At 60.7% G+C, this 115,343-nt stretch carries 101 protein-coding genes and 2 pseudogenes (1 of these 103 running past the window's edge); 37 read left to right on the top strand and 66 right to left on the bottom strand.

Features of this window, described 5'->3' with window-relative positions; translation table 11 throughout:
• A partial coding sequence (locus RCO31_RS06415; protein ID WP_308967418.1) for a tripartite tricarboxylate transporter substrate-binding protein occupies positions 1-715 on the top strand: 715 nt, incomplete at its 5' end.
• A 122-nt stretch (positions 716-837) separates the two neighbouring features.
• Here RCO31_RS06415 and RCO31_RS34665 read toward each other — a convergent pair.
• The 3 genes from RCO31_RS34665 to nhaD all read right to left on the bottom strand — a co-directional run bounded on the left by RCO31_RS34665 (position 838) and on the right by nhaD (position 3,827).
• Complete coding sequence (locus RCO31_RS34665) at positions 838-1,104, bottom strand: tripartite tricarboxylate transporter substrate-binding protein (protein ID WP_374991434.1); 267 nt, start codon at positions 1,102-1,104, stop codon at positions 838-840.
• 192 nt (positions 1,105-1,296) lie between these two features.
• Positions 1,297-1,713 carry a hypothetical protein gene (locus RCO31_RS06420; protein WP_308967419.1) on the bottom strand — a complete coding sequence of 139 codons (417 nt, stop codon included), beginning with the start codon at positions 1,711-1,713 and terminating at the stop codon, positions 1,297-1,299.
• Positions 1,714-2,429: 716 nt separating this feature from the next.
• Positions 2,430-3,827 carry a sodium:proton antiporter NhaD gene (nhaD, locus tag RCO31_RS06425; protein ID WP_308967420.1) on the bottom strand — a complete coding sequence of 466 codons (1,398 nt, stop codon included), beginning with the start codon at positions 3,825-3,827 and terminating at the stop codon, positions 2,430-2,432.
• A 307-nt stretch (positions 3,828-4,134) separates the two neighbouring features.
• On the opposite strand from nhaD, the gene RCO31_RS06430 reads away from it, so the two are divergent.
• A complete protein-coding gene (locus RCO31_RS06430; RefSeq protein ID WP_308967720.1) occupies positions 4,135-5,805 on the top strand; it encodes an ATP-binding protein in 1,671 nt (556 codons plus the stop codon).
• Between the two features lie 7 nt (positions 5,806-5,812).
• The gene (locus tag RCO31_RS06435) at positions 5,813-6,424 is read left to right on the top strand and encodes a response regulator (protein WP_308967421.1); all 612 of its coding nucleotides are present in this window, start codon (positions 5,813-5,815) and stop codon (positions 6,422-6,424) included.
• A 627-nt stretch (positions 6,425-7,051) separates the two neighbouring features.
• On the opposite strand, the gene RCO31_RS06440 is transcribed toward RCO31_RS06435, so the two are convergent.
• From RCO31_RS06440 to RCO31_RS06530, 20 genes are all read right to left on the bottom strand, one after another.
• Entirely contained in the window at positions 7,052-8,206 is a 1,155-nt protein-coding gene (locus RCO31_RS06440) for an LLM class flavin-dependent oxidoreductase (protein ID WP_308967422.1), read from the bottom strand.
• A gap of 151 nt (positions 8,207-8,357) precedes the next feature.
• On the bottom strand, positions 8,358-9,260 hold the full coding sequence (locus RCO31_RS06445) for an amidohydrolase family protein (protein ID WP_308967423.1): 903 nt from the start codon (positions 9,258-9,260) through the stop codon (positions 8,358-8,360).
• Between the two features lie 83 nt (positions 9,261-9,343).
• Positions 9,344-10,726 carry an MmgE/PrpD family protein gene (locus RCO31_RS06450; protein WP_308967424.1) on the bottom strand — a complete coding sequence of 461 codons (1,383 nt, stop codon included), beginning with the start codon at positions 10,724-10,726 and terminating at the stop codon, positions 9,344-9,346.
• Positions 10,723-12,096: an FAD-binding protein gene (locus RCO31_RS06455; RefSeq protein ID WP_308967425.1), complete on the bottom strand. Its 1,374-nt coding sequence runs from the start codon at positions 12,094-12,096 to the stop codon at positions 10,723-10,725. Before RCO31_RS06455 ends, RCO31_RS06450 begins: the two co-directional genes overlap by 4 nt.
• Entirely contained in the window at positions 12,089-13,492 is a 1,404-nt protein-coding gene (locus tag RCO31_RS06460) for an MmgE/PrpD family protein (protein ID WP_308967426.1), read from the bottom strand. The genes RCO31_RS06455 and RCO31_RS06460 overlap by 8 nt, the downstream gene beginning before the upstream one ends.
• On the bottom strand, positions 13,489-13,749 hold the full coding sequence (locus RCO31_RS34670; protein ID WP_374991435.1) for a hypothetical protein: 261 nt from the start codon (positions 13,747-13,749) through the stop codon (positions 13,489-13,491). Before RCO31_RS34670 ends, RCO31_RS06460 begins: the two co-directional genes overlap by 4 nt.
• Before the next feature lie 171 nt (positions 13,750-13,920).
• Positions 13,921-14,604: an ABC transporter ATP-binding protein gene (locus RCO31_RS06465; protein WP_308967427.1), complete on the bottom strand. Its 684-nt coding sequence runs from the start codon at positions 14,602-14,604 to the stop codon at positions 13,921-13,923.
• A gap of 10 nt (positions 14,605-14,614) precedes the next feature.
• Positions 14,615-15,373 carry an ABC transporter ATP-binding protein gene (locus RCO31_RS06470; RefSeq protein WP_308967428.1) on the bottom strand — a complete coding sequence of 253 codons (759 nt, stop codon included), beginning with the start codon at positions 15,371-15,373 and terminating at the stop codon, positions 14,615-14,617.
• Positions 15,373-16,269 carry a branched-chain amino acid ABC transporter permease gene (locus RCO31_RS06475; RefSeq protein WP_308967429.1) on the bottom strand — a complete coding sequence of 299 codons (897 nt, stop codon included), beginning with the start codon at positions 16,267-16,269 and terminating at the stop codon, positions 15,373-15,375. The genes RCO31_RS06470 and RCO31_RS06475 overlap by 1 nt, the downstream gene beginning before the upstream one ends.
• 4 nt (positions 16,270-16,273) lie before the next feature.
• A complete protein-coding gene (locus RCO31_RS06480) occupies positions 16,274-17,221 on the bottom strand; it encodes a branched-chain amino acid ABC transporter permease (RefSeq protein ID WP_308967430.1) in 948 nt (315 codons plus the stop codon).
• A gap of 33 nt (positions 17,222-17,254) precedes the next feature.
• Positions 17,255-18,415: an ABC transporter substrate-binding protein gene (locus RCO31_RS06485; protein WP_308967431.1), complete on the bottom strand. Its 1,161-nt coding sequence runs from the start codon at positions 18,413-18,415 to the stop codon at positions 17,255-17,257.
• 158 nt (positions 18,416-18,573) lie between these two features.
• Positions 18,574-19,260, bottom strand: a complete 687-nt coding sequence (locus RCO31_RS06490) for an isochorismatase family protein (RefSeq protein WP_308967432.1) — start codon at positions 19,258-19,260, stop codon at positions 18,574-18,576.
• 30 nt (positions 19,261-19,290) lie between these two features.
• Positions 19,291-20,919 (bottom strand): FAD-binding oxidoreductase, encoded by a 1,629-nt coding sequence (locus tag RCO31_RS06495; protein WP_308967433.1) that lies wholly within the window; start codon positions 20,917-20,919, stop codon positions 19,291-19,293.
• 11 nt (positions 20,920-20,930) lie between these two features.
• Positions 20,931-22,331 (bottom strand): amidohydrolase family protein, encoded by a 1,401-nt coding sequence (locus tag RCO31_RS06500; RefSeq protein WP_308967434.1) that lies wholly within the window; start codon positions 22,329-22,331, stop codon positions 20,931-20,933.
• A gap of 15 nt (positions 22,332-22,346) precedes the next feature.
• Positions 22,347-23,210, bottom strand: coding sequence for an oxaloacetate decarboxylase (locus tag RCO31_RS06505; RefSeq protein ID WP_308967435.1), 864 nt, complete (start codon positions 23,208-23,210; stop codon positions 22,347-22,349).
• 74 nt (positions 23,211-23,284) lie between these two features.
• The gene (locus RCO31_RS06510; protein ID WP_308967436.1) at positions 23,285-24,166 is read right to left on the bottom strand and encodes an alpha/beta hydrolase; all 882 of its coding nucleotides are present in this window, start codon (positions 24,164-24,166) and stop codon (positions 23,285-23,287) included.
• A 30-nt stretch (positions 24,167-24,196) separates the two neighbouring features.
• Entirely contained in the window at positions 24,197-24,931 is a 735-nt protein-coding gene (locus RCO31_RS06515) for an acetoacetate decarboxylase family protein (protein WP_308967437.1), read from the bottom strand.
• 70 nt (positions 24,932-25,001) lie between these two features.
• Positions 25,002-27,092: an ABC transporter ATP-binding protein gene (locus tag RCO31_RS06520; RefSeq protein WP_308967438.1), complete on the bottom strand. Its 2,091-nt coding sequence runs from the start codon at positions 27,090-27,092 to the stop codon at positions 25,002-25,004.
• A gap of 8 nt (positions 27,093-27,100) precedes the next feature.
• Positions 27,101-27,943 (bottom strand): ABC transporter permease, encoded by an 843-nt coding sequence (locus RCO31_RS06525; RefSeq protein ID WP_308967439.1) that lies wholly within the window; start codon positions 27,941-27,943, stop codon positions 27,101-27,103.
• A complete protein-coding gene (locus RCO31_RS06530; RefSeq protein ID WP_308967440.1) occupies positions 27,943-28,860 on the bottom strand; it encodes an ABC transporter permease in 918 nt (305 codons plus the stop codon). Before RCO31_RS06530 ends, RCO31_RS06525 begins: the two co-directional genes overlap by 1 nt.
• 174 nt (positions 28,861-29,034) lie before the next feature.
• On the opposite strand from RCO31_RS06530, the gene RCO31_RS06535 reads away from it, so the two are divergent.
• The 4 genes from RCO31_RS06535 (at position 29,035) to RCO31_RS06550 (ending at position 33,574) form a co-directional block, all read left to right on the top strand.
• A complete protein-coding gene (locus RCO31_RS06535) occupies positions 29,035-30,558 on the top strand; it encodes an ABC transporter substrate-binding protein (protein WP_308967441.1) in 1,524 nt (507 codons plus the stop codon).
• 114 nt (positions 30,559-30,672) lie between these two features.
• Entirely contained in the window at positions 30,673-31,380 is a 708-nt protein-coding gene (locus RCO31_RS06540; RefSeq protein WP_308967442.1) for a GntR family transcriptional regulator, read from the top strand.
• A 128-nt stretch (positions 31,381-31,508) separates the two neighbouring features.
• Positions 31,509-32,156, top strand: a complete 648-nt coding sequence (locus RCO31_RS06545; RefSeq protein WP_308967443.1) for an isochorismatase family cysteine hydrolase — start codon at positions 31,509-31,511, stop codon at positions 32,154-32,156.
• 35 nt (positions 32,157-32,191) lie between these two features.
• Entirely contained in the window at positions 32,192-33,574 is a 1,383-nt protein-coding gene (locus RCO31_RS06550; protein ID WP_374991436.1) for a phenylacetate--CoA ligase family protein, read from the top strand.
• A 197-nt stretch (positions 33,575-33,771) separates the two neighbouring features.
• Here RCO31_RS06550 and RCO31_RS06555 read toward each other — a convergent pair whose 3' ends face one another.
• Positions 33,772-37,245, bottom strand: a complete 3,474-nt coding sequence (locus tag RCO31_RS06555; RefSeq protein WP_308967444.1) for an indolepyruvate ferredoxin oxidoreductase family protein — start codon at positions 37,243-37,245, stop codon at positions 33,772-33,774.
• Between the two features lie 144 nt (positions 37,246-37,389).
• On the opposite strand from RCO31_RS06555, the gene RCO31_RS06560 reads away from it, so the two are divergent.
• Positions 37,390-38,910 (top strand): ABC transporter substrate-binding protein, encoded by a 1,521-nt coding sequence (locus RCO31_RS06560; RefSeq protein ID WP_308967445.1) that lies wholly within the window; start codon positions 37,390-37,392, stop codon positions 38,908-38,910.
• A gap of 115 nt (positions 38,911-39,025) precedes the next feature.
• Here the strand turns inward: RCO31_RS06560 and RCO31_RS06565 are convergent, their stop codons facing one another.
• On the bottom strand, positions 39,026-39,850 hold the full coding sequence (locus RCO31_RS06565) for a cupin domain-containing protein (protein WP_308967446.1): 825 nt from the start codon (positions 39,848-39,850) through the stop codon (positions 39,026-39,028).
• Between the two features lie 222 nt (positions 39,851-40,072).
• Between RCO31_RS06565 and RCO31_RS06570 the strand changes: the two genes are divergently transcribed.
• The 8 genes from RCO31_RS06570 to RCO31_RS06605 all read left to right on the top strand — a co-directional run bounded on the left by RCO31_RS06570 (position 40,073) and on the right by RCO31_RS06605 (position 49,443).
• Positions 40,073-41,575 (top strand): ABC transporter substrate-binding protein, encoded by a 1,503-nt coding sequence (locus tag RCO31_RS06570; protein WP_308967447.1) that lies wholly within the window; start codon positions 40,073-40,075, stop codon positions 41,573-41,575.
• A 1,278-nt stretch (positions 41,576-42,853) separates the two neighbouring features.
• Complete coding sequence (gene hydA, locus RCO31_RS06575; protein WP_308967448.1) at positions 42,854-44,335, top strand: dihydropyrimidinase; 1,482 nt, start codon at positions 42,854-42,856, stop codon at positions 44,333-44,335.
• A 40-nt stretch (positions 44,336-44,375) separates the two neighbouring features.
• Positions 44,376-45,404, top strand: a complete 1,029-nt coding sequence (locus RCO31_RS06580; RefSeq protein WP_308967449.1) for an extracellular solute-binding protein — start codon at positions 44,376-44,378, stop codon at positions 45,402-45,404.
• Entirely contained in the window at positions 45,401-46,516 is a 1,116-nt protein-coding gene (locus RCO31_RS06585; protein ID WP_308967450.1) for an ABC transporter ATP-binding protein, read from the top strand. The genes RCO31_RS06580 and RCO31_RS06585 overlap by 4 nt, the downstream gene beginning before the upstream one ends.
• Complete coding sequence (locus RCO31_RS06590; RefSeq protein WP_308967451.1) at positions 46,513-47,388, top strand: ABC transporter permease; 876 nt, start codon at positions 46,513-46,515, stop codon at positions 47,386-47,388. Before RCO31_RS06585 ends, RCO31_RS06590 begins: the two co-directional genes overlap by 4 nt.
• A 2-nt stretch (positions 47,389-47,390) precedes the next feature.
• Complete coding sequence (locus RCO31_RS06595; protein WP_308967452.1) at positions 47,391-48,182, top strand: ABC transporter permease; 792 nt, start codon at positions 47,391-47,393, stop codon at positions 48,180-48,182.
• Between the two features lie 13 nt (positions 48,183-48,195).
• Entirely contained in the window at positions 48,196-49,086 is an 891-nt protein-coding gene (locus tag RCO31_RS06600; protein WP_308967453.1) for a hypothetical protein, read from the top strand.
• Between the two features lie 117 nt (positions 49,087-49,203).
• Positions 49,204-49,443 carry a hypothetical protein gene (locus RCO31_RS06605; RefSeq protein WP_308967454.1) on the top strand — a complete coding sequence of 80 codons (240 nt, stop codon included), beginning with the start codon at positions 49,204-49,206 and terminating at the stop codon, positions 49,441-49,443.
• Between the two features lie 339 nt (positions 49,444-49,782).
• Here RCO31_RS06605 and RCO31_RS06610 read toward each other — a convergent pair whose 3' ends face one another.
• Positions 49,783-50,160, bottom strand: coding sequence for a pyridoxamine 5'-phosphate oxidase family protein (locus tag RCO31_RS06610; protein WP_308967455.1), 378 nt, complete (start codon positions 50,158-50,160; stop codon positions 49,783-49,785).
• Between RCO31_RS06610 and RCO31_RS06615 the strand changes: the two genes are divergently transcribed.
• From RCO31_RS06615 to RCO31_RS06635, 5 genes and pseudogenes are all read left to right on the top strand, one after another.
• Positions 50,159-50,725: a TetR/AcrR family transcriptional regulator gene (locus tag RCO31_RS06615; protein WP_308967456.1), complete on the top strand. Its 567-nt coding sequence runs from the start codon at positions 50,159-50,161 to the stop codon at positions 50,723-50,725. The genes RCO31_RS06610 and RCO31_RS06615 overlap by 2 nt on opposite strands.
• A gap of 57 nt (positions 50,726-50,782) precedes the next feature.
• Positions 50,783-51,751, top strand: coding sequence for a quinone oxidoreductase (locus RCO31_RS06620; RefSeq protein ID WP_308967457.1), 969 nt, complete (start codon positions 50,783-50,785; stop codon positions 51,749-51,751).
• Between the two features lie 189 nt (positions 51,752-51,940).
• Positions 51,941-52,282 (top strand): annotated as a pseudogene (locus tag RCO31_RS06625) (alpha/beta hydrolase); the annotation flags it as partial.
• Between the two features lie 216 nt (positions 52,283-52,498).
• On the top strand, positions 52,499-52,903 hold the full coding sequence (locus tag RCO31_RS06630; RefSeq protein ID WP_308967721.1) for an IclR family transcriptional regulator C-terminal domain-containing protein: 405 nt from the start codon (positions 52,499-52,501) through the stop codon (positions 52,901-52,903).
• Between the two features lie 375 nt (positions 52,904-53,278).
• A complete protein-coding gene (locus RCO31_RS06635; protein WP_308967458.1) occupies positions 53,279-53,821 on the top strand; it encodes a hypothetical protein in 543 nt (180 codons plus the stop codon).
• A gap of 5 nt (positions 53,822-53,826) precedes the next feature.
• Here the strand turns inward: RCO31_RS06635 and RCO31_RS06640 are convergent.
• A pseudogene (locus tag RCO31_RS06640) lies at positions 53,827-54,727 on the bottom strand (ArdC family protein).
• Positions 54,728-55,227: 500 nt separating this feature from the next.
• Between RCO31_RS06640 and RCO31_RS06645 the strand changes: the two are divergent.
• Genes RCO31_RS06645 through RCO31_RS06655 form a run of 3 tightly spaced genes read left to right on the top strand, consistent with a single transcriptional unit; the run spans position 55,228 to position 59,259 of the window.
• Positions 55,228-56,646, top strand: a complete 1,419-nt coding sequence (locus tag RCO31_RS06645) for a metallophosphoesterase (protein ID WP_308967723.1) — start codon at positions 55,228-55,230, stop codon at positions 56,644-56,646.
• A complete protein-coding gene (locus RCO31_RS06650) occupies positions 56,612-57,007 on the top strand; it encodes a hypothetical protein (protein ID WP_308967459.1) in 396 nt (131 codons plus the stop codon). Before RCO31_RS06645 ends, RCO31_RS06650 begins: the two co-directional genes overlap by 35 nt.
• The gene (locus RCO31_RS06655) at positions 57,004-59,259 is read left to right on the top strand and encodes an ATP-binding protein (RefSeq protein WP_308967460.1); all 2,256 of its coding nucleotides are present in this window, start codon (positions 57,004-57,006) and stop codon (positions 59,257-59,259) included. Before RCO31_RS06650 ends, RCO31_RS06655 begins: the two co-directional genes overlap by 4 nt.
• Positions 59,260-59,280: 21 nt before the next feature.
• Here the strand turns inward: RCO31_RS06655 and RCO31_RS06660 are convergent, their stop codons facing one another.
• The 3 genes from RCO31_RS06660 to RCO31_RS06670 are packed head-to-tail and all read right to left on the bottom strand — an operon-like array spanning position 59,281 to position 62,327.
• A complete protein-coding gene (locus RCO31_RS06660) occupies positions 59,281-61,062 on the bottom strand; it encodes an SIR2 family protein (RefSeq protein ID WP_308967461.1) in 1,782 nt (593 codons plus the stop codon).
• Positions 61,043-62,119, bottom strand: coding sequence for a restriction endonuclease, SacI family (locus RCO31_RS06665; RefSeq protein ID WP_308967462.1), 1,077 nt, complete (start codon positions 62,117-62,119; stop codon positions 61,043-61,045). The genes RCO31_RS06660 and RCO31_RS06665 overlap by 20 nt, the downstream gene beginning before the upstream one ends.
• A 22-nt stretch (positions 62,120-62,141) precedes the next feature.
• The gene (locus RCO31_RS06670) at positions 62,142-62,327 is read right to left on the bottom strand and encodes a helix-turn-helix domain-containing protein (protein ID WP_308967463.1); all 186 of its coding nucleotides are present in this window, start codon (positions 62,325-62,327) and stop codon (positions 62,142-62,144) included.
• Between the two features lie 161 nt (positions 62,328-62,488).
• Here RCO31_RS06670 and RCO31_RS06675 point away from each other — a divergent pair, with 161 nt between their 5' ends.
• Together RCO31_RS06675 and RCO31_RS06680 are read left to right on the top strand one after the other, a co-directional pair.
• Positions 62,489-63,760, top strand: a complete 1,272-nt coding sequence (locus tag RCO31_RS06675) for a DNA cytosine methyltransferase (RefSeq protein ID WP_308967464.1) — start codon at positions 62,489-62,491, stop codon at positions 63,758-63,760.
• Between the two features lie 121 nt (positions 63,761-63,881).
• Positions 63,882-64,580 (top strand): hypothetical protein, encoded by a 699-nt coding sequence (locus RCO31_RS06680; protein WP_308967465.1) that lies wholly within the window; start codon positions 63,882-63,884, stop codon positions 64,578-64,580.
• Positions 64,581-64,647: 67 nt separating this feature from the next.
• Here RCO31_RS06680 and RCO31_RS06685 read toward each other — a convergent pair whose 3' ends face one another.
• From RCO31_RS06685 to RCO31_RS06705, 5 genes are all read right to left on the bottom strand, one after another.
• Positions 64,648-65,061: a very short patch repair endonuclease gene (locus tag RCO31_RS06685; RefSeq protein ID WP_308967466.1), complete on the bottom strand. Its 414-nt coding sequence runs from the start codon at positions 65,059-65,061 to the stop codon at positions 64,648-64,650.
• 247 nt (positions 65,062-65,308) lie between these two features.
• Positions 65,309-66,520 (bottom strand): site-specific integrase, encoded by a 1,212-nt coding sequence (locus RCO31_RS06690; RefSeq protein ID WP_308967467.1) that lies wholly within the window; start codon positions 66,518-66,520, stop codon positions 65,309-65,311.
• A gap of 46 nt (positions 66,521-66,566) precedes the next feature.
• A complete protein-coding gene (locus RCO31_RS06695) occupies positions 66,567-66,800 on the bottom strand; it encodes a hypothetical protein (protein ID WP_308967468.1) in 234 nt (77 codons plus the stop codon).
• A gap of 368 nt (positions 66,801-67,168) precedes the next feature.
• Positions 67,169-68,137, bottom strand: a complete 969-nt coding sequence (locus tag RCO31_RS06700; protein ID WP_308967469.1) for a tripartite tricarboxylate transporter substrate binding protein — start codon at positions 68,135-68,137, stop codon at positions 67,169-67,171.
• A 189-nt stretch (positions 68,138-68,326) separates the two neighbouring features.
• Positions 68,327-69,691, bottom strand: coding sequence for an MmgE/PrpD family protein (locus tag RCO31_RS06705; RefSeq protein ID WP_308967470.1), 1,365 nt, complete (start codon positions 69,689-69,691; stop codon positions 68,327-68,329).
• Positions 69,692-69,862: 171 nt separating this feature from the next.
• On the opposite strand from RCO31_RS06705, the gene RCO31_RS06710 reads away from it, so the two are divergent.
• Positions 69,863-70,915, top strand: coding sequence for a LysR substrate-binding domain-containing protein (locus RCO31_RS06710; protein ID WP_308967471.1), 1,053 nt, complete (start codon positions 69,863-69,865; stop codon positions 70,913-70,915).
• Between the two features lie 480 nt (positions 70,916-71,395).
• Here RCO31_RS06710 and pcaG read toward each other — a convergent pair whose 3' ends face one another.
• The 5 genes from pcaG to RCO31_RS06735 are packed head-to-tail and all read right to left on the bottom strand — an operon-like array spanning position 71,396 to position 75,230.
• On the bottom strand, positions 71,396-71,998 hold the full coding sequence (gene pcaG, locus RCO31_RS06715; RefSeq protein ID WP_308967472.1) for a protocatechuate 3,4-dioxygenase subunit alpha: 603 nt from the start codon (positions 71,996-71,998) through the stop codon (positions 71,396-71,398).
• On the bottom strand, positions 71,999-72,700 hold the full coding sequence (gene pcaH / locus RCO31_RS06720) for a protocatechuate 3,4-dioxygenase subunit beta (protein ID WP_308967473.1): 702 nt from the start codon (positions 72,698-72,700) through the stop codon (positions 71,999-72,001).
• Between the two features lie 46 nt (positions 72,701-72,746).
• Complete coding sequence (locus RCO31_RS06725; RefSeq protein ID WP_308967474.1) at positions 72,747-73,286, bottom strand: DUF4863 family protein; 540 nt, start codon at positions 73,284-73,286, stop codon at positions 72,747-72,749.
• Positions 73,287-73,311: 25 nt separating this feature from the next.
• Entirely contained in the window at positions 73,312-74,031 is a 720-nt protein-coding gene (locus RCO31_RS06730) for a nitroreductase (RefSeq protein WP_308967475.1), read from the bottom strand.
• Complete coding sequence (locus RCO31_RS06735; RefSeq protein ID WP_308967476.1) at positions 74,007-75,230, bottom strand: ABC transporter substrate-binding protein; 1,224 nt, start codon at positions 75,228-75,230, stop codon at positions 74,007-74,009. The genes RCO31_RS06730 and RCO31_RS06735 overlap by 25 nt, the downstream gene beginning before the upstream one ends.
• A 224-nt stretch (positions 75,231-75,454) precedes the next feature.
• Here RCO31_RS06735 and RCO31_RS06740 point away from each other — a divergent pair, with 224 nt between their 5' ends.
• The 4 genes from RCO31_RS06740 (at position 75,455) to RCO31_RS06755 (ending at position 80,397) form a co-directional block, all read left to right on the top strand.
• Complete coding sequence (locus RCO31_RS06740) at positions 75,455-76,432, top strand: LysR family transcriptional regulator (RefSeq protein ID WP_308967477.1); 978 nt, start codon at positions 75,455-75,457, stop codon at positions 76,430-76,432.
• Positions 76,433-76,815: 383 nt separating this feature from the next.
• Positions 76,816-76,968 carry a hypothetical protein gene (locus tag RCO31_RS06745; protein WP_308967724.1) on the top strand — a complete coding sequence of 51 codons (153 nt, stop codon included), beginning with the start codon at positions 76,816-76,818 and terminating at the stop codon, positions 76,966-76,968.
• A gap of 500 nt (positions 76,969-77,468) precedes the next feature.
• Positions 77,469-78,338: a tripartite tricarboxylate transporter substrate binding protein gene (locus tag RCO31_RS06750; RefSeq protein ID WP_308967478.1), complete on the top strand. Its 870-nt coding sequence runs from the start codon at positions 77,469-77,471 to the stop codon at positions 78,336-78,338.
• Between the two features lie 448 nt (positions 78,339-78,786).
• On the top strand, positions 78,787-80,397 hold the full coding sequence (locus RCO31_RS06755) for an ABC transporter substrate-binding protein (protein ID WP_308967479.1): 1,611 nt from the start codon (positions 78,787-78,789) through the stop codon (positions 80,395-80,397).
• A gap of 413 nt (positions 80,398-80,810) precedes the next feature.
• Here the strand turns inward: RCO31_RS06755 and RCO31_RS06760 are convergent, their stop codons facing one another.
• The 5 genes from RCO31_RS06760 to RCO31_RS06780 form a co-directional block, all read right to left on the bottom strand.
• Complete coding sequence (locus RCO31_RS06760) at positions 80,811-81,221, bottom strand: Rieske 2Fe-2S domain-containing protein (protein WP_308967480.1); 411 nt, start codon at positions 81,219-81,221, stop codon at positions 80,811-80,813.
• A complete protein-coding gene (locus tag RCO31_RS06765; protein WP_308967481.1) occupies positions 81,221-82,339 on the bottom strand; it encodes an amidohydrolase family protein in 1,119 nt (372 codons plus the stop codon). Before RCO31_RS06765 ends, RCO31_RS06760 begins: the two co-directional genes overlap by 1 nt.
• A 5-nt stretch (positions 82,340-82,344) precedes the next feature.
• Entirely contained in the window at positions 82,345-83,436 is a 1,092-nt protein-coding gene (locus RCO31_RS06770; RefSeq protein ID WP_308967482.1) for an amidohydrolase family protein, read from the bottom strand.
• Positions 83,437-83,812: 376 nt separating this feature from the next.
• The gene (locus tag RCO31_RS06775) at positions 83,813-84,181 is read right to left on the bottom strand and encodes a hypothetical protein (RefSeq protein WP_308967725.1); all 369 of its coding nucleotides are present in this window, start codon (positions 84,179-84,181) and stop codon (positions 83,813-83,815) included.
• A gap of 603 nt (positions 84,182-84,784) precedes the next feature.
• Positions 84,785-85,774, bottom strand: coding sequence for a tripartite tricarboxylate transporter substrate binding protein (locus RCO31_RS06780; RefSeq protein ID WP_308967483.1), 990 nt, complete (start codon positions 85,772-85,774; stop codon positions 84,785-84,787).
• A 1,022-nt stretch (positions 85,775-86,796) separates the two neighbouring features.
• Between RCO31_RS06780 and RCO31_RS06785 the strand changes: the two genes are divergently transcribed.
• Together RCO31_RS06785 and RCO31_RS34675 are read left to right on the top strand one after the other, a co-directional pair.
• Positions 86,797-87,153: a hypothetical protein gene (locus RCO31_RS06785; RefSeq protein WP_308967484.1), complete on the top strand. Its 357-nt coding sequence runs from the start codon at positions 86,797-86,799 to the stop codon at positions 87,151-87,153.
• Between the two features lie 132 nt (positions 87,154-87,285).
• Positions 87,286-87,540, top strand: coding sequence for a tripartite tricarboxylate transporter substrate-binding protein (locus tag RCO31_RS34675; RefSeq protein ID WP_374991437.1), 255 nt, complete (start codon positions 87,286-87,288; stop codon positions 87,538-87,540).
• A 26-nt stretch (positions 87,541-87,566) separates the two neighbouring features.
• Here the strand turns inward: RCO31_RS34675 and RCO31_RS06790 are convergent, their stop codons facing one another.
• From RCO31_RS06790 to RCO31_RS06840, 11 genes are all read right to left on the bottom strand, one after another.
• Positions 87,567-88,532, bottom strand: a complete 966-nt coding sequence (locus RCO31_RS06790) for a tripartite tricarboxylate transporter substrate binding protein (RefSeq protein ID WP_308967485.1) — start codon at positions 88,530-88,532, stop codon at positions 87,567-87,569.
• A 73-nt stretch (positions 88,533-88,605) separates the two neighbouring features.
• On the bottom strand, positions 88,606-89,745 hold the full coding sequence (locus RCO31_RS06795; protein ID WP_308967486.1) for an acyl-CoA dehydrogenase family protein: 1,140 nt from the start codon (positions 89,743-89,745) through the stop codon (positions 88,606-88,608).
• An 18-nt stretch (positions 89,746-89,763) separates the two neighbouring features.
• Positions 89,764-90,963, bottom strand: a complete 1,200-nt coding sequence (locus tag RCO31_RS06800) for an acyl-CoA dehydrogenase family protein (RefSeq protein WP_308967487.1) — start codon at positions 90,961-90,963, stop codon at positions 89,764-89,766.
• A 54-nt stretch (positions 90,964-91,017) separates the two neighbouring features.
• The gene (locus tag RCO31_RS06805; protein ID WP_308967488.1) at positions 91,018-92,835 is read right to left on the bottom strand and encodes an acyclic terpene utilization AtuA family protein; all 1,818 of its coding nucleotides are present in this window, start codon (positions 92,833-92,835) and stop codon (positions 91,018-91,020) included.
• A gap of 23 nt (positions 92,836-92,858) precedes the next feature.
• On the bottom strand, positions 92,859-93,638 hold the full coding sequence (locus RCO31_RS06810) for an enoyl-CoA hydratase/isomerase family protein (RefSeq protein WP_308967489.1): 780 nt from the start codon (positions 93,636-93,638) through the stop codon (positions 92,859-92,861).
• A 26-nt stretch (positions 93,639-93,664) separates the two neighbouring features.
• Complete coding sequence (locus RCO31_RS06815) at positions 93,665-94,873, bottom strand: CoA transferase (RefSeq protein ID WP_308967490.1); 1,209 nt, start codon at positions 94,871-94,873, stop codon at positions 93,665-93,667.
• The gene (locus RCO31_RS06820; RefSeq protein ID WP_308967491.1) at positions 94,851-95,708 is read right to left on the bottom strand and encodes a CoA-transferase; all 858 of its coding nucleotides are present in this window, start codon (positions 95,706-95,708) and stop codon (positions 94,851-94,853) included. Before RCO31_RS06820 ends, RCO31_RS06815 begins: the two co-directional genes overlap by 23 nt.
• On the bottom strand, positions 95,701-96,603 hold the full coding sequence (locus RCO31_RS06825) for a CoA-transferase (RefSeq protein ID WP_308967492.1): 903 nt from the start codon (positions 96,601-96,603) through the stop codon (positions 95,701-95,703). Before RCO31_RS06825 ends, RCO31_RS06820 begins: the two co-directional genes overlap by 8 nt.
• 32 nt (positions 96,604-96,635) lie before the next feature.
• Entirely contained in the window at positions 96,636-97,787 is a 1,152-nt protein-coding gene (locus tag RCO31_RS06830) for an acetyl-CoA acetyltransferase (protein WP_308967493.1), read from the bottom strand.
• Positions 97,784-98,188, bottom strand: coding sequence for an OB-fold domain-containing protein (locus RCO31_RS06835; protein ID WP_308967494.1), 405 nt, complete (start codon positions 98,186-98,188; stop codon positions 97,784-97,786). The genes RCO31_RS06830 and RCO31_RS06835 overlap by 4 nt, the downstream gene beginning before the upstream one ends.
• A 50-nt stretch (positions 98,189-98,238) precedes the next feature.
• The gene (locus RCO31_RS06840) at positions 98,239-99,246 is read right to left on the bottom strand and encodes a tripartite tricarboxylate transporter substrate binding protein (protein WP_308967495.1); all 1,008 of its coding nucleotides are present in this window, start codon (positions 99,244-99,246) and stop codon (positions 98,239-98,241) included.
• Positions 99,247-99,384: 138 nt separating this feature from the next.
• On the opposite strand from RCO31_RS06840, the gene RCO31_RS06845 reads away from it, so the two are divergent.
• Positions 99,385-100,173 (top strand): IclR family transcriptional regulator, encoded by a 789-nt coding sequence (locus RCO31_RS06845; protein WP_308967496.1) that lies wholly within the window; start codon positions 99,385-99,387, stop codon positions 100,171-100,173.
• A gap of 793 nt (positions 100,174-100,966) precedes the next feature.
• Here RCO31_RS06845 and RCO31_RS06850 read toward each other — a convergent pair.
• A complete protein-coding gene (locus tag RCO31_RS06850) occupies positions 100,967-101,686 on the bottom strand; it encodes an HD domain-containing protein (protein WP_308967497.1) in 720 nt (239 codons plus the stop codon).
• A 26-nt stretch (positions 101,687-101,712) separates the two neighbouring features.
• Positions 101,713-102,684, bottom strand: a complete 972-nt coding sequence (locus tag RCO31_RS06855; protein ID WP_308967498.1) for a tripartite tricarboxylate transporter substrate binding protein — start codon at positions 102,682-102,684, stop codon at positions 101,713-101,715.
• 106 nt (positions 102,685-102,790) lie between these two features.
• Between RCO31_RS06855 and RCO31_RS06860 the strand changes: the two genes are divergently transcribed.
• The gene (locus RCO31_RS06860) at positions 102,791-103,759 is read left to right on the top strand and encodes a tripartite tricarboxylate transporter substrate binding protein (protein WP_308967499.1); all 969 of its coding nucleotides are present in this window, start codon (positions 102,791-102,793) and stop codon (positions 103,757-103,759) included.
• A gap of 20 nt (positions 103,760-103,779) precedes the next feature.
• Here the strand turns inward: RCO31_RS06860 and RCO31_RS06865 are convergent, their stop codons facing one another.
• From RCO31_RS06865 to RCO31_RS06875, 3 genes are all read right to left on the bottom strand, one after another.
• Positions 103,780-104,925 carry a mandelate racemase/muconate lactonizing enzyme family protein gene (locus tag RCO31_RS06865; protein ID WP_308967500.1) on the bottom strand — a complete coding sequence of 382 codons (1,146 nt, stop codon included), beginning with the start codon at positions 104,923-104,925 and terminating at the stop codon, positions 103,780-103,782.
• 22 nt (positions 104,926-104,947) lie between these two features.
• On the bottom strand, positions 104,948-105,664 hold the full coding sequence (locus RCO31_RS06870; protein WP_308967727.1) for a ribonuclease activity regulator RraA: 717 nt from the start codon (positions 105,662-105,664) through the stop codon (positions 104,948-104,950).
• A 200-nt stretch (positions 105,665-105,864) separates the two neighbouring features.
• The gene (locus RCO31_RS06875; protein WP_374991443.1) at positions 105,865-106,161 is read right to left on the bottom strand and encodes an aldehyde dehydrogenase family protein; all 297 of its coding nucleotides are present in this window, start codon (positions 106,159-106,161) and stop codon (positions 105,865-105,867) included.
• Positions 106,162-106,271: 110 nt separating this feature from the next.
• On the opposite strand from RCO31_RS06875, the gene RCO31_RS06880 reads away from it, so the two are divergent.
• Complete coding sequence (locus RCO31_RS06880; protein WP_308967501.1) at positions 106,272-106,985, top strand: GntR family transcriptional regulator; 714 nt, start codon at positions 106,272-106,274, stop codon at positions 106,983-106,985.
• Positions 106,986-106,989: 4 nt separating this feature from the next.
• On the opposite strand, the gene RCO31_RS06885 is transcribed toward RCO31_RS06880, so the two are convergent.
• The 4 genes from RCO31_RS06885 to RCO31_RS06900 form a co-directional block, all read right to left on the bottom strand.
• On the bottom strand, positions 106,990-107,958 hold the full coding sequence (locus tag RCO31_RS06885) for a tripartite tricarboxylate transporter substrate binding protein (protein WP_308967502.1): 969 nt from the start codon (positions 107,956-107,958) through the stop codon (positions 106,990-106,992).
• A 913-nt stretch (positions 107,959-108,871) separates the two neighbouring features.
• The gene (locus tag RCO31_RS06890; protein WP_308967503.1) at positions 108,872-110,473 is read right to left on the bottom strand and encodes a hydantoinase B/oxoprolinase family protein; all 1,602 of its coding nucleotides are present in this window, start codon (positions 110,471-110,473) and stop codon (positions 108,872-108,874) included.
• Positions 110,474-110,496: 23 nt separating this feature from the next.
• The gene (locus tag RCO31_RS06895; protein ID WP_308967504.1) at positions 110,497-112,590 is read right to left on the bottom strand and encodes a hydantoinase/oxoprolinase family protein; all 2,094 of its coding nucleotides are present in this window, start codon (positions 112,588-112,590) and stop codon (positions 110,497-110,499) included.
• Positions 112,591-112,914: 324 nt separating this feature from the next.
• Complete coding sequence (locus RCO31_RS06900; RefSeq protein WP_308967505.1) at positions 112,915-114,150, bottom strand: alpha/beta fold hydrolase; 1,236 nt, start codon at positions 114,148-114,150, stop codon at positions 112,915-112,917.
• A 400-nt stretch (positions 114,151-114,550) separates the two neighbouring features.
• On the opposite strand from RCO31_RS06900, the gene RCO31_RS06905 reads away from it, so the two are divergent.
• Positions 114,551-114,865: a hypothetical protein gene (locus RCO31_RS06905; RefSeq protein ID WP_308967506.1), complete on the top strand. Its 315-nt coding sequence runs from the start codon at positions 114,551-114,553 to the stop codon at positions 114,863-114,865.
• Between the two features lie 240 nt (positions 114,866-115,105).
• Here the strand turns inward: RCO31_RS06905 and RCO31_RS06910 are convergent, their stop codons facing one another.
• On the bottom strand, positions 115,106-115,343 hold the end of the coding sequence (locus RCO31_RS06910; protein WP_308967507.1) for an ABC transporter substrate-binding protein. Its footprint extends 908 nt past the window's final position; 238 of the gene's 1,146 nt are visible here — the last part of the coding sequence; its start codon lies off the right edge, out of view — the gene reads right to left on this strand; its stop codon occupies positions 115,106-115,108.

Here is a 115,343-nt window from a genome sequence, read left to right on the forward strand (position 1 = left end):
CGTGATCGCCAGCCTCTACTGGGGTGACGGCTTCAGACGCTCGGACGGCAAGTTTGACTATAAAAGCCTTGAGCCGATTGCGTTCGTAAACTACGACCCGGTGACATGGGTTATCCGCAGCGACGGCCCATTCAAGGATAAGTCGCTGAAAGATCTCGCGACCCACATCAAGGCGAACCCTGGTCAGGTCAAGGTAGGAGCGACCTCCGGAAGTTCATCGGAATTCATTCCTGAGCAGGTTGAAGAGATAACCGGCAGCAAAGTGATCAAGGTCCCCTTCCAGGGGGGCGCTCCGTCGATCACGGCGTTGCTCGGTGGGCATATCGACGTCAGTTTCGGATATCTGCCCGAATACAAGGGCCATCTCGACGCTGGAAAAGTCCAGGTCATTGGCGTAACCAACACCGAAAGATTGAGTGCAGTTCCCAACGCCCCGACATTCAACGAAACATTTGGCGTCAACGACATCGTCTGGCTGGCGTGGCGATACGTGGCACTGTCGCGCGGTGTTGCACCGGAGCGCAAGGCTTGGCTTGAAGCTGCTTTCAACGCTGCCCTTAACGACCCTGAAATCGAAGCCGAGTACGCGAAGACGGGCGGCATCATGCAGACGAAGCTGCTCAATAATGCGCAGGCCGTCACTGCCGAAGTCGAGAAATTGGCCAACCTGGAACGCGACTTCCTCATAAAGACGGGGCGCTTGCAGAAGAAGTGAGAGCGAGAGATCGGATGGTGCCTGCACGCTGCGGCTGCGAGAACATCTCGCAGCAGCTCCCTCGCCGGCCGACGACCGCACATTTTGAGGAAAAGAGCCCGTTTAGCCGCTGAAGCGCGGTATCAGCGGCAACTGCTGGGACGGCGCGTTATCACGCACGCCTCACGTGAGATGTTTGCCAAACTCCTCCGGTGTGCCACTCCCATAACTGCGCCCAAGGGCTCCAGCTTGCTCTTCACGTCTACCGGACTTGACGCGTCGTTTACGGCCTTGCTCAATCTGGCGATGATTGCCGGCGGGGTCTTCGGCGGCGCCACGAGACCGTACCAGTTGTCGGCCAGAACGCCAGGGGTGCCCTGCTCTTCGAAAGTCGGCAGATCAGGTAGCACCGAGTATCCTTGGCGTCATGATCGAGTTACGACAGACGCACCCGCCTCGCTTCGGATGAACAATAAGAAGGCTTCCATTCGAGATGCGAGGGCGATCGCCACGATCGTCCTTGGCCTTGTCTATTCAGGCTCCTTGTCTAAGCGGTCTTGGCTAAGGCACGGGTAACTTGCTGACCCCGTCGTCAACGACGACTAGAGCGGATCTGCCCCTAGCCTAAACGGCAACAGGCGCCCCACCCTGCACTCAGGAATAGGACAGATCGCCATTCCTTCGACGATCTCGTCATCGATTATTTCATGTGGGTAGTCCGGCAGGGTGACAAGCTCGGATTCATAATCGACCTCGATGCCTTGTCGATAACTATCGAAGTCAAGATGACGCGCGAGCTCCGGAAATTCTTCTCTCAGAAATTGACCGCCGTTCAGCACCAGCCAGCCGCCCAAGCTTAAGGGCCGACGACCGGCCACACCTTGGGCACCACCGTGGTACACTGTGACGCGACCATTCACATGATCTGGCAACCGCACCAGCGGCATCTGTTCCGCGTCAATCGGTGATGTGAATATCATTGCTATCGCAATCGCGAAGACGACCCGCAGACTGACCATCCAACTCCCGTTTCATCAGGTTAGGGAAAAATGATTCCGGCAACAAACAAAGCCGGACTACATTGTGGAGGATCTTTCGAAGACGATGCAAAGGTTTAGCCGTTGCACCACCCGACATTGGGTATGCATCGCCGGCATTGCGAGACTTTGCCCAAATATGGAACTATTATGTGCTTGCACCGTTTCGTTCTGACATGATTGACATTCCAGAGGAAAATGAATGTTTAAGTATGTGGCGCCGCTCGCGGCAATCTCTTTGATGGCTATCTCATCTGTTTGGGCGGCGCCGGCCGCGCCTGCTGCAAACACTGCACAGAGCCAATCCGGCCGGATCGAGGTTCAACATCGCCACGGTCATTCTCACAGATCGGCAGGGCCCGACCGATCGATGCACCACAGGCGACATACGGGTCATCGTCACAGCTACAGAGGCAGGCATTACAGCCACCGCTATCACAGCCGGCCGCGCGACTGGAGCCGACGAGGCTGTATCATGGCGGGACCGGTCTGGTTCTGCCCGTAGTTTATCGTCACAATAAGAAGGCCCGGCGGCACGCCCCCGGGCCTTGTTCGTTTGCTGGGTACGTTAGTTCGAAGAGTGAAATTCGCTGCTTGACGTTATCGTCTAACAACATCCGAAATCGCGTGCGGTGGCCGTCAGATGGTTGCTGATTCGTATCATCGGCGGCCGTCGTTTCGACGACTCCGTTGACGCGCTAGAGGTATGATGCGTTAATCCACAGGTGCGTAAGGATGCTTGCCACATAGCCGAGCGCAATGGCCCAGGCCCATCGAAGATGGTTGAAAAACGTGTAATGGTTGCGCACCAACCCCATCAACACGACACCCGCTGCCGAGCCAATAGATACCAGACTGCCGCCGACGCCTGTGCTTAGTGTGATCAGCATCCATTGGCCGCTCGACATGTCAGGGTTCATGGTAAGCACCGCGAACATCAACGGAATGTTGTCGAACGCCGCGCCCAACACGCCGATCGCGATGTTCGCAAAGGTCGGACCCAGGTCGCCATAGAGATAATTCGACAACTGCGCGAGATAGCCAGCAACGCCAAGTCCGGCAACGGCAAAGATGATGCCGAAAAAGAACAGCAACGTGTCCCACTCCACATGCCTCATCTCCCGCAGGGAATCGAACGCCATGTTCTGGTCGTTGCGGCGGCGCCCGACATGCTGGAGAATGTAACTGTACATTTGCAAGTATCCGAGACCCAACATCATACCGAGCGCGGGCGGCAGATTGAAAGCGCTCTTAAAGGTGACGGCGGTCGCAAGAGTGGCCGCAAACAGCCAGATCACAACGGCCCCGCCGGGCTTGAGCTTTCTGATTTCTCCCCCTGACTCCGGCGTTCCCTTCGGCACACCGAAATGCATGAACGTCGCCGGCACGAGGACGTTCACCAGTGACGGGAGAAAGAGACAGAAGAACTCGAAGAATTCCAGTTTGCCCTTTTGCCACACCATCAACGAGGTGATGTCACCAAACGGCGAAAAGACGCCGCCCGCGTTAGCGGCCACTACGATGATGATGCAGCCCAGAACGATAAACTGGTAATGGCCGACCCCGACAGCCACCACCACGGCACCCATGACAAGCGCCGTGGTCAGATTGTCGATGATAGGGCCGAAAATAAACGCAAGCGCCCCAACCATCCAGAAGAGTTGTCGATAGGAGAGTCTCAAGCTGACAAGTTTGGTTCTCAATGCGTCGAAGACACGCCGCTCCTGCATCGTGTTCACATAGGTGATCGCCACCACGAGGAACAGCATCAACTCGCCATAGTCGAGGATCACATGTTTGGCGGCAGCTTCGAGCGCAACACTCTGACCATGCGCGGCGTAAACAATGCCGAGAAGCGCCCAGATGAGGCCCGCAGCCAGCATAACGGGTTTCGACTTGCGCATTTGGGTGGCTTTCTCGACGGCCACGAATCCGTAGGCGACGAAAAAGATCAGGAGCGCCAGATAACCGATAGGGTGCTGTGTCAGGTCAATGCGCGCCGCCGTCTCTAGTGCGTGCAGCGGCGCGGCAGCGGACAGGACCAACGCAAATACCAGAACGGCCAACACCCACAGCCGTCCAGTAAAGCGCAACATCATCACCACCTGTCGATGAAAGTCCGCGGTCTAAAGAACATGCACACCTTGCCTTTGCCGTCACCCGCCATCTGGGCTGAATACGGCAGGCGGGCTCGCCAAAGACCTCGTTCCCGGCGACAGGCGCCGCCGCCGAAATAGGCGTAACACGCCGTATCGCGACCTGCGACCATTGCCGCATAGGGAATATTGCCCACGGACTTATAGCGAGGATTACCTACGCGCTTGCATACGGAGTGAAGGAGAATGCATTCTCGCTAGCACCGAGATTGTGAGCTCAGCGAGGGAGGAAACTGGCTTGGGCGAGGTGATCCGCAGGTTTGGTGGAGGGATCGTATCGCTGGGGAGGAGTGCTGGCGGACTCCGCGAACTGGCGCCAACGCAGCACGCCCTGATCGGCGGCGTTTTCATGGGCACCTACCTCGGGCTCGAATGGCTCACTCGTGTCCATGAGCTCCAGGCTCTAGGCATCACCCTATGGAATCCGGCGAAGGCGCTCAGCCTCGGCCTCTTACTGCTTAAAGGCATCGCCTATGCACCAATGCTATTCCTGGCGGCGTTGCTGGTCGATCTCTTCATCTACGGGGCGGCCAAGAGCGTTACCTCTACGGTTGCCACGAGCATGGCTGTCGCTCTCGGTTATGCAGTGCTCGCCGCGGGTCTTAAGCGAGGACTTGGCGTTGCCCTAGGACGTTCCGACCTGCGCAATGTTATCGCAGTACTTGTGACGGTGCCGGCAGGCACATTCGTCATAGCCTGCGTCTATTGCGGTCTTCTTATATTGTTCGGCGACATGCCAGCAGAGCGGTACTGGGAGGCGGTTCGGCATCTTTGGGTCGGAGACACCGTCGGGATCATCATCCTCCTCCCCGTTGCCATGGCTGTCTTCGGGTCAGTCCAACGCCTGCTTGATACAAAATCTACAGCGTTGGTGATCGACTCGATGGTCTTTCTGGCCGGGGTCCTGATCGCATTATGGCTGATCTTCTCCATCGAGGGCGCCCACGAGTACCATTTCTTCTATCTGCTGTTCCTGCCCGTGAGCTGGATCGCGATGCGCGCCGGCTTTGCGGGAGCCGCGATCGGCGTATCTGTCGCCCATCTGCTGCTTGTGGCTTTCATCAATTGGGGCGGCTATCCAGCGAGCACATTCATGGGTTACCAGTTCTTGGTGCTGGCGCTCGCTCTCAACGGGCTACTGCTCGGCGCCGTCGTCGATGAGCGCCGCAGCTCAGATGAGCTCTTGCGCGAGCAGCATGCCGAGGTGGTACGCGTGACAAGACATGCGACAGCCGGTGCGATGGGTGTTTCATTGGCGCATCAGATCAGCCAGCCGCTATCGAACGTCGCCATGTACCTTCACGTTGGCCGGCAGCTTTTGGCTGACAGGCCTGCTGAGCCCGTGCCGATTGCGGAGCTGCTTGAAAAGGCCGCAGGTCAGTTGCGCCATGCAAAGGACATCCTCGAGCGTCTTCGGGATTTCGTTTCGCGCGGCGCGCTTAGGCCAGCTCGCACTGACCTGGGCGCCTTAGCGCGGAAGGTAGTGGCTTTAGCCGAGGATGATGCAAGGACGCACGGTGTTTTGGTACGGTTCGAGGCTGCACCCGTGCCGCCGGTTACTGTTGATGCGCTTCAGCTCGAGCAAGCTCTGATCAACGTGATCAACAACGCCGTCGATGCCGCTGCGGAAGCGCGCCGATTGCCAGGCTGCGTTAACGTTCGCATGGCGGCGGTAGACAAGGGAGTGCGGATCGAGATCGAGGACAATGGGCCGGGCGTGTCGGATGTTGTGGCCAAAAACCTGTTCGAGCCGTTCATCACGACAAAGCCGAGCGGTATGGGGCTCGGCCTGGCGCTATCGCGCGAGTTGATCAGTGCACATGGAGGGACGATCGATTGGGAACGCATGCGGCCGGATGGGGGCGCGCGGTTCACGATCGAGCTTCCCTTGAGCTCAGAGGTTGGCTATGGGGCATAAGCGCGTCGTGCACGTCATCGACGATGAATCCGATGTCTGCGAAGCCCTCAAAGTGCTGTTACATACGGCGGGAATGGAAGCCCGCACCTATGCTTCGGCGGAAGAGTTCCTTTCGGAAGTCAGGCTGAGTAGGCCATTGTGCTTGCTGGTTGACGTGCGCCTGCCAGGAATGAGCGGGCTCGATCTCGTGCGTCAGCTACAACAGGAGCCGATGCGCTTGGTGGTGGTCATGATCACCGGCCATGGCGATGTGCCGCTCGCTGTCAAGGCCATGCGAGCGGGGGCATTGCACTTTCTTGAGAAACCGTTCGAGCCGGTGGAACTCCTTGAGACGCTGGAGGAAGCACACCGGCGTGTCAGTCAAATCGTTGCCGAGGAAGCAACGTTTGCGACTATCGAAGCCAATTACCGGTCGCTCACGACCCGTGAACAGGAGGTGATGGCGCTTCTGACTGAGGGAATGCCGACCAAGCTGCTTGCTACAAAACTCGAGATCAGCACCCGGACAGCCGAGCATCATCGCGCAGCTGTGCTAAAGAAAATGGGCGCGCGGACGGTGTCGCACCTCGTCCGTATGAGCATGAGCCTGCAGGGACGGATTGCACCTATACGGCCGTAGGTAATCATCGCCATTCAGGAGCAGAGGCGACCGCCGTACTCTCACATCGAGGCGCTGCTTGCTGGCAACGTGGCTCAACGAACGGGCTGATTTAGCTGAGCCGCGGCAAGCGCCCGTTGAGGCGGAAAAACTCTCAGGAGGCGCTCTCATGCATTTGCTCGCCGCCCCCTCGACGAGAACGGTCGAGAGATTTGAACTTACGACGCGCGACGGCAGGACTTACTGGTATCCTCAGCCCACTTGGCTTGACCGGTCCGCAGTCTGGCTCCATTCAATCGCTGAGCCTGCAGTCATATCGGCCGTTGTTCTCGGCCTTATCTACTTCGCTGGAGCGATCGTCGAGGCCATCGAGCCGCTTGCATCCGACACGTGCCGAAACTCCGGCACGTACGGGCCTATCACTAACACGTCGCTTCAACGACGGTGAGGCTTCTCCCAATCTGTGAATCACCGATGCTGCACCGCGCCCGACTGATCGCATTTCATGGCAAACGTAGCGTGCGGCGTGAGATGAGCGGGACCTCTTCGAGCGGCAAGACACGACTGCCTCCTCGAAGAAGAAGAAGCCGTCGCGCAGTGTCTATGGCTCCCTCACGCGGACCGCAGCAATCAGGCTGGGAATGCCGGTTATTCCCCGTTCCGTGCTGCCTGCTTTGCAATCTCAGCATGCACCGCCGCCGCGGCGTGCGCGGTGAAATCCTTGAAATGAGCCGCAGCGTGGCCGTAAGCCTCGACACGCGGAGCGGTGCTGCCCTGGAAATGCGGGTGCACGTATCGGGCCATGAGTTCGTAGTGTCTTCGCGTTGCATTCCAGTCCGCCCAGTTGTGCGCGAGCTCCATCATGACGCCGAAACCGCCCGCGGCGCGCTGCAACTTGCCGATATACTCGATCGCGTCTTCAGGCGTGCCGATGCAGGCCGTACCTGTTTCGATGAGCCAATCGCAATCGTCGGGAATGTCCGACGGAACGATCGGAAAGGTCGCGATCTCGCGAAAGTAGTCACAATAGGCTTTCAGACCGAACTGCACATTCTTCTTCGCCTGCTCGCGCGTTTCGGCGATGTGCATCAGCGCGACGACCCGCCATTTTGAACGATCGGGTACATGCCCAGCTTTGCGAGCCTCCGCCTCGTAAAGCGCCCAGTTGTTTGCTTGATGCGCGATCGACGCCGGTGTCGCACCGCCAATGGACAACATGCCGATGCCGTGCCGCGCGGCCGCGAGCGCTCCCGATGGAGACCTCGCGCTGGCAACGGCCATCTCCATCATGGGCTGGCTGTAGCAAGCAAGCTGCAGTCTCGCGTCCTGCAACTCGAACCAGTCAGTTTCCCGGTTGACCATCTCGCCTTTGAACAGGGCGACGATGACGTCCAAAGCCTCATTCATCATGCGACGCTGCTCGGATGCTGCCACACCGATCTTGTAGGCGTCGTAGACCAATGCACCTGGACCGACACCGAGCATCGCTCGCCCGCGCGTCATGTGATCGAGCTGGACCATCCGGCTCGCGAGCATGAACGGGTTGTGATACGGCAACGAGGATACGCCGGTCCCGAGACGGATATGCTTCGTTCGCTCCGCCGCGGCTGCGATGAACATCTCCGGCGCCGCTATGATTTCCATGCCTCCGGAGTGATGCTCGCCGATCCAGGCCTCGCTGTAGTTCAGCTTGTCCAGATGCTGCATCAGCTCCAGATCACGCTCGAACGCGAGCGTCGGATTCTCTTTCGTCGCGTGAAAGGGCGCGAGAAAGACTCCGCTTTTGAGATACGACCTGGTCATTCAGCCCTCCAAAAGTCCTACCGTGTTGAGCGCAAAATACCCGCCGGCCGCCGGTCGCTGGCCTAATGCGTAAAGAGGCATTTCAGGAAGAGTGATTTATGAAGAGGCAGAGGTGCCGCGGGGATGCCACAGCACGTCGCCGCAAGATCGATCAGTCGTTGAATTTGAAGACCTTGAGGGCATTGTCGCGCAGCATCTTGCGCTCTGAGCCTGGCCGGAACTTCAGCTCTTCGATATCTCGCATCGCGCGCTCGGGATCGATCACCCACCAGTCGGTTCCGAACAAGAACTTATCTTGCCCATACGTGTTGATGTAGTGCACCACGTTCGGGCCCCAGTGCTTCGGCGCATACGCGTCGCCTGCCATGTAGACGTTCGCGTGCTTCTGGCAGATAGCGATCATCTCCTCGGTCCACGGATATCCAAGATGAATGCCTATGATGGTTAGTTCGGGGAAATCGATCGCGATGCGATCGAGCGTGATCGGCTTCGCTACCGTCGCAAGCCGGTTGTCTGAACGATAGACAAGGCAATGTCCGACCTGCATCATGATCGGAATGCCGAGTTCAGCGCAGCGCGCGTAGTAGGGATAGTAAATCGCTGCATCCGGCGCCTGTCCGAACCAGTGCGGATAAAGATGTGCCCCGACGAAGCCGAGCTCCTTCACCGCGTAATCCAGCTCCTTCAGACCGGAAATTCCACGCAGCGGATCGATGCCGGCGAGTCCTGAATAGCGGTGCGGATATTTCTGGCATGCTTCATGGATCATCTCGTAGGGAATTTCGGCCGACGTGCTCATGCGGCGGTCGCCGCAACGGATAGCGATCAGCAACGAACGCTCGATTCCGGCGCGATCCATCTTCTCGATGTATTGCTCGTGCGTCAGCCCCTTGCGGTGATCACCTTCGAGACGAACCTTGTCCTTGAAGTTGTCATCCGTCGGCATGATCCCGCGGCCGATGACCTCCGGCGTGTACATGTTCACGACGATGTCGATGGCGCCGTAGCCAAGCTTGGTCTTCGACGCGTCGAATTTGTACTTCTGTTCGGTCATCACCTCGCTCCAGTGTCAGATCGGGCCGCACAGGCGCCCGCTCATATCGATTATTCGTTTGTTGTGTTCCCTGACCCAAAGTCTCATGTCTCTTGAACAGCGCCGCGGCAGGCTGCTGTAAAGGCTGCAAGCGACGATGCGGACCCAAGTCCCTCGAGCGCGTTCTCGAGCGCATGCACGCCGGATTCCGGTAACGAACGGCCGGCGTTGGCACGGAACTTCATCCGAATGTCCTGTTCGCTCGGAGGGCGACTGACGTTTCCGAAAACATCGTCAATCCGCTCGTGGTGAGACCGACCATCGCGCAAAACAAATGTGAGCTCCGCCTCGAACTTCCTTGGAAAATGATGCGGTTCCAGCTTCTCCCAAGATGTTCGCGAGGCGAGATCGAAAACCTCGTCGCGGATCGGCGTCGAGAATGTATCGAGCTCCACCCGACCGTCGATGATCTCGGCTGCAACCGCGATCGGCAGGCTCCAGCGCGCTGCATGCGGCGTCACCGGGCGCTGCTTGTCGCCCCATGGCTCGCAGATGACCGGGGTTGCGCCAGGCGGAACCCGGCACAGAATGCTCTTGATTTCGCTGGCGTTCGTGATTGCACTCTTTGCCTTCTGTGCAGCCTCGATGAACGGGTGAATGTAGTGGCAGCATGGATAAAACTTGAACGCTGCTTCCGCGATCTTCCAATCGCGTCCAATGGTCGTCAACGACTGGACAAGTTGCTCCGCGGCGGCCTGGTCACGGGCGAACGCCGAGAACAACCCGTAGCGGCCCTCCAGCGAGGTCACCGGTCCCGTCAGCCCATGCCGCGCGAGCTGCGAGGCTAGGATCCCACTGTGAGCTGCCCAGCCAGGGTGCAATGATTTGACCGATGAACCGTTGCTGAGGAATTCGAACACACCGGACGCTTGACTCAGCGCGATGCCCATCGCTGTCACGGTCGCATCATCGTCAAGTCCGGACAACCGCGCGGCGATGAATGCAGCAGCAAGCGCTCCGCCGACGGAAGTGATCTGGAATCCGGCCGCCTGAAAGCGCCCGGGCGCGGCCTCTCCGAGGCGAACCAGCAACTCCCAGCCGAGAACGTAGGCGTTGAGAACACTTGATCCGTCGCTGCCACACATCTCTCCGGCGGCCAGTGCCGTCGGTGCGAGAACGGCGCTGCCATGCACGATCGACGCCGTGTGAGTGTCGTCGTATTCCAGGCTGTGGATCAATCCGCCGTTGATCATTGCCGCCGTCGCGGCGTCGGTTCCTCCCGTTCGGCCAAAGACCGTCGCGGCGCCCTGTCCCGCGATGCCAGCTGCGAATTTCCGGTATGGAGCGCCCACGTCCTGAGTGTTCGCAGCAAGACCAACTCCAACCGCATCCATGAGATGCAGGCGCGCCAGTCGCGCCACATGCGGTGGCAGCGGCCGCGACACGGCTTCACCGAGAGCCTGCACCAGGTCGGCGGCAAGCGTCACTTGCGGGCCCCCTTGATCTCGTCCGCACCAGCAAGCGCTGCGAGCCTGCCGAGCGCGATCGCCGACAGCAGCCCGTTGCCCGACGCATAGCCGAGGGCACCCGCGCGCCCGCTGATTCCGGCCGCAGCGCCTCCGCCGGCGAACAGGTTTGGGATCGGCTTTCCGTCGGGCCGCAAAACGCGAGCATCGGCATCGACGCGCAAGCCGCCCTGGGTATGAAACAGGCCCGGCTTCACCTGACATCCGCAGAGCATTCCGGTGAGTGGCGCCAGGCCGAAATTGCTGCGTCCGAACCGGTCCTTTGCCTCGCCGGCAGCGGCCTGATTGTATCTTGCGAGCTCACCTTCGAAGGCATCTGGCGAAACGTCAAGCTTCGCGGCGAATTCGCGCGCATCCTTGCCTTTCTTGATGCCTCCGAGTTCGTCAAGTTCACGGAACTCCTGTTCCTGCGTGGCAATGTCGAAGATGCGCTGGTCGAAGACCGCGTATGTGGTGCGGCCATGATTGAGCACATGCTTGGCGAAGCCTGAATAGCCGAGGCTTTCGTCGCCAAATCGGGATCCGGAATCATCGATCAGAATTCCGCCCTTCTCCATCGTCGTCCACGACAGCAGGCTGCCGTGTGGATAGGCGACGGCAGCATAGCCCTGATAGGCCGCCATGTTGGCAAAGTCCGCGCCGAGCTTCTCGCCCCAGATCACCGCCTCGCCAGTGGAGCCCGGCGCGCCGAAGTAGTCCGCTCCCGCGATCTCCGGACAGTAACGCTTGATGAGCGCGTTATTCGCCGCAAAGCCGTTCACGGCCAGTATGGTTTTTTCTGCGCGCATTTCGAAACGGCCATCGGAGCTTTCGACGATCGCGCCTTTGACCGCGCCGTTCTCTACGAGAAGGTCGATTGCAGCATTACCGACCGCAAGCGGGATGCCACGACGCTCCACGGCGCCCAGCAGATCGTCGACGAGGTCCTGGCCGACGCGCGACACAGGCGCGTGCAGACGTGAGACCGAGTGGCCGATGTGCTTGTAGGCGGTAATGAGCTGCATCCTGGCGCCGACATCGTCGATAAGCCATTCCACCACCCCGCCCGAAACCTCAGCGAGCCGACGCACGAGCGCAAGATCGTCCGTCTCCTTCGCGATGTTCATCAGGTCGGCTACGAGGGCATCGGGCGAGTCGACGATTCCCGCTTCCCGCTGAAGCCGGCTGTTCGCGGCCGGGACCGAACCTGTGGAGAGCGACGAATTGCCACCGGGAACGTGGCGTTTCTCGATGATTGCCGTCGATACGCCGCGATCATGCGCGGTGATAGCCGCAGCGAGACCGCACGCACCTGCTCCTACAACCAGAACGTCGATCTGTGCATCAGACATTTTTTGTTTGTTCCAGCATCTGCGAGACGGCGACGCGCAAAGGGGTGCGAAAGTCGGCGTCTGCTGCACTGATAAGTGCCTTCAGGTACGGCGCCATCGCCGGGAAGTCGGCAGCCATGGCCTTATCCAGCTTGCCGAAGATGGCGTCTTCTCCGTAGGGATTGTCCGCGCCACCCTTCGCGCTGTCACATTCGGCCTGCCAGGACTCCCCGTTCGTGAAGAGCCATGTTACGCGTGCGGGCCGATCCTTCGGCCACGGCTGTACGGCGGGGTGCTGCTTCAGCGTCACCCGCCGTCGCAGTGCCGCGATTTCCGGCTGTTCAAGTGTCGCCCTCGTGAAGGCGTCGAAGCCGCCGGTCCTCATGACCGAGGTAGCGGCCATCGCGTGCGGCAACGAGAACTTGGCCGCCAGCGTCGTGGCAGGTTCGACATTGGTCAGGTTCATACCGAGCTTGTGGGTCTCGACCGTAATCTCGGCGATCTCGCCCAGAGTCAGCTTGGCCCCGTCGAGTCGCGAAACCAGCTCGAGGTTCGCTTCAACTGCTGAATGCGCATACTGACAACACGCGAACATCTTGTGATAGCCATTGGCGATCGCCCAATCCTCGCCAAGGTCCGTCACGAGCGCGTCTGCGTGACATTGCGCGCCGAAGACCGTCGTGAACACGTCGTATGGCGTCTGTGCGAGTCCGGAGATGCCGGCTTCAGCCCAGTCGACTGAACGCATGCCGATCCATGCGCCTGCCGAGGTCCAGGCGTTGCGCACCAGCGCACCTTCGACGGCATGATTGAAAGGTCCGGCGAAGGTCATCGCGCAGGCATTGGTGACGGCGGCTTGCAGCACCTCGGCGTTCGCTTTGCGGATCAGGGCGGCGCCAGCCGCTGCGCCCACCGTCGCGAGCGCGGCGTGTGGGTGCACCGTCATGACGTCGAACTTGAAAGCCAGCGACACCCGCCCAGCAATCTCGTAGGAAATCGCAAGGGCGTTCGCGAGGTCAGACAGCGTGACGTCACGATGTTCCGCCTCCGCCATAATGGCCGGCAAGGCATACGCTCCGCCATGCGACGGCGCCTTGCGAAAGCCTTCATCGAGCTCGCACCAGGTGATCGCCATGCCGTTCGACGCAGCCGCGGAGAAGCGATCGACGCGAGCGGCATTCCGTTTGAAGACGGTGGCCTCCGGCGCAAACGAGGTCCGTGCGAACTGGTCTATTGTCTTGCTGACTTCCGGCTCCCGGGACGCCAGCACGATAGCTGCCAGATCGTCAGCTAGCACCAGAGCTGCACGCCGCCGCACAGGTGCCGGCAGAACGCCGCGATTGGCATCCGCGGCCCAGTGCATCAATCGCGTGAGGTTGCGACCGAAGTTCGCGCGTATGTCTGCAGCAGCGGTCATGGCCTTGATCCAGCTGCGGAACAGCCAGCCTCCGTTTCAATCGGATCGCCGCCAAGGCGGCCGCGCATCACCTTACCCATTGCGTTACGCGGCAAATCCCTGACAAAACGTACTTCCTTCGGAACCTTGTACCGTGACAGCCGATTGAGGCACGCCTCGATCAACACCTCTGCGCCGACATTCCTGCCGTCGGGCAAGACCACGAACGCGGTGACGGCCTCACCCAGTAGGCGTGAGGAAGGCCGATTGCCGCGCATTCCGCCACCGCCTCATGCGCGGCAATGATGTGCTCGAGCTCTTTCGGATAGATGTTCTCCCCGTTGTCCGCGCCAGACAACGAGAATGCTGGAAGCATTTCGGTCAACTGTCAACAGATTACAAGTTGGTGACGCGGCAGCCCTCTTATGCTCGTCTGCACGGATCTATCGTCAGAACCACTTCCACAGGTCAGTATTGCCCGCCAACTCGGCAGCGGAGCCAGCAAAGGCGACCTGACCCGAGCGCAGGATTACCACTTGCTGTACGACCTTCAATGTCGCAGGAACGTTCTGCTCGACCACGATCAGACCGACGCCCATCCGCTCGTTGATATCGACCAGCCGCCGCATGACGTTGCGGACGATCACCGGCGCCAACCCGGTGGAGGGCTCGTCGAGCAGGAGCCATTTCGGACGCGTCATCAATGCCATGCCGAGCGCGAGCATTTGCTGCTCGCCTCCGCTCATCGAACCGGCACGCTGCTGGCGGCGCTCGGATAGAACGGGAAACAGCTCGTAGACCTGGGACACGAATGACGGATCAAACAGCAGCCCTGCGATCCGCAGGTTTTGTTCGACGCTCAGGTTCGGGAACACGTTGTGCCCTTGCGGCACGAATGCGATGCCGCGTCGGACGTTGTCAGCGACGGTGGCGGCACACGTGTCGTTGCTGTCGACCTCCACCCGTCCGCTGACGGGCCGCACGGCCCCCATAATGCATCGCAGCAGCGTCGTCTTGCCCGCGCCATTGTGCCCGAACACACCAAGGCGTGCTCCTGCCTGCAACGACAACGAAACGTCGTTCAGAGCCGTCAGCGGACCGTAGCCTGCGATCAGATTGTGGACCTGCAGCATGTGCCCCCGCTCAATGCCCGAAATAGAGTTCGGTCAGTTGCGGGTCACGGATCAACTCGGCGACCGAGCCTCGGGCCATGATCGCGCCGGAGAACATGAACACGCCCTCGTCGCACAGATCCTGGATGAAACCGACATTGTGCTCGACCACGCAAACGGCAACGCCGCAGTCGGCAGCGTCACGCACGACGCGCTGCATCGCTGCATAGGATTGCCCCTCCACGCCGGCCATCGGCTCGTCGAGCAGCAGGCACCTCGCGTCCCCCATCAACGCGCGCGCGACGCCAATGAGCTTCTGCTGGCCATACGGCAGGTCCGAGACCAGCGCGTCGGCGACCTGCGAAAGTCCCATCCGGCCAAGGACGTCCGCTGCCCTCTCGCGCGCGATCTTGTCGTGCTGCTTCAGCCTGGCATGAGCCAGCAGGACACTCAGGAGAGATTCTCCAGGATAGTCGTGGGTGCCGACCAGCAGGTTGTCCAGCACCGTAAGAGACGGAAACAGCCGAATATGCTGCCACGTGCGGCTCAAGCCATGCCGAACCCGCTCATGAGACTTGAGACGGTCGATCGACACGCCAGCGAGTGTGACCGCGCCGGAATCCGGTTTGACCACCCCCGAGATCAGATTGAAGAAGGAAGTCTTGCCGGCGCCATTCGGACCGATCAGGCCGAGAACCTTACCTGCCGTGAGGGACAGGTTGATACCGCGTGCAACGACGATGCCATCAAAGCTCTTGTTGAGGTTTTTAACCTCGAGGACGCCTGTCATCAGCCACCCTCCCCAGTCCTGCTTCGGGGCGTCCGATCGCGCCAGACGTTCTCGGCCGGCACCAGGCCCTGCGGACGCACGAACATGAACACAAGGACAAGGCCGGTGAAGAGCAACCCCTGGATCGGACCCAGCACGCTTGGCGGCAGATGGAGAAACGTCAGAGCCTGCGGCAGCGCCTGCAATAGCAACGCGCCCACGACCGGCCCCCAGGTCGTGCGCACCCCACCCACAACCACCATCGTCAGGATCGCGGCGGATTGCAGGATCTCGAACTGCTCCGGCGTGATGAACCGGTAATAGTGCGCGTAAAGCGCGCCCGCGAAGCCCGCGATGCCGGAACCAAGGCCGAAGATGACGATCTTCATCCACATCGCGTCACGGCCGACCGACGCAAATGCCTGTTCGTCATCGCGCATCGCGCTCATCGCCCGCCCATAGTCGCTGCGCGCAATCAGGCGCACCAGCAGGACCACGGCGATAGTCACGGCCAGCACGAGGATGACGTAGCTTTCGCGTCCGAAATCGCGAATCAGAAACGGCGGAATGTTGGTGAAGCCGCCCGGGCCGCCCGTGAAGCGAAGGTTCTTGATCACCTCCAGCAAGCCGAGCTGGAAGCCGATGCTCGCAATCAGCAGATAGTCGCCGGAAACACGAAGAGTTGGCAGCGTGAGCGCAACCGATGCAACGACTGCGACGACCATGCCGGCGAACATTGCCAGCAGAACTGGGACACCAAAATCTCGCGACAGGACTGCGGAGGTGTACGCACCCAGTGCAAAGAACACCGGGTGGGCAATGGAAACCAGCCCCCCATAACCGATGATCAGGTTGAAGCTCGTTGCCAGAACGACATACAGGCCGACGATGATGATGATGCCGTAGACGTATTCCACGACGTCAGCCTCGCGATTCGGGAGTGGATGCCTCTTCCCCGGCGATTTTTCGCGTGGCACTGCCAAAACGTTCTCGACGTCGTGGCAGACGCAAGCCGTTCGGGAAGAACACGATCGCCAGGAACAGGAATACGTAAAGCAGGAAGCCCTGCCATTCCGACGGAATCACCAGAATGCTTGCATTCTGGATCACGCCGAGAATGACCGCAGCAGCGACGGCACCGCCGAGGTTGCCGATCCCGCCGATGATGGTCGCAGCCACCGCAAACAACATGAGCGAAAGGGCAGTCTGCGGCAGCACCTGCGCGCGGGTCCCGTAAAGAAACATGCCGAGCGCGACCAGCGCGCCGGCGATCAGCATCGCCAGCAAAAAGACCAGGCGCCGATTGATTCCGTACAGCTCTGCAAGATCTGGGTTGTCTGCGACGCCGACCATGAACTGTCCGAGCCGGGTGAAGCGCATGAAGGCGAAAAGCGCGGCGATCGCAGCAACGGTTGAGCCGATGGCCGGCAGATCCCAGGCGCTGATGGCGATGTTGCCGACAAGTGTGACCGGCCAGAAGATCATCGGAAAGACCGTTTGCGGCCACGTGCCGAAGATCAGCATCGCGAGATAGGCAATGAATTCCGAAACAATGAACGTGAAGACGAAGACGAACATGACCGAGACGCCGCGCCTGCGCAACGCCTCGAATCCGATGCGTTCAAGCGCGTACGATGCGGCAAGCGTTACCACCATCATCAGCACGAACGCCGCCCAGCCCGGCCACTTCAGCCACTGCACGCCGACGAACGCCGTGTAGAACGCGATCGTCATGATCGCAGCCTGGGCGAAGTTGAACAGCCGCGTGACCTTCAGCACCAGCGCGAAGGCCGTCGCGAACAACACGTAATAGGTGGCCGTCGCCAGCGACGTCCAGAGGATCTGCAGGACGATCGTGGCGTCAAACATGCCCGTACGATCTCGATCGTCGTGAGCGTCCCGTCATTCGCCGACGACCGCCTTACGGGTCCACTTCCCGCCTTTGACCTCCATCAGATAGACCGGCTTGACCACCGTGTGATCCTCGCCGAGCGCGGTCTTGCCGGTCAGCGGCAGGTCGAACGAGCGTATCGCCAGCATTTCCTTGCGGAAACTCTCGCCGTTGACGGGAATCTTCTTGTCGTCGAGGGATTTGAAGATCGCCGCGACCATGTACGGGGCGTCGTAAAGATACTGGGTGTAAGGAAGACCGTTCGGCTCCCGATTCACTTCCTTCTGCCAGCGCGCCACGTAGGCCTTGACCTTGTCGGAGTCGTCTGCACCAGGTGCGAGCGAGGTGGCGATCACGCCCTCCGCTGCGGCGCCGAGCTGCTCGATCAGTTTTGGATTGAACGCCGCAGAATACGACGAGATCGGCTGGGTCAGGCCGAGCTGCCGCATCTGCGCGATCACCTGCGGCGTATCCGACACAAGGCCCTGCAGATGGATGATGTCCGGATTGGCCGCACGAACCTTCAGCAGCGGACCGGTGAAATCGGTTGCCTTCGGGTCGTAGGTCTCCGTCGCGACGACCTGGCCACCATTCGCAGTGAAGACCTTTTTGTAAACGTCGGCCGCGACAATCCCGGTCTCATTGTTGATGTAGACGATGGCGGCCTTCTTCTTGCCCATCGACGCCGCCGCATATTTTGCAACGGCAGCGATGTCGATGTCGGCCAGCGGAAACGTCGTGTAGACATAATCACCGAGCTTGGCGATATCCGGCGAGTTGGCACCGACACTGAGCTCTACGACCTTGTTGTCATTCGCGACGGGGGCGACTGCCTTCACGACCGCGCTCCAGGCCGTGACAAAGGCGGGTACCTTCTCGACACTGACCAGCCGGTTCGCCATCTGGATGCCGAGTTGCGGATCGGCCTGGGTGTCGAGCACGAGCATCTCGAGCTTCTTGCCGTTGACGCCGCCGGCCTTGTTGATCTCGGCAACGGCCCATTCAGCGGCCTTGACCTGGTCCTGGCCGTACAGCGCCTGGGAGCCGGTCAGCGGCATCGCCAAACCGAAGCGAAACGCATCCTGAGCGAGGGCCGAACCGCAGAGCGCGAAAGCAGAAATGCAAGCAACGGTCGCCAACAAGCGGCGTGCGCCGCGGCCAAATACAACCATCTTCCCGCCTCCCCTTGGTAATCAACCCATCGCATCCAACGAGATCTCGCGCGACGCCAACTGTCAACAGTTATCAGTCAGAAGCCGATGCGACAGGGGGTAGCGCGTCACAACCGCCGGGACGACACATCCACTCCGGTGATCTCGCGAACTCGAAGCTACGCCGCCGACCGGACAGCCGACAGCGCCTGAATGCACTGATCGGTCGTCATCACGTCGGCATACTTCTCCGACATGTCGAACAAATTCACGCAATGAGAGACGTGGCTGCGGTCGTAAACGGCATCGTTGCATACCGCGACACGGAAGTTGTACGCGAAGGCGTCGACGACGGATCCGCGCACGCACCCGCTCGTTGTGCATCCGGTCACGATGATGGAGTCCACGCCCTTGTCGACGAGATAGCTGACGAGCGGCGTGCCGAAAAACGCGCTCGGATGCTTCTTCGGAACGAGCGTATCACCCGCCTGCGGCGCAATTTCAGCGACGAACTCATATCCTTTCTTCGACACAGTCATGAGCGCCGGCACCTTGTCGGCAAGACGGCCGGTGTCGAACTCTTCCTTGGGCGCAACATATGGGTAGAAGATCGGCCAACCTGCCGTGCGGAAACGCTTGACCAGCTTTTCGATGTTGGCGACGGCGTTCCAGCCGACATCACCGCAGGACGTCGGAAACTCCTTGATGGCTTCCCAGAACGGCATCGGCTTCGTACCGACCGTGCGGTACTGAACGTCGATGATGAAGAGCCCGGGACGGCTGCCAAATCCGGTCGGCTTGCCAAACCCCGCCGCGCGATAAGCGCGCTGCTCTTCTTCCGAAATAATGCCGTCCCACGGTTTCATGCCAGCCTCCTGGATCTCTCGATCATTGTCCTACGGGAGCGCCCCTGCACGCGCCGCCACTCCGCCGGCCTCGGCTGCCTGCGGTAGCAGATTGCCGGGGTTGAAGATGCCATGCGGGTCGACGAGCTGTTTGAACTGCTCCACCAGCATCCTGGTGGCGGGTTCGCGTGTCTCGGAATACGGATACTTCTTGCCGATCTGCAGATGGACGCCGCCGAGCTCCGACCAGCGGCGAATGATGTCCTTTGTGATGATTGCCACAGCCGCGCGGGCGCCGGGATCTGCCGGTTTGGTAACGTAGTTGCCCGCGGACTTCATGTAGTGATCATGAATCGGCAACGGCGCATCCGACCAGTTGATCAGAGTTTCGATGCCGACGCCGCTCGGACCATTGGTCGTGAGGAAGTAGCCCCAGGCGATCTGGAAGCGCTCGATCTCGGCGCTGTGCCGGCGATAAACGGCCTCGGTCTCATTGAAACATTCGACGGCGCGCGAGTTCGGCACCACCGTGTGAAGCCAGTTGATGCGCTTTCCGGTCGGCGTCAGCAGCCCGGACACTTCCGGGAACGGATTTGCCCGCATGACGCGCGGAATGGAATTCTTGGTCTCGACAGCTCCCGCGGCGCGCACGATCTCGCGGATGCGCTCCATACGGGAAAGCGCCTCCGGCGGTGTGCGCCCCTCGGTGATGCAGTTGAGCAGATAACCGACGTTGTCGACAAAGCCGCGGCCGCCGACAGCAACGGACACCGCGTCCTTGATGCCCTTCAGGGGCGACGAAGCCGCAGTCGCCACCGATTTCAAAGCCTGCAGATCATCGCCTACGCTCTTGCGAGACATGCGGCCGCGCACCGAGGTGGGATCCAGCGCAAAGCTCTCGGTCGCGAGTGCTTCCGCTCCGATCGTCCCCATGCTCCGCATCAAGCCTTCGACATTGGTGAAGGAGAATGATGCGACCTCGACGGCCTCTGCGGCGGGCACGAGCTGCAGCGTCGCCTCGACCTTGATCCCGAATGCGCCCGAGTCCGACAGGAACATACCCGTCAGGTCAGGGCCGTAGTTTCTGTAGAAAGGTGTCGGCCTGTGGATGCCGGATGCAGAACCGGTCGTGACGACCTCGCCTTCGCCGGTCACGACCTTCAGGCCGATGACCGTCTCCGCCGACGTGCCGCGAAACCCGGAGCCGTAGAACTTTGCGCCTTGCGACAGCGCCGCCCCGACCGTGGCATGGCGTCCCGAAAAGGTGCCCCAGAAGGGGGGAATGACACCCGTTCCCTTCAGCGCATCGTGCAGGGCGGCCCACGTCACGCCGGCTTCAACCGTCACGTAGCGGTCTTCAACATTGATCTCGACGATGCGGTTCATGCCGCTCGTATCGACAATCAGGGTGCGTTCGTTGCTCGGAATGTAGCCGCCGCTGTAGGACAGACCCGCACCACGGCTGGCCAGCGAAAAATCGAACTCCAGCGCCGCCTTCACAATCCGCTGGACGTCGGCGGCGTTGCGCGGCGAAACGACCGCCAGCGGCAAATAGGACGACTCGTAGAAGATGTCGGTGCGGTAAAGCTCGAGATCACGAGTCGAGATCTCGATCCCGTCAAGGCGATCGCGCAATCGCTCGACGATTTGATCGGCCTTGATCGGGGTCGTTACCGCCATCCAGTTGAATCCTAGTGCTTGGCGGCGGCTAGCTTGCGATGCAGGTACCTGCCGTGACCGACGGCGGAATCGACAAGCTTGCCGTCCTGCAGGACGGGCTTTCCACGGACGATGGTATGCAACACCTTCCCCTTCAGTTCCCAGCCGTCATAGATGGTGTAGCCTGCACTCGACACGACGTCCTCGTTGCGAACCTTCGTCGTCGCGTTGAGATCGACGATAGCAACGTCGGCATCATAGCCCGGTGCGATCACCCCCTTGCGATCACCCAGGCCCATGATCCGTGCGGGATTTTCACAGAGCATTTTGACGAGGCGGCGCACGGGAATTCCACGCTTGTGATGGCCTTCCGAGAGCATCACCGGCAGCAGGGTCTCGAGGCCCGGACAGCCCGGAGAGGCCGCCCATATGCCACCATCCTTGGAGGTGCGGTCGCGGTGAACGTGGTCGGTCGCGACCGTGTCGATCAGGCCGGATGCAACGCCCGCCCACAAGGCTTCGCGATCCGCAGCCTCGCGCAACGGCGGGTTGATCTTGCCGGTTTCACGACCAACCCACGTCACGTCATGCGTGAGATAGTGGGGACATGTCTCGATGTAGATCTCGGTCCCGAGCTCACGCGCGACGCGTGCGGCATCGAGAGCCTGAGCCGACGAGGTGTGAACGATATAGAGCGGCGAGTCGACATTTCGCGCAAACAGGCCCGCGCGCTGCACGGCATCGGCTTCGACGAACGGCGGCCTCGTGGCATTCCAGCTCGCCAGCCCGCCCTTTCCATCAGGATCAGCCTCGAGCACCTTCTTGCGCAGCTCCCACGCGACTTCGATGTTCTCCGGATGTGGGCAAACCATTCCGCCATTGTGAGCGGCAAGCTGACAGAGCCGGAACAGAAAGCCGTCGTCGATGTCGGGAAGACCGAGCCGCTTTCCTTCGCCACCCCGATTGTTCATGAAAATCTTGAACGAGGGAGCGCCATACCTGGTGGCATATGCGGGAACGCCGGCAAGCTGCTGCTCGGTCGAAATGATGAAGTGGTAGCTGAAATCGATACGCGCGCCCGCTTCCGTCACGCCGCGCACGTCCTCGAAGATGTCCTCGAACGGCTCCGTCGCCATCAGATAAGGAATGAAGGTCGTCACACCGCCGACAGCGGCAGCGGCGGTTTCCAACGAAGCGTCCTTCGCTTCGCGCGGCCGCGAGATATCCTTTCCGTGCCCGAGATGCAGATGCACATCGAGAACTCCCGGCATCACGAGCAGCCCGGAGGCGTCGATCGTGCGCTTCGCCTCGATCTTCTCGGCAGGCGACAGGAGCGCGGCGATCTTATCACCGATGATCGACACAGTCATCGGCGCCGGATCGCGGCCGGCAAGCGCAACATCTCCTCCGACGATAGCCAGATCGAACGTCATGGCTTCAGTGCTCCGTCAGCGATAGCGCGCTTCGAGCGCGTCGAACTTGTCCTTTGCAACGCTAGCCTGCCGCTTTTCGAAACTCGCAAGCCGCTCGGAAACGCGATCGAGCGAGCCGTGATCGCGCAGACTTCCGAGAACTTCACTAACCGCCAGCAGTGACGCCTGCAGCGCGGCATTGGCATACAGTGTGGCAGCAAACCCCATCGATGCAAGCTCAGCACGCGGCAACGGCGGTGTCTTGCCGCCATGCACCACGTTGATGACTTGCGGCACTGAAAGTTCCCGGGCGATACGCTTCATCTGGTCCTTATCGACTGGCGCCTCGACGAAAGTGACGTCCGCGCCGGCCTCGATGAAGGCATTGGCCCGCTCCATCGCCGCGGCAAACCCCTCGACTGCAATCGCGTCCGTACGCGCTACGATCTGGAAATCCAGATCGATGCGCGTATCAACGGCCGCGCGGATTTTCTGCACCATCTCGTCGAGAGGCACGACACCCTTTCCGGAGAAGTGTCCACACTTCTTCGGAAAGATCTGATCCTCGAGCTGTATGCCTGCCGCCCCTGCGCGCTCGATCATGCGGACTGTGCGGACCGTGTTGACGGCATTGCCGAAGCCGGTGTCGCCATCGACAAGGACGGGAATAGTGACCGAGTCGGCGATCGCACGGACGTGATCCGCAAGTTCGCTCAACGTCACGAGTCCTATGTCCGGCACACCAAGATGCATGTTGGCGATGCCGGCACCGGTTACGTACGCGCATTCGTATCCGAGGTCCTCGGTGATGCGCGCAAACAGCGCGTTCGGCACGCCAGGAATGATCGTCGCGTCACGTCGTGAAAGAATGGCCCTGAGTCGCTGGGGACTGGTGGTCAAAGCGTTCGCCTCCGGCCCGATTTCTGTGCGACGAGCCTTTGCATCTTACCGTACCTTAGTTACTGCCGCGATTGTCAACTGTCAACAGAAGGCCGATCCAGCCAGTCCGCCAGCATCTTCGCCAAGCCAGCGATTTCGGTATCGCTCGCCGCATCCATCTTGGCTCTGTGCGGGTGAGGCTTCGCGATCGCACCGGGCACGAGCTGCGCGACATACTCGAGGTCGGCAAATGGCCCGTCGGTTGGCGCGCAGGTCACCAGCGTCGGACACGAGATCTTCGGCAGGCGCTCTTCCGAGGGGTACAGCACGGCAAGACGGTACGGCACGTGCGACCATTCGATGCCCTTGAAGACCTCGAGCGCGTAGGCGTGCAATTCCTGCGCGTTCGGCAGGGGATTGCCGCGGAAGTGCGCGGGATCGCGCCGGTAGGCAGGAAAGAAGTAAAACGAGTCCTTCAGCCGGCTCCACGCCTTGTAAAATTGAGTGCCGTCTTCATCAATGAACTGACTGAAGTCGAGCGACGCGGCGTATTCCTCCCAGAATGCGCTCGGCCCGCGTCGCATCCCGTCGAGAATGAGCTTGCGTACCCTCTGCGGAAAGCCAAGGGCCAGCTCAGCGGCGATGCGGCCGCCGGTGTGAGTCCCGAACAGATCGACGCATTCGAACTCGGAGCCCATCGACGTCAGCGCCTCGGCGTAGAAGCGCGCATAATCGACAAAGGTCACGTCGCTGGACGGCGGCGGACACGAGTCCCCCTGCCCCATTGTATCGAAAGCAATGACTGTCCGGCTTTGCGCAAGATACTGAATTTGACGCGCGAGCGAATGCGATGACGAAGGCGATCCGTGAAACATGACCAGCGGTAGGGCCTTTCGCGCACCGGCCGGCCGGGCGTATCGATAGTGCACCTGCCCGACAGGCGTATCGGCAAAGCCGCGCTTGATGGTTGTTTGCATTTGAGGTTCGATCCGTTCCCTGATCAGCGGTCAGCTTTCCTCAACACCGAGCATCTCGCCGGTGTTCAGCCGCCATTTCACGCGCAGATAGAAACCGCTCACGATCGGATCGGCCGGCACCAGTTCATGAACCCGCGACATCACGGACGGCAGAATGCGAAGCGCGGCTCGCCCTTCCCAGGCCTCTACGATCTCATAGTCCTCGAGACCGAAGTGCAGCACCTCGCGTCGGCTTACGGTCTTTCCCGTCGGGTCCGGGATGGTGCGAACCGTAAGACGGCTGGCATTTCTCGGAACATTGGCGGGGTCGGCGCGGCGCTCGATATTGAAGTCCATCGAGATGAGCTTCTGGCCGCGACGCTGCACCAGCCCATGGATCTGATTGCCGGACCAGCGCAGCGGCGTGTCATCGCACATCACTTTCGGCATGCCGTAGACTTCACGCCCGACAAGCATCGCCTCTTCGGTCGACGTCCACAGGTAGGGCGTATAGGGAGCTTCGATATCCTTGTAGCGACCTGTCACAACGACTCCGCACTCATGGAAGGCGCCGCAATGCGGGATCTGCAGCATGTCGCCGATGAAGAGCGATGTGCGGGAATTCGCGGCGAGCGTGAGAGGTGGCGATACGGATGTCCGCAGCGCCGACTGGTTGGCGGAATCGAACGTGACAACGAGAATCTTGCCCTCGACCATGTCGTAGGGCGGCGCACCGTAAAGCGGACTTGCATACGGAACCGTGTAAGGCGCTTTGCGATTCAACACTGGTGCATTCATCGGCGAACAGACACCTTTCTCTTCTTGTTGTCACTCGACGCTCCCATCCTGCAGTTGATCAGGATGCGCCGACCTTGCGCCTGGAGGTCTGTTCTACGCCGCTCTCGTCCGCGTAGTGACAGGCGCTGAGATGTGCCGGACCGGTCCGCTCGACCAGTTCAGGCTCCAGCTGCGCACATTTCTCTGTGGCCTTGAGGCAGCGTGTGCGGAATGCGCATCCCGACGGCGGTGAGAGCGGGTTCGGCATGTCGCCGGAAAGCACGATGCGCTCGCTCGACCTGGCGCGCGCCGGGTCCGGTGCGGGAATCGCCGAAAGCAAGGCTTGTGTATACGGGTGAGCAGGCGATCCGAACACCTGATCGCGGCTGCCGAACTCGATCAGCTTGCCGAGATACATCACTGCCACATCGTCAGAGATGTGATGAACCACGGAGAGATCGTGGGAGATGAAAAGGTACGAGAGGCCGAGTTCTCGCTGCAGGCTCTTGAGCAGGTTGATCACCTGGGCCTGGATCGACACGTCCAGCGCGGAGACTGCCTCGTCGAGGATCATGACGTCCGGGCCAAGCGCGAGCGCACGTGCGATGGCGATGCGCTGGCGCTGCCCTCCGGAAAACTCCGGCGGCCGCCTTCCGGCGACTTCAGGCGACAACCCGACGTGTTGCAGCAATTCATTGACGCGCGCGGCGTTGTAGCGACCGTTGATCCGCAGCGGCTCGGCAATAACCTCATGGACCGTCATGCGTGGATCGAGCGACGCATAAGGATCCTGGAAGACGACCTGCAATTCCTTGCGCTTCGGGCGAAGCCGCGACGGCTTCATCGTCGTGATGTCCGCGTCCATCAACCAGATCTTACCCTCAGTCGGGTCGATCAGTCTCAGGATGAGTCGACCGAGAGTGGACTTCCCGCACCCGGACTCGCCGACAAGGCCCAGCGTGCGGCCGCTTGCCAGCGAAAGCGAAACTGCGCGCACGGCTTTCAGATGGTCATGTCCCCAACCCTTGCGCCGTCGGATGGCAAAGTCCTTGCTCAGTTGCTCGATGCGCAGCACCGGCGCTTTGGTGGCCGGCTCTTTCCGATCCGAGCCATGAGCGACGTCGCCGGAGAGGACCACTGCAGTCTTGCGCGACCACTCCGCAACTTCTTCGGCAAAATGACAGGCGCTTCGATGATCGGCGCCAACCTGCCGGAACTCCGGCAGTTGCTCGCGACATGGAGACCGGCCGTCCGACAAGGCGCATCGGGGATGGAAGACGCAGCCCGGAGGACGCTTCGCGAGGTTCGGGACCTGCCCTGGAATCGAATAGAGCTCGCCGACATTACGATCCAATCGCGGCAAGCTGGAAATGAGACCAACAGTGTACGGATGACGCGGCTGGGCGAAGATCGGGTCCACCGGCGCCCGTTCCATCATCCGCCCACCGTACATTACCGCGACACGGTTGGCGGTTTCCGCCACGAGGCCGAGATCGTGAGTGATCAGCACCATGGCCGCGCCGGTCTTGGCGCGCACCCTGGCGAGCACCTTCATCACCTGCGCCTGAATCGTCACATCGAGCGCGGTGGTGGGCTCATCTGCGATCAGCAGATCGGGATCGTTTGCCATCGCAATCGCAATCATCACCCGCTGACGCATGCCGCCGGAGAATTCGTTCGGATATTGCTGGTAGCGCCGCTCGGGGTCGGGGATGTTGACGAGGCCGAGCAGCTCGATCGCGCGCGCCCGGACTTCAGCCTTTGACATCGCCGGATTATGCAGCCGGACCGTCTCGGCGATCTGAGACCCAACCCGCAGTACGGGATTGAGGGACGTCATGGGGTCCTGGAACACCATGGACATCGACTTGCCGCGGACCTTGCGCATCTGCTCGAACGACAGGTCCGTTAGGCTTTGTCCCCGCAGAATAACCTTCCCGGAGGTCAGTTGCACCGGCGCGGGCAACAGCCCCATGACCGCGAGCATCGTCATGCTTTTGCCGGAGCCAGACTCACCGACAAGACCGAAGACCTCGTGCGGAAACACATCGAACGTCGCGCCATCCACGAGACGTGTCATGCCCTGTTCCGACGGCACCTCGATCACGAGATCGCGCACGGAAAGGACCGGTTCCGGCGAGGCCGAGGTCGGAGGTTGATTTTGATCCATGCTCGACATCAGCTGGCTTTCACCACTTCGGCCGACATGTCGTTCTCCGACGTAAAGGTCTGCGAATAAATCTGGACGCCGGCAACGAGCATGAACAACGCGATGCTCGGCAGTACCGACAGCCACGGGTCGAGTTCGAGGTAGGTCTGACCTTCGCTCACCATCAAACCCCAGCTCGGTAGTGGCGGTTGCACCCCGAGGCCCAGATAACTCAGCGCCGATTCCAGTACGATGATCTGACCCAGTTCGTACGAGCCGACGATCAGCATCTGCGGAAGCACATTGGGCAAGAGATGCTTGCGGATATTCCACGTCGCCGTCGCTCCCTGTGTGGTCGCGGACAACACGAATTCTCGCTCGCGCAGGCTCAGAGCCATGGCCCGCGCGACGCGTCCGTAGGCGACCCAGCTGGTCAACCCGAGCAGAATGGCAAGCTTGAAGACACCGGAGCCGAGGATTGCAGCGACCGCGATCAGAAGCAGCACGCGCGGAATCGAAAGCTGAAGATCCGCGATGCCCATGATGACGTTCTCAACCCAGCCGCGGAAGAAGCCCGCCAGCAGGCCGAGCGCGACCCCTATGACGAGACTGACGATTACTGCCGAAAAGCCGATGAAGAGCGAGACCTGCCCCGCCAACGCGAGTCGACTCACCATGTCCCGCCCCAGCGTATCCGTTCCCAACAGATACATCCGACCGTCGAATGAAACACCGCCCGGCGGCAACAGGCTTGCCGACAGGTTCTGACCGTAGGGGTCGTATGTCGGCAGCAGCGGAACGACGGCGATCAGAAGCAGAATGCCGAACAGAAGCGCGAGCGCTACGCCGGTTGAAACGCGGATCTTTCTCATCAGGCGACCCTCACGCGCGGATCGAGGAAGCCGTAGAGGATGTCGACGATCAGATTCACAAGAACGAAGATCAGCGAAATGATGAAAACCCCGGCGATGATCACCGGGTAGTCACGCTGACTCACCGACTGGACAATCAATCGTCCGACTCCCGGCCAGCTGAACACGGTCTCCGTGACCACGGTGCCGCCCAGCAGAAGGCCGAGATTGATGCCGGCGATGGTCACGAGCGGCAGGAGCGCGTTAGGCAGCATGTGCTTGAGAATGACCGTCGTGCGGCTCTGCCCTTTGCTGTAAGCCGTGCGCACGTAGTCCTGGCGCTGCTCGGCCGACAGCGAAGCGTTGAAGAGTCGCAGATACAGCGCTAGCTCGTAGGTCGCGAGCGTGAGGGCCGGCAGGACGAGATGCTGGATCGTGCCGCGCCCGAGCGACGGCAGCCAGCGCAGCCACACGGAAAAGATCAGGATGAGGATCAGCCCGAACGAGAACACGGGGATCGCCTGCCTTGCCAGCGCCAGCCACATGATCGTGGTGCGGACCTTGGCGCTGGTCGTCAGGCGCATCAGCAATCCGATCGCGAAAGCCAGGAGAATCCCCAGCACGAACGCGGTGAGCGCGAGTTCAAGCGTGGCGGGCACGCGCTCGAGCACCAGATCCAGCGCCGACGTTCGTTGACGCAGCGAAACACCAAAATCTCCGCCCAGCGCATTCGTCAGAAATTTCACGTACTGGACGATCAGAGACTGATCCAGCCCGAGCGCCGACCGCAGCCGCCTGATGTCCTCGTCCGTCGCCTCCACCGGCAGCAGTAGCAACGCCGGATCGCCAGCAAGCCGGACGAGGAAGAACGTCACCGTCATCACGCCCAGGACGGTCAAGACCGACTGGAAGGCACGCCGAAGAATGAAATAAGCCATCCGACCCCGCTTTCGAGCCGTGGATATCCGGCCCGATCTTACTTCGACGACCAGGATCGAGCCCGCCAACCCCCGCACGCGAATTTGCTTGCGGGACGACGAACTGTCAACAGTTCACAATAGCTCTTTTTTGAGGCAGACTGATGTTGCAGGGATCAATCAAGGGAGATCGAGGTGCCGACGCAACGTCGAATTCCGCGAACAATCGCCGCACTGCTGGTGGCTGGCGCTCTGACCGTCGCATGCGGCGCAGCCGCACAAAACGCACCGAGCAAGGTTGTCGCGGCGCTCAGCTCTGACATCGCGACACTCGACCCCACCATCTACCACGCAATCATCAGCTTCCATGCGCGTCTGAACATCTTCGACGCGCTAACCGATATTGGCCCTGACAGCAGCGTCGTTCCCCGCCTTGCGACAAAATGGGAAAAAAGTGGGGACGCAAAACAATGGATCTTCACGATCCGGACGGATGCAAAGTTCCACAATGGCGATCCGGTCACCATCGACGACGTGATTTTCTCTTATCAAAAGATCATGGACGACGAAAAGTCGCCGACGCGCGTGTACGTGAACAACATCCAGTCGATCGATCGGATTTCGGATACGCAACTGCGCTTCAACCTGAAGACGCCGTTCGCTCCGTTCGATCGCAACGCCACGCTGATCGCCGTAATTCCGAAGAGGGCATATACCGAGATGGGTGCCGACGCGTTCGGCCGGAAGGCGATCGGCTCGGGGCCCTATCGCGTTGTCAACTGGATCAAGGACGATCGGCTCGAACTGGAGGCGTTCGACGGCTGGTGGGGCGGCAACCCCTCGATCAAACAGGTGGTGCTCCGCCCTGTCCCAAGCGAGTCTGCACGCTCGGCTGCGCTGCTGTCGGGCGAAGTCGACATCGTTCCGGCCCTGCCACCGGCGTTGATGCAAACGCTCAGCAATCGCCCAGGCGTCAAGGTGAAGGTCAACGACGGCTACAAGGTTGTGTACCTCGGCTTCAATCCGGCCGACCCTGCATTGAAGGACATCCGGATGCGCCAGGCGGTCGATGCCGCGATCGATCGCAACGCGATCGGCCAGCAGTTGCTGAGAGGAATGGGCCTGCCGATCGGGCAGATTTTGGCCAAAGTCACTTTCGGCCACGACGACAAGCGGCCGCCGACCAAATACGATCCCGAACGTGCCAAACAGCTCGTGAAGGAGAGCGGCTACAACGGTGAGCCGATCACGTTCCAGTACCCGAACGACTTCATTGCGTCTGCGGATGCCGTCGCCTCGGCAGTCGCGGGCTACCTGAAGGCGGCAGGCGTCAACGTGAAGCTGGAGGGCATGGAGTACAACAGCTTCTACGCCCTTTGGTCGGGCAAGAAACTCGGCGGGATGCACATGTTCGTCTTCGGGCCAAGCCTGTTGGATGGCGACGTCCCGATCTTCAGCATCTTTGCCACCAAGGGCAATCGTGGCTACATGTTCGATCCGAAAGTCGACCAGCTCGCCGAGGACCAGCGTTCGGAAAGCGACCCGAAAAAGCGGGCCGAGATCATGGCGCAGCTCTGGCGCGAGACCGATCGCTATCAGCCCTTCGCTTACCTGTTCAACGAGCGGCAGGCGGTTGGCCTGAGGGACGGTGTCGAATGGGAGGCGCCCCCTGAGGGCTATATCCGGTTCTGGCAGGTCACGCGAACAACCGCACGCTAGATCGAGCAACTTCCACGGTTTGCGGGCCGTTTCCCGCAGATTTTGGCGCGAAATGAGGCACATCAATGCCTCACAAAGGTGCGACTCCACGGGGAACGTGTTAGAGAATCAGCCATGTCGCTTCTGAAACCTATTTCCTCCGCATCACTTGCCGAGATCGCCTTTTCGAACCTTGTCGAAGCCATCTCTGCAGGCGAATTCGAGCCTGGACAGCGCCTGTCGGAGGCAGACCTTGCGCGCCGCTTCGGGATCAGTCGGGGACCGCTGCGGGAAGCACTCCAGCGCCTTGAAGGCCGGCTCGTTACGCGCCGCGCCAGGGTCGGCGTTCGCGTCATCGAACTCTCGCCGGAGACCATTCGCGAGCTTTTTCTGATCCGGGAGGCTCTCGAAGGCATGGCCGCACGCCTTGCGACGGAAAACGCGCGCAAGCCGCATGTGAAAGCGCTTCGCAATCTGCTTTCGCGGCACGCGAAAGACCCCGCCCTGAAAGCGGGTTCAGCTTACAAACAAGGCACCTTCGACAGCGACTTTCACGCCACGATCGTGCGTCTCGCCGGCAATCAGCGCCTGGAAGAGATGCTGCACGACCACTTGTACTATCAGTTGCGGCTCTACCGCTATCAATCGAGCGCGAAATCCGGACGCGCACTGGTCGCGTTCGATGAGCATGTTGCGATCGTCGATGCGATCGAGAGCGGCGACGCAGCCGCCGCCGAAGCCGCGATGCGCGCACACATTCGCAACGCCTACAACAGCTTTGCGCAGCGCGGACAGAGCCGCGCGCGCAAGAACGGCAGCGCTCGCGCTGTCGCAGCCGAATAACAACCGACGACTTCTTCCGACGCAGGAGCCTTGAGCGCCACGCAAGTCGGCTGCGCTCTGCTTGAGTTGCCGACTGTCAACAATCGGCATACTGTCCGCTTCGGAGGTCCCACGTTTCGAACAGAGCCATGCCGACACTCGTTGCAAAGCAATGCGCGGTTCTCGTTGTCGATATGCAGAACGACTTCTGCCATCGCGAGGGCCACTACGGTCTTTGCGGCAACGATATCTCCGACTTCATTTCGGCGATCGATCCGGTTTCGCGGCTGGTTGGCAAGGCGCGCACCGCAGGTGCGACCGTGGGATACACGCGCCTGGTTTATGACAAGCCCGCCGGGTCCATGGAGGACAGGCACGTCCTGAAGCCGCGGCGCTGGATACCGAAGGGCGAACGGCTTCGGCCCGGCACCTGGGGTGCTGCGGTCATCGACCAGTTGACCCCCCTCCCCGGCGACATCGTCACCGACAAGGCAGGCTATTCGGCGTTCGAGGGAACAGACCTTGAGGCGCAACTGCGCAGTCGCGGCATAACGACGATCATCGTCTGCGGCGTCGTAACCTATGCCTGCGTGCTCGCGACGGCATTTTCGGCGTTCGATCGCGGCTTCGACATCGTGCTCGCCAGTGACGCGACAGGCAGCTGGAGCAGCACGCTCGCCTCAGCAAGCTCCGAGATCGTCGATCTTTTGCTCGGACATGCAGCGCGCATCGACGAAATCCAACTCACGGGCCAGCCGCCCGCCGACACCACGGCCCCACGAGCCGCAGTGAACTAAAAGAACATCTTCAACACAGGAAAACTGACCCCGCGATGACCACCGCCTTCACGCCGCTGAGCCTCCCCGACATTCTGCGCCAGCCCCGCGACAAGGTGCGCGCGCTGCAGGATCGCCTGCTGCGCGAGACTGTGGAACTCGCCTACAATCATCATCCGTTCTACAGCAAGCTGATGCGCAAGGAGCGGCTCGAGCCGCGCCACATCCAGACCTGCGACGAACTCGTGCGTCTGCCGACATCGTCGAAGGCAGACTTCCTCGCCGACCCCGACGCATTCCGTCTCGATCCTGAAAGCGTTCCACCCGAGCAGGGCACGCTCTGGAAGATCGTCTACACGACAGGCACCACCACCGGCCGGCCGGCGCCGATCTACGTCGCTGCGCACGATCACTTCGGCTACATGTTCGCATTCGCGCAGCGGCAAGAGCTGATCGGTCTGAAGGACAGCGACCGGATTGCCAATCTCTTTCCGCTCACGCCGTTTCCGATGGGCGCCTACGCGCGCGCGCCGGACGAGGTGGGCTCAATCGGCGCCGCCGTCGTTTTCACCAACACGGGCAATGCGCAGAGCCAGTATCCGGTCAATCGCGGTCTCGACGCGGCCGTCCGCGCGGTCGAGCGGCATCGCGTCACGGTGCTGTGGGGCGTTGCCGGTTTCGTGCGCCGCGTGCTGATGCGCGCCCAGGAACTGGGGGCCGATTTCAAGTCCGTCCGCATGGCGATGATCACGGGCGAAGCCTCGTCGACCGCGATGCGCGACGATCTGCGTCGCCGCATGCGCGAACTGGGGGCCGCCGACACGAAGATCGTCAATCGCTACGGCTCGACGGAGCAGGGCGGCACGATGATCGAATGCCAGGAAGGTGCGGGCTTCCACAGCCTAATCCCGGATCAGCTATTCCACGAGGTGATCAATCCGCAGACCGGTGAACGGTTGGCCGACGGACAGTCCGGCATGCTCGCCTTCACGCATCTGATGCGACGCGGAACGCTGTTCCTACGCTACATCGTCGGCGATGTAGTCTCGCTCAGCCACGATGTATGTCCGCATTGCGGCCGTACGTCGCCACGGATCATTTCTCAACCTGTGCGCTCGGGAGATATCATCAAGATTAAGGGTGCGCTGGTCAATCTCCAGGTCCTGAAAGATCGCCTCGACCACCTTCCGGCGCTGGACGAGTATCAGATCGTCGTGCAGCCGTCGGACCGCAACGATCCATTCTCCATGGACGAGCTTGTGATCAAGTTGGCCGCGAAACCGGAGGATCAGCAGGCTCTGTCCACGGATATCCTGGCGGAGGTAGCCAAGATCATCCTGGTGCGCCCGCGCATCGAAATCGTCGACCGCGACGAAATCTACGATCCCTTGGTCGCGGCAAAACCGAAGCGTGTCGTCGACCTTCGCCCTCCACGTTGATCGAGGAAGCTGCCGGAACGCAGTACGGCTCGATGAAACTGCGTTCCGTCATATTGCTGCTGCCCATCGGGCGTCACATGGAATCTGCACTCGGTAGATCGGATCGGCTTTCAGAATTTGCCGCAAGAACTTGCATTCCCGGCACAACGCTGGCGATGACCGCGCGGTTGATCGCGTCGCCCTTTAACAGACACTTCTCACGTCGCCCCCACCTCGCGCACCGGCAGCTTCGCCCCGTTGCCTAGACCGCTGCTTTGGAGCTGTTCCAGCAGCTGCGCACGACGCGCAGCCGCACGCGCTATGCTTGCGTCCTTGACGTGTCCATATCCGCGGATTTCGTCAGGGAGCGAGGCGAGCGCAACGGCGACGGCATGGTTTTCTGGCGTCAGACGTCTGCCGATCTCGTCAAGAAACGCGAGATACTCTTCGATCAGCCGCCGCTCGGTCCGCCTTTCAAGGGTGTAGCCGAAGGGATCGGCCCACGTGCCGCGCAGTCCACGCAGTTTGGCGAGGCCTCTCAGGAGCAGCAGCGTTGAGGGACCATACGCACGCTTCCTGAGACGCCCGCTCGCGGAATCCTTCTTGGCCAGCAGCGGCGGCGCCATGTGGAAGACGACCTTGTACGGCCCTTCGAATTCCCGCTCGATGCGTTTGAAGAAAGCCGGATCGGACAGGAGCCGCGCCACCTCGTACTCATCCTTGTAGGCCATCAGCTTGTAGCCATAGCGGGCGACGGCCTCACTCAGCGCGGTTTGCCCGGGGACGCGCTCCTGTTCGAGCCGCCGGATCCACTCGACGGCCCTGCAATAGCGTTCGCTGTAGGCGGAGCCCTGGAACTCGATCAGCGCCTTGGCACGGTGGGCGATCAATCCATCCAGCGTGGACGTATCCGGCGCAGCCCCCTCTCCGCTGTCCGCCACCAGACCGGGTTGAACAGCAATCCGTCGGCCCCAGCCGAACGCGGCGAGGTTGGCTTCCACCGCTACACCGTTCAGTCGGATCGCCTTTTCGATCGCCATCCGCGTCAGCGGAATCCAACCCTTCTGCCAGGCCATGCCGAGGAGTAACAGGTTGACGCCGAGGATATCGCCCGTCAGCGAGCGCGCGTACGTATCGGCCGGTACAAACTCGGTGCGCGCCTCATCGAGGCGCTCGACCAGTCGTTGCTTCAACTCATCGACTGGGAAACGCGCTTTTGCGTTGCGCAGGAACGATCCGGTCTGGGTCGCGCCGGTGTTGATGATCGCATGCTCAGTTCCTGCGCCGACCCGCGAGAGAATATCCGGCATCGCCGCCACGACGATGTCGGCCGCAATCAGCACCTTGGCGGCTCCCGCTGCAATACGTTCGGCATGGATGGCCTCCGACCGCTCGGCGACGATCACGTGGCTGGCGACCAGACCCCCTTTCTGTGCAGAGCCGGTGACGTCGTTGACTGTGCAAACCTTGTTGTCGGTCCGTGCGGCAGTGCCGAGCAGGGCACCGATCGTGACGATGCCGGTACCACCGATGCCTGCGACCAGGATCGAGAGCGGCTGGGCACAATCGGCGAGCACCGGCTCCGGGATCTCCGCATCGCGGTCGACGACCGGCGCGGCTTTGCGGAGCTGACCTCCTTCGATCGTCACGAAACTGGGGCAAAAGCCGTCAAGGCAGGAAAAATCCTTGTTGCACGACGACTGGTCGATCTGGCGCTTGGTCCCAAGCTCGGTCTCGACCGGACGGACCGACAGGCAGTTGGACTTGACGCCGCAGTCGCCACAGCCTTCGCAGACAGCTTCATTGATGACCGCGCGCCGCGCGGGATCTGGAAATTGACCACGCTTGCGCCGGCGTCGTTTCTCCGCCGCACAGGTCTGGTCATAGATCAGGGCCGACACGCCGCGGAAGTTGGCGAGCTCGCGCTGGACCGCATCTAGATCGTCACGGTGATGAACGGTCACCATCTGTGGGATGCCGGCATCGGGCGGATACTTGCCCGGGTCGTCCGCAACCAAAGCAATCCGCTTCACCCCCTCGGCCTTGAGCTGCTGCGTGAGCTGCGGGACTGTCAGCGTGCCGTCGAGCGGCTGTCCACCGGTCATCGCAACCGCGTCGTTGTAGAGAATTTTGAAGGTGATCGGGACGTCGGCGGCAACGGTGGCGCGCACACAGAGCTGCCCTGAATGGAAATAGGTGCCGTCGCCGACATTCTGGAAAATGTGCTTGAGATCGGTGAACGGCGAAATGCCGATCCAGCTGGCGCCTTCGCCGCCCATATGCGTCATCGTCAGGATGCTGCGGTCCATGGCGCGAGCCATCGTGTGGCAGCCGATCCCTGCGATGACGACACTGTTCTCCGGCGCCACTGTCGAGCGATTGTGCGGACAGCCGGAACAGAAGTAAGGTGTCCGCGTCAGCACGTCGGCGTTGGCGATCTTTCCGCGCCGGGTCACGACGCTGGCGAGACGCTCGTTGAGAGACGTAGGGGCACCGCGCGCAACGAGCCGCGGCACGATCGCCTCGGCCACCAGGATCGGATCGATCTCACGCGAGTCCGTCAGCAGGATCGATCCTTGCTCGTCGCGCTTGCCGACGACGCGCGGCGATCGCGCGAGAGCCGCGTCGAAGAGGATAGCTTTCACCTGCTCCTCGATCAGGCCGCGCTTTTCCTCGACAACGATGATGAGGTCGAGACCTTCCGCGAACGTCCGGATGCCGACAGGATCGAGCGGCCAGACCATTCCGAGCTTGCGAAGCCGGATGCCGGCTGCCGCAGCCTGGTCATCATCGAGTCCCAGGTCGGCGAACGCCTGCCGAACATCGAGATAGGCCTTGCCGGCGGTCAGAATCCCAACGCGCGCCGTGCCGCTGTCTATCTCGGTGCGATCGATCCCGTTCGCGCGCGCAAACGCGATGGCGGCCGGCAGCCGGTAGCGCTTGACGCGCTCTTCGTAGGCGCCCCGGTCATTTTCGCTCGCGCGGATGTTGAGGCCGCCGGGAGGAAGCTCGATGTCAGTCGGAATGACGAACGGCGCACGCTGGTCGGGGATGTCAACGATCGCCGAACTCTCGGCGCTGATGCCGGCGAGCTTGAAACCGGTCCACAACCCGCAGAACCGCGACAGCGCAAAGCCGAACAAGCCGAATGAGACGAACTCCTTCACGCCGGCCGGTACGACGACAGGCATCATCCAGTCGACGAAGGCGAATTCGCTTTGCGCGCCGAACGCCGAGGATTTCGACGCATGGTCGTCGCCGACGATGGCCAGCACGCCGCCATGCTGTGACGAACCGGCCTGATTAGCATGCCGTATCGCATCACCCGAGCGGTCCAGACCCGGTCCCTTGCCGTACCAGATGCCGAAGACGCCGTCGTAGCGCGGCCCGGGAAACTGGCTGACCTGTTGCGTACCCCACAGCGACGTCGCGGCGATCTCCTCGTTCACGCCCGGCTGGAAGCGAATGTGGTGCTCGTCGAGAAAGCTTTGCGCGCGCCACAACTCCCGATCGAAACCGCCCATGGGAGAACCACGGTATCCGGAAACGAAGCCAGCGGTGTTCAGGCCGGCCCTCGCATCCGAGCGGCGCTGTTCGAGCGCAAGCCGCACCAGAGCCTGCATTCCGGTCATGAACACCGGGCCGTGCAACTGCCGGTATTTATCGTCGAGCGTGACTTCGATTGCGTTCATGACCCCCACTCGTCTGTTGATCTGCAGCGCTTTTTCCAAACGCGGAGACCATCCGACGAAGGCCGCGACGATTGGTCTTGCACGCATGAAAACCATCCTTGATAGTGTGCTGTCTGCTGTCAACTGCCAACAGGAGTTCCGGCGATGATGTTCGGGCTGGCTTCACGTCTTTTGACCGGTGCTGTGCTGGCTTTCGCTGCGGCCGCGTTTGTGCCGTCCGCCTTGGCCCAGAGTGCCGGCAAGGTGACGATCGCGATGCCGTCGGACGTCCCGTCTCTCGACCCGACGGTCGACACATCGCCCATCGGGCTCAACGTCCGGCTCAACGTCTACGATCAGCTCACCGAAATCTCGGCAGACGGTGTGGTCATGCCGCGGTTGGCAACGTCGTGGGAGGCCAGTGCCGATGCGCTCACCTGGACTTTCACGCTGCGCGAAAACGCCAAGTTCCACGACGGCAAGCCGGTCACAACGGACGATGTGCTGTGGACCTACAACAAGATCATGGCGGACACGAAATCCCCGGTCCGCACGTATCTCTCCAAGATCAAATCGATGGAGAAGCTGTCGGATCATAAACTTCGGATCGTGCTGGTCGAGCCGTTCGCTCCATTCGACCGGCAGGTCTCGCTCGTATCGATCGTCCCGAAGGAAGCCTACGAGCGGCTGGGCGCAACGCAGTTCAATCAGACCCCGATCGGGTCAGGTCCCTACAAGGTCGTCCGCTGGGTCAAGGACGATCGGATTGAACTCGAAGCATTCGCCGACTACTGGGACGGTCCGGCGAAAGTGAAAACGGCCATCTTCCGCCCGATTCCCGCAGAGGCCAGCCGTGTCGCGACGCTCCTGTCCGGAGAAATCGACGTCGTGCCGATGCTGCCGCCCGCACTCGCGGATAGGCTCAACAATAGCAGCGCCGGGACCAAGGCGCAGAAGGTCGACAGCCACAAGGTCGTTTACCTCGGCTACGACGTCACCAATGGCATTCTCGGCAACCTCGACTTCCGCAAAGCCATCGATAGCTCCATCGATCGCGAAGCTATAGCGGGCAAGCTGCTGCGGGGTTTCGGCAGGCCTACCGCCCAGGTCGTGGCCCCGGTGAGCTTCGGCTACGACGCGACAATCGCTCCAACGAAATTCGATCCCGAGGTTGCGAAGAAGCTGCTGCAGAGCTCGGGATACAAGGGCGAGAAGGTCACGATCCAGTACCCGAGCGCCAATTTCAATTCCACCGATGAAGTCGTGCAGGCGGTCGCAGGCTATCTGAAAGCCGTCGGAATCAACGTCGAGCTTCAGGGCATGGAGTACACCGCGTTCTTCCCGTTGTGGGCCGGAAAGAAGCTCAACAGCATGCACGCGTTTACCTACGGTCCGACGACGCTCGATGCCGATCTGCCGCTGACCAGCCTGTACGAGACCGGCCGCAGCCGAGGATACTGGAGCGATTCGAAGGTCGACGAGTTGATCCGCGCGCAGCGCGCCGAGCCGAACGCCGACAAGCGGAAAGCGCTGATCACGCAAATCTTCAAGATCGGCAAGGACAACGTCGTCTACAGCCCGCTCTACACCGAAACCCACGTGTGGGGCATTCGCGACCGGGTGCGGATCACGCCACGGCCGGACGGTCTCGTGCGACTGAGAGACATTGCCGTCTCAGGAAGCTGATCGCGCGCCGCGACGCACGCCAACAGGATTCGTTATGGTGCCTCGTCGGGCGCACTTTCTGATGCAGATGATGCGTGTCGCCTCCTGGCTGGCTCACGGCCACCGGCCGCAGGGGTCAATACCGCGGCGGGCGCGGGAACGGCGTCCCAAGAGCTTTCAGCCGCTCGGGCAAAACCGGTGCATGGCCGGGATAGAAGGTGAAAGGTGGCGCATCCTCCCAGAGCGTTTCCTGCTTTCCACCTAAACCACGAAACAGGATCACCGCCCCCGTCGACGATCCATAAGGTCCATGCTTGACCATGGGCGGCCGGAAACAATATGCGCCGGCGTGCATCACACCGAGTTCCCCGGCGAGCTCACCTGCCAGCATGAAAAATTCCTGCACGATTGGATGCCGCTCCGCGCGTGCCCCGATGCGGTAGGCGATCGATGCAGAGATGTATGTCGTTTCGCCGGAAAATGGATCCTCGCGCAGGATCTTCATGCGCGCGCCGGCCGCCAGCGCGCCGAGCCCGAGTTTTTCGAACTCGCCGTCCCACGTCTCCGCGCCGAGGTCAATTTTTTCGATCGTTCGTTTGGCCGAGGCCTCACGTGTGCAGAGATTGTCGGCGACCGTACCCGACCGAAAGTAGAGCAGCGCAACGTCGGTCAGGGCCCTCAGTGCATTTCCGGCTGAACCCGCCGCTCTGAACCCATAGCAATTGTCGACGTAAGTCACGCCGTCGATATCGAGATCACCGTCCAAAACATAGATCTCTTCATCGAACGCAAACGCTCGCTCCGGGCGCGACCAGCCTGCAGGCAGGCGAAGTACAGCACTGAACGAACCATCGTCCGGATCGCTGCTCAGAAACTTTATCTGTCCGCCCGCGAAATCGACAGAGCGCGCGTCTGCCCAGGGCAGACGCTGAGCCTGAATAAACTCGATGTGCTCGCGCATGACGGTCTCTCCTATAGACGTCGACACGTCCCATCGGCATGTGGCGATCGGTGCGGCCAACTGAAAATAGACAACTGTTGACAGGCGTCAATCAGCCTCTCTAGGCTTCCCGTGCCGTCTGCGTGGCTGTCACGTCTTGGACCCGGCCCGACTTTTTGCGCCGTGTCGTTCCGACGGCGTCACGTCCAATGCGTCGTCGATCAGGTCAGCAAGGAGTTACGCATGCCCTTCTTTCGCACGATTGCCAAAAGCGTAAGCGTCGCGGCGGTTACCGCCCTACTCGCGGTCCCGCACATTCCGGCCGAGGCTGCTCCGAACGCACTCACCGTCGCCCTTCCGGGCGATTTCCCGGGACTCGATCCCAGCAAGGACACCTCGCCGCTCGGTTTCAACTACCGGCTCAACGTCTTTGACGCACTGACAGAGCTGCAGCGCGACGGCAAGCTCAATCCGAGGCTGGCCGAGAGCTGGACGTTCTCGCCTGACCTGACCGAATGGACGTTCAAGCTGCGGCAGAACGTGAAGTTTCACGACGGCAGCCCCTTCAGCGCAGACGACGTGGTCTTCACGATCAACCGCATCAAGGCCGACGGCACCTCCCCGGTGCGGACCTTCATCAGGCTGGTTAACGACGTTCAAGCGGTCGATCCTCAGACCGTTAAATTCAAGCTGTCGCAACCGTACGGCATCTTCCATCGCCAGGTCAGCTACGTGAACCTGATGTCGAAGGCTTACTTCGACAAGGTCGGTGATCAGGGCTATGCGACCAGGCCTGTCGGCACTGGCCCCTACAAGCTCGTGCGATGGGTCAAAGATGACCGTATGGAGCTTGAGGCGTACCCCGACTATTGGCGTGGAGCTCCGGCAATCAAGAAGGCAACGTTGCGGCCGATCCCGTCGGAGGCGTCACGAACGGCCGCGCTGCAGTCTGGTGAGGTTGACCTCGTTCCGGCGCTACCGCCGTCAGCCATCGATCAGTTGAAGACGAACCGCGATTTGGAGGTTAGCACCGCGCCCAGTTTCCGGGTCATCTTTATTGCATTCAACGTCAACAAGGTGCCGGTCGACAACCCGAAGATCCGTGAGGCCATCGATGTCGGCATCGACCGGCAGGCCATTACAGACAAGCTGCTTCGCGGACTCGGCAAGCCGACCGGCATCATGGTGCCACCGATGAACATCGGCTACGACCCGTCGTTTAAGCCGGTCACCTTCGACCCGCAGAAGGCGAAGAAACTGGTCGCCGAGGCGGGATACGGCGGCGCGCCCATCACGATCCAGTATCCGAACAACAATATCGTCATGGGCAACGAGGTCGTTCAGGCGATCGCCGGCTACATGACGGCAGCGGGGCTCAAGGTGGACATCAAGCCGATGGAATTCACGGCGTTCTTTCCCGTGTGGCTCCAGTCGAAGATCGACAGCATGTACTTCTTCGCGTTCGGCTCGACGCAGTATCATGCAGAGTCGGTGCTGACGACGATGTATGAGCAGGGCTCCCACGCCTACAAGGTCGACATAGAGATCGACGCACTGCTCAAGAAGCAGCGTATGATCACCGATCCCGACGAACAGACCAAGGTGATCGCGGCGGCGTTCCGCAAGAGCAACGAGAACCGCTATCACCTTCCGCTTTACGACGAGATGCAGGCCTATGCTGCCAAGAAGTCCGTCGGCTATTCGCCCTGGCCGGACGGCTTCGTGCGCCTCTACGATTTCAAATAAGCCATCGACATACATCTCTGATCGGCGGCCGCCCCTGACCGCCCAGCCGGCCGCTTGGCCAGTACTCAATCTCCAATCGAGGTTCAATTGCCATCATCTCGATCATTCTCTTCCATCTCGAGTTTCAATCACCCCCCAACCCTGAATTTCGCGGCACTTTTAGAGTGAGCCGTCGTTGAAATTGTTCGGCGATTCCAATGCGACGCCCGCGGGGCGTCGGATCGTGAGGGCGGATGGCTGCAAAAAAAGATCTGGGAAACTCGCGCACAGATGCACGTGCCTTGCCCCACCGGTCCGCTCTCCGAAAGCTGCGGACTTTCGACCACCCCCGGGGCGGCGCATCGCCAGAGAATAAATCCTCGAACTCGCCGACATCGTCAAACCGTTTCCGCAACGACGAAGAGATAGTCTCGCAAAAGCCGTTTGATCTCTGAGGCTTGCGGCTCGGCTGTAACCGGCGCGGCTCCAACGGAGTGAGAATGCAGGCCGATTTGCTCGTCGAAAATTCGATCTCGCGAAAAAAATCCCTGAGTGAGAGGGCCGCCGGTCCGGGCGAAGCGATCTTGCTGACTTTTGACCCGCCCCCGGGCATCGGGCGGCGATGGCCCGATTGCAGTCATGCTGCACCATCGGTTGTCTGCTTGAACTTAATGAGGTTGAGGATGAGTTCAGACCGCTGCCGCGTTTGCGAAGCTCAGCCTCAGTCGCGGAGGCACTCAACGCCTCGTCAATCAGCTCAATGATGTGAGCAAGTTCCTCGGGGCGGCTTCGGAATTGGTGCATATCCAACCACTTCGGCTAGGGGCCACTAGCTGACGCTGTCAGCGAGGCACGGCTTCTGGCCGTTGGCAGACGAGCGCACCTGTCGCAGAAGAGGCCACCGCATCGAAACGGCTATAGTGTCAAGAGTTCCGCAGACCCCTGGGCTCCGGATGGAATCCGCCTTCCATAACCAATGCACCGCGGCTGCCTTCCATTTGGGCTCCACAGCCTGCTCTGAAGGCAGTAGCCGCTAGTGGTGCCCAACCGTTCACCCGGAACGGCTCTTGGAAGCGGCAGCTGCGTTCCGCCGGCGCGATCAAGTGACGGGCGTGCTTCGGAGTCACTGCCCAAAGGCTTAAACGGACAGATCGCCGATACTCTCCGACGTCCGGTTCAAGCTGCATCGCCTGTTTTGGCATGTCCCTTGCAGTCTCCTGGCGTGGCGCTACTGGCACGAAGCAGCGTCGCCTTGTTCGTGCCCGTTCCCGATTTGCGCTTGCCTGCTGGAGACTGCCGATGCCGACCACCTTCGATCTCGTTGTCAGGGGCGGCGTCGTGGTCACCGCCAGCGACGTGTTCAAGGCAGATATCGGGATTGCCGGTGGAAAGGTTGCTGCGCTCGGCACCGATCTCGAAGGCAACAGGGTTGTCGATGCCGACGGCCTGCTCGTCCTGCCGGGCGGAGTCGATACGCATGTGCATATCGAGCAGCCTTCCTCAGGCCCGGCGCAGATGTGTGACACGTTCGAGACGGGCACCGCTTCTGCTGCGGCCGGCGGCACGACCACCGTCATCTGCTTTGCCACACAGATGCGTGGCGGCTCGCTCAAGGCCGCCGTCGAAGACTATCGTGTCGCTGCACGCAGGGCGCGCGTCGACTACACCTTCCACCTGACGATCAGCGATCCTACCGACGTGGTGCTGCGGGACGAACTGCCGACGCTGATCGACAGCGGCTGCCGTTCGGTCAAGGTCTTCATGACTTATGACGGAATCGGACTTGACGATGCTCAGTTGATCAGGACGCTCGCGGCTGCGCGCAAGGCCGGTGCGCTGGTCTGCGTACATGCGGAACACCATGCGCTGATCGCCTATCTCAGCGAGCGGCTGGTCGCGGCCGGGCTGACGGCGCCGAAATATCATGCGTGGGCAAAGCCGACAGTTGTCGAGCGAGAGGCGATCTCGCGCATTGTCGCCATCGCCGAAGTGCTCGACGTACCGATCCAGATCTTTCACGTGTCAGGCCCCGAACCCGCAGAGGAGATCGCTCGCGCTCAGGCGCGCGGGATGAAGGTTTGGGGCGAGACCTGCCCGCAATATCTGACGATCACAGCCGAGGACCTTGACCGCCCGGGCTTCGAGGGGGCCAAGTTCATGTTCGGACCGGCGCCACGCGGCACGGCCGAGGCGGAGGGCCTGTGGCGGGCGATCAAGACGGGCACGATTGGTGTGATCTCGTCCGACCATGCGCCAACGCGGTTCGACGATCCGCGCGGAAAGAAAGTCGCCGGCGAGAATGGACCATTCACTAAGGTGCCAAACGGAATCCCCGGTCTCGCGGCGCGCCTTCCCCTGATCTTCCACGAGGGAGTCACCAAGGGCAATATCGAGCTATCAAAATTCGTCGACCTGATCGCCACGCGCCCTGCCAAGCTCTACGGGCTTTTTCCCAAAAAGGGCACAATCGCGGTCGGATCTGACGCCGACCTCGTGCTCTTCAATCCACGGGCATACCAGACGCTGACCAATGCCGGTCAGCACCATGGCGGCGACTACACGCCCTATGAGGGCCGCGAGGTCACCGGCAAGGTCATCGCGACCTATCTGCGCGGCACCTGCGTCTTCGAGAACGACACGGTCGTCGGCGCTATCGGCGGCGGTTCCTTCGTGCCGCGCGCGCCGTACGCGGAGATTGAACCACGCGGCGTGTTCCCAATCCCATTTGACCCGGTCACCAGCACCGTCCTGGAGGACAAGCCGAAGCTCGCGGCCGAATGACCGTTCGACGGGTGCCCATCATCGATCCGCAGGAGTAGCAATGTCGCCCACCCTTTCCCGCCGTAGCTTCCTCGCCGCCTCGGGCGCCGCCGCCATCACCGGCTTTCCCAACGTGTTGAGGGCGCAGACGCGCGAAATTTTCATTGGCGGTCCGGCTTCGCCAGGGCTGACCGACGTACTCTTCCCGCTGATCGAGAAGAAGCACAACTTCAAGATCTTGTTCGAGGGCACGAACTCACTCATCAACCTGGAAAAGATCCGCAACAACAAGGATCGTCCCACTATGACGGTGACGATGATGGACGATCCGGTTCTAGTCCTCGCGCAGCGCGAAAAGCTGATCGAAAAGCTGCCGACCGACGTGACGAACCTCGCCCAGCTGTCGGCAGAAGCCAAGCCGAACGAGGCGATGTGGGCAAACTGGTGTCAGCCGATGTGCTCGGCATCGCACAACACCAAGAGCGTGCCGCACGGCATCGCGAGCTATGCTGACTTCTGGGACAAGAAATATCGCGACGGGCTGATCCTCATTTCGATGCGCATCACCCAGGCCGTCGCGCCGCTGCTGGCGGCAACGCAAATTGCGACAGGTAAGCCGCTCGCCGAATGCCTGAAGCTGGCCGACGAGGGATTTGCCAAGTTGAAGGAGCTTCGTCCAAACATCCTGCAGGTCTCGACCAACGCACCGCAAGCCCAACAGTTGCTCGAGACCGGAGAGTGTCTGGCCTATCTGGCGCCCGATTCCCGCACGACCCTGTTCCGCAAGGCCGCCGGCGCCTCCATCGACCAGTCCTATCCGAAGGAAGGGCTCATCGCGATGCCGGCAGGTGTCGCCCTAGTCGCCAACGGCCCCAACAAGGATCTCGGCATAACTTTCATCAATGAACTCCTGAGCGCCGAGACACAGGCTACGGTCGCTAAAGCCTTCTACTCGAAGCCGACAAACACCGCGACGAAGCTGCCCGACGGCATTTCCTTTCCGGAGATGGTCGTGCTCGACTGGGAATATTTCGCCGACAACCGCAACCGCTGGATCGAACGCTTCGAGCGCGAGGTCGCGGCGCGATGAGCGCCTTGACTGCAGCGACAGAGGCGTCCGTTCCCAAGGCCGCCGCCGCGCATCTCCGGATCAGGCAGCTCGGCAAGCGCTTCGGCAGCAACACCGTGCTGCGGGACCTTGCGTTGTCGGTCGAACAGGGGGAGTTCGTCTCCCTGCTCGGCCCTTCGGGCTGCGGGAAGACAACGCTCCTGCGACTGATCGCCGGTTTGATGTTGCCGGATACCGGCACGATCACGATCGGCGATCGCGATCTGACGCGCACTCCACCGCATAAGCGCAATGTTGGCGTAGTCTTCCAGAACTATGCCCTCTTCCCTCATCTGACCGTGGCAGAGAATGTCGGCTTCGGCTTACGCAACCGCAAGATGGCGGCCGCAGAGCGGAAGCGGCGCGTCGCCGAGGCGCTAGAGTTGGTGCGGATGCAGGAATTCGCCGAGCGTTCGGTTACGGTCCTCTCCGGCGGCCAGCAACAGCGCATCGCGGTCGCAAGGGCGATCGTCGTCGAGCCGGCCATCCTTTTGCTGGACGAGCCCTTCTCGGCTCTCGACAGGAAGCTGCGCGAAACGATGCAGATCGAACTTCGCCACATCCTGCGCAATCTCGGCATCACCTCGATCTTTGTAACCCACGATCAAGACGAAGCCCTCGTTATGAGCGACCGGATCGCCGTGATGAATCAGGGGCAGATCGAGCATTTCGGCCCGCCAGGCGACATTTACACGAATCCGAAGTCGCTGTTCGTGCTTGAGTTCGTAGGCCAGTCCACGCGGCTGCCGGGCAAGGTCTTGCAGACGATCACCGGCCGCGTCGAGGTCGAAACGCCGCTCGGTCACATCCGTGCCCCCGGCAGCTACCTCCCCGGCAGCCGCGTCGTCGTCGCCGCGCGCCCGGAAGCGATCACGCTCGGGGAAGGCCCTGCAGGAGAATTCAACACGATCAAGGCCACTCTCACCGACATTGTCTATCTCGGCGCGAAAACGCAGCTACATTTCCATGGGGCAGCGCAGGACGAGGCGATCCAGGTCGACGTGGCACGATTGCCGATCGGCGGCCTTGCTCCTGGCGCGGAGCTTTCGCTGCGCTGGCGCATTGCCGACACCATGCTGTTCCCCGCGCCATGACCGCGATCGACCTAACCGCTGCAAAACCTGTGGTCCGGCGCCGCGTCGAGCTCGATCCGCGTCTCGTGATGGCTCTTCCGAGCCTCGCCTTCATGAGCCTCGTCTTCGCATTCCCGCTCGCGCTGCTGATGGCAAAGAGCTTCCAGGGGCCGGACGGGCTGACCCTGGCCGGTTACAACCGCATCCTGGGCGATGCCTACTATCGCGGCGTCATCTGGGATTCGCTCACACTCGCCTGTCGCGTTACGCTGATCACGTTGCTGTTCGGCTATCCCGCAGCCTACGCGCTGACCCGTGCGAAGGGAGGGTTCCAGCTCATCATGTTTGCGCTCGTCTTCCTGCCACTGACGGTCAGCATCATCGTCAAGACCTTCGGGCTGACCATCATGTTCCGGCGAGAGGGGATTCTGAACTGGCTTCTCTTGAACACCGGTCTGTTGGACGCGCCGGTGCGGTTCGTGTTCACGGAGATGAGCCTGGTGATCGGTATGGTCAACGTATTCTTGCCTTTCCTGATCCTGCCGCTCTACTCGGTGATGCGCATGCTCGACGCGCGCTATCTCGATGCCGCGGCAACGCTCGGCACCTCGCCGTTGAACACCTTCCGACGCGTCTTCCTGCCGCTGACCATGCCCGGCGTGATCGCCGGCTCCTCGATCGTCTTTGCATTGTCCGTCGCCGCTTATGTCACTCCCGGGCTGCTGATCGGCGAGCGTTACATGACGATGTCGATGGTGATGGCGAAGGCGTTCCTGAACTTTCGCGACTATCAACTCGGCTCGGCCATGGCCTGCATCATGCTCGCGATCGCGTTGGTGATCGTCTTCCTGTCAAGCTTCCTGACACGCAATCTCGAAGCGAGGGGACGTTAGCAATGCCCGTCCTTGCGCGCCTGTTCGCCGGTCTGATGCTCTTTCTGGTGCTGGTGTTCCTTCTCGCACCGATCGCGATCGTGATCCCGATCTCGTTTTCGCCCTCGACGGTGTTCTCCTTCCCACCCACGGGATTCTCCCTGCGTTGGTATGAGAACATCCGAAATGCCGACGGCATTATCAAAGCGCTCTGGCTCTCGACGCAGATCGCGGCACTGTCTACCGCGGTCTCGCTGGTGCTGGGCACGCTGTGCGCCATCGCGATCGTGCGTGGTGCGATCCCAGGCGCGCGGCTGGTCTCGACTTTCATGATCTCGCCGCTGATGATTCCTGGACTGGTGCTCGGTATCGCTTTTCTCCACGCAGCACGCGAGGTTGGACTGCGCGACGGATATATCCCGTTGCTGCTCGCCCATGTCGTCGTGACGATGCCGTTCATCATGCGCACCGTGCTGGCGAGCCTCGCACTATTCGACTTCACCATGGTCGATGCGGCCAGGATGCTCGGCTGCGCCTACCCTGCTGCGCTATGGCGCGTGCTGGTGCCCAACATCCTTCCTGGCTTCGTCTCGGGCGCGCTCTTCGCCTTCATCGTCTCCTTCGACAATTATCCGGTGTCCATCTTCCTCGTCGACGTGCATACGAAGACGTTGCCTATCCAGCTGCTTAACCAGCTTGAGATGTCGCCCGACCCGACACTCGCCGCCGTTGCGACCGTGATGATCGTGCTCACGATCCTGGCGCTGTTCGCTTGCGACCGGCTCGTGGGGCTCCGGCGGATGGCGGCGGTCTGAGGGAGAGCATATTATGGCCCATCGAGAACTGATCGTCGCCCTCGGCGACCAGCACTACCGCATCGTGCGCCCGTGGGGGGACGTACCCGCCGGTCCCGCCAGGGTGACCGACGTGACGGTTGATCTGGAGGGACAGGTCCACGTTCTGCTGCGATCGGACCCGCTGACCGACGAACTGACCGATGCCGTCATAACGCTCGCGCCGGACGGAACGCGTCTCGCCTCCTGGGGCGCTGGACTAATCGCCGACGCCCACATGCTCGCGACCGCGCCCGATGGACGGCTCTTCATCGTTGACCGCGATTCTCATCAGATCCTCATCTTCGATCCTTCCGGCAACAGGCTTGGCGGTCTCGGGGTCCGGAATGCGCCGCATAGGCCGTTCAACCATCCAACCGACGTTGCCATCTCGACCGGCGGGGAGATCTATGTGTGCGAAGGTTATGCCGCCGGGACCGTGCACCGTTTCTCCACGGAAGAGGTGCAGAGCGGCTGCTGGGGGAAGATCGGGACCGCTCTCGGCGAGTTCATGAACGCTCATGCGATCTGGCTGCAGCCGGACGGACGAGTTGTTGTCGCCGACCGCGAGAACGACAGGCTGCAGGTCTTCTCGCCGGATGGCGTACTGCTAACCGTCTGGACCGGCTTCAAGCAACCCCTCGACATCTGGGGGGATGATGAAGGCTGTCTCTTCGTCACGGATCTCCTGCCCTCGCTGACGAAGCTTGCGTCCGACGGCACGCTGATCGGACGTTGCCGGCCGGTCCTGAACGGAGCTCACGGCATCTGGGGGGCCAAGGACGGCAGCCTCTTGCTCGCTGAAGGCAACCCAAGCCGGCTCACGCGTCTGGTGCCCCTACATCGAGCCCCACCGAATACGGTGGTGTGCGGCCGGCAGGGCTGATCTGCCCTCTAAGTCCGCTTTGGGTCATAACCGAAGACCCCATACCCTGCGGCGCGACGCCTTGACAGCACGAGAACAAAATAAGAACATCTCGGCGGCCAGCACGAAAAGAGCGATATGCCAGCAGACCCTCAGGGCAAGAAACGACCAGAACCTGACCGGCTCGACGTCGCCGCGGACGAGGCCATAGCCATGTGTGGCGGCGACATGCGCAGCACTATCCGCGCGCTCCTTCTTGCCAACGAATTTCTAGAACACGAAGTCAAGGAACTGATGGTCGCCGTTTCAAAGGGGTACGAGCGACGCCGCCGCAATTACCTGCGACCGCCACCAAGTGGGCGAAAGGATTACGACTAAGAGTGCCGCAGCACTGCGCCCGGCGTCGATCACCTCGATCTGGTGCTGGCAAACGGCTACATCAGCAAGCTGTTTCGCAATGGCAAAGTGGTCGGCTATTTGGCGAAAATTTTCTCAGAGCTGCTGTTCGAGTTTGAGAAGATCACGGAAGCAGAATGCCTCGCACTTGTCCTTAGTCGCTTCGCGCGAACGTGTCGCACGGGGGGAACAGCGCATGGAATATAATCAGGGGGCGTTTCGGCTGTCGATACCCGCATTTCAATATTGCAGGCCGAAAGACAGACATCGCGAAAAGCCTCAACGCGCACGCCATAGCCTTCTTCAACGAGCGGGGCCTCTTCAATAGCTGGAAATACGGCTTCCTCCAGGACACCATGGCAAAGCGGCGGCTTTCAGCGGCGCAACTCGCCAAGCTGTCGGATGAGATTCGAACGCCGTATTCCATTCCACATAGCGAGCCGTTCCTGACAGCCGGACGGCTCTGCGCGAGGGCACGTCGAGGTAGTTGCTCTCGACCACCGGGTTTGCCCTAATGTTGCGTAGAGTTCCGGGAGAGCGAAGTTCGCCGATGGCCATCGACTTCTTGTCCAGAACGACAAAGTTGCCCTTGGGCGAAACGCCATTCCTTTGATGGTTTGGCAGTTGAGGTCCTGAAAGATATCTGCCCGAGAAAACGATTCTTGACAGACCGATCCAGAATCCATAGTTACGTTGCATGGCAAGGCACAAGGAATTCGACCGGCACATGGCGATCGACGCCGCGATAGCGGTGTTTCGCGAGCATGGCTACGAGGGCGCCTCCACCGGCATGCTGATGGATCGGATGGGCATCGGCCGTCAGAGCCTCTACGACACGTTCGGCGACAAGTGGCAACTCTACCAGGCGGCGCTGCAGCGCTATTCGGTGGGCGAGACGTCCGCGCATGCGACAGCGCTGAAGCAAGGCCCCCGCGCCGTCGACGGAATTCGCGCGATGCTTGCCCGCGTCGTGGAAAGGGCGATGGAGCCTTGCCTCGGCGTCTCGGCAATCTGCGAATTCGGCCGCAGCAAGCCGGAATTGTCACAAATTCAGGATGCCTGCGCGCGTGGACTACGAACCAATATTTCGAAGGCAGTCCGGGAGGCGCAGGTGCAAGGAAGTCTCGCCGGCGACAGTGATCCCGGCGAGATCGCCGACTTCCTGGTCGCGTGCATCGCCGGCATCCGCATCGCGGCGCGCGGCGGCGCCGGTCGCAAGGCACTGAACAGCCTCGCGCGACATGCGATGCTCGCCTTGCGCTGAGCTTCGTCTTTTTTCGTTCCCAATTCTGGATCAATCAGTCAAATAAAGGAGATCTCGATGAAAGCGGTAGTGATGAACGGTGTAGGCACCACCGATGTGATGAAGTTCGTGGACCGTCCCGAACCCGTCCTGGCGCCGGGAAATGTGCTTGTCGAAGTCGCGGCGGCCGGCGTCAATTTCATGGATATCGGTGTCCGCCAGGGCATGGCGTGGACCGAAATGCCCAATCCGAAGGTGCTCGGCGTGGAAGGCGCGGGCCGCGTGCTCGAAGTCGGGCAAGGGGTGCGGGATTTTCATGTCGGCGATCGCGTCGCCTGGGTCTATGCGCCTGGAAGCTACACGGAACGCCTTTCGATCCCGGCGCAGTCCCTGGTGAAGCTGCCCGATGCAATCGACGATCGAACCGCCGCGTCCGTGATGATGCAGGGGCTGACGGCGAGCCACTTCGCCACCGATTTCTACCCGGTGCAGCCGGGAGACATCGCGCTTGTCCATGCCGCCGCCGGCGGCGTCGGCCTGCTGCTCACCCAGATCATCAAGCTCAGGGGCGGCCGCGTCATCGGCCGCGTCTCATCCGGGGATAAGGTGGCTGTCGCCAGGCAGGCCGGCGCCGACCACGTCGTCGTCGACACCGAAGGTGTGTTCGCTGAAGAGGTGCTGCGCCTGACCGACGGCGAAGGTGTGCATGTCGTCTATGACGGTTCAGGCCCCACGACATTCCAGGGTTCGCTCGACGCGCTCCGCCGCTCCGGGACGTTCTGCTGGTACGGGCCGGTGCTCGGCGGTCCCGGGCCGCTCGACATCATGCGGCTGCCGAAGAGCATCAAGATCGGCTACGCGACCTTTTTCGACCATATCCACACGCCTGAACTTCTGCGGTCGCATTCGGCGCGGCTTTTCGATTGGATCCTGGAGGGCAAGCTCAACGTCCGGATCGGCGGTGAATACAGACTGGCGAACGCGGCCATGGCCCATACCGACATGGCGAGCCGCGCGACGACGGGCAAGCTGCTGCTGATCCCGTGAGACACAATCCGCCGGCTGGACGCCGGCGGCGACCCAAAGGGTCTAACCACCCATATCAACGTATGGCAGCCACTCTGGCCGATCACCCCTCACTTGGTGCGGAAGGTTGCTTCGCCGCACGAGGAGAACGGTAGATGTCCACACCATCGCTTACACTTACGAGGCGTCACTTGCTCGCCATCTCGGCCGCTCAGCGAAACCGCCGTTGAACTGTCCGGCAAGTTTCCGGGCAGCACGCTCGGCCCGACGCTCGCCAAGCCGATCGCCTTGTCCGGAGGCGGCTCGGACCTCTACATCCAGCAGGACAAGTTTCACGACCAGTTCGCCGCCGACGTTCCGGCCGGCGAAGCGAAGCTGATGGCCGCGACGCAGCGCCCGATCACCGAAGCCGCGCTGAACGAAAGCCAGGCCAATGCTGCCTGGAAGTCCATCCCGAGCTGGTTCATCTACGGCGACGCCGACAAGAACATTCCGCCGCGGGTCTCCGAGTTCATGGCTGAACGCGCCCACGCGCGCAAGGTCGTCGCGGTCAGCTTCGTCGCCTTCGACGATACACAGAAGACTTACAGCCTCGGCTTGGGATTGCTGGAGATCGCACGAGCCGCGACTCGTGACGTTCCAGTGGTGGCCGCAACTCGTGCCCTGCTTGCCTCATGCGCCAAGCGCGCAGAATTGAGCACGTTCTTGATCGGGCCGTTCGGAGAGCACCGCCTGATCGTCCTAGACAAGGAGGAGCCACCGATCGACGTGCGCATTACCATTTCGATCGGTACGACAACCGTCGTTTCAGCCGGGGCAAGCGGCAAATGTTTTATGGCGTTCTTGCCGCGCAAAGAATCGGACCAACTGTTAACACATGTGCCGATCTCCGCGATAACCGCATCCACAGTCACAGCCAAAAAGGAATTCCGCAAAGGGTTGGAGCGAACGCGTGAGGACGGCTACGCGATCGTATTCGGTGAGGCGATCGCCGGCGCCAATGGAATCGCGGCACCGATTTTCGACGCCAATGGGCGAGTTGCGTTCGTCGTAACAATCGTGGGCGTCGCGCTCAACCTACCGCTTGAGAGGGCCAAAGCCATAGGCCAAGAGCTGCGCGCTGCGACGGATCGAATCACACTTCAGACCGGAGGCCTATTGCCGAGTGAATAGGTTCGAGGCAAAGCGATCGCTCTTCAGTGCGCGGAGACTACCTCGCCAAAAGACTCCCGCGTCTCACCCTTGAAAGCGCATGAGTTGATCGAGACTGTAAACTAAGTCGGTTGTTCGGCACGAACCGAAATCGTGCGAAGGACGCCATCACCAACGCTAGAGTAGCCGAAAGGAATTCGAAGACCTCTGCCCGCGTCCGCGAGGGCAACATCGCCGCTGACGTGTTCGCGCCCTGACCCGCTCAAAGAATCTCGCAACAGGGCGGCGGGGGTCCCGCCTAACGAGGCTTGGAAGTATTCCAGGGCGCAAAAAATGTGTGTGTTTGCGGTAGCGCGGCTCGATGGCGAGCAGCTTCCCTTTCAGCTCGCCCTTGATATGCGCGGCGACGATCTTCTGCGCGAACGTATCGGGCAAAAGCCCCGGCGTGGGATCGGCATGAATGCCGAGGAAGCTGCGGTATCCTGTTTCGCTGATGAACGGACGAAGGTAATCGACCGCGTGCGCGGCGAAGCCGGGCCAGTATCCGAAGCTGCTGCCGATGCCGAACATCCCGTCAATCTCGATGCGCACGCGCACGCCGTTCACCTCGATGTCAAACGCACCTTCCTGCCCCCACAGCGGCACCGCGCCCGGCGCAGAGGCTGTGCCGCGCGCGAGCACGTTGCCGGGAGCATCCTCGCCCGCAAGGATTCCCGGCTCGCCGTTGTTAAGACGCCGCGCGAGGAGCCCCGCTTCCCGGCGCAAATGCATCGCAGTTTCGACATCGGCGGCAAGCATCGCGGCATGGTGCTGCCGGATGAGAAGGCGGTAGAACGGAATCGCCTCCTCCATCGTGCCGGGAAGGTGAGCTGTTTCGCGGTCCAGATTGCGGCGGTTGTTTTCGTCGGCTGCTGCGAGGAGCAGACTGTCAAAGCCTAGCTGTGTCATGCCGCTGCCTCCATCATCCGGGAAGCTGATTGCAACCCGTTCAGATAGTCGGCGGCGCGCTGCGCGTGCGAGGCTGCGGTGAAGATCGCCCGCTTGTCGTTCTTCAACACCTTGAGCCAAGAGGCGATATAGGATGCATGGTCTTCGCGAGGCTCCGGCGTCAGGTCGAGGTCTGCCGACAGGAAGGCCGCGCCAAGCTCGGCAACAAGCTCCTCCATGGCGTAACCTTCATCGCCCCACCGCTTGCGCCCGAACTCGCGGTCAAGCCGCTCGCCGTGCTTCGTCCAGTGCGTCACCTCATGCGCGAGGGTCGCATAGTAGCTTTCTGCATCACGGAATGACTCGAACGGTGGCATCTGCACATGGTCGGAAGCTGCGCTGTAATACGCCATGTTGCCGCCGTGCCTGATGTCGGCGCGGGTCGCGGTAAAGAAAGCGTCTGCCTTCTCGATGCGCTGGACGGAATCAAGCCGGGGCTCGGCCACAGCGTAGTAATGCGCGGGCAGTCCTTCGACCTGCTCGACGTTAAAGACGGTGTAGCCTTTAAGAAACGGACTCTCTCTCGGCCTCTTCGCCGGTCGCTTCATCCGTTTCCTTCCAGCGGATGCGGTCGGCATAAACGACAAGGCTGCCCTGCTCGCCCCTGCGAACGTGTGCGCCAAGCTCTGCTGCTTGCCTGAAGGTCAGCCAGATCGGTGCGGCAAAGCCCTTCGCAACAGCCTCGCCCCACAACATCAGGACGTTGATTCCCTGATAGGGCTGGCCATTGAAACGCAGGGGCCGCGTGATGCGCCCCAAGGCGTGTTCTGCATTCCACGGCTTGAGCCAGGGCCTGACTCCCTGCTCCAGTTCAGCCACGATGCGGCTGGTGATACGCTCATAAACATCAGTTTTCATTGATCTTTCTCCTAGTCTTAAAAAGGTTGCGCCATGCAACCGGACTAGGCCCGCGCCAATGAGCAGGGGATTGCCGTCAAGACCGGAAAGCGGAGGGCTTGGTGCGGGCTGGAGCGCAGCGACGACACGGCCTCTGGTTTCCGCCCGGAGCAACGCGCAGGGCTTGGCCTTGACGGCATGGGACCGCAGGTCCCCAAACAAATGAAAGGAAGTCAGCGCCAAGACGGCGCTGTCATTGCACTCTTGCGCGAGGGATCGTCACCGGATGGCGGAGACGGCGAAGCGGCTCCGGGAGCGCAGCGAGTAGAGCCCGGTGCGGCGTGAGCGGCACGCGCAATTGGCGAACAGCGAGAAATGAGCCAGATTGGGATGATTATGGAATTAGACAGTGGTCGGCGGATTCTATGCGGGACAACTCTAACAAGATTTGTAATGTAATGAAGCTGGGCATTATCGTATTGGTCAGCATTGCATCTCGTTACTGAAAGTCATTGTCCGCCATGCGAACCGTTAGATGGTTGCAAATATCAGATTTTCATTTGCGCACGCGTCAGGCGTGGGAGCAGGATGTCGTCCTTTCCGCGATGTGCAAAAGCATTGAGCGGAAATGCAAGGGAGAAGGCGGGCTTGATTTCATTCTTGCGACCGGCGACTTAGCTTTCTCCGGGAAGGCCGAAGAATATCAACTCTCATCAGCGTTCTTCGATGAGATCGTGAAGGTCACAGGGGTTCCGCGCGAGCGCATTTTCTTCATACCGGGAAATCACGATGTAAATAGAGATCGGCAGAAGATGTGTTTCGCTGGAGCGCGGCACGTCCTTCAGAATGAAAACGCCATCGATGATTTTCTGGGATCGCCGGAAGAAGTGGCGACATTGCTGCAGCGCCAAGAGCACTACAATAAATTCCAGGAGACATACTCGGCAGGTCAGGAAAGGCACTGGACCGCCGACCGGCTCGGCTATATGTCGCCGCTCGCCGTCGATGATCTCCGCATAGCAATCATCGGCGTCAACACTGCCTGGCTATCCGAAGGCGGCATCACAGATCACGGCAAGCTGCTCGCGGGAGAAAGGCAGGTAATCGACCTGCTGCGCATTGCTCAGAAGGGCAATCCGCACCTGATTGTCGCAATGGGGCACCATCCCTTCCATCTACTCAACGACTTTGATCGGCGGCCTGTTCAGCGGCGAATCGAGGAAGTGTGCCAGTTTTACCATTGCGGCCACCTGCATGATCCGGAATCCCACAGCGCTGGCCGGTCTGCCATGCACTGTCTGACAGTGGCCGCCGGCGCGTCCTTCGATTCCCGTCACACTCACAACGCGTATTCCATGGTGAGCCTCGATGTGATGGCGGCAGAGCGGCGCGTGACAACCGTTCAGTACAGACCGACCGATGGCGCGTTTAGCTACGAATCCAAAGACACATTCCCGTTCGAAGTCACGACGTCGAGCGTGTGCGGATTGGAGCACCTCGGAACGGCAATTCTCGCTTACCGCGCATCTCTGTCACCCGTAGCGTATTATCTGGCTGCCCTTCTGGTCGAGGCGCAAGCAGAACTGCCTATTCCAGCCGGAAAGGCTCACGCGTTTGGCTCCTTCGATGTCCTGCGAAGCCAGCCTGATAGCGAACTCAAGACCGCAGCGGTCGCGTTCATGGCTCTCCGCAATCCGCTGCGACTATTCTGCGCTTCCATGTCTCTTGATGACTTTCTCGGCCGTTATGGCGTGGCGATTGAACGATACGGGAGCATCTTGCTGACGGCTGCGCAAAGCGATGGCGGCTTGCTTGACAAGCTCGACGAGCGCGAAGCGGACGCGCGCGCTGGCGGGAGCGGAGCCGCTTACGCCCTTCTCACACACATTGGATCTTCTGCGAAGCTTGGCGGAGGAACAGGATTGGGGCCCCCTTCGTGAGCAGGCGGAACGGCTCCTTGGATCGACTGAGGCGGCAATTGCCACCGAAGCCAGGCGTATGCGGGCGCTGGCGCTTGCCCATTCGGATCAGGATACTGAGAAGAGGCTAGCGGTCGCGGAGTATCGCGAATTGAGCGCCAACGGCGCGGCGGAGCCAGTCGATTTGGCGGCGCTGGCCTCGGTTCTTGCGGACTTGCGGGAGTATGACGAAGCCAAAAAAATGGTCCTGCATGGCATACAGGCCGCGCCGAATGCAGCGGACGGTTTCGCGCAAATCGGCCAACGCATAGTTGAAGCAACGGGCGACCATTCTTTCCGGGACGAACTGAAGCAATTGCGGTCGGGAAAGGGCGCCAAATGACCGGGTCATCTTCTTTCAAGGTAGGCATTGAATTTGAAAGCGTTCTCCGCGCGATTTCAAAGCAGATTTACGAAACGCCAATGGCGTTCATACGCGAGAATGTACAGAACGCGGTCGACGCGATCCGAATTCAGGCGTTGCGGGACGGCATTGAGCCTTCTGATCCACGCTACAAAATCGATGTCCACATCAAAGGTCGCGTGCTGACGGTGCGCGACAACGGCATCGGCATGACGGCGTCTGACCTGCAGAACTTCTTTTGGACAATAGGGGCGAGCGGGAAACGTACCGGCGAGGCCCAGAAGGCCGGTTGCGTGGGTATGTTCGGCATCGGCGGATTCGCCAATTTCGGTGTGTGCGACAAGCTGGAGGTCATTTCTCAAACGGAAGACGCTTCGTCAGGGACTTACACAAGCCTCTCGCAGGACGACATCAAGGCGTCGGGCGTCGCAATTCCCTCTGTAACGGTAAAGTCAAGTAACGACGCTGCGCCGCGAGGAACTATCGTAATCGGGCATCTTCGTGAAACACCTAACGTAGATGAGCTGCGGCGGTATCTTCGCGACTTCGTTCGCTTCGTACCGATCCTCGTCACCTTCGACGGCGAAAAACTCTCTCAAAGCAAATTCAGCGCCGTAGACGATCGGGAGAATCTGAAGGAAGTTGGAGACGGTGTGCAAACCTGGCGTGATGGGGATTTGGCGGTTACGGGACGCCTGTTCGAAGACAAGGGGCACGCCCTGATAGCAGGCATTGAGGGCTTGAGCATCGGGGACGAGGCAATCAACTTCGTCGGACAGATTCGGTTCGAAAACGGTGCCATCGACGCGTTCAAGCGCGGCTTTAAGCTGTGCGCTACACAAATCGGCACGGTCATTGGAGTTTCAGGGCGACTCGACAGCGACCGATTTATGCCGACGGCCGGCCGCGACTCCCTTGACTCCACCACTACCAGCCTTCTTGGTCGCATAGTCGCGCTCCTGGAACGCGTGGCGGTCGAGAAGGTGCTGGAGTCACCGGAGCGGATTGCCCAACACACCAGAATATTCCGCTATGTAGTGAAGCGCGGCATGGTGGCAGGGCTGGACCACGCTCGTGTGCGTTTGGCTGATGGCAGCGAAACTTCGCTGGGAGACATCAAGCGGCGATCTGCACAAGGCATTGGCGTCTATTTTGGAACTGCGCAGAAGCAGGCGCTAAACCAGATTATGCAGGCGCGAGGCCACATCGTCGTTCTGCTTTCAGCAGATCAATTTCGAAGGAACGCAGAGCAATCCTATCTGCAGCAATTCTGCGGCGCGAAGCCGTTCGATGGCATTATCGACTGCACGGAGCATTACAAAGAGTTGAGCCGGTTTGAGCGAGTTTTTTTGAGCGAACTGGAGATGACAATCTCCAAGTCATACGAGGTTCATAATTTTCGGCTTCTGCCGGGAAAATTGACCGAAGACATCCCTGTGTTCGTACGCGAGCATACCGGGACGGCACCCATCGACATCTATGTCGACGTTCGTCATCAGGAAATTGTTAAGCTCGAAAGCCTCGGCTTCAATCAATTGCTGTATTCGCTTATCGCGTCTTTCTGCCGCGAGTACCTTGGTCCATCGCTGAAGAAGTGGAGTCCCCGGTTTTTTGGAGACGGCGCTATAAACCTTGAGATGTTGGCAAAGCGCCGTTCCGAGCTGTGGATTTTGCTCAAGGACGATATTGGCACCGTACGGAAAGGCGGCCAGAGGCAGATAGTTACGCGCTCGGATGTGCAGGTAGTCAAAGTGGGCGGTGGGGGTCAGGCTCAGCCGGAAGCTGATGCGCAGCCTCAAGGCGACAAGAAGCCGCGCATCCTTCATATCATCGACGATACGGGCCAAACCGAACTCAGCGGATTCTATATCCGTATTCCGGAATCCGCCTTTCGCGCCTACGGCGACTTGCTTCCGGAGTGCGACAGCCGCGGCGTCGTGTGGGCAGGCAATAAAATAATGTACGTAGCATCAGACACGGTAAGTGCATCGTTCCAATACGAGATTCGACTGGACGAGATCGTAGCTGCTGAAGTGAATGGAACTCCACGGGCCGAAGGAGCCGTGCCGCTAGAGCGACCGATTCAAGAAATGTTCGGGGGCGCCTATTTTCCGATTCCTCAGCCGCTCAAGTCTTTTCTTGTGCCTAAGAACAATGTAGAGATACGGCTTGAGCTTCACTGCGATTGGATCGATATGCGCACTGCCAAGCATTGGGCAGCCGAAGGATAGTTGTGAAATACATCTGTCTCACTACCATCGCATCCGCCCGGCCATGCGCCTGAAGTTCTGGATGAAGAGGTCGATAAACTCGGGATCGCCCTTCGCAAACCCCGCTTGTGCGAGAGCTGACTTCATCGAATCTGATTGCAGCTCGGACACGAGCTTTTCTGCATTGCTTTCGTGCCAGCCAACCCGGCCGACCGACATCCAGGCCCATCCGTTGCGAGGCTCGCCTGCAAGCTCCTGCTGAACGCTCGCCTTATCGTTGCGCTCAAGGTGAGCGAGTGAGCCCAACATTTCGAAGCGCTCGAACATTAGTTCAAAATCCGGCGTCAGACCGGCGAAGCTCTTATGCCACTCCGAGAACAATGTGAGTAGGTGATCGCTGAGAGGCGTCTTACGCTTTTCCAATCCCTCTATCTGCTTCCACGCATCATTTTCCGTGCCTTTCCATGCCCACAGAAACAGCGCTTGGACGGCGCGGACCGGCTCGCGATGTTGCCGGTCGATCACGGCGTCGAAGAGCCGATGCAGCGCCTTCCATCGCCCAGCGCGGGTCAGCCCAAGCCCGTATGCGGTGAAGACGAGCACCGCCGGATAGGATCGAAGACCAAGGAAAACCGTTAGCCCGCCGCCAATCTTCTCGGCCTGAGCGTAAAGGCTGCGGATTATGTCGAGGACCAGCGATAGTTCACTGTCATCGCCCCATCTGCCGAGCACGCCCGTCATGCACACAAGCGCTTCTGTTGCGGATTCATATCTGCGCACATATGCACGAAATACCGCCTGATCCCAACTTCCTGGCACCGCGAACTCCGCGCCGTCAAGCCGGGTGCTTAGGCGCTGAGTTTCCTGCGTAAGTAGCTCATCCAGTTGAATTCGGTGCTCTGGTTTAGCGAGAAGGCGTTTCGCGCTGCTTACCAGAAGTTCGATACTAAGAGGGTTCTGGCGATGACTTTGCTCAAGCGTTTCGATGCGCTGGTGGAGTGCGCGGAAAAAACTGTCTGCATCGGAAATTGGAATCACGCGAGCGCGGCGATGATCGACAAGCGCACGTGCGCCATTGCCGGGATTGCCGCGCGATGCCCAGAAGACGGAGTAGCGGCGGTTCGGTGCGCGAAGAAACGCTGCCCGCAAGGCATGATCCCATTCGCCCGACCAGCCGCAAACAATCAGGCCGTGTTCGTCCAGAATTCGGTCCAGAAGCGCATCGTACTGCGCAGGGTAGCCGCTCAACTCTGCTTCAGTGTTGAGAATGCGGGCATCCTTGTAATCGCCATGGAGCTTGAGGATGTAGCAGGCGCTGTGCGTGATCGGCTCCGCGCCGTTCAGCGCATCGACTGACGAAACGACAGTGGGCTCGATTCCGCGTTCGCGCAGCGCGTTCTCCATCAGCCGGTCGAAATTCGTCGTAACGATCACACGGATATAGCCGCCGCGCACCAGGTCCGCGATGGCATGATGCGCCGCCGTCGGTATCTTCCGGCCCTCCTCGCGGTCTTCCTCGGTCGGCTCGATATAGCTGTGCAGGATGGAGCGGCGTTCTTCAGGCGACGAGGCCAGTTGCTCAAGAAGGGTCGAGTAATTTGGCTCTTCGCCCGTCTTTTCCCGATACCATGCCGCCCAGTCGATCTGATCCTGAACTCCTTGTGCGAGCGCAACGCGCCGAATGAGGTCAAGCGTGATTTCCCAGCCGGTCGGAATCTCTGCGGCGCGCGACAGGCCGGAGCCGAGAAGCACAGCGAAGACGCCCTTGTTCTCGTAGATAGAAAAAGCAAGCTGCGTCAGGGGATCATTCGTCAAAAGGGTCATGACTTACCCGCACGAGCTTCTGCCACAATGCCACAGCCTCCGGCGAAGCCTCCACTGCCACAAGACGCTGATGGATGAAGCGCACTGCCTGACCTGCCGCTACAGGCTTCGGCTCGCCGCTCCAGAAGAGCGCTTGGTCCACGAACATTGGCCATCCTTGAAAAAGTGTAAGGCCGATGCCAAAGCCGTGGGCCCATTCATTCAGCGCTTTCCGGTCTAAGCGCTCCTGCTGCTCGGAAACCATGACAACGGCGGCCTCGCGAACGCCAAGGTCAACGCACTTCTTGCCGAATATCTGCACGTCTGCCGCAGTAACCGGCTTGTCGCGCACTTCGAGTGCCTTCTCCCATGCATCAGGATTCGTGGCTGAACGCACGCAGACATCGCCCGGATACTTGCGGCTGGGATCATTGATACGACCACTCTCAACGCGGGTTGGCCCCGCAACCGCGTCCATCAGTCCGGCTACGACAGCCTGCGCGCGCCTGCCGCCTTCCGAATTGTCGAGCACAAGCCGAATAATTGCGGACGTGAGTGCATCAGGCGCAATGGCGGCCTCGCCCCCGAAATCGAGATAGCGCGGCTGGTACTTAAGGCGCACGGCTATGAAAGCCCGCAACGCGTCACGCGCCGGGGCCTCACTCGAGAGGCCGTCCAGCTCGCGGACAAGCTCCACCATGTAGTTGAATGCGGCACGGGCACCGGCATGAACGGGCGTGCCATCATCGAGCCTCGTCATCCGGAAATACGGCTGATTGTTCAGCGGCTCGCGCCCGGTGACGCCTATGTTGAATCCGAGTTCGGCAGCAAGAGGAACAAGCACGCCATGACAAAGGATGCGGGCGGAAAACGCATTGGGATTGTCTTTTGCGTGCGTGGGCTTGATGGCAAACAGATCGGCCCTCCGGTCTGCAGCCTTGGCAAGCATCGCCGTTCCCAGGAAAGCGATGTGTGTCGCGGAGACGCCGTCTGCACATAGCTGCGACAAGCGTTCAACCTTCCCGATCCAGACTGGATCGGCCTCGCCCGCAGCCGCGCGGGCAGCTTCCTCGCGCACGATGGAAGCCGCCAGGCTGTTGTCAATTTTCATGCGCTGCGCCCCCCGGCCGGTCTGCCAGCTCTAGAAGATCGCCGGGCTTGCACTCAAGCGCGATGCACAGCTTTTCAATGGTGCTGAGACGGGTGTTGTAGGTGTGACGGGAAGCAAGGGACTCAAGGGTAGCGCGGGCGAGGCCCGTCCGCTTGGCGAGAAGCTCATAGGTCATGCGCACGCCTGTCCGGCGGCGATAGCTCTCCATCGCTTCGCGAAGCTTTACCCTCAGCACGTTCGCCCCAAAAATTGTATTGACAATACAAGGTCTATTGACTACCCTTCCTATATGTGGGGGAATTTTACTCGATTCGCCCAAGGGATAGGAGCATTGTTTTGGGAGCACGCAAGCGTACCGCGATCAGTCTTTACACCGGCGTCGGCGGACTCGATTTCGGGTTCGAGGCGGCGGGTTTTGATACGGTTGCGGCCGTCGAGCTTGATGCTGCTTCATGCCGCGCCGTGCGCCTTAACCGTCCCAAATGGGGCCTGATGGAAGGCGACATTCACGACATCACCTCTGAAAGGATTTTGGCGACCGCCGGTCTTGAGCCGGGCGAGGCCGATGTGCTGATAGGCGGCCCGCCCTGCCAGCCGTTCTCTAAGTCCTCGTATTGGGTCAATGGCGACGCGCTCAGGCTTGACGATCCCCGCGCCGACACGCTCACCGCCTATCTGCGCGTTCTGCGCGATGTGCGCCCTAAGGCGTTCCTGCTCGAGAACGTCTACGGTCTTGTCTATAAAGGCAAGGATGAGGGACTGCGGCATCTGCTGACCGGTATCGAGCAGATCAATCGCGAGACGGGTACAAACTACACCGTGAGCTGGAAGATGCTTAACGCAGCTCATTATGGCGTGCCGCAGAATCGCGAACGAGTGTTTCTTATCGGCAGCCGTGACGGCGCGTCCTTTCAGTTTCCAGCCGCAACTCACTGCAGCGCTGAAGAGCATTCGTTGCTGGACGATCGCGAGCCGTACAGGACGGCTTGGGATGCGATCGGCGACCTGCCGCGCCTCCCGAATGAGCCTTCGCTCGAAGTAGGCGGCAAATGGGGCGACCTGCTTCCAACCATCCCGGAAGGCCAGAACTATCTGTGGCACACCAATCGCGGCGGCGGAGCGCAACTGTTTGGTTGGCGCACGCGCTACTGGAGTTTTCTGCTTAAGCTCGCGAAGGACCAGCCGTCCTGGACTATCCAGGCTCAACCGGGTTCAGCTATTGGGCCGTTCCATTGGATGAACCGCAAGCTCTCGGTACAGGAGATGTGCCGTCTGCAAACGTTCCCTGATGGTCTTTCGTTTGAATGCGGGCGGACAGACGTGCAGAGGATGCTCGGCAACGCCGTGCCATCCTTGCTGGCTGAAGTCCTTGCGCGTGAAATCCGTCGTCAGCTTCTTGGCGACAAGAAAAGCCTTGGCGCGCTCAAGCTCATCGCGCCGGTCCGTCACCCTGTACCCGCACCCGAGCGCCTTGCCCGATTGCCTGCCAAATACAAAAGCCTGATCGCTGATCATGCCGACCATCCGGGCGAAGGGCGCTTGCAGGCTCGGAAAAAGCAGGCGAAGGAGGCGGAGACGCTGCCGCTGCTGCCTGCCGCTGCGGAGTGAGCTAGTACTTCGGCACAGAGGTTTTGACCGGTTGGACGGGCGGAACGTGCTCCGCCCTAGTTATTGTGGAATATGCGCGGCCCGGATGGGTCCGATCATGCGGAATGTAAGGGGGAACGACGTGGGAAAAACAGAAGAGCCGAAGGAATACGTCGTCTTCCCTGAGGAAGCCATCAAATATCTACCCGAAGAATGGAAGAAACACCTCTATGCGCTCAAAGAAGAGGGACAAGGCGTCCTTGAGGCAGCCGACGACAATCTGAAGATATTAAATCGTCTTGCCCATGCGTTCCCAACTATGGCTAGCCTTCGCTACATCCAGCATCGGCTCGCCTCCACCAAGTTCGAACCGACGATGGAGTGGGTGCTTGAGAACGATATGCTGACCTTGGCGTTCGTAACGACATACGTCCGTCTCATCGACGGCGGCATCGGCAGCGGCGTTTCCCGCGGCGCGTTACCCGCTGAGCTTTGCTCCGTGCACGACAACATCATTGAACTTCGCAACAAACGCTATGCTCACAACGCCGGCCACGACTCGATAACCGGAAATCTGGAAATCGGTTTTGAAGATGGGAAGTTCGACATCGGCGTCAATTTCAATATGGGTTTCCATGTGGGAGGCGCGCTCGAATGGGAGCCTCTTGTTGTATTTCTTGACAACTTGATGTTCAGTCGACTTCACGCCCAGCTGACGAAGTTGAAGCAGAAAACGGGTCGCGAATGGACCTTCCCTAGCGGGCCACCTCCGAAATGGGTCTCGTCAGGACCGGATAGCACAACTCCTGCCGAGGATGATGGCCTAATAGTCGTTGCTTAAGGCGGGCGCATGGAGCCACTACGCCGGATGTCGTTGCCGCAACCGGTCAAACCTCTGTGCTGGGGTGCTAGGCCGCCTGCAAGAAGGTGCGGACCGATTCTTCTATCGTGTCATCGCTCGCGGCCTCGCATTCCCAAATGACAAGAACCTGCCAGCCAAGCCGATCCAGGGCTTCGTAAGCTGCCGCATCGCGTTGCTGATTCCGGCGCAGCTTGGGTAGCCAGTACTCGGGCCGGGACCTCGGCAGGCGCGCGAGCCTGCATCCGGCATGCTGGTGCCAGAAGCATCCATGGACAAGGATCGCCTTGCGAAGCTTCGGAAACACAAGATCCGGCGTGCCAGGCAGATCGCGCCGGTGCAGCCGGAACCTGTAGCCGAGACGATGCGCTGCTCGGCGCACGGCAAGCTCCGGTCCGGTATCGGTTTTCCGGATGAGCCGCATATGCGCGCTGCGCGCTTCAGGGGTTAGTCGGTCAGGCATTCTTGCAGAGCCTTATCGCTGGACTTGCCACAAACGCGCCACAGGCCGAAACGGATAGAAACGGACAATGGCGGATTTCTGCGGGTTTCAAAGAATTAGCCACTGTGGCAAAAACGCCCGCTGAAGGGTCGTTTCTTTCCGTAACTTTCAGCTAAGTCATTGAGAGAAAAATGGTGGGCGGTACAAGGATTGAACTTGTGACCCCTTGTGCGTGTCGAGCAGAACAAATAGAAATCAGAACAGCAACTTACGCTGCGCTAGCCACAGACGCGCCACATGACTCTCGCTGCATACAGCTAAGAACGCTGACGCGGCTCTCCTGCGTAGCCTCCGCGCGCTCGATCAGGTGACCGTAGACGTTGAGCGTGGTCTGGATGTTGCGGTGCCCCATCAGCGTCTGAATGCGCTTCAGGTTCACGCGCTGCTCAATGAGCATCGACGCATAGAAATGGCGAAGGTCATACGGCTTGTACTTTGGCCGTTCAACGGTCTTGCCATCCTCTTCCACCTTGATCATTAGACCGGCTTCTTCACAGGCGCTCGCAAAGCCTCTGTTGCGCCAATTCCTGACGCTCTGCCATTGGCCCGTGCTGGTTGGGAAGACAAGGTCGTAGTCATTCTGCGCGGCATGGTTCTCCGCGTAGTGTCGGACCATGCCCAGCGTATCCTCGCTCAGATTGATGAAACGGCGTCCGGCCCGGGTTTTGGTTACGGAAATCTCTTTGCCGCCGCCATCGAGCGCCCTGTCGACCTCGACTCCGGTCTCCTTGAGGCTTGAACTAGCGAGAACGAGATACTCCTGGGGCCGCATACCGGAGTCCACGGCCAGATAGAGCATCGGCCTGTATCTCTGCCATGTCTTCGCAGTCTTTTTGTTGGACGAATTTGCAAGGCGATCGGCGGCAGAAAGCAAGTTCTGGATGTCGCGCTCGCTCGGTATCACAACCGCCTCGTCATAACGCGAGGAAGCCGTGACGGTGACGCCTTCCGCCATATCGTAGGCCAACACCGCGCGGCCAACCAGTTCTTTGACCATGGAGTGAAAGGACGTGAGAACCTTGTTGGTTACATCGCGGCTGTGATGCTTGAGCAGCCACGAGCGAAACTCGATGATGTCGGGCTTGGTCAGTTCGTGCAGCTCTTTCGACCATGCGTAATCGTTGATGATTGCGGCACGGTATTCGTAGTTCGCCAGCGTGTACTTGGTGACCGGCTCCCGGCCATTCCGGCCCTCGCGCTCGCACACGTCCAGCCATTTCTGGACGCCCTGCGATACGGTTCGTATCTCAGAGCTTAGCGGCGCGGCGGTCGACCGTGCGCTTGAATCTTCCCTGAACGCAAGCGCCTCTTTGCGCGTTGCGAAAGTCTTGTAGGCATAGCCTGTTTTCGACGACTTGGTTGAGTAGCGTACTTGGTAAGTCGTGCCTTTCCTGCCTACCCGTTTTCTTATGTCTGACATTTAATCCTAGTGAGTCATACCTGACCCGATAATTGCAAGCATAAAATCAAAACCTGGCGGAGTTCTCCGCCTCTCCCTGCGCGTCCATGTAAATCTTAACAAGCGTGCCCTTCTCGATCCGCAGCTTGCCGTCGATGGGATCGACGAAGAAGGGAAGCTTCCGGGAGCCGGTCGCATCCTTGTCGGCGGCGCGCTTCATCTGGCGCTCGTTCAGCTCCACGCCCATCTCGGCGAGAACCTGCCGGGCCTGATTGAGGTCGATGTAGCAAGGCTGCCTCACAGCTCGTAGTCCTTGCAGGCAGGCCGATAAGGCCGAGCGGATTTCGGTATCTCACGCCTGGCTCTTCGGGTGCGCCTAGCTTAATCTCAAGCTCTGAGTGGTCCCACAGAGCCGGCACGCTGGGGCTCGAAAATGCACAAGTCCCGCCGGTACTTTCTCGGCACCGATCGTCATTTCATAGCGGCGACGTTTCTGAAGATAGCCGTGAAGCTTTGCATGGTCGGAATCTAGGAAGCGTCGGGCCGATCACAAGCCATGGGTGAGATAGGGGCCTTCCGTAGTGTGGAGCCCTTGCATAGTGCAATTCTTGTTGCCCCGTCATACCGGGCGCGGCACGAAGGCTTCACCCGTCACGAACAGGAAGGCACTTACTCCTTCGGGACGCCCGACGTCTTGATCACGTCCGCCCACTTGGCGATTTCTGCTTGAATATATGCGGAGAATTCCTCAGGATTTGACGAGGACGCCTCCGCGCCTTGCTCGGCGAGCTTTGCCTTGAACTCTGGCATCCGCAACACCTGCCCAGCCGCCGCACTGAGCTTCTCGATAATGGGTCGCGGCGTCCCCGCAGGAGCCAACAAACCGAACCAAACCCCGGCACGGAATTCCGGTAAGGTAGATTCAGCAACGGTCGGGATCTTAGGTATTGCCGGCGACCGCTCGGCAGTGCCGATCGCTAGCGCCCGCAGTTGGCCAGACGCCAAGAAGCCGCCCGCAGAGAGCACATTCACAAACATCATCGAAATTCGACCGGCGACCAAGTCAGTCAGCGCCGGAGCGCTGCCCTTATACGGTACATGGACAATGTCGATGCCTGCCAACTGCTTGAACAGTTCAGTGGCTAGATGTACGGCCGTTCCATTGCCGACCGAGGCGTAGTCGAGCTTTCCTGGCTTTGCCTTCGCCAACGCGATCAGCTCAGACACGTTATGTGCTGGCACGGACGGATGGACGGCAAGAAGGAATGGCAGCACTGCCACTTGGCCGATCGGAGCCAACTCCTTGACTGGATCATAAGGCAGTTGGCGATAAAAGTGCGGCGCGATGGCCAGAGGGCCGAGATCGGCCATCAGGATTGTGTAACCGTCGGGCTCAGCCTTGGCGACCGACGCCGTACCTATGGTTGCGCCTGCTCCTGGTCGGTTGTCGACATAAACCGTTTGCCCCAGATTCTCCTTCAATTGCTGCGCCAGTAAGCGTCCGACAATGTCAGTCCCCGATCCGGGTGGATAAGGCACCACGAGACGAATGGGCTTGTTGGGATAATCCTGCGCAAAACTTGCGGTGAGGGATGTGACGAGAACGATGGCAGTGATGGCAGGAAGCAGCACGCACATCCATAGCTTTGGCCGAACACCTGGACATCCAACAGATGCCAACGACCGATGACGCGCAAATGGATCTGTTCGGGACCAATAACGCAGTGAACCGCGTCTTTGCTGAAGCCTTTTCATGTCGATGGAAGCCTCCCTGCTGTTATCGCCTCCAGCGTCTTTCTTCTCCGCTGGATCGCCGGATTCATTTCGCTACTGTCGGCTCCTGGAAGCTCGGCGATCGCCTTTTGGAATACAGGCGGCGATCACGTTCGCTACGTCGTTGACAGCCTCGATGTTCCAGCAGGCCGCGATGACTTCATCCATCTGAGTGGACGAGATCACCGTCCCCTGCTCTCGGAACTTAGCTTCAAGCTGTGCATCGCTGAGCGGACGCTCCAGATTGCCGAGTGATCCCTCGAGCTTCATTCCAAGTCCACGACCATCCTTGAGCCGGATCGATACTGCGACCGCATCCTCTCCAATATCCGGATCAACTCTGGCATCTGTGATGTCTCGCAGCGCCCGGAGCGTCGGGTCGTTGGCTGCTTCATCGGTGAATTCCGCAAGCCCGCCTTTACCTCGCCCAAGACCGATGGCCGCAGCATGATAGATGGAGAACTTGGCCTCGAGGCCGGTGCTGATCGCTTTCTTGTTGCAGAGATCCTTGACCAGAGGAGCGACACGCAATTGCACTGATGCGATCTGGTCAGCAGTCAGGTTATGTTTGTCACGAAGCTGGATGCAGGCATCGATGGTGGGATGAATCACAAGGCCACTTGGAAACGGCTTGTACGTGTTGTCGTGGAGCTCGAACCTCACGCCTAAGGAATCCACGATCTTGCCGAAGTCATAGGAACCGGCTTGGACAGCCGCAAAGCCGCGCGGCCCCTCCAGGGGCAGCAGAGCGGCAGTGAAGCCCTTCTGAGCCAAGAGCGCGGCCATATAGCCGCTCTGGGCCGACCTTCCGGGATGGAAAGACTTGGCCATGGAGCCGAACATTTCGCGCAACCCCGCCGATTGCGTAGCCGCAAGGCCGATAGCGTTTGCCGTCTGTAGAGAGGTGAGGCTCTGCAGCTTGCCAACAGCAATCGCCGCTCCGAACACGCCTATCGATCCAGTGCTGTGCCAGCCAGCGAGGTAATGTGCGGGATAGGTGGCGTTGCCGATGCGTGAGATTACCTCGAAGCCGAGGATGAAGGCATGCAGAAAGTCGGCGCCGGCAACCTTGTTTGCACTGGCATAGGCAAACAAGGCGGCGGCGACTGGGGAGCTGGCGTGAATATAGTTCTTCGGCAGCGTGTCGTCATAATCATGGACGTGTGTGCTGATACCGTTCAGAAGAGCTGCGAACAAAGGGTCGAAACGCTCTCTGCGTCCGAGCACCGCAGATGTCGGCGGGCCACTAAAGGGACCGATGGCTTCAATCGCTATGTCCACGGCCCGGTGTTCGGCGCCCCCAAGCGCACAACCGACAATATTCAGCAACGCGCGTTTTGCTTCGTGCCTTACGTCCTTTGGGATATCCTGCGGACGGCTTTCGCAAATGTAAGTCGCCAGCTGTCCCGTATACGACATGCCGCAAAACTTCCTCTTAGCCGGCCTGCGTCAGTGCGCCGACGAGCGCCTCGGGATAGCCGCAGACCTCATCGATCTTGCGCGAATATTCCGCTAGAAACTGCTGACACGGACGCAGACTGCTTCACGGATCTGCATCCTGGTCGGATGACGCCTTCATGGCCGGCCGTCATGATCAGGAAGCTTGTCTACTGCGCCCAGAGTGATCTCGGGAAATACCAATTGAAGGCCCTGGTCATAGGTATATCCTATGACATGGCCTTCATCTTAACAATGCTCGCCATGGATGTTCGACAGCTCAACTATTTCGTGACCATCGTGGATTGCGGCAGCCTCGGCAGAGCGGCGGAGAAGCTCAATGTTGCTCAGCCTTCACTCAGTCAGCAGATCATTCGTCTGGAAGACGAGCTCAAAACCGTCCTGCTGATTCGAAGCCGGCAAGGCGTGTCGCCCACGGCCGAAGGTCAGGCCTTGTATCGTCACAGCCGAGTGGTGTTGCGACAGATGGAGCAGCTCAAGCAGGAAGTGCGATTGGGGACGAGCCAGGAAACCGGCACGGTTGCCGTGGGATTGCCGACGGCGGTGGTGACCATCCTTGCCATGCCGCTGGTCCAACGATTGCAGGCGCAATATCCGGGTATTCGGCTCCAGCTTTTCGAGAGCATGAGTGGCTATATCAACGAGTTGCTCGCCGGTGGTCGGCTTGATCTCGCTATCCTCTTCCGCGACGCGGATACGCGCGGCATCACGGCATTGCCGCTTCTTGAAGAGCAGCTCTATGTCGTCGGTGAGCCAGGAAATGGGGTCGGCCCGCGCGCTGAGACTTGCCCTATGGCACGGCTGAGCGGCGTCCGCATGGTGGCGCCCGGCGCGTCGAATGGGCTTCGTATCCTGCTTGAACGAGTCTTTTCCCGAGAAAGACTTGAACTCAACATTGTCGCTGATATCGATTCACTGCCGACTTTGATCTCAATCGCGCAGGCCGGTCTGGCCTGCACGATCCTGCCGGCGTCGGCCCTCGCCCAATGGGAAGTCGTGAAGCGGCCAAAGATGCGCCGATTGACCGGACCGTCATTGACGCGGCCGGTCAGCTTGTGCTGGTCCAACGCGATGCCGATTCATTCCGCCACCATGGCGGTGCGGCAGACCATCGTCGACCTGGTCGGCGAACTGTCGGCCAGCGGTCTCTGGGCCGGCATCAGCCTGCCGTCACGACAAGGCTAACGGTCATAGTGTTAGGCTATGCCCAACCCAGAAATCTGACGACCAAGGGCGTGGATGTCATCGTCCCTGAACGTGGAATCGACTGTACTCGTACCGCAGCAATAGTCTGTCATCCGGCGCGACGAACGGCGCTGGGATGTACATAGTGATCTCTTTCGAGATTGGTCCGTCCAGACCTGCACGCTTCGTCATAATGGCGAAGGAACGACTCTGCCGATACGGCGTCTCGAGTGCTTCCAACCCGGTGAAGGATAGGTGTTACGGCCAATCACTGGAACGGGCTTAGGTGCATGCGGATCGACAATTGTCTCCATGATCCGGTCCGGGCATCGCGCATTCTGCGCCGCCGGAAGGGTAGTCCGCATGGCGCCGCGCATTGGCCACTAGGTCTATATCAAGTTCATTCCGTAGATGTCGAGCGGAGGTCGATCCAACGTAGAATTAACGTCGACCCATAGCGTCGATTAACGACCATCGCTTCTAAACGTCGAAGAACACCGTTTCGTTGTCGCCCTGTAGATGGACATCGAACGTGTAGACGTTGTTTGTGCCGGCCTTGCGCTTCGCTATCAAGGTTGCACGCCGATCGGAGGATACCAGTGCGAGTACGGAATCGCTGGTGTTGGCCGCCTCGTCGTCAAAATAGATTCGCGTGTACAGATGCAGCAGCATGCCGCGCGCGAATACCGCGAGCAGAATGTGCGGTGCCTGCGGCTTGCCGTCGGCGTCAGGCACTACACCGGGCTTGATGGTGTCGAACACGTAGCCGCCGCTCTTGTCGGTGTCGCAGCGGCCAAAGCCGTTAAAGGGGGAGTTCGGTGGTGCATGCGCATCTTGCGGATCGGAGAAGTGGCCCTGCGCGTCGGCCTGCCAGATCTCCAGTATGCAGTCCGCAATCACGTCGCCGTCGCCGTCGTAGACTGTGCCCTCGACCCGGATGCGCTCGCCGGACGTATCTGATGTCAGCAGATTGCTGGTGAAGGCGTCGTTCCACGCATATTCGCCGTTCGGCGTCAGACCGTATTTGAAATAGGGGCCGACGGTCTGCGAGGGCGTGATGCCATCAGGACGAGGTTTCGACACTCACTTGCTCTCCATCGGCGTGGCATTACGCCCGCGTAGAACGATATCGAAACGGTAGCACAGCGCCCATTCAGGCTCGGTGTTCTCGAGATCGAAGGACGAAATCATCCGCGCCCGCGCCTTCCCGTCGGTCACCGAGTTGAAGATCGGATCGAACGGAAACAAGGGGTCGCCGGGGAAGTACATTTGCGTCACGAGACGTGAAATGAAGGAGTGACCGAACACCGAAAAGTGGATGTGCGCGGGTCGCCAGGCATTATGGTGGTTGCCCCAGGGATAGGCGCCAGGCTTGATGGTGATGAACTTGTAGTAGCCGGCCGCATCGGATTGCGTGCGACCAGCGCCTGTGAAGTTCGGATCGAGCGGCGCCGGATGTTGGTCGACGACATGGATGTAGCGGCCACAGGCGTTGGCCTGCCATAGCTCGACTAACGTGTTGGGCACGGCGCGGCCGTCTTCGTCGAGGATGTAGCCGTGCACGATGATGCGCTCGCCGAGCGGCTCGCCCTTCGACTGAATGGTGAGGTCGTTGTCGTGCTTGCGAACGGTCTCATGACCATAGACCGGCCCGGTCAGTTCCGAGAGCGTATGCCGTATCGGGATCAGCGGCTTCGAGGGCGTTCGCTTGATCGAGCTGCGATACGCCGGAGACAGGCGCGCGGGATGGGCGCTGTTCGAAGCCACCGGATAAATCAACGTCATACAGTGTCTCCGGACAGATTCAGTGACATTCGTCACGCGTTCGACATCACGCCGGTGCTTTGAAATCGTAAGAGATGCGCCCGGCCGGTAGATAGAACAGCGCGATCACTGCGCCACCCCTGACCTCCGGGTAGTGCCGGCTGCCAGGATCGGGCGCAGTCCAGCCTGGTCCTTGCCAACCCTGCAGTCCCTTTAGCTGTGCGCCCTTGTCGAGAGGAACGACGAGGTTGAGCTCACCATAGGGGTGACCGTGATATTGTCCGCGCAGCACGTCATGATCGTCCTCGTCCTTGAAACGGCGCGGATCAGTGCTGTTCATGTAGACCGCAGTGATACTGAACTGGAACGTTTCGGGGACCGGCTCAAGGATGCGGCTGCGCCGATAGTTTGGGCCTTCCACTTCCTGGTTCGCCGCCCAGCCCTCCTCGACCCCCAATTTGATAAGACGAGCAAGATCCTGGTACAACGCGCTGTCTTCTCCATAGGTCTCGTTGAGCCATCGCTCCATCGCTGCGCTCGGCGTCATGTCCTTGACTTCGCGCAGGAAAGGAATGCTGCGTTCGATGAGCTGTTCGCGGCTTCCCATGACTTTCTCCTCCGTCAATTAGGCCTTATGCTTCAAATCCCGCGAACGTGGCGAACTCATCAACGTTCGCTCGCGGCATCAATCTTTTCGTCTCCTGAACCCTGGCACGACCGATGGAGATGCCGCACACCACCATCTGCTCTGGCGGGATCGACAACAGCGGGCGCAGAATCCGGTGGTATTTCGAGAACGTCTCCTGCGGACAGGACTGAAGCCCACGCCCCGCTGCCGCCAGCATTACGTTCTGCACGAACATTCCAAGGTCCAGCCAGCTTCCGACTTCCAGCCGACGGTCGATCGTCACAATCAGTCCCACCGGCGCGCCGAAGAATGTGTAATTCTTTGCGGTTTGCCTGCTCCGCGCCTCGACATCCGTTTGAGCGATGCCGAGCGATCCGTAGAACAGTCGTCCAAATTCCTGTCGCCGCCTCAGGTACGGATCAGGTAAGTCACTGGCGTAATATCTGTATTCCGACATGTGCTCACCGCTGGATGTTTCGTGTGCTTCCAGCAGGGCCGCTGACACCCCGTCCTTTGCTGCACCCGCGAGCACGTAGACGTGCCAAGGCTGGATGTTCGCGCCACTCGGTGCGAACCGGGCGACGCGGAGAATATGCTCTATCGCCTGTCGCGGGACCGGAGTGTCGCAGAACTCGCGGCAGGCAGATCGACCAGCCATGATCTCGTCGATCCGGCCCAGCCCATCGGTACACCCGCCGATCACGGCTTCTTCAAGAACGGACATCCGCCTTCCTCCATCGGTTTGAAGGCTTCTTCTCCGGGAATAGTCGCGATCAGCTCGTAGTAGTCGAACTTGTATTTTGACTCCTCAAGCGATTTGACGCGGAACAGATACATGTCGCGGACCAGCCGACCGTCTTGACGGATCCGGCCATTCTTTGTCATGAAATCGTTCACCGGCATCTCGCGCATTTTGGCGGCAACGGCCGAACCATCGAGCGTGCCGGCAGCTTCGATCGCTCTGAGATAGTGCAGCACCGCGCCATAGGTGCCGGCATGGATCATAGTGGGCACCTTCTTGGTCTTCTCGATGAAGCGCTTCGACCACGCGCGCGTCTCATCGTTGAGGTCCCAATAAAACGCCGAGCTCAACATCAGGCCTTGCGCGCTTTGCAACCCGAGGCTGTGAATGTCCGCGATGAAGACGATCAGGCCGGCAAGCTTTTGCCCGCGCGTCACGCCAAACTCGCCCGCTTGCTTCACGGCGTTGATGAAGTCGCCGCCAGCATCGGCAAGCGCTATCACGTCGGCCTTGGATGCCTGCGCCTGCAGCAGGAAGGACGAGAAATCGGACGTGTTGATCGGATGCCTTACGGCACCCACCACCTTGCCGCCGGTGGCATCGATCACCTTTCGGCTATCGGCTTCAAGCTGTGCGCCAAGCGAATAGTCCGCCGAAAGGAAGAACCAGCTCTTGACGCCGAGACGTGAGATCGCTCTCGTCGTGCCCTGCGACAGCGCATAAGTGTCGTAGGTCCAGTGGATTCCCGTTGGCGAGCACTCGTCGCCGGTTAGCCGCGAAGTGGCCACGCCGGTCGCGAGAAACAGTTTCCTCTTCTCGCGTGTAATGCCTTGCACGGCAAGCGCGACCGCAGAATTCGGGACATCCAGGATGGCCTCAACGTTGTCGTTCTCCAACCACCGACGGGCGATCGTCAAACCGACATCCGCCTTGTTCTGATGATCGCCCGCGACGATCTCGATCGGGCGCCCGAGCACCTTGCCGTTGAAATCGTCTACCGCCATCTGCGCGGAGACAACCGAGCCTTGGCCGCCATTGTCCGCGTAGAGGGACGACATGTCGGTCAGCACGCCGAGCTTGACCGGCCCGTCCTGCGCGGTCGCCGACGTCGCCATCGTCGCCAACACCAGTCCGAGCGACTTGTGTGCGACACTTCGAGCGAACCTCACCCAGGTTTTCATGGTTGCTTTCCTCGCAACTCGGTCAAGGAAATCTTGTCCAGAACGGTGCTTTTCGGAAGTGAAAGTCTTGCAGGTTAATCCTGAATAGGATTCAGATGGGTGGTGACAAGGCGGCAGTAAACTCGCCGAGAATCCGATCATCATGCCCGGCGAGCGGCTGACTTAACGGCACACGATCGCAATATTTCCGAGGCGCGCGATCAGCCACAGACGGGACTCTCAGCGTGTCCGTTTCCTTCAAGACTCTGGATCTGAATCTGCTCAAGGTATTCGACGCGATCATGGAGGAGCGCAGCGTGCTACGCGCCAGCCAGAAGGTCGCATTGAGCCAGTCCGCCGTGAGCCACTCGCTCGCCCGGCTGCGTGAGATGCTGGATGACGAGCTGTTCGTTCGCACCGCCACAGGCATGCAACCGACTGGGCGCGCGTTGACGATGGCGCCGCAAGTTCGCCAGGCACTGCGATCGTTGGAGGCCGCCGTCGAGCTGCCGATCTTCACTCCGGCCGTCTCCACTAAGCCGTTCACGCTCGCCGCCAACGACTTCACGACGATGGTGTTAGCGCCGCCACTGCTGAAGATATTGAGCCGAGAAGCTCCGGCGGTCGATCTGACCATCAAGCCGGTGACGCGGATCGATCTTGCCGAGCAGATCGACCTCGGCCGCATCGACGTCGCGATTGGCGTGTTCTCGTCTCCGCCGAGCCGCCTCCGCACGGCTTTCCTATTCGAATACGACGATGTGTTGATCGTCAATGCGAAACGCAAGCTCTCCCGGTTAGACAACGCGAAGCTCGCCGCAATGCCGCTGATCGTCGTCTCCTTCGGCGGAGAGCAGGAAGGTGCGATTGGAGGTTTCATCTCCGAGCGAGGTCTTGCCAGACGCTCGGAGATGTACGACCGCGTGGCGCTCGAGCGAGCGCTCGCAAAAAGCGACCGGCCGCCACGGATCGCGGTCTCATTGCCGCATTTTCTTGCCGTGCCCGCACTACTCCAAGATTCGGAACTGGCGGCCATCGTCCCGCGTCCACTGGCAAAAGCGCTCGCACAAACCCACGCGATCGCAGCCTATGACTTGCCCTACAGCACGAGGCCGGTCGAGGTCCGGCTGTTGTGGCATGAACGTGTCGAAGGTGAGCCATCGCACAAATGGCTCCACGAAATCCTCCGACGCGCGACCGAGGGCCTCAGGCGCGGGCGCTAGCGCGCGTCAGGCCGCCGGGGTGCGGCCGAGGCGCTTCTTGTGTCTGAGGATACGGCGAATGAGGTCGGCGACATGGCCCGGCGCATAGGGCTTGGGAATCAGCGCGTCGGCGCCGGAAAAGCGGGTGCACCTTCAAATTCCGGCCCGAGGTGAGCAGGATCAGGATCGCCCGGTGGTTTCGGCACACCCGGCGCGAGACCGACGCTGTCTATGGCGCCGGGCATCTCGATATCGGAAAAGGTCAGGCTGTTCGGTTTGCCCCGATCTAATAAGCGCGATCGCGGTGACCGCGTGACTGGCTTCGACGACATACCAGCCGCGCTGGTTGCCTGATTGGAGAGCGCGGCCAACTGTCAAGCGGAGGCGAACGGCAGCGTCTGGCGATCGCACGTGCCCTGATCGCGCAGCCCGACATATTGCGGCTCGATGAACCCAGCGCGGGTCTCGATGTGGAAATCGAGCACAGCATTCTCAGCATGCTGCGAAAGATGTCGCTCAACGTCGGCAACGTTCATCGTCGCGCCGACAAGCCCTAGCGCGTCCCGGCGCTCCCGAAGCTGATGATCATGCAGTTGTCGCCGACCTGTGGCCGGTCCAGTGCCTGCCCGAACGAATCGACGGGAGCTATGACGATTCCGGCCACTTCGAACGCGTCAATCCGTTCCCGCGGTTTGGCGTATCTCGCCCAAGAGTGCGCGGCGAGCGCTGTCCCGCCAGAGCCATACGCAATCGTAGATCACGGGCGGCGCGCTCGCCGCAGATTAGCCTGTCGATCACTAGTTGATGTCGCTGGCGGGCGAATGCTTGCATACCCATCCTGAGCGTGCAAACTAAGATGGCCACAAATAGAAAAAGGCCTCGCCGGGTTGTCGGCTCTCGGTTTGGCAAAATTCAAAGCCCTGCGTTGGGGCGATGGGAGGGCGTTCCGATGGGATGGGCTTGCACCTGCGTCCGGCTGGCCACTTTCTTTCTTCTAACGTTGTTCGTGTCTGCACCCGCTGCAGCTCTAGACTCGTTTCCAACGAAGCCAATCAAGATGATCGTGCCATTTCCGGCTGGGAGCGGATCCGATGTGTCTGCTCGACGCATCGGACAAATCATCACTCAAGCGACCCAACAGTCGGTTGTCATAGAGAATAAACCCGGTGCAAATGGCTTTATTGCAGCGCAAGCCGCTGCAACGGCCAAGCCGGACGGATATACGTTATTCTTAACGACCAATACGACTCACTCGGCCAACCCTGCGCTGTTCAAGTCACTACCGTACGATCCTGTTCGAGATTTCGCACCAGTGATACGCGTCGGAACGAACGGACTTGCGATTGTGGTGGGCTCGAACAGCGCCTTTAAATCTTTAGATGATCTCATCAGTGCTGCCAAGAAAGCGCCTGGCAAACTTGCATTCGGTAGCGGCAGCTCATCGTCGCAAATTGCGAGTGAGATGCTTGCGAGCATGGCTGGAATCAAACTTCTTCACGTTCCTTACAAGGGAATGCCGCAGGCGCTAACCGACGTTATGAGCGGGCAGCTTGATTTCATGTCGGCGGATTATACGACATCGACCCCTTTAATTCAGGCGGGTTCGATGCGTGCTTTGGCAGTCACGGATACAAAGCGGAATCCAAATCTACCAGACGTGCCTACGGTCGTCGAACTAGGACTTCCCAAGTACGCAATGTATTCCTGGACAGGACTCTTTGCTCCGGCAGGAACTCCAGCTGAGGTCATCGACAAGATCAATTCGACGGTTCGCGCCGGTCTGGAGCAGGACGATGTCAAGGATACTTACCAGCGGAGTGGGGCGACCGTTTGGACGTCAACGCCAGCTGAACTGGGCGATTTTGTTAAGTCGGAAATGAGTAAGTGGGCTGACGTGGTCAAAGCTGCGGGAATAGCCCCTGAATAGAGATGCAACAGGCTTGCTGCGAGAATTGCAATCAAGTGCTTAAGGAGAAGGCCGCAATCCAGCGCGATATCAAACAAGTAACGCGCCGACCGGTGTGGCCATCATCAGCAAGGCCTGCAAGAAGTCACAGCGGCCGTGAGAGCAGCTGGAGAGCATGTGACGCGCGGCGTAAGGACAGTGAAGCGCCTTGCGAAGGGTGATTTGCCATGAGTTTCCACTCCTGAGCCGTTTTGTGACATTCGATAGCTGAACGTCTTCCCACGTACCTGCCGACGTGAGGGATGGTTTCGACCAATTCGATCTCTGTCCAGCCTTGTCGCCGGGCGATCTCGATATGAGTCATCAATTCGCCTTGGACGCCCATGGCAGCGTCAGTCACCGCGCAAAATCAGTGTACGCGTGAGATCGATACCCTCCCTTAACCAGAGAGTCAAAGAAGGAGAAGACGATGCTCAAAGCAAGACAAGTAGCCCCACTCCTTTTGTCGCTCTTGCTAGTGTCCCTGCCTGTTATCTCGGCCACGCCGGCTATGGCGCAGAAGCAGGGAGGCACGCTGCGTCTCTACCAGCTCGATAACCCGCCCTCCGCATCGCTGCATGAAGAGTCGACCATCACCGCGGTCACTCCATTCTCGGGCATCTACAACAACCTGGTGATGTTCGATCCGTTTAAGCCGCACGAGAGCCTCGATACTATCGTGCCGGATCTCGCGGAGAGCTGGACGTGGGACGCTAACCGCACGAGGCTGACCTTCAAACTGCATCAAGGCGTTACATGGCACGACGGCAAGGCATTTACAGCGAAGGACGTCCAGTGTACGTGGCGCATGCTGATCGGCAAGTCAGACAATGCCGACTTCCGCCGCAACCCGCGCCGGGTTTGGTGGTCGCGTGTCGAAGACGTAACGACCAATGGCGACTTCGAAGCGACATTTGAACTCAATCAGCCGCAGCCGAGCCTGCTGGTGCTGCTGGCGAGTTCATTCTCGCCAGTTTATCCCTGCCACGTGGCGCAGAACGTGATGCGTACGCGCCCAGTCGGAACCGGCCCCTTCAAGCTTGCCGAAATCAAGCGCGGTGACTCCATCCGTCTGACACGCAACCCGCACTACTTCAAGAAGGGCAAGCCCTACCTCGACGAAATCACCTTCAAGATAGTCGAAAGCCAGGCGACCCGCCTGCTGGCCTTTCAGACTGGTGAATTCGACATCACCTTTCCTTCAGACGTCCACGTGCCGCTGTTCAAGGACCTACAGGCACGCACGCCGTCCGCAGTATGCAAGATGACCACGACCGGCACACTGACGACGTTATTGGTCAACCGCCTCAATCCACCGTTCGACAGGGTCGCAATTCGCGATGCGGTGTCGCTCGCTATCGATCGCAACGCGATGAATACAATTCTGTTGGAAGGTAAGGGCCTGATTGGCGGAGCCATGCTGCCGAAACCCGCTGGCGAGTGGGGTATGCCGAAGAGTATGCTAGAGTCACTGCCCGGCTATGGGCCTGACAGCGCCAAGAATGTCGCCGACGCCCGCGAACTCATGAAACAGGCAGGCTTTAACGAGAGAAATCCGCTAAAGATGAAGATCCAGACGCGCAATCTCGCGACCTATCGAAATCCCGCGGTGCTGATGATCGATCAACTCAAGAAGATTTTTATTGAAGCTGAACTGGAAGTTCTCGACTCGACGCAATGGTACGCGCGCTTGACCCGCAAGGACTACACGCTGGCGCTAAACGGTATGGGGGTCGCGGTCGACGATCCCGATGGCAATATCGTCGAGAACTACGCCTGCGGCTCCGACCGAAACTACACGCAGTATTGCGATGCAAATGTTGACAAGCTGCTGGCCGAGCAGTCGCGGGAACCTGACCGCGAGAAGCGCAAGAAAATTGTCTGGGAGATCGAGCAGTATCTGGTCAAGGACACCGCGCGTCCGGTGATCCAGTTCAGCGTTGCCGGCAACTGCTGGCATAACTACGTCAAAAACTACGTACCGCACGACAATAGCCAGTATAATTACACTCGCTTTGAGGATGTGTGGCTAGACAAATAAGCCGCATTGAGAAAGGTGACGTTCGATCCTCTTGATCTTCGATAGGAAGACCAAGGTCTGCTTCAATCATAATCTGTCGATCCTGAAGGTGGCAAGCGCCGCGATAGGGACCGCGGCTCACGGCAGCCGGTGGTCTTTTGTTCGAGCGTGTCGCTCGAGAGACGAGGCGCGGCCGTGAGGGACAACATGACGGCGGAGTTGCGGCGCGCGATCCGCGTTTTCGTATCGATCTTTCGCGAATGAAGAGTTTTATGCGGAACTCGCGCAGGGCACCTTTCCGAAAGCGTCTTGAGGTTGATCGCCAAGTCAAACCTTGTCGGTAGTTCGACAGTAGTAGCGCCAGCTTTTCGTTTCCTAGAATCTTGTCGACTCGAGAATCTCCCTGTCGTGCCATCTCAACAAGTCAGGCGCGTTCAAAATTCCAGAACGATATAACGATCCTCGACAGTCACCGGAACGGTTTCGGCCTGAAAAAGTCCGCGCGTCAGTGCCTCGCCGGTTTCGACAACGACGGGAATGCTGCGCGCACGCGTTGCGCTGTCACACCAGGATTGGCCGGTCTTGATCTCGAACAACCAGCCATGCCACGGGCAACGCACCATCTCTCCGCGCTGGATCAGCCGATACGTGCCGGGCATATCGGAATCGGGGCGACCAACGATATCGCCGCGACAGACCGCGGCTCCCTCATGCGGGCAACGATTGACTAGGGCGTAGAAGGCGTTGTCGATGTTGTAGACACCGATCTCGCGCCCCGCGGCGCTAACGATTTTGCATTGTCCCGGCGGGATCTGGCTTGCGAGCGCAACGACGTATTTCGCCATCAATCGAGGCCGTAAAATGCCAGCGCGTTGTCGCGCATGATCATCCGCTTCTGCGCGTCCGGAATGTGCGTCCTGAAGGCGTAGCGCGGATCGTCCTGATCCCAGTGCGGATAGTCCGTCGAGAACATCACGCGATCCCATCCGATCCACTCGAGTATATCGAGAAGATCCTCGCGTCGTTTCGGCTCCTCGATCGGCTGCGTCGTGACCCAAATGTGGTCGTGAATGTATTCGGACGGCAAGCGCCTGAGATGCGGCACCTCATCCCGCATGCGCGTGAAGTGCTTGTCGAGCCGCCACTTCAAGGCGGGGAGCCAGGCAAAGCCGCCTTCGACCAGGACCGCCTTCAGCTTAGGCACTCGCTCGAAGACGCCTTCAATCACGAGGCTTGTGGTCAGCGCTTCGTTGGTCTGCACATAAGACGGATGCTCCTCGTGATAGTAGGACGGCCATCCGGTGCCGGTCGGCGGATGGCCGCCGACACCGCCAAGATGCAAAGCAATTGGAAAACCGTTCGCGGCGCAGGCCTCGAGAATCGGCAGATAGCGCCGACGGCCGAGCGGCTCAATGCTGCGCGGCGGGATCATCACCTGCGCAAATCTCCTATCGCCCGCGCGCTTCTCGATTTCTCCAATTGCGGCGTTTTGGTTCTCGAGGCTGATCTGCACGGAGCCGAGAAGCCGTGACTCGCGGTCACTCCATACCGTGGCCTGCCAGTCGTTCATAGCGGTGGCCAGCGCCGCGCCGAAATCGACGTTGCGCTCATCGGACGCGCCGCCGCCGAGCGGCAACATGATGCCGTGCCGTACTTCGAACAAATCGAGCAACTGGGAACGCATCAACTCAAGGTCAGAGCCGGGCGGGCCACCGTTCGAGGGCCAGGCATTACCGCGCATGCCATTGCCGGGGCTGATGCGGGGGTAACTCGATGTCGCGGCAAATGGCCCTCGCGAGCGGCGGCCTACGGTCGCGGCATGCTCGCGCCAGCGCTTCGGCAGAAATTCCTGAAGCTCGGTGGGCGACTTGAACATTGGGTGGATGTCGCAATCGACAAAGCCGAGATGCGCTTTTCCTTCGGTTTCGACCGGCGATTTGGCATTCGCTAGATGGATGTTCATGCCGCTTACTCCAAGGAATCACGGGCCGTGTGCGACAATCGAGGGTAGGTCATCAGCGGATTGTCGAACAGCATCTTCCTGACCAGCGCATCCGGTAAACCATCGGGAACGGCATCGTCGCCGTCGAAATGCCAGTGCGGATAGTCGGTCGAGAACAATAGGATGTCCTCTGAGCCAAGCTGTTCGAGCAGACGCTCGAGCTGTTCGCGGCGCGATGGCGCGTCGAACGGCTGAATAGTGAAACGGACATGGTCGCGAATGACCTCCCCGGGCGCCTGATGCAGCCATGGCACTTCGAAGCGAACCGCGCGCCAGGTCTTGTCCGCGCGCCAAATCGTGCCCGGCAGCCAGGTCACCCCCGATTCCATCATCACGATCTTGAGCTCAGGAAACTTGACGAAGACGCCCTCGGTAACGAGGCTCAGTAGCTGGGCCGCGAAGGCCTGCGCCTGCGCCACATAGTCTTCGAGATAGTAAGATGGCCAGCCGATCGACGAAGGCGGGTGCCGGTAGTTGCTGCCAGCGTGAATGCCGATCGGCAGCTTGTGGAACTCTGCGGCGCGATAGATGGGCCAGTAGGATCGGCGCCCAAGCGGTCGCTCGCCCATCGCCAACATTAGTATCTGCACAAAGCGTCTATCGATTGCGACGCGTTCGATCTCTTCGGCGGCGAGCTCGGGGCTTTCCGCGGGAACGACAATCGATGCGCGCAAGCGCGGATCGCGATCGAGCCATTCCTTCGCGAGCCAATCGTTGGTCGCCTTGCAAAAGGCCAGGCTCATGTCCTCACTAAGCATGATTTGCGTGCCGTGGATGCAATTGCACACGGCAAATTTGAGCTTGAATTGATCTAGCACTTTCGATTTGAGGTCGCCGAAATGCGATCCTGGCAAAGCGCCGTCCGAGGCCTGCCAATCCGGCCGCACCGAGAGCGGTGCGCGCGGCGGCAGGCTGCTCATCTGGTAACTCTGGCTTTCGACGCCGCGGATTCGGACGTGATCCGCCCAATATTCATCGAGGAACGGCACCAGCGTGCGGGTCTGTGGCACCGCAATATGGAGGTCGCAATCGATGGCGCCTGGTAGGGGTGCCGGCAAGGCTGTTTTCCCAGAGCGAACAAGTCTTGAAACTCTATGCGGTTACCGCCGTCAAATCCATGGTGAAAGTCACAGATCTGCAATGTCATCGCGACTCGAACGTGTGACCTTTGCCTTTATGGCCTTGCTCGTTCCATTCGCCAATGGCCCAGATCCGCCCGATCCGCGATATCTGTCGCCAACGCACCCGTACCGTTGGCCGGATAGAGAGTTGTTACGGCGAGGGCCGAACGAAGATCAACGCATTGAAGTCCTAGAGATTGCCGCCGAGTTCGAATCCCATGCATTCTGGGCGCGGGCGCGTGAGTTTTTGTCCTAGCCTTAGAATGTGTTCGTGCGCTTTGCGCCTTCAAAACATCGACCGACTGCCCCACCTCTAGCGGAACGGTGGAGATAGAAACTCGGTGGGCTGTACACTTTCACCAACGACTTGAAGATCGATCCTGCTGATCAGTTCCGAACGGTGCACTTCAGCAGCGCTCATGGCGGCCATCGTCTGTCGCAACGTACCGACGTTTGATCCGAGCGACACAATCCCGCCTAACACCACAGCGATCGATGCGATGGCAGCGACCTGATTGAATCCGAATAGGCCGAGTATAGTAACGAGCAGCAATACGACGCCGCCGGCGATTGCCGCTTTGGAAACCATTATGATCTTTCGGCATCTCTCGGAAACTTCGGCAAGTTCCTCGAGTTGCGCTTCGATCCGTGAAACTTCGTCGCTCGGATTGTTCTCGTCCATCAGATTCAAGTTTAGATCCGCATGGTTGACCGTCGGAAGTAGCGGGGGGTCTGCTCACTCCGTCCCTGAGCGCTACAGGCATCCATCACGATCGACGAAATGCCCACTCAGAGCAAAACCGACGCGCGGGTAGCCTCTCGCTTTCAGACGATCTTAGTTTGCCGACTCCAGAGGTAGCAACACCAGTTACATGTCATTGCCGCCTTGTTTGGCGCGTACACTCGGGCGAAACCGAGATCCAGCATATCGAGTTCCGCCGCGGCTCCTCCGAATATCACCCAAACATCGGCGAGGTCCGCTTTGGCCTCATGAACGGACATTGTTAGCTTGAAGCCAAGCGTCCTCTAAGGCCAAGAGCAGACGTTTAGAGATCATAAAGCTTGCGGTGGCGATCGCGCCAAGCAGCAATCGTCAGGTGAGGATCGCGGGCGTCGTGCCGCGCGACAGCCAAGCGACCCTCAACACTGGGACGTGAGACTCCTCGTCGGCAGCGTTCGCCGACGGTGCCTTGAAGCGCTCGCCGAGCTCACTGAAGTCGACAGTCTTGAAGGGTCATGCCGCCCTTGCCGTCGGGCACAGGCACGAACTTGGTGCCCAGGGCGTCTACTCTGGTTGAATGCCAAGTTGCTTCAAGGCTGCAATTAGTGCGGCCGAGTCATTGGTAAACCTCTTTTTCGCCTCTGCGGCCGGAATGGCAGGATCCAGATGAAACTGGTCGGTTGCCTGCTGAACACGCGAATCTTTGCCGCCCAGAACCAATGCTTCAGAGAGCTTTTCCAGAATATCTTCGGGTGTTTGGGCCGGTGCCCAGAACCCAACATAGCCACGAATATGCGACGCCTGCGACTTAAGGCCCTGCTCAGCCAAAGTCGGGACGTCGGGAAAGGCCCGGTTTCTTGTTCCCACCGACGCAATCAGCTTGCCCCGCCCGGCTTGTAGAATCGGCAACGTCGGAGCCGTGCTGCCGACCCCAATGTCGGTTGAACCAGCCATAAAATCGGACCACATGGGAGCTTCGCCACGATAATGGATAGGCTCGATTTTCAATCCGTACTGCTGATTGAGCTCTGAAGCCACCAAGTGTGGCGTCGAACCGATGGCATATGTAGCCATGCTGAGCTTGTCGGCTTTCTTTGCGAACTCCACAAACTCTTTGAGATTTCTGACGCCGGTGTCGGGCTGTACGACGACCAAACTACCACTACCAGCAACGATCGTTACGATTTCGAAATCCCTCTCAGGATCGTAGGATAGATTCTTCATCGTAACGCGATTCTGAATCATCGTTGTCGAGATGGAGGCCATGAGGGTGTAGCCATCGGGGCGCGCTTGCTTGACGTCGAGGGCGCCGACAGTCCCGGAGCCACCACCTTTGTTCTCAACGACAAAGGGCTGACCAAAGTGACGGCTGAGAAACTCCGAGTATGCTCTTGCCACGACATCGGTCGAGCCGCCTGGTGGATAACCGCACACGACCCGCACGGGTTTTGTTGGCCACGCGGCTTGCCCAGAAGCTCGCCAGCCGAGCAATGCCGAACTGGCGATCGCCGTTCCTGTTGCAATAAGTGACCTGCGATTCATGCGCTTAGCCATCTGTCGGATCCTCCGTGTTCTTATTTTAGTGTTCGATTGTAGACAGTGTTGCCACTACAACTGTAGTGGCCTGCGTATGGATTGTGAAGCAGCTCGCGACTGCATGCCATCCGCGCTGTGAACGCCGCGCAAAGACTGAATGCAGTGCGCGTGCAACGCCGCGGTATTCGATCTGTGCCGCCTACCCTCGCATTCAGTCTCGTCATTGCGGAAATGCACACTAAAGCTATCGTTTGAGTTTTGAGAGAGTCGGCCGCGAATCACGCAACTGAGTTAAAAGTCCGCTTGCGCCCTCCACTGATGACCAGACATCGTGCGTGCGACAATGCGCCTTCACTAAGGGACAATAACTGCCAGTTGGAGCGGCGAGGTCCCGGGGTTTGCCATACTTGAAGCACCGAGCTTGCGGGAATCGAAGAACCTGGTTGAACTCGGTGATGACGAGCTCTTCGTTCGAGCCACGCATGTTGGAGAACGGATTTTCTCAGTTGGCGCCCGGCAGCTTGTCGCGAAATAACGCAAGCAGTGCCGCGGAGGAACGATAGAACCTGCGAGGTGTTGGACCTCGATGATCTGGTTCCGGAGGAAATGATGAGCGCACCGGTCTCGACGTGTTCAACAAGACGCTGCAGAGCCTCGGCCTTCGACGGTACTACTCGGGCAACTCGTCGCCAGACATCTTCCGTTTCTCCGGGTCAGTCGCAAGGCGTCTAATCAGCTCGCACTCAGCGGCGTCAGCGATGACCTTCTCGCGCCTTCAAGTCTTGCACGTTTCTGACTCTCTGTATGGCGAATGTGACGCCGATGCTTTATATGTTCGAGCAGTCTGGCGCGTTCAGGAATGCCAGCAGCTTTCCAACCAGCTCAAATCGACAGAAAATTTTAAAATTGCTGGAATGAATGTTTGTACACCCCAATAGAGGGCTTTGATGTGGATCAACGACGAGGTGCGCGCTGTTCGCTGGAGGCGCGGCCTTTCGCAAGCGTAGTTCGTGAACATTTTTTTATGTGGAGGCAGACTCATGAGCATTCAGCGATTCCTGGTGGCGTGCGCGGCGGCGCTCGCTGCATCGATGTCGGCGAGTTACGCCGGCCCATGCTCACACGAGATCGGCCGCGTGCAGGCGGAGATCGACGCCAAGCTCGAAGCGAAAGCGGCTGCCGGGCCGTCCGCGCGCGAGAGCACCGCAGCCAAGATGCATCGTCAGCCGACGCCGGACTCGATCGCAGCCGCCGAGACCAGGCTTGGTGAGGTGTCGTCACAGAAGGTGGAGGCGGTCGCAGCGGCTATGGCGCGGGCGCGCCAAGCCGACCAGGCCGGCCACCAGAGCGCCTGCGAGCAGGCTCTGGTCGACGCGCAACGCGCTCTTGGTCCGTAGCCGGCGCGCTCGAACCAGTAGTTGGTTCTGCATGTTTGATCTTTTTGGACCGTGAGGAGAACGGGTGGATGGGCGGACGTCTCGGCACGAATCATTTTCCAAAAACTTGGACAGCGTACCGGACGCACCTAGATGATCGAGAATCGTTCCAGCGCAGGCCATATCGGCAACACAGCAGTCGCAACGTCGCCGCCGGACGGATCTGTGCTCCTCTACGGCAGTTCCTCTCTCTCTGTCGCCCAGTCGCTTTATGCGAGCATGAATGTCCTACCGGCGCGTGATCTGGCACCGGTCATGCTGGCCTTACGCGGCGCACTGATCCTCCGTGCTGCAGCCACTAGACTTATGGACTATGTGGGGGATGGCCTTGTCTTTGCGCGCTGGTGATCCAGAAGGCGCGCGGCCGCGCGCGCCTATTCTGCCTTGGCGCCACTGACTTCGACCGCCTTAGTCCAATGCGCCAATTCATTTTTTCCCGATATGGCATATTCCGTAGAGCCTAGTACATCCAGCTCGAGCCCCTGAGACTTTGCGAAGGTCGCGAAGTCGGGAGTGCGCAGAATCTTCAGCAGCGCCGCCGACAGCCGCCCCTGAATCTCGACTGGCAGCCCCTTGGGGCCCAAGAAGCCGATGCTCGTCGCAATATCAAATCCCGGAAACCCGAGTTCGGTCAGCGCCGGCACGTCGGGCAACGCCTCGGTACGACGTGCGCCATAGATCGCAAGCGCGCGGAGAGTGCCAGTCTGAACATGCGGGAGCGCGGTCGCCAGTGCCGGGAAACTCATCGCCACCTGGCCGGAGATCGTATCGACGATCGCTCGATCGCCCCCCTTGTAGGGTACGTGCAGCGCGGTGACCTTAGCCATGGCAAGCATCATGGCTGGCGCCATGTGGGTGACACTGCCGGACCCAGCTGAGGCATAAGACAACTCGTCTGGATGCGTGCGCATATACTCAATCATGTTCTCCAGCGTCCTGAACGGGGACTTCGCAGGAACCACCAGGACCAGATAGGCACTGACGGCCTTCGCTAGCGGCGTGAAGTCTGCAATCGGGTCGTAAGGAATCTTCGCATAGAGCGCCTTGTTCGAGTAGACGGGTGACGGCGATGCCAGGACTGTATAGCCGTCCGGTGGCGACTTGGCGACCTGATCGATCCCTATGATGCCGTTGGCGCCAACCTTGTTTTCGACCGCAACGCTGGTCCCTAGCTCTTGACCAAGCCTTTGCGCTACGAAACGCGCCGTGGCATCAGTTGCCGTGCCGGGTGCAGCCGGGACGATCATGTGGATAGGCCGGCTCGGATACGGCTGGGCCGCCGCGGGACCGATAAGGCTTGCGGCGATCACGGCGACGAGCGCCATCCGAAATGAATGCATGCTGTACCTCCCTTGCCTTGTCGTCAGCTACAGGCTCGGCGCCCGCTGACTTCATGCTCTTCGAGAAACACGCTCAAGCGGCGGGCAAGACCTCGCGACCATCGATGCTCGCAAGCGCGTTCAAGTGGTGAGCGCCATCGCCAAAACGGGCCTGCATGGCCATGAGGCGCAGAAAGTAGTGACTCGCCGCATACTCGGTCGTCATGCCGATCCCGCCGTGCAATTGGATGGCCTGCTGCGCGACGTAACGGGATGATTTCGTGATCTGCACCTTCACCGCCGACATTGCCGCCGATCGACTTCGAGCGTCGGGCTCGCTCGCCATCATCGCCGCGTACAACGCCATGCTGCGCGCCTGCTCGAGTTCGACCAGCATGTCCACGCAGCGATGCTGTAGTGCCTGGAACGTGCCAATGGCCACGCCAAACTGCCGTCGGGTCTTCAGGTAAGCAACCGTCATGTCATGGAGAGCCTGCATCGCACCAACGGCTTCGGCCGCCGTCGCCGCGATCGCCACATCGGCCAGCTCCTGTATCAGCGGAAACATGGCGCCGGGCGGCCCTAGCACGTCTGCGGCCACGACCTCAACACGGTCGAGCACAAGGTCCGCGGCACGCAGTCCATCCTGGGTCGTGTAGCCGGTTCTGCGAACGCCAGCGCTGCCAGCATCGATGAGGAACAAGCCGATGCCCGATGGATCGGCGGGTTCACCCGCAACGCGCGCGGACACCAGCAGACGTCGCGCACAATCGCCGTGCATGATAGCGGACTTGGCGCCGCTCAATATCCAGCGCCTATCCTTACACGTCGCACGAGTGGCGACCCTGGACAGCTCATACCTGCTGCTTGGTTCGGTATGCGCAAACGCCATCAACAATCTTCCCGCGGCGATGTCCTGCAGCAACTCCGCGTGCGAGCCGCCGCCGGCCCGTTGCACTGCGCGCCCGCACAACAACACCGCTGCGAGAAACGGCTCCAACACGAGCGAATGGCCGAACGCTTCCATGACGATCATGGCTTCGACCGGTCCGCCTACGTCCGAATCGAACAGACCCAGCAGCCCCACCTCTGAGTAGCGCTGCCACATCGCCTCGCTCCAACCGGCTGCGCCGCGTGCGTAGGTATCGCGTTGCGCAAACGTGTAGTGGCGATGCATCAGTCGCTCGACGGCGTCCTTGATCATCGTCTGCTCTTTGTTCAGTGAGAAGTCCATGCGATCCCCCACACTCGCTCAGATACCGAGGATATTCTTGGCGACGATGTTACGTTGGATCTCGCTGGATCCGCCGAAGATGGTAGCCGCGCGCAAGTAGAGATAATTGGGTGCGGCTGTCGCCGCCCACTCCGGTCCTATGCAGGCGACGTCCGCGCCGCTCGCCCAGTCCTCCTGACGAGGCAGCGCGTGCGGGCCCGCCACCTCGAGCAGCAATTCCGCCGTGGCCTGCGCAAGTTCAGAGCCCTTGATCTTCAGGATGGAAATCTTCGGATCTTGCGCCGTTCCCGTCTGCCGTCGCACCTCATCCAGGACTCTGAGCGTGGTAATCTCCAGCGCCTTGAGTTCGACCTCCAGCGCCGCAGCCTTTTCGCGGAACGCGTGGCTGGCTGCCAGCGTCGAGCCACCGGCCGGCACCCGCGCAGCCAGGTCTCGCGCGCGACGCAGTCGCGATTTGGAGAGGCCTATGCGCCCCGTCAGAATGCGCTCGTTCCCCAGGAGGAACTTGGCGTAGTGCCAACCCCGATTTTCCTCGCCGATCCTGTTCGTAACCGGTACTTGCACGTCATTGAGAAATACCTCGTTGACGTGATGACCGCCGTCCAGCGTCATCACGGGCTTTACGGTCACGCCCTTGCTGGCCATGTCGATCAGCAAGTAGCTGATGCCGTCCTGCTTACGAGCGCTTTCATCGGTTCGCACCAGGCAGAACATCCAATCCGCCTGGTGCGCATATGACGTCCATAGTTTCTGGCCGGTGACGATGTATTGATCACCGTCGCGCACGGCGCGCGTCCGCAGCGCAGCCAGATCCGAACCGGCCTCAGGCTCCGAGAAGCCCTGGCAGAAGAACATGTCGACGTTGGCAATCCTGGGCAGGAAATGGCGCTTCTGCTGCTCATTTCCGAACGCGATGACGACCGGCCCTACAAGGGTGACGTTGGTCGACAGCGGCTCCGGTGCATCGGCCAGATACATCTCTTCGCGAAAGATGTATTGGCGCACGGTGTCCCAACCCGTGCCGCCCCACTCCGGCGCCCACTGCGTCACGGCCCAGCCGCGCGCGTTGAGAATGCGCTGCCAGCGCACGATGTCATCACGCGACGGCAAGCGACCGAGAGCGACCTTGTCACGAATCTCCCTTGGCAGAACCGACCGAAAGAACTCCCGGACCTCGCCGCGGAATTCTTGCTCTTCTGGGGAATAACGCAGATCCATGCCGTTTCCATTCAGCGAGCCCGTACGGCTCATCCAATGTCGGGGGCAGCCGCTTCAGGCTGCCGCGTCCGTGGCTACTCCGTGCGCTATCGCCAACTTCCTCGGCACGGGTATCGTCATATCCAGGAGAACCGAAGCAAAGTTCTTGCCCTGCGGATCGATGCGCAACGACGCGATGCCGCCGCCGCCCAATGCACGCTCGAGCAGGAAGTTCAGACCGCGTACGCCCGGCACCTCGTAACGCCTGACACGCCCTTTCACGTAGTGGGCGAAGAGGTCGGCAACCGCGCGATCGGTCAAGCAGGTACGCAGCAGTTCATAGTATTCCGGCTGTCGCGCAACTACGCCGATGTTGGCGCTGTCACCCTTGTCACCGCTGCGCGCAAACGCGAGCGCGCCGATCCGCACGGGTATGCAATCGTTCGTGGACACCGCAGGCGCTGCAGCCGACGACACACCATCCGCGATGACCGGCGCGCTGGCCGGCGGCTCGTGTATGGCGACGTTCGCAAGTGCGCCACCCACGTCGACCGTCACGGGCACTCGCGTCTTGTCCAGGAGGAACGAGAACAAGCGTACGACCGGCACCGGCGCCGGCCGGCCCGCGAAGAAACCGGCGATGCCGGGTGCGGTCGCAGTCAGGGCCGGCATGATCTCCAGGGCAAACGTCTCGACGCCCCCACGATCGGCATGGTGAACCGCCATCTTGAGCATGACTTCACGCGGCCGCGTCACGCGCGCCTGTGCGCCATAGACCTCCTCGGCGCCGACCAGTTCGACGCTGGTGGCGAGGAAGTCGGCCAAACCGCGCTGCCGCAACACGCGGCGCGCTTTTGCCAAAATCGCCTCCGCGACACGGCGCGCCTTGGCAGCAGCGTCACCTCCCGTGACTGTGAGAGAGGTCGTCGCGCGCCAGCCGTTAGGATAGGTGGCGCACACTTTATAACTCGCGGTCGGCGCGCGACCGCGCGCGCCCGAAACGGCCACGCGATCGGCGGCCTCCTGCATCAGGGTCACGCCACGCCAGTCACAAGTCACGTCCGGCAAGAGGTAGGCGGCGGGATCACCTATCTCGTACACCATCTGCTCGGCGACCGTGGCAGGCGTTACCAAACCGCCGGTGCCAGCGACCTTGGTGACTGTGCCTGAGCCGTCGGGACGACACTCGATGATGGGAAATCCCATATTCTCCCATCCAGGCACGGTGCTCCAATCGGAGAACAACCCGCCCGTGCCCATGCAGCCGCACTCAACCAAGTGTCCCAGCAGCGATCCACCGGACAGTTGATCGTAGTCACCGTCGGCCCAGCCGAATTCATGCATCAGCGGCCCCAGCACCACGGCGCTGTCCACGCAGCGGCCGGTGATGACCACGTCTGCGCCCGACGACAGTGCCTGCGCGATCCCCCGCGCTCCCAGGTAAGCGTTTGCGCTGAGAAGCTTCGACGGCATGACGGCGCCGTTGTCCATGTCGCGAAGATCAAGCTCCCGAAGCTCTTCCGCGCGATTGAACAGGTCGTCACCCAGAACGACCGCGACCTTCAGCTTCACACCCGCCTTGTCCATCTGCGCCTGCAGCGCCGCGCGGCAAGCGATCGGATTCACTCCGCCTGCGTTGGTCACTACCTTGATGGCCTTTGCGGCGACCTGAGGCAGAACCTTGGCCATCACGCGTGTCACGAAATCCGTCGCATAGCCCTGTTGGGGGTCTTTCAGCTTGGCACGCGTGAGCAGCGACATCGTGATCTCGGCAAGATAGTCGAACACCAGGTAGTCGATGTTCCCGCGCTCGACGAGTTGGACGGCGCCAGTGTCGGAGTCACCCCAAAACCCCGCGCCGCAACCGATGCGCACCATACTCTTTCCAGTCATCTCATGCTCCTCGCTTCCCGGACTCAGCGGCCGACCCAGTTGGGTACGCGCTTTTCCAGGAAGGCCGTAGCTCCCTCCTTCAAGTCCTCGGAGTGGTAGAACATGACCCGCAGCGAGTTCAGGTAGTCGGTCGCCTGCTCTAGCGACATGCCGGTGCTCGTTCGGAACGCCTCCACGCCAAGCTTGAGAGCATGCGGGCTGAAGCTTGCGATCTTCGACACCATCTTCTCAGCCTCACCAATCAGCTGATCGTGCGGTACAACACGCGTCACGACGCCCACGCGCTCGGCCTGCGGCGCATCGAGAACGTCGGTCGTCAGGCACATTTCCAACGCCTTGCGGTCTCCGAGAGTGCGGCGCATGGCCGGCAGGATGACCAGCGGAAACAGACCCAGCTTGAGTTCGGTGGCGCCGAACTTCGCGCGATCGGAGGCAATGACGATGGAGCACGCGCAGGCGACGCCGAAGCCGCCGCCGAATGCCGGGCCGTTGACGGCCGCCACGATCGGCTTCGGGAAGGTACCGAGCTTCTTCAGGAGCTCAGTGGTCCCTCGCCCCTCCTCGTAGATGTTGACGACAGGCTGTTTGCTGAAGTTCTGGAATTCCTTGAGGTCGCCACCCGCGCAGAAGCTGTCTCCCGCGGCCGAGAGCAGCACGACACGCACTTCCTCGTCGGCGCGGGCGCGCTCCAGCGCGGCGATGAATTCGGTCACGAGCTGGACGTTCAGCGGATTGCGCTTCTGCGGCTCGTTGAGCTGGATCGACGCGATGTTCGAGCGCACTTCGTAGTTGACGCTGGGCATATGTGTTCCTGTGTGCCTTTCGAGATTCAAGATGCGGGCTTCGTGGCGGCTGCGCGCACGACACCCGCCTGCAGCAATTGCTCGATGCTGTCGGTCGAAAGTCCCGCTTCCGCGAGGATGTCACGCGTCTGCTGGCCCAGGACGGGTGGGAGATGGCGCAGCTCGCAGGGGGTCTGCGAAAACTTTAGTGGGAAGCCGAAGACGCTGATCGGTCCCGCTGCAGGATGATCGACCACGTGGATCATGTCCCGCGCCACGACCTGCGGATGCGTGACAAGCTTGTCGATCGTGTTGACGGGCGCGAGCGGCACGTCCGCGGCGTCCATGATATTGACCCACTCCAGAGTATCTCGCTTGAGGAATTCCGCCTCCAACAGCGGGATCAGCTCTTGCTTGTTGGCAAGCCGCAGCGGATTGGTCAGGAAACGCGGATCTTCCGCCAGATGGCCGACCCCCATTGCCATGACCGCGCGTTGCCACAGGCGGTCGTTGAAGGTCGCAAGCGTCGCCCACCCGTCGCGGGTCCGGAACGCCTGATAGGGTACGATGCTGATATGCCCGGAGCCCAGCGGACCTGGCACGTTTCCCGTCGAAACGAACGACGTGAACATGTAGGAGATGAAGGCCATCTGCGATTCGAGCAACGAGGTCTCGACGAGCTGCCCTTGGCCCGTCTGATCGCGAGCACGCAACGCGCCCAGGACGCCGACGCTGGCGAACATGCCGGCCGTCAGGTCGCAGACGCTGACGCCGAGGCGCATTGGGGAGCCACCGGGCTCGCCGGTGATGCTCATTAAGCCGCTGAACGCCTGCATGTAGATATCGGTTGCGGGCTTGTCGGCGAACGGGCCGGTGCGGCCGAAACCGGAGATTGCGCAGTACACAAGGCGCGGATTGATCGTCTTGAGCTGCCCGTATCCGAGGCCCCACTTCTCCATGACGCCGGCGCGATAGTTTTCGACCACCACGTCCGCGGTGGCTACCATCTTGCGAAATATCTCCTGGCCCTCCGGTGTGCCGAGGTCCATCACGAGACTGCGCTTGTTGCGATTGAAGCTGACGAAGTAGCAGCTCTCGCCGTTCTGCAACGGAGGCCATTGACGGCTGTCGTCGCCGATGCCGGGCGGCTCGATCTTGATGACGTCGGCGCCGAGATCCCCCAGCATCAACGCACATATCGGACCCGCGAGCGCGCGGCTCAGGTCAAGAACCCTAGTGCCCTGCAGTGGCTGCATGCGCATTTCCTTTCGCGTCTCGTTTTGCGGGAGATCGTCCCGAAGAGCGCAAGATGCCCTCGCGATCGATTTCGTTGCGAAGCAGAGTCAGTTCGTCGGCACTCGGCCGCCTGGTCAAAGGCACGCGTGCCGGAACGATCATGTCGGCGCCGGTATTGTCGCGCACCTCTTCCAGGGTGACGCCGGGATGAAGCGACTTCAGACGCAGGCGGTATGTGTGCGGACAGAAATCCATCAGGGCCAGCGGCGAAATCACGAGCGTCGGCCCCCCGCCGCGCAGGCGCAGCGTTTCGCGATCGCCGGGTCCTCGGCCGTAGCCGTGCGCAGTGACATAGTCCACGCGCTTAACGAACGAGCGGCGAGTGTGCTGCTGCATGTAGATGTAGTACCGCTTCGCCGCGCCCGCCGTGTAGGCAAGCCCGGCGGCCCCGGGTCCATGCAGCGTCGGCGCGCGAATGTCGCCGATCGCCGTCATGTTCAGATTGCCGTAGGTATCGACCTGCAGCCCGCCGCCGAAGAACCAGTCTCGATCGGTACGGAAGATCGATACGAAGTGAAGCACCGCTTCGGCGCCGGCATGGATGTTGCGGTAGTCAGTGGTCAACGCGCACAGCGGAGCGCGTCGCTTGTCGTTGATGTTGGAGACGAATCCTGTCGCGCTGGTGATGATGCTCAGGTTGGGCGCATGGGTGAGCTGCGCCAACCTCGCTGCCGCGAGCGGAATTTCGCTGCGGGCTCCGCCGGGAGAGCCGGTCTCGCCGTCGCGCAGCTCCTTACTGAGAACCGCGGCTGCGAGCTCGGGCCAGTCGTAGTCGATCTCAATGGATTCAGCCATGGATCCCCCTGCGAAGTGCAACGATGGTTGAGGGCTTGACGTGTCGATCGAGGTAGGCGTCCTGCGTAGGTACCTGGTCGACGAATTGCGCGACGTAGTCGTCCATCGCGTCCTCGCGTGCTGCCTGCAGGTAGCGCTGCAGTCCGGCTTCATCGAACTGATAGTTGCCATGCGACGAGCATGGATGTGCACCGAATGGTGCATCGACGACGAAATCGACGAGCATCTGCGACACGTCCGTGCGATGGGGATCGCGCTCGGTGTGAGAAAGCGGGACAACCTCATCGACGCTGGCGATCACCGTACCGCCGCTGCGACGCGTGGCTTCGGCTGCGATCAGGTCGGCGAACGAATAACCCGGATAGCGCAGGTTGCCGTACATATCGCCGGCTGCCGCATGCAGCAGGGCGAATTCGGGCTTGAAGGCGCCGACGGCGATCATTGCCTCGCCGGTGATCGGATCCTGCACTTCTTTCAAGTCCGGGTTGACGCGCGGCAGATCTGTGCCGACGCCGGTTTTAACGAGGCCAGACGGCAAATCCTTCGCCGCCGACTCCAGCGCGCACAATACCTGGGTTTCGTCGCATTCCCACGCGCGCAATGTTCCGTCGCTGGTGCCTTTTCGAAAACCGGGCGACAAACCGAGATAGTCGAAGCCCATGTACGGCAGTCTCACCTCGGCCACACATCCCGCCGAAATCAGCAGATCGGCGTCGATCGACGCCTGGCACGGCGTGATGACCGTCAATCCGCGCATCCGCCGCCGCACCAGCTCGCGCACTAGTGTCATAGGCTTGTTGTGGAACAGCGACCCGCCGATAATGATCATGCTGCCGTCGCGCACGTCTGCGAGAGCGTCGGCGACCGATCGCAGCTTGCTTGCCCTGTTGCCCATTTTCGGTTCCTCGTAAAGACGTGTGGCGCCCGTCACAATGCGGCGGCGCTACACAGGACCACAGTGGCCTGGCTCGACAGCACGCCGCCGTTTCCATGTGCGAGCGCGATGTTGACGTCCGGCACCTGGCGAGCGCCGCACTCGCCACCGATTTGGCGCGCGGCCTCCACCAGAGTGAAGAGCCCGTACATGCCGGGATGCACGCACGAGAGCCCGCCGCCGTTCGTGTTGACCGGCAGCTCGCCGCCGGGTGCGATGCGGCCACCGGACACAAACGCACCGCCTTCGCCTTTGGCGCAGAAGCCGAGATCTTCCAGCAGCATGATCGTGTTGATGGTGAATGCGTCGTAGAGCTGCACCACGTCGACATCGCCGACGCCGATGCCGGCCTGCGCGTAGGCGCGCGCGGCGGACTGTACGGCGGCGGTCGTCGTGAGGTCCGGCATCGAGGAAATGTCGCGATGGGTGACGGACGACGCGGCGCCGAGCACATAGGCCGGGTAACGACAGAGGTCACGGGCACGTTCGGCGCGCACCACCACGGCCGCAGCGGCGCCGTCAGTAACGAGGCAGCAATCGCGCAGGCCCAATGGCGACGACACCAGGCGCGCGTTCAGACAGTCGTCTATGCTGAGGTCGGCGCGCATCACGGCCTCCGGATTCAGCTTGGCCCAACTGCGCGCCGCAACCGCGACTTCGGCGAGATGCTTGCGGGTCGTCCCGAACTCGTGCATGTGGCGCGCCACGGCCAGCGCGTAGGAACTGATGGGGGCCAGCGCTTTGTAAGGCGACTCGTAGCCCGATAATCCGGCCGCGGTCATCAGCTTACCGGTCGCCGTCTTCTGATTGCTGCCGTAGGCGATCAGCGCGACGTCGCATTGGCCGGCTGCCAGCGCCAGTGTTGCCCAGAACAAATGCATCTGAAACGAGGAACCGCCGAGCCGGCTGTTGTCGAGCACCTTCGGCTGCACGCCGAGATATTCGGCGAGCGTCAGTCCGGACAGTGGATCATCGGCAAGGCATATGAACAGGCCATCGACGTCGGCCGGGGCAAGCCCGCATGCCGAAAGCGCGCGCACGCTGGCGTGAACGGCCATATCGATGGAACTCAGCCCTGGCGACTCGCCAAGCCCATACGTTGCAGTGCCGACCAGCGCCGCGGCGCCTCGCGGAAAGGCACTCATGCCCGCGCCTCCGTCTCGGCCGGCACGAATACTAGCAGCGGTTGCCCGGATTCCTGGACGATGCGGGCCTGCACCCGCATGCCGATCGTCACGTCTTGCGCCGCAATGCCGTCGACGCGGCTCATCAAGCGCGGACCCTCGACGAGATCTATCAGCGCAACATTGTACGGTTCGCCTGGCGGCCTAACCGAAATGGCGGTCGTGGAGTACACGGTGCCGCGACCATCGGCCTGAACCCACTCCAGATCTTGCTCGCCTGTCAGCGGCATCGCCACGCGCGGATAAAACATGGTCCGCCCGCTCGAACGGCTGCGCAGAAGCATGAAGCGGCCTTCGGCCAGATGCCGGCGGAATCCGAGCTCCGGCATTAGCGTCGCTGTATTCGCGGACGAGGCAGTCATGCTGCACCCTCTTCCTTTGCGGATTGCCGAGGATTTCGCGGCTACCTCTCTCAATCGATTCGAATGCCAGAGGTCCGTGCGAACTCTTTCCAACGCGCGAGATCCTCTCGAAGCAGCGCGGCAGATTTTTCCGGCGTGTATCCCAGCATGACCGGCAGCCCCATGGCCTTGAGCTTGCTCACGACGACCGGGTCCGCCAGCGCTTCCTCGAGCGCCTTGTTGAGACGCGCGACGATCGGTTGCGGTAGCTTGGCAGGGCCGAAGAGGCCTTGCCACGAAACGAGCTTGGCGTTGTCGACGCCCGGCACCCCTGCATCGACCAGACACGGCACATCCGGAATGGCGCCGGAACGTGTGGTGTTGAGCACGAGGAGTCCGATAAGTTCGCGCGCCTGAATGCGCGCCGTCGTGGCGCCAACGGAGTCAACGGCGAACTGAATGCTGCCGACGTAGAGGTCATTCATGACCGGCGCCGAGCCCTTGTACGGGACGTGAAGTGCCTTCAATCCGAGCGTCTGCAACAGCATTTCAACGCCGATATGCGTTGAGGTGCCGACGCCGGCGGACCCGTAGGCGTACTTGTCAGGATTCGCTTTGAGCAGCGCCACGAACTCGGCAAAATTCGACACGCCGAGCTTCAGCGAAGCCACCAGAACGATGGGATTTTCGATCGCCATGCCGACGGACGTGAAGTCCGCAACGGAGTCGTACTTTACGTCCGTCGCAAATGCGGGATTCAACACGTGCGACGTCAACCCGCCCCATAGAAGGTTGTAGCCGTCCGGCGCAGAACGAAGCACCTGATCCAGGCCGATCCGCCCCCCTGCACCACTGATGTTCTCGACAACGACAGGCTGGCCCAGCGCCTGCTTCAAACGCTCCGCGACAACGCGCGCCTGCACGTCGACACCGCCGCCCGCAGGATACGGGACAATCATACGCACAGGTCGCGATGGATAGTCATCAGATGCGTGCGCGTAACGTACACCCGCAACGCTGGCGCTCGTTGCCAGAACCAGGTGCAGCACTTGGCGGCGGGAGGCATGAAACGGTCGCATTGCGCGTTTCCTCAATCGACGGGCTGCTTGCCCCTTCTTGGTTGTTCTGCTAATAAAACGTCGTGTTCTACATAGAACAATCTATCGGACGACCGGCAGCAATGCAACGCTGGCCGCATGAAAATCAGGTCTTTGACAATGGCGAATGAAGTGGCTCGCGACTACACGGTTCCAGCCGCCGATCGAGTGATCCGAATTCTCAAGTACTTGCGCGACAACAAGAACGCAGGCGTTTCCCAGATCGCCGCCGCAGTAGGTATTGGTCGCAGCAATTGCTACGCAATACTCAAAACTCTGCAGAACGACAGCTTCGTCGCCTTCGACGATACACAGAAGACTTACAGCCTCGGCTTGGGATTGCTGGAGATCGCACGAGCCGCGACTCGTGACGTTCCAGTGGTGGCCGCAACTCGTGCCCTGCTTGTCTCATTCGCCAAGCGCACAGAATTGAGCACGTTCTTGATCGGGCCGTTCGGAGAGCACCGCCTGATCGTCCTAGACAAGGAGGAGCCGCCGATCGACGTGCGCATTACCATTTCAATCGGTACGACGACCGTCGTTTCAGCCGGGGCAAGCGGCAAATGCTTTATGGCGTTTTTGCCCCGCAAAGAATCGGACCAACTGCTAACACATGTGCCGATCTCCGCGATGACCGCATCCACAGTTACAGCCAAAAAGGAATTCCGCAAAGGGTTGGAGCGAACGCGTGAGGACGGCTACGCGATCGTATTCGACGAGGCGATCGCCGGCGCCAATGGAATCGCGGCGCCGATTTTCGACGCCAATGGGCGAGTTGCGTTCGTCGTAACAATCGTGGGCTTCGCGCTCAACCTACCGCTTGAGAGGGCCAAAGCCATAGGCCAAGAGCTGCGCGCTGCGACGGATCGAATCACGCTTCAGACCGGAGGCCTATTGCCGAGTGAATAGGTTCGAGGCAACGCGATCGCTCTTCAGTGCGCGGAGACTACCTCGCCAAAGACTCCCGCGTCTCACCCTTGAAAGCGCATGAGTTGATCGAGACTGTAAACTAAGTCGGTTGTTCGGCACGAACCGAAATCGTGCAAAGGATGCCATCACCAACGTAGGGTAGCCGAAAGGAGTTCGAAGACCTCTGCCCGCGTCCGCGAGGGCAACATCGCCGCTGACGTTGTTCGCGCCCTGGACCCGCTCAAAGATTCTCGCAACAGGGCGGCGGGGGTCCCGCCTAACGAGGCTTGGAAGTATTCCAGGGCGCAAAAAATGTGTGTGTTTTTCATTCGACTATGCCCCCCATGTGGGCCAACGGGCAAACTTGTCGAACCGCTGAAAGGGCATTTTCGCTCAGCTTCGACAGCTTCGCGCGAAGGGTTTCACTGATCCCGCAAATCCACCATTACGCGCGGTAGACTAGAAAACATGTGCGTTTATTCTCCTAAGCGTTTGCCAATGCTGCGCCACGCTTGACGGCCACTATTGCCGTCGTTTCTGGCGCGAAACTGGTGCGGTCGCTTTTAATCTGCACTCCCCTCGCTCCGAATGTTTTGACAATGATGTCCGAGCTGCGAACCGCCGCAGCAGCATGACGAGCCTCACAACTCCACAAGGCGCGAGGGACCACTGTGACGAACGCCCGCCGATAGCTGGCGACGCGTCTTGGACTTCAGATCAAGCTTGGCTTCTTGCGGAGAGAGCACGGGATATCGCTATTCACAACAGAGAAACAGCGGAAGTCCGCGCGATCTCAGTCTAAGATGGCCTTCTTGCCTACTTCAGGTAGTCGGGTGTGCACGCTCCCCTTTGGCAGATTGTTCTTTAACGCTCGCGGAGCGATCTTCCGGCTGTCGAGGATCGAGTTGCTTCTCGGATCCAGCAAGCCGGCGCTACCCGCCACGGCCCACCAGAGCGAGTCGGCACGATGCACGATGATTCCTTCAAGGCTCCGCGTCAGGAAATCTCCTTCGAACGAGTGCGAGAGTACGATGTGCGTGACTTCCTCGGGCAAGCCAACGCTCATACCAACATGAATGCCGTAAACCGGGTGACGCAATGCCGGCAAACCAGCGCGCGAAGGATCTGCGGTCCATTTCGCTCTGCGCACGGGGTCGAACTCGTACGGTTTGCCCACATCGTGAACCAAGCCGCCTGCGACCACTACATCACGGTCAATGTCGGCCTCGGGATAAGCGCTCAGGAACTCGTCGGCGATTGATGTCGCGATGCGTGTGACCCCGCGCAGATGGTCGGCCTGGGTCCCGCGCTGAACTAGGAACGTGCCGGGGTTACCCTCGGGCGGAAGATCGGTAATGCGAGAGAAACTACTCTCGGCAAGCGCATACGCCCACGCCTCGACCACTTTTGCGCGGAGGTCAGCGTTGGTGATCCAAGTAACCTCAGGGAGGTCCTCAATCACGCTTTGACGGAGTTCATCAGTGATCGGGCGGCGCGCCGGAGCGGATGACATTGCTTTGATCCTGTCTTTGATTGGCTCTACTCGGCGCGTATACCGGCGTCCTTCACGAACGTCGTCCAGTACGCGATCTCCTTCTGAACGAACCTGTCCGCTTCAACACCGTCATCGATGCCGGGATCGAGACTCAGCCCAGCGAGCCGCTGGCGGTATGCGTCCGATTTCATGACCTGTGTCATGGCCACGCGGATTTTGGCGAGAACATCTGCGGGTGTATCGGACCGGACCGACATCACGTGCCAGGTGCGGAAGTTAAAGCCCGGTATACCAAGCTCGGCAATTGGCGCGATATCGGGCGTGGCCGCAGACCTCGTTGAACCGCTGGCTGCGAGCGCCTTGAGCTTTCCGGCTCTCACATGCTCCAGTATCTCGGCGGGGCTCGCAAACATGAACTGAAGGCGACCGCCAAGCAAGTCCGTAACTGCGGCCGAATTGCCGCGATAAGGTACATGGACAACGTCAATGCCGGTCATTGCCGCAAGCTGCAAAGTGGCAATGTGCGAAGGTGAACCGGTCCCCGGCGAACCATAGTTGAGAGCGCCGGGCTTCTTTTTGGCCAGCTCCAACAGCGCCTGGAAACCGCCAACTTCGCTCTCGGCGGGCACGACAAGGAGGTTCGAAGACGTCGCGTGCACTGCGACGGTCGTAAAGGACTTGGCGGCATCGTAGCCGTTGGGCGGCGTCACGGCCGGCGTGATCGCGTGCGTACCTACGTGGCCGGCCACGATCGAGTGTCCGTCCGGCTCTGCCATAGCAACGGCGAGCATGCCGATCGCGCCGTTACCGCCGGGACGGTTTTCGGCCACGATAGTCTGGTTGAGGACGGCCCTAAGTAACTCGGCGATGATGCGGGCAAGGATGTCCGACGAGCCGCCAGCGGTGAATGGCACGATGATGCGCACGGGACGCTGCGACAGTTGCGCCGCGGCAGGCCGGACCGCGGCCAGCGCAGCTGCGCCGGACAGCAGAGTGCGTCGAGAAAAGAGAGTCACAGGCAACTCCTCGATCAGCAGAAAACGTCGGATTTGCGGATTGATTGACACTAATGTATTAGTGCGTTAACGCACCGGCAACAACAATATCCGAGGGAGGTCGCCGTTGCGAGCTTTGCGCGCTGTCGCTTTTGTCATGCTTGCCCTGCTCGCCAGTTATGGGCACGCCTCGGCGCAATATCCGGAGCGGAACGTCACCGTTATCGTCCCGTTTCCGGCTGGTGGAGCCTCCGACACCACTGCCCGCCTGGTGGCGGGCAAGATTTCGGAGCGACTGAACAAAAGCTTCGTCGTCGAGAACCGGGCTGGCGCCAACGGCGCGCTCGGCGCGGCGGCGCTGAAGCAGGCCGCTCCGGATGGCTACACACTGCTGGTGGGATCGATCGGCGTGTTTGCCATCAACCCAGCCCTCATCAAAGACCTCAAGTACGATCCGCTGAAGGACTTCGACCTCCTGAGCGTCTCGGTTCGCACACCAAACGTGCTCGTCGTCAATCCGAACGTTCCGGCTAGAACCGTCGCCGAGCTGATCTCGCATCTAAAAGCTAACCCGGGGAAGATTACGTTTGCCTCTTCCGGCATCGGCTCTTCGGACCATCTGACAGCCGCGCTGTTCTGGCAAAAAACCAGAACGTCCGGCCTGCACGTGCCCTATCGTGGCGGCGGACCGGCCATCAATGACCTTATCGCAGGGCACGCGAACGCGTCATTCCAGAACCTCGGCGCCGTTGCACAACAGATCAAGGCTGGCACGCTGAGGGCTTTGGCCGTTACCAGCGACAAACGCAGCGAAACGTTGCCGGACGCACCGACCATGGCCCAGGCGGGCGTTAAGGATCTCGAGGTCTATTCTTGGCAAGCCGCAGCGGCACCGAAAGGCTTGCCTCCCGCTGTGAAGGCGCAACTCGAAAAGGAGTTCGTTGAAGCCGCAAAATCCCCGGACGTGAAAGGCAAGTTCGAGGCGGTCGGCTTCGAGGTCGTGGCCACCAGCGGCGAGCAGTTCACGAGCTTCCTTAAGAGCGAGATCGATCGCTGGAAGGAAGTCATCCAGAAGGGCAGCATCGCTGCCGAATGATCACGAGAGCGTCAATGCAATCAGAGGCGCTCTGTCCACGAGGCTGTAATCCAAGGCTCCAAGCGCTCGGCATCGAGATCAAGGCCGGTGCCGGGTACGTCAGGCACCGATAGCGTGCCCTCTCCGCTGATTGATGGCGTGCCGCACAAGTTCAGCAGCGGATTATCCATCATGTCGTATTCGATGAAGGGATACGCGTGCGCGGCTCCGCCGCGCCGCGGCTCAAGGACAGCGGCCATCTGAAGCGAAGCGCGGAAGTTCACGACTGTGCCGAACACGTGCGGCATGATCGGCAGGTCGTATGCCTGGGCTAGTGCCCAGATCTGGCGGAACCCGCTGTAGCCGCCACAAATGGACAGATCGGGCTGCAGAATGTCAAAGGCGCCGGCCGTGACGAAGTCGCGGAAGCCACGCAGGCTACCAAGTGCCTCGCCTCCCGCGATCGCGGTGGAGATATCGCGCGAGGCCGCCAGGTATCCCGGCAGGTCCTCGGGCTGCACCGGCTCTTCGATCCACAACAGGTCGGCCTCCTCCATGAACCTGGCTGACCGGATCGCCGCCGCGGCGGTATATCCTTGGTTGATGTCCACCATGATACCGATGTCCGGCCCAACCTGTTTGCGCAGTGTGTTGGCCATCAGCCCGTCCGCCTTCGCATCGACGCCCCCGCGCGGTTTGATGGCCTTGAAATTGCGCCGGAGATAAGCATCCACCTCGCGCTGATACTGGCGATAAGGATCAGGCTGCGTGCGGACGAACGGACCGCTGGCGTAGGCGAAGACCTGATCGCGGACTGCGCCGCCGAGCAGGGCCGCCACGCTGATATTGTGCATCTTCGCCACAATGTCATGCAGCGCGATGTCGATCGCGGAGATGGCCATCATCGTTGAGCCGCGCCTGTCGTAGCCGACGGCGCCGCACATCGCTTGAAAATGTCGACCAATCTCAAGCGGAGATTTGCCGAGGATCAGACCAGCGAGCCGCGCGCGGATGAATGCCGCGGCGGCGTGAGGCTGATTTCCAGACTCACCCCACCCGACTAGCCCCGCATCCGTGCGGATCTGAACAACAAGCGCATCCCGCTTGCGGAACAGGCTGAGCGCATTGCCCATGGGTTCAGCGAGCGGGAAGCTCAGATTGAACCCGCGAATTTCAACAACCTTCATGAACGTCCCTTGAAGCGAAGGATCAGCGCCCCACGGCTTTACGCCAAGCTGCGAAGTCGGTCAGCGACTTTTCATCGGTCGGCGGATACAGGCCGAGGATCGACCTGCCCTTGCGCACTTCCGCAGTGACAAAATCCTCAAACGCCGTCATCTCGACGGCCTCATTGGCGATCTCGTCCGCCAGATGCGCGGGGATGACAATCACCCCATCTCCGTCGCCCAGGATAACGTCGCCCGGAAAGACCGGAGCGTCGCCGCAACCGATCGGACCGTTGATTTCGATCGCCTGATGCAAGGTGAGATTGGTCGGCGCGCTCGGCCGGTGGTGGTAAGCGCAGTATCCTAGCTGCGCGATCTCGGTGGAATCACGGAAGCCTCCGTCCGTCACAACGCCCGCCACACCCCGTTGCATAAGGCGCGTGACCAAGATCGAGCCCGCCGACGCGGCGCGCGCATCCTTGCGGCTGTCCATCACAAGCACGGCGCCCGGAGGGCAGTCCTCGACCGCCTTTCGCTGCGGATGGGCGCGGTCACGGAAAACTTCCAGTCCGTTCAAATCCTCGCGTGCAGGCATGTAGCGAAGGGTAAAGGCCTCGCCGACCAGCGTGGGCTGTAACGGAGACAGCGGATGAACGTCCTGGATCGCTTGTGTACGGAAACCGCGCTTGTACAACGCTGTGGCCACGGTCGCGGTGCCGACGGTCTTCAGTTTGGCTCGTGTTTCGGGCTTCAAGGGCATATCGTTTGCTCGCTGGCGGTTGGGACTAGAAAATGTCGGGCTCGGCAGAAGCCGCACCGAACTTGGTTTCGAGGAAGTCGAAGTCGCAGCCTTCGTTTGGGCATATCCCATTTGCATTGCGCGCGATCTGTGACCGAAGGACCGCAGGTCGTCGGGGGCAAACCAGCGCGCACTGCGAAGCCGGTCGGGTGTCTTTCTCGTCATGCGGCAACTGCTTTGCGAGAGAGCTGGAGCCAAACGGCGGCTCGTTCAGTCGCCGAGATTTTGCGCGCGAGGATTTCGTCCAGCGACTTCTTGAGCAGGTCATACCGAACCTGCGGCGCCGAGCGCGACCAGTTCGAAAATGCCGTTTTAGCGGCGGCGATCGCCGCATTGGTCTGCGCCCGATCAGCGCGGACTGCCTCGCCGACGATGTCGGCAGTATCCGAAGGATTGATATTCGGTGTGCGCGATCCGCTCATGATGCGCTCACCGTCGATCAAGTTACCGAAGATCATCACGTCCGGGCTCCCAAGATTCATTCATAGTAGCTAATACATTAGTGCACCAACGGCAAGAACTGGTGTATGTATGCTAGGTAACGGATGAGACGGGATTCGCGACAGCTATGCCATCACCTTCCTCGCGGCGTGCGCCAACCGTAACGACCGAGCGGCTGGACAGAGACCGCCAAGCCGCTCCGCAGGTCTTCGAACGCCTCCGCAATCAGATCGTTTCGCTCGCCCTGCCTCCTGGGTCTCCGCTCTCCCGCGTCACGCTGGCCCAGCAATTCGGAGTCAGTTCGACCCCCGTGCGCGACGCGTTGATGCGCCTTGAGGAAGAAGGTCTGGTCGACGTTTTCCCGCAGCACGCCACGGTCGTCAGCCAGGTCGACGCCCTGCGCGCCCAACAGGCTCACTTCCTCCGGTTATCGCTCGAACTCGAGATCGTGCGGGCACTGGCACTGGACCACGAGGATGGTCTGATCGAACGCCTGAATGGCACAATCGCCTTGCAGCGCCAGCACGCCAAGGCAGGCGATTTCGAGAGCTTCTCGGCTGCCGACAACGTGTTCCATCAGCAGCTCTATGACGCCACCGGCAATCACGAACTCTGGAAGCTGGTGCGGAGCCGCAGCGGTCACATCGATCGCTTGAGGCGCCTACACCTTCCGACGCCCGGTAAGGCGCAGGAAATCATCAGCCTTCATCGGTTGATTGTGAAGGCCATTGAAGACCGGAAGCCGGACGAAGCGCAGGCGCGCCTGCGCAAACACCTTTCCGGTACGCTTGGCTACCTCGACCAGATCCGTAAACAATTCCCGCAATATCTGCGGGACTGAGCGCTCATTGGGGCTGAATGCTGCCCTTCTCGATGACGCGCGTCCATTTTTCGATCTCGTCGTTGATGCGATTGCCGAACTCTGCAGGCGTGCTGCCGACAGGCACAAAGCCCAGTGCGGTAACACGCGAGCGTAACGGATCGTTCTTGAGCGCCGTCGCTGCGATCTGGCTGTATTTGGTGACCACGTCGGCGGGCAGGGATGCGGGAGCAATGAGACCGAACAGCGGCGTCGCGTCTACGGCAGGGAGGCCCGCTTCCGCCATGGTCGGCACGTCCGGCAGTTGACTGACCCGCTGCCCGATGACAGCCAACGCGCGCACCATACCCTGCTTCACTTGCTGGGCGATCGCGGGGACTGTCGCGAACGTCATCTGCACCGTGCCGCCCAAGGTGTCGGCAATGGCCGGCGCACCACCGCGATAAGGCACATGGACGATGTCGATCTCAGCAGCCTGGCGAAACTGTTCGCCGGCAAGATGGATGGCCGTGCCGAGACCCGCTGACGCGTAGTTGAGCTTGCCTGGCTGGACCTTCGCAAGCGCGATGAACTCCTTGACCGTGTTTGCCTGAACCGAGGGATGGACGACCATCACGAGCGGTGACATGGCAAGCAAAGAGATCGGCGCGAAGTCTTTTTTGGTATCGTATGGCAACTTCCCCCGGAACAGGCCGGGGTTGATGACGAATGCGCTGTCGATCACGCCTATGGTGTCCCCCGTCGTCGCGGTGGTAACGGCCTGCGTGCCGACCATACTGGCGCCGCCGCCGCGATTGTCGACGATGAACGGCTGATGCATGGCTTTGTCGAGTTCCGGAGCGACGAGACGTGCAATAATGTCCGACGCGCCACCGGCAGGATACGGAACGATAATTTTGATCGGCCGGGCGGACTGCGCGTGGGCAATCTCCATCGCGCCGAGAGACATTGCGGCGGCCGAAACCAGAAACCCCCGCCGGTTGAATGACATCATCGTTTCCCCCTGATCTGTCGGGCTCCTCCTTGAGAACGGCCCAGCGCGAGTTACCGAGCTCGTTAACGTACTAATGCATCAGTGTCAAAATTCGGTGCTTTGGCGCCGAAGCGACTTGCTCTGGTACGTCCGGACCTAAACGCTGATGTTTGCTGTCGGTTTAGCGCGCCCAGGCGCATTTCGTGGGGAGGAGTAGCAGGGGGCCGCTACCGCCTAACACCCCTCCCTTACTGAACCCGTGTTCCGCCTTCGGGCAGCGGCCTAGAGGCGCAGTTGACTCTCTGAGACTTCGCGCGATGATCGCGTCATACCCTGCTTGTGATGATCGGAAGGCATTTCTCGAAGATGCGGGTGCACCCGACCTCGCGCAGTGCGGCTGGCTGCTGGGCGAGGTCCTGCGTGAAAACGCGGGCGCAACAGGTCAAGAGGACCTAACGGCTCCCTGTCGCAAATCATGTCGCGGATCGTTCGCCTCGCGCGACAAAGACGCGCGACACGAAGCCCCCTAATTTCCGGGGCCCGATTACGGAATCATTCGTAGCGCCAAACGTCGAATATCGCGCCGCCTCTTTCATGCAACATCGCAGCTTAAACCGAACTCGCGTCCTCAACTTTCAGCGAAACACGAAGACACGTGTCCCTATCGAAGTAGACTGCAAGCTCCTCACGTTGCTTATCGTATATGGTGTCAACTGAATGTCCGATTAGGCCACAGAGATGGTCCCTGTATCCTGGTGTATTGGAGTAAAAATCCTGTCCGTCTATACAAACGACTGGAAGAGTATAGCAGGTAAGGACCAGTTCTTGGAAAACGACTTCCACATTGGTCTCGACGAAGCAGACCGCTGAGGCCGCCTTTCCAATAAGCCGTTCCAACGATGATAAACCCGATGTCCGAGCCGGAGAGCGTGCCTCAGGCGTAGCCGGCGCGGCGGTCTGCATCGTGAAGATCGACCTCGCGCCCTGTCGGATCCTCGAAACCACCGCCGCCCGGCGTGCGCAGGGTGATGGTCTGACCTTTGGTCAGAACGTGGTCGGCGCGGACGTCCGTCGGCCTTCCGTCGATCAGGACTTCGCCGAGCGCGCCGGGCTCGCCGCCGTTCAGGCCTTGGGCCGGATAGGTGAGCCGTTCGGCCATGAAGATGATTCCGACCGCCGTCTCGCTCTCAACGGTGATCTCGATCTCCTGGCCGAGGCCGCCGCGGCGGCGCCCAGGGCCGCCCGAGCCGTCACGCAGGCGCTTCATGCCGACGAAAAGCGGCGTGTTGCGCTCGACCAATTCGATCGGGACGTTCGAGATGTTGGACGGCCAGGAAAAGCAGTTCTGGCCATCCACCTTCGCCGTGGCACCTGTGCCGCCGTTGAAGAACAGGGTGTTGGCATAGGTCCGGCCGGCGGCGTCGACGCCGGTCTGGATGATGCTCCAGAGCGGCGAGCCGGCGGCCGCCATGACCTTGTCCGGCAGAACCTGGGCCAATGCGCCGAAGATCAGCGGCGGCAGATAGTGGCCCGTCGCCATTCGCCCGCCGACGGCGACCGGCCGCCTCGGATTGACGATGGTGCCCTCGGGCGCGGTCACCTCGATGGTGTGGAAGATGCCCTCATTGTTCGGCAGGTCAGGCAACAGCGCCGCCTTCATCGCATAGGCAGACATGGCGAAGGTGTAGGTCATGCAGCAGTTGATCGCTCGGCCGACCTGAGCCTCGGTCCCCGTGTAGTCGATGATGCAGCGGTCGCCATCGATCGTCACCGTCACCTTGAACGTGAAGGGGTGGCCGACACCGTCGGTGGTTAAGCCGTGCTCGTAGCGGCCGTCGGGCACCCCGGCGATAGCCTTGCGCATCGCCGTCTCGCAGCGGCCATGGATCTCCGCCGCGAACGCATCCAGGTTGGCGAGGCCGTACTCGTCCATCAACTCGTGCACGCGGCTTTCCATCAAGTTCAGGCCGGTCACCTGGGCCCAGATGTCGCCTTCGGTCTGGTCGGGCGTGCGCACCGCGGCGCGCAGCAGCTTGAACAGAGTCGCATCCGGCTCGCCGCGGCGCATCAGGTGCATTGCCGGAATGTGGAAGCCTTCCTCGAACACTTCGCGCGCCACGACGGAGCGCACCTTGCCGCCGATGTCGGGCGCATGTGCCGTCGAGGCGGCGAAGCCAATCAAGCGGCCGCCGCGAAAGATTGGCTTCGCGATGGTGATGTCGTTCAGGTGGCCGGTCGCGACCCAAGGGTCGTTGCAGACCAGGAAGTCGCCCGGCGCCATGTCGTCGACGCCGATCACCTCCAGGAAGTGCTTCACTGTGATCGGCAGCGAGCCGATGAAGGACGGGATGCTGTCGGTGTTCTGCACCAGGCTCTGACCGCGCGCATCGGTGAGGACGCAGGCGAAGTCGTTCGACTCGTTGACCAGGGTCGAGAAGGAGGTGCGCTGCAGGGTCTTGCCCGCCTCGTCAGCGGCCGAGATCATGCGGCGCCAGATGACTTCCAAGGTAACGGCGTCGAAGGCGGGGCTGCTCACGGCGCGATGCTCCTTGTTTGCGGTCATGGCAGGTCGACCACGAGGTTGCCGCTCTCCGACACGCGGAAAGTGGCGCCCGGCCCGATCACAAGCGTCGACTCGCGCTCCTCGACGACGCCCGGCCCCTCGAAGCTGTCGCCGGCCGCCATGGCGTAGCGGTCGAAGACCGGCGCCTCGCGATGCTCGCTCCATTCGGGGAAATACATGCGCCGGTATCCCTTGATCGGCGCGGCCGCGATCCTGGCCGCGGCCCGGATGGCGAGTTCACCGCCGGGCACCGGAGCGGCGACCAGGACTCGCACGTTGATGATCTCCACAGAGACTGCCGGCGGCGTGCGGGTGAACTTCTCGACATAGGCGGTCTCGAACGCCACCATCAGCTCCGGCAGCGAGCACGCGTTGTAGGGACCCGGGGGCAGGTCGACGACGATCTCGAAGGCCTGACCAACATAGCGGATGTCGGCCATGCGCTCGATGCGCGCCGTCGCGGGATCGAGGCCGGTTTCGCCGACGACGCGGCGGGCGTCCGCCTCCAGCCGGGCGAACGTCGCCTCGAATTCCGCCCAGTCGAGGGCGTCGAGCCGCTGCGCCACCGTCGCCACCCTGTCGACCTTGGCCGGCGCAATCAGCAGACCGATGGCGGAGGCGACACCTGCCGAGCTCGGGCAGACGATGCGCTTGAGATTCAACTTCTTCGCCACGTAGTAGGCGTGCAGCGGTCCGCCGCCGCCGGTGCAGAGCAGGGCATAGCGCCGCGGGTCCTTGCCGCGCTCCGCGATGTGGACGCGTGCGGCACTCGCCATGTTCTCGTTGACAACGTCGTGGATTCCCCAGGCAAGCTGCTCGACGCTGAGGGACGCCTCATTGGCGACCTCCGCTATCGCCGCATGCGCCGCCGCCATGTCGATCGCCATCGAGCCCCCGGCGAAGAAATCCGGATTAAGATAGCCGAGCACAAAGTCGGCGTCCGTCACCGTCGGCTTCGCACCACCCAGACCATAGGCAGCCGGACCCGGTTCCGACCCGGCACTTTCCGGCCCCACCTTCAGCAGGCCAATCACGTCCAGATGGGCGATCGACCCGCCGCCGGCGCCAATCTCGATCAGTTCAATGGTGGAAATGCGGATCGGCAGACCGGACCCCTCGGCGAAACGCTTCTGCCGCGCTGCCTCGAAATGATACGCGACCAGCGGCTTGCCACCGTCGACGACCGATAGCTTGGCGGTCGTGCCGCCCATGTCGAAGGCGAGCACGTCGCCGCCCGCATCTTCTGCGCCGAACCAGGCCGCCGCGAGGGCACCCGCCGCAGGCCCCGATTCCAGCAGCTGCACCGGTACGCGCTTGGCTTCCTCGACATGTGTCAGGCCGCCGTTCGAGATCATCAGCAGCAGCGGTGCGGCGATGCCGCGCCGGGCGAGCTGCGCTGCAATGGCATCGAGATAGGTGCGCGCCAGCGGCTTGATGTAGGCGTTGGCAACTGCGGTGGACGTGCGTTCGTACTCACGGATTTCCGGCGCCACATCGGACGAAGTGCTGACCGCGAGATCGGGAAACCGTCGCGCAATGACTGCCGCCGCGGCGTGCTCGTGCGCCGGGTTGGCATAGGCGTGCAGGAATGCCACCGCGATCGATGTCACGCCGTCATGCACCAGGCCATCCACTACGGTTTCGAGCGCCGCCTCGTCGAGCGGAATGCGCACTGCGCCGCGCGCATCCATCCGCTCCGGAACCTCGGCACGCAGGTGGCGCGGCACCAACGGCTTGGGCTTCTCGATATGGACGTCGTAGAGCTCGTATTTCCGCTCACGCCCGATCTCCAGCGCATCGCGGAAGCCGGCCGTCGTCACGAGACCGGTGACGGCGCCCTTGCGCTCGATCATCGCGTTGGTGAACAGCGTCGTCGCATGCACGACACGCCCAATCTCGGCCGCCGGCACGCCATCCTCCGCGAGGACCCGGTCGACGCCCTCGACGACGCCGCGCGACGGATTGTCATGCGTCGTCAGCACCTTTCGACTGAAACGGCGGCCCTGGACGTGGTCGTACACGACGATGTCGGTGAACGTCCCGCCGATGTCGATCCCAAGCGAGAAGCGGCGACGCGATGGTTCATGCACGAGTGCGCATCCTGGTCAGATGGGCGCGGCGCGGGGAACGCCGCTGCTGTGCAGCAACGTTAGCCCCGGCGGCGCGCGCTCGCCACCCTCTTCGACCGCGGATCGTTCGTGTTTGAGAGTCATATGCACCGAAACCGTGATATTGGCTCGCTAAGCGACGACCCGTCAAATTCGCACGAGCGTGTTGGTCGGACGCAGGCCGCACGAAGCGTCGCGGTCGGCCGCGGCCGCCGGCTCACGCTCCCTTAAAGGTTGGTTTCCGCTTCTCGACGAACGCTTTGCAAGCCTCGTTGTGATCCGCTGTCAGCATCGAGAGCGCCTCGTTCAGGTAGAGCTCTTGAAAGCGGTCTTAACCTTCGCGACGCCTTCCAGCGTGCGGTGTACAGGGCACTTGCTGGCAATCTCGTCGAGCTTGTCACGAAGTTCATCGGGAACCGCACCATCAATTGAAATGATCCGCTCAAAGCGATCGATCCGGCTGTTACCGGCACGCTCTTGCTCTGTGCATTCCAGACAGTCTCTGGCGTGAATCTTGGCGTGCGAGACGTCCACACCGATGGTGCCGAGCGCCAGTTTCTTGCGATCCGCATACATCCGCAGTGTCATCGACGTGCACGCAGCGAGCGCGATCGAAAGAAAGTCATAGGGCGAAGGGCCGGAATCGAGCCCGCCGACATTCCCAGGTTCATCTGCGAACAGCCGATGGCGGCCGGCCAGCACGGCGTTCTGGAACCTGCCTGCACCCGTTTCCGTGACGCGGACATGCTCGGCTCGCGCTTCTCCTTGCGATATATCGCTGTCGATATAGCCCGACAGCCAACCCGCCATCACCCGACCAGCAAAGGACGCGCTTTCAGCATTCGTCAGCAAGTGGTCGGCTGTGTCGAGCGAGACAAAGCTCTTGGGATGCTTGGCCGCCAGAAAGATCTCGGTGGCGTTCTCGATCCCAACGATTTCGTCGCGTGGAGCGTGCAGGATGAGAAGGGGCTTTCTCATGGCCGCGACGGCATCACGGATGTGCTGGCCACGCACGTCATCCACAAACTGCTTTTCGACCTGAAACGTCCGACCTGCGAGATGAACTTCCGCTTTGCCGCTATTTTCGATGACCTCGAGACTCGAGCCGAAGTCCTTCAGGACATGTTCGGCATCGGCCGGCGCACCGATGGTGACGACGGCACGCACTTCGGGAATGCGGCTGGCAGCCACCAGAACCGCCGCGCCACCGAGCGAATGGCCGATCAGCACCGATGGCGCCTGAAAATGGTTGCGGAGGTAGTCGGCGGCCGAAACGAGGTCGGCGACGTTGGATGAGAAATTGGTCGAGGCGAACTCACCCTCGCTCGAACCAAGTCCAGTGAAGTCAAAGCGCAGGACAGCGATGCCTTGGCGCGCCAGCTCGGCTGCGATCCGACGGAGGGGTGTCAGATCCTTTGAGCAAGTAAAGCAATGGGCGAACAGCGCGTAGGCGCGCGCCGGTCCATTGGGCAGGTCGAGACGCGCGGCCAACCTTGGGCCAGAATGTCCGCCAAATTCGAGCCGCTGTGTCGTGGAAGTCATGTTGATCGCCCCTCGCGTTGTCGCTGTGATAGCAATGTGCCAGCAGCAGGTGCGCAGAATCTCCCGCTGCTCCTTATCCGCAGGTCCTCCCTATCTGCATCTGCTTCGTTCTATTCGAGCTATTTGACCGACACGCACCGCCACCTGCCGCTCAGTCAGTGAGCGGCAGGTGCCTGGAGACGCCCCGGGGAAAGAACGCCCGGGCGGCGTGCGAGGGCGGCGCTTGATCGCCGTCGCACAGCTACTATCGTCCGTCCACACCCGTCGGACCATCGGGTCAAATCCCCAATTGCGGATGAGGAATCCTCCAAGTCGCAATTGATATCCTCGACATTGTCGAGTGGTTCGCAGCCTTGCAGCGTAAGGATCCGAGGCACTGATACAATCTGCCAAGCTCTCGATGGTGCGTGACGAACATGCGGTGCTGCGCGGCAACACGATGTGTGGTGAAATACCCTCCGATGACATTGGTGGATTGCGAGCGGTCGGAATGGCAGCCGCGGTCTCCGTGTTCCTGTGCGCGGTGCCTTATGCGAGCGCACAAACTTTTCCGTCGAAGCCGATCACCATCATCGTTCCCTTTTCGCCGGGTGGGCAGGCAGACGTGCTGGCGCGCCGGACCGGACAGCGCGTCGGCGAAATCCTGAAGACGACGGTGATCGTGCAAAACAAGTCGGGCGGCAATGCGCTGATCGGCACCCAGCTAACTCACTAAGCTGAACCTTGAATAGTTGCCGAAAGCCGCCGTTCGCGCGCCCCAGTTCTCGGTCGGTAATGTCGGGTATTGCCGACCTTGTTGATACCGGCCTTGGTAAGCTCCGTCACCCTTCGCGTGCCAATCGGCGGAATGACGTGCCGATGGATGCGGCCGGTCTCGAGATCGCCGATGTAGAGGGTGCATAGCTCTTTGACGGTGGCGCGCGCTCGGGAGCGGATCTCGAAGTGCCGGACCGCGTTACTGCAACGCCTCGAACTTTGCGTTCTTACCGTCAACGACCTTGAACACGACATAGCGCGGCTGCAGCTGGCCGTTCGGCAGGAACGTCGCATCGCCGAACAGGGTGCCCTTGATGGACTTGCCGCGAATCGCCTCGGCGACCGTTTTGCGATCGAGGCTCCTGGTCGCCTCCACCGCGCGTGCCCAGACCTGGAGCGCAGCTGCGCCCAAGGCTGCGCTCTTGTCGGGTTCGACA

The sequence above is a fragment of the Bradyrhizobium sp. LHD-71 genome (assembly GCF_031157255.1).
In the GTDB taxonomy this organism is placed as follows: Bacteria; Pseudomonadota; Alphaproteobacteria; order Rhizobiales; family Xanthobacteraceae; genus P52-10.

What these genes read in the sequence shown, in the direction of transcription:
- RCO31_RS06495 (WP_308967433.1), bottom strand. Translation starts at nt 20,919, where the DNA reads ATGGCGGTAACGACCCCGATCAAGGCCGATCAAATCGTCGAGCGATTG.
- RCO31_RS06700 (WP_308967469.1), bottom strand. Translation starts at nt 68,137, where the DNA reads ATGTGCGTGCTGCTTCCTGCCATCACTGCCATCGTTCTCGTCACATCC.
- RCO31_RS06835 (WP_308967494.1), bottom strand. Translation starts at nt 98,188, where the DNA reads ATGACTGCCTCGTCCGCGAATACAGCGACGCTAATGCCGGAGCTCGGA.
- RCO31_RS06510 (WP_308967436.1), bottom strand. Translation starts at nt 24,166, where the DNA reads ATGCAAACAACCATCAAGCGCGGCTTTGCCGATACGCCTGTCGGGCAG.
- RCO31_RS06525 (WP_308967439.1), bottom strand. Translation starts at nt 27,943, where the DNA reads ATGAGAAAGATCCGCGTTTCAACCGGCGTAGCGCTCGCGCTTCTGTTC.
- RCO31_RS06550 (WP_374991436.1), top strand. Translation starts at nt 32,192, where the DNA reads ATGACCACCGCCTTCACGCCGCTGAGCCTCCCCGACATTCTGCGCCAG.
- nhaD (WP_308967420.1), bottom strand. Translation starts at nt 3,827, where the DNA reads ATGTTGCGCTTTACTGGACGGCTGTGGGTGTTGGCCGTTCTGGTATTT.
- RCO31_RS06780 (WP_308967483.1), bottom strand. Translation starts at nt 85,774, where the DNA reads ATGGCTAAGCGCATGAATCGCAGGTCACTTATTGCAACAGGAACGGCG.
- RCO31_RS06460 (WP_308967426.1), bottom strand. Translation starts at nt 13,492, where the DNA reads ATGACCGCTGCTGCAGACATACGCGCGAACTTCGGTCGCAACCTCACG.
- RCO31_RS06795 (WP_308967486.1), bottom strand. Translation starts at nt 89,745, where the DNA reads ATGGACTTCTCACTGAACAAAGAGCAGACGATGATCAAGGACGCCGTC.
- RCO31_RS06865 (WP_308967500.1), bottom strand. Translation starts at nt 104,925, where the DNA reads ATGAAGGTTGTTGAAATTCGCGGGTTCAATCTGAGCTTCCCGCTCGCT.
- RCO31_RS06710 (WP_308967471.1), top strand. Translation starts at nt 69,863, where the DNA reads ATGATCAGGAAGCTTGTCTACTGCGCCCAGAGTGATCTCGGGAAATAC.
- RCO31_RS06810 (WP_308967489.1), bottom strand. Translation starts at nt 93,638, where the DNA reads ATGCCCAGCGTCAACTACGAAGTGCGCTCGAACATCGCGTCGATCCAG.
- RCO31_RS06570 (WP_308967447.1), top strand. Translation starts at nt 40,073, where the DNA reads ATGCCCTTCTTTCGCACGATTGCCAAAAGCGTAAGCGTCGCGGCGGTT.
- RCO31_RS06900 (WP_308967505.1), bottom strand. Translation starts at nt 114,150, where the DNA reads ATGACTTCCACGACACAGCGGCTCGAATTTGGCGGACATTCTGGCCCA.
- RCO31_RS06540 (WP_308967442.1), top strand. Translation starts at nt 30,673, where the DNA reads ATGTCGCTTCTGAAACCTATTTCCTCCGCATCACTTGCCGAGATCGCC.
- RCO31_RS06905 (WP_308967506.1), top strand. Translation starts at nt 114,551, where the DNA reads ATGGTGCGTGACGAACATGCGGTGCTGCGCGGCAACACGATGTGTGGT.
- RCO31_RS34670 (WP_374991435.1), bottom strand. Translation starts at nt 13,749, where the DNA reads ATGCGCGGCAATCGGCCTTCCTCACGCCTACTGGGTGAGGCCGTCACC.
- RCO31_RS06455 (WP_308967425.1), bottom strand. Translation starts at nt 12,096, where the DNA reads ATGTCTGATGCACAGATCGACGTTCTGGTTGTAGGAGCAGGTGCGTGC.
- RCO31_RS06870 (WP_308967727.1), bottom strand. Translation starts at nt 105,664, where the DNA reads ATGCCCTTGAAGCCCGAAACACGAGCCAAACTGAAGACCGTCGGCACC.
- pcaH (WP_308967473.1), bottom strand. Translation starts at nt 72,700, where the DNA reads ATGACGTTGATTTATCCGGTGGCTTCGAACAGCGCCCATCCCGCGCGC.
- RCO31_RS06440 (WP_308967422.1), bottom strand. Translation starts at nt 8,206, where the DNA reads ATGACCAGGTCGTATCTCAAAAGCGGAGTCTTTCTCGCGCCCTTTCAC.
- RCO31_RS06605 (WP_308967454.1), top strand. Translation starts at nt 49,204, where the DNA reads ATGCCAGCAGACCCTCAGGGCAAGAAACGACCAGAACCTGACCGGCTC.
- RCO31_RS06685 (WP_308967466.1), bottom strand. Translation starts at nt 65,061, where the DNA reads ATGCCTGACCGACTAACCCCTGAAGCGCGCAGCGCGCATATGCGGCTC.
- RCO31_RS06755 (WP_308967479.1), top strand. Translation starts at nt 78,787, where the DNA reads ATGCTCAAAGCAAGACAAGTAGCCCCACTCCTTTTGTCGCTCTTGCTA.
- RCO31_RS06690 (WP_308967467.1), bottom strand. Translation starts at nt 66,520, where the DNA reads ATGTCAGACATAAGAAAACGGGTAGGCAGGAAAGGCACGACTTACCAA.
- RCO31_RS06520 (WP_308967438.1), bottom strand. Translation starts at nt 27,092, where the DNA reads ATGGATCAAAATCAACCTCCGACCTCGGCCTCGCCGGAACCGGTCCTT.
- RCO31_RS06800 (WP_308967487.1), bottom strand. Translation starts at nt 90,963, where the DNA reads ATGGATCTGCGTTATTCCCCAGAAGAGCAAGAATTCCGCGGCGAGGTC.
- RCO31_RS06615 (WP_308967456.1), top strand. Translation starts at nt 50,159, where the DNA reads ATGGCAAGGCACAAGGAATTCGACCGGCACATGGCGATCGACGCCGCG.
- RCO31_RS06880 (WP_308967501.1), top strand. Translation starts at nt 106,272, where the DNA reads ATGCCATCACCTTCCTCGCGGCGTGCGCCAACCGTAACGACCGAGCGG.
- RCO31_RS06805 (WP_308967488.1), bottom strand. Translation starts at nt 92,835, where the DNA reads ATGACTGGAAAGAGTATGGTGCGCATCGGTTGCGGCGCGGGGTTTTGG.
- RCO31_RS06645 (WP_308967723.1), top strand. Translation starts at nt 55,228, where the DNA reads ATGCGAACCGTTAGATGGTTGCAAATATCAGATTTTCATTTGCGCACG.
- RCO31_RS06765 (WP_308967481.1), bottom strand. Translation starts at nt 82,339, where the DNA reads ATGAACATCCATCTAGCGAATGCCAAATCGCCGGTCGAAACCGAAGGA.
- RCO31_RS06670 (WP_308967463.1), bottom strand. Translation starts at nt 62,327, where the DNA reads ATGACCTATGAGCTTCTCGCCAAGCGGACGGGCCTCGCCCGCGCTACC.
- RCO31_RS06790 (WP_308967485.1), bottom strand. Translation starts at nt 88,532, where the DNA reads ATGCATTCATTTCGGATGGCGCTCGTCGCCGTGATCGCCGCAAGCCTT.
- RCO31_RS06730 (WP_308967475.1), bottom strand. Translation starts at nt 74,031, where the DNA reads ATGTCCGTTCTTGAAGAAGCCGTGATCGGCGGGTGTACCGATGGGCTG.
- RCO31_RS06655 (WP_308967460.1), top strand. Translation starts at nt 57,004, where the DNA reads ATGACCGGGTCATCTTCTTTCAAGGTAGGCATTGAATTTGAAAGCGTT.
- RCO31_RS06560 (WP_308967445.1), top strand. Translation starts at nt 37,390, where the DNA reads ATGATGTTCGGGCTGGCTTCACGTCTTTTGACCGGTGCTGTGCTGGCT.
- RCO31_RS06480 (WP_308967430.1), bottom strand. Translation starts at nt 17,221, where the DNA reads ATGTTTGACGCCACGATCGTCCTGCAGATCCTCTGGACGTCGCTGGCG.
- RCO31_RS06750 (WP_308967478.1), top strand. Translation starts at nt 77,469, where the DNA reads ATGATCGTGCCATTTCCGGCTGGGAGCGGATCCGATGTGTCTGCTCGA.
- RCO31_RS06815 (WP_308967490.1), bottom strand. Translation starts at nt 94,873, where the DNA reads ATGCAGCCACTGCAGGGCACTAGGGTTCTTGACCTGAGCCGCGCGCTC.
- RCO31_RS06775 (WP_308967725.1), bottom strand. Translation starts at nt 84,181, where the DNA reads ATGGACGAGAACAATCCGAGCGACGAAGTTTCACGGATCGAAGCGCAA.
- RCO31_RS06760 (WP_308967480.1), bottom strand. Translation starts at nt 81,221, where the DNA reads ATGGCGAAATACGTCGTTGCGCTCGCAAGCCAGATCCCGCCGGGACAA.
- RCO31_RS06585 (WP_308967450.1), top strand. Translation starts at nt 45,401, where the DNA reads ATGAGCGCCTTGACTGCAGCGACAGAGGCGTCCGTTCCCAAGGCCGCC.
- RCO31_RS06635 (WP_308967458.1), top strand. Translation starts at nt 53,279, where the DNA reads ATGCGCGGCGACGATCTTCTGCGCGAACGTATCGGGCAAAAGCCCCGG.
- RCO31_RS06580 (WP_308967449.1), top strand. Translation starts at nt 44,376, where the DNA reads ATGTCGCCCACCCTTTCCCGCCGTAGCTTCCTCGCCGCCTCGGGCGCC.
- RCO31_RS06820 (WP_308967491.1), bottom strand. Translation starts at nt 95,708, where the DNA reads ATGGCTGAATCCATTGAGATCGACTACGACTGGCCCGAGCTCGCAGCC.
- RCO31_RS34675 (WP_374991437.1), top strand. Translation starts at nt 87,286, where the DNA reads ATGATCGAGAATCGTTCCAGCGCAGGCCATATCGGCAACACAGCAGTC.
- hydA (WP_308967448.1), top strand. Translation starts at nt 42,854, where the DNA reads ATGCCGACCACCTTCGATCTCGTTGTCAGGGGCGGCGTCGTGGTCACC.
- RCO31_RS06705 (WP_308967470.1), bottom strand. Translation starts at nt 69,691, where the DNA reads ATGTCGTATACGGGACAGCTGGCGACTTACATTTGCGAAAGCCGTCCG.
- RCO31_RS06660 (WP_308967461.1), bottom strand. Translation starts at nt 61,062, where the DNA reads ATGACCCTTTTGACGAATGATCCCCTGACGCAGCTTGCTTTTTCTATC.
- RCO31_RS06445 (WP_308967423.1), bottom strand. Translation starts at nt 9,260, where the DNA reads ATGACCGAACAGAAGTACAAATTCGACGCGTCGAAGACCAAGCTTGGC.
- RCO31_RS06565 (WP_308967446.1), bottom strand. Translation starts at nt 39,850, where the DNA reads ATGCGCGAGCACATCGAGTTTATTCAGGCTCAGCGTCTGCCCTGGGCA.
- RCO31_RS06825 (WP_308967492.1), bottom strand. Translation starts at nt 96,603, where the DNA reads ATGGGCAACAGGGCAAGCAAGCTGCGATCGGTCGCCGACGCTCTCGCA.
- RCO31_RS06875 (WP_374991443.1), bottom strand. Translation starts at nt 106,161, where the DNA reads ATGATCTTCGGTAACTTGATCGACGGTGAGCGCATCATGAGCGGATCG.
- RCO31_RS06785 (WP_308967484.1), top strand. Translation starts at nt 86,797, where the DNA reads ATGAGCATTCAGCGATTCCTGGTGGCGTGCGCGGCGGCGCTCGCTGCA.
- RCO31_RS06465 (WP_308967427.1), bottom strand. Translation starts at nt 14,604, where the DNA reads ATGCTGCAGGTCCACAATCTGATCGCAGGCTACGGTCCGCTGACGGCT.
- RCO31_RS06830 (WP_308967493.1), bottom strand. Translation starts at nt 97,787, where the DNA reads ATGAGTGCCTTTCCGCGAGGCGCCGCGGCGCTGGTCGGCACTGCAACG.
- RCO31_RS06545 (WP_308967443.1), top strand. Translation starts at nt 31,509, where the DNA reads ATGCCGACACTCGTTGCAAAGCAATGCGCGGTTCTCGTTGTCGATATG.
- RCO31_RS06840 (WP_308967495.1), bottom strand. Translation starts at nt 99,246, where the DNA reads ATGCGACCGTTTCATGCCTCCCGCCGCCAAGTGCTGCACCTGGTTCTG.
- RCO31_RS06500 (WP_308967434.1), bottom strand. Translation starts at nt 22,331, where the DNA reads ATGACGTTCGATCTGGCTATCGTCGGAGGAGATGTTGCGCTTGCCGGC.
- RCO31_RS06490 (WP_308967432.1), bottom strand. Translation starts at nt 19,260, where the DNA reads ATGAAACCGTGGGACGGCATTATTTCGGAAGAAGAGCAGCGCGCTTAT.
- RCO31_RS06485 (WP_308967431.1), bottom strand. Translation starts at nt 18,415, where the DNA reads ATGGTTGTATTTGGCCGCGGCGCACGCCGCTTGTTGGCGACCGTTGCT.
- RCO31_RS06735 (WP_308967476.1), bottom strand. Translation starts at nt 75,230, where the DNA reads ATGAAAACCTGGGTGAGGTTCGCTCGAAGTGTCGCACACAAGTCGCTC.
- RCO31_RS06725 (WP_308967474.1), bottom strand. Translation starts at nt 73,286, where the DNA reads ATGGGAAGCCGCGAACAGCTCATCGAACGCAGCATTCCTTTCCTGCGC.
- RCO31_RS06470 (WP_308967428.1), bottom strand. Translation starts at nt 15,373, where the DNA reads ATGACAGGCGTCCTCGAGGTTAAAAACCTCAACAAGAGCTTTGATGGC.
- RCO31_RS06885 (WP_308967502.1), bottom strand. Translation starts at nt 107,958, where the DNA reads ATGATGTCATTCAACCGGCGGGGGTTTCTGGTTTCGGCCGCCGCAATG.
- RCO31_RS06620 (WP_308967457.1), top strand. Translation starts at nt 50,783, where the DNA reads ATGAAAGCGGTAGTGATGAACGGTGTAGGCACCACCGATGTGATGAAG.
- RCO31_RS06600 (WP_308967453.1), top strand. Translation starts at nt 48,196, where the DNA reads ATGGCCCATCGAGAACTGATCGTCGCCCTCGGCGACCAGCACTACCGC.
- RCO31_RS06610 (WP_308967455.1), bottom strand. Translation starts at nt 50,160, where the DNA reads ATGCAACGTAACTATGGATTCTGGATCGGTCTGTCAAGAATCGTTTTC.
- RCO31_RS06530 (WP_308967440.1), bottom strand. Translation starts at nt 28,860, where the DNA reads ATGGCTTATTTCATTCTTCGGCGTGCCTTCCAGTCGGTCTTGACCGTC.
- RCO31_RS06595 (WP_308967452.1), top strand. Translation starts at nt 47,391, where the DNA reads ATGCCCGTCCTTGCGCGCCTGTTCGCCGGTCTGATGCTCTTTCTGGTG.
- RCO31_RS06555 (WP_308967444.1), bottom strand. Translation starts at nt 37,245, where the DNA reads ATGAACGCAATCGAAGTCACGCTCGACGATAAATACCGGCAGTTGCAC.
- RCO31_RS06850 (WP_308967497.1), bottom strand. Translation starts at nt 101,686, where the DNA reads ATGTCATCCGCTCCGGCGCGCCGCCCGATCACTGATGAACTCCGTCAA.
- RCO31_RS06420 (WP_308967419.1), bottom strand. Translation starts at nt 1,713, where the DNA reads ATGGTCAGTCTGCGGGTCGTCTTCGCGATTGCGATAGCAATGATATTC.
- RCO31_RS06590 (WP_308967451.1), top strand. Translation starts at nt 46,513, where the DNA reads ATGACCGCGATCGACCTAACCGCTGCAAAACCTGTGGTCCGGCGCCGC.
- RCO31_RS06845 (WP_308967496.1), top strand. Translation starts at nt 99,385, where the DNA reads ATGGCGAATGAAGTGGCTCGCGACTACACGGTTCCAGCCGCCGATCGA.